This is a genomic window from Enterobacter cloacae complex sp. IR5450, assembly GCF_049238665.1.
In the GTDB taxonomy this organism is placed as follows: Bacteria; Pseudomonadota; Gammaproteobacteria; order Enterobacterales; family Enterobacteriaceae; genus Enterobacter; species Enterobacter hormaechei_C.
This window is the reverse complement of record NZ_JBMKIC010000001.1, coordinates 286,517-401,859: the sequence shown is the minus strand read 5'-3', so window position 1 is coordinate 401,859 and position 115,343 is coordinate 286,517. Positions and strand designations below refer to the sequence as shown.

Sequence of the window (115,343 nt, the reverse complement as noted above, 5' to 3'; positions counted from 1 at the left end):
GGCGTCCCACCCGCGCGCGCTGCGTATTCCGCGAACCGGACCTGAGCGCGTGCACTATCTGGTGGTGCGTTTTCTGACGTCAGCCTTTTCCATCAAGCTGGAGGATCTGGCCGATGAGTGGTTCGTCAGCCGGGCCACGTTGCAGAGCGACATGGTGGAAGTGCGCGAGTGGTTTCACCGTTACAACCTGACGCTGGAAACCCGCCCTCGCCACGGCATGAAGCTGTTTGGCAGCGAGATGGCGATCCGCGCCTGCCTGACCGACCTCCTGTGGGAGCTGGCGCAGCAGGACAGCCTGAACCCGCTGGTGACCGACGTGGCGCTGAACGCGGGCGTGGCGGAAAAGATGGTGCCGGTGCTGCACGATGCGCTGACGCGCCATCACATTCGCCTGACCGACGAAGGCGAGCTGTTCCTGCGCCTGTACTGCGCGGTGTCGGTGCGGCGCATCAGCGAAGGGTATCCGCTGCCGGAATTCCACGCGGAAGACGTGGAAGAGAACGTGCATGAGGCGGCGAAAGATATCGCGGTGGCTATCCAGGAGCTGGCGGGCAAAGCGCTGTCGCCGTCAGAAGAGAGCTGGCTGTGCGTGCACATTGCGGCGCGGCAGATCCAGGAGATCGCCCCGAGCGCCATTAATGCTGACGACGACGAAGCCCTGGTCAACTACATTCTGCGCTACATCAACACCCACTATAACTACAACCTGTTGAGCGACGAGCAACTGCATGCAGATCTGCTCACGCACATCAAAACCATGATTACCCGCGTGCGGTATCAAATCATGATCCCCAATCCGTTGCTGGATAACATCAAGCAGCACTACCCGATGGCGTGGGATATGACCCTCGCGGCGGTGTCTAGCTGGGGCAAATACACCCCGTATGTGATCAGCGAAAACGAAATTGGTTTTCTGGTGCTGCATATCGGCGTCGGGCTGGAGCGCCACTACAACATCGGCTATCAGCGCCAGCCGCGGGTGCTGCTGGTATGCGACGCAGGTAACGCGATGGTGCGCATGATCGAGGCGGTACTTCAGCGTAAATACCCGCAGATTGAGGTGACGCGCACGCTCACCCTTCGCGAGTACGAGCTTGCCGATGCCATTGGCGAAGACTTTGTGATCTCCACCGCCCGCGTGAGCGAAAAATCCAAACCGGTGGTGATGATCGCCCCGTTCCCGACCGATTATCAGTTAGAGCAGATCGGCAAGCTGGTGCTGGTGGACCGCACCCGGCCGTGGATGCTGGAAAAATACTTCGACGCGGCCCATTTCCGCATTATCGACAAGCCTGTCGACCAGCAAACGCTGTTCCGCGAGCTGTGTGAACAGCTTGAAGCAGAGGGCTTTGTCGGTGCGGAGTTTCTGGATTCGGTTATCGAGCGTGAAGCCATCGTCAGCACCATGCTCGGCGACGGCATTGCGCTGCCGCACTCCCTCGGCCTGCTGGCGCAAAAAACGGTGGTCTACACCGTGCTGGCGCCGCAGGGCATTCAGTGGGGAGATGAAACCGCCCATGTCATCTTCCTGCTCGCCATCAGCAAAAGCGAGTACGAAGAGGCAATGGCGATTTACGACATCTTTGTCACTTTCCTGCGTGAACGCGCGATGGCGCGCCTGTGCCAGTGCGAGAATTTTGCGGCGTTTAAGGCTGAGGCGATGGAGAGTTTGAGTCGGTTTTGACGTTCAGGCGGACAGAGGATATCCGCCTTCATTCAACGCAGATGATGCACAACCTGGTTGCTGCTGCCGCGCCAGATAAGCATAGGATCTTTTAGATCCTGCATGAACTTGCCGTCGACCAGGACGTTAATTAGATCCACCACTTCCATCTGCTGCGCATTCAGTTCATCCAGCTTATAGCCCGTCCAGACCCAGATGTCTTTTCCCGCGCACTCGTGGTGGATGCGTTTTACCAGCTTCAGGATCTCCGGCACGTTTTGCGGATGGAGCGGGTCGCCGCCGGAGAGCGAGATCCCCTGGCGTTTGATGCGCGTGTCGTTCAGGTCGTTGATGATGCGGTCTTCCATCTCAGCGGTAAACGGCATACCCGAGTTCAGGCGCCAGGTGCTTTTGTTGTAGCAGCCGGGGCACTCGTGAACGCAGCCTGATACAAACAGGGTACAGCGGGTGCCGGGGCCGTTGACGATGTCGACGGGGTAGTACTGGTGATAATTCATAGCGTTAACCTGATGCCCTCACCCCGGCCCTCTCCCACAGGGAGAGGGAGAAAACCGGTGGCCGGAATAACAATGTGCTCGATCGGTTCCCTCTCCCTTGAGGGAGAGGGGTAGGGTGAGGGGGACACCCTGCGCAGAACTTACCCGATCTGCCCATTCCCCAGATGTTTCACCCTGCGCTTCACCTCTTCCTGCTTACCGGCGTTAAACGGACGGGCATCCGGGCTGCCGAGGTAGCCGCACACGCGGCGGGTCACGGAGACGCGGGCTGCATCGTGGTTACCGCATTTCGGACAGGTGAAGCCTTTGCTGGTGCACTCGAACTCACCGGTAAAGCCGCACTCGTAGCACTCGTCAATTGGCGTGTTGGTTCCGTAGTACGGCACGTGCTGATAGCTGTAATCCCACACGTCTTCCAGCGCCTTCAGGTTGTGCTGAATGTTCGGGTACTCGCCATAGCAGATAAAACCGCCGTTCGCGATGGGCGGATAAGCCGCTTCGAAGTCGATCTTGTCGTACGGGTTCACCTTCTTCTCCACATCGAGGTGGAAGCTGTTGGTGTAGTAACCTTTGTCGGTCACGCCTTCCACGATGCCGAATTCGGCGGTGTCCAGACGGCAGAAGCGATCGCAGAGGTTTTCACTCGGCGTGCTGTACAGGCTGAAACCGTAACCAGTTTCCTCTTTCCACTGGTCTACCGCATCGCGCAGGCGCTGCACAATCGCGATACCCTTCTCACGCAGGGCGTCGTTGTCATAGATATGCTTGTCGCCAAACAGCGCGTTAATCGTTTCGTGAATGCCGATATAGCCAAGAGAGATCGACGCGCGACCGTTTTTGAAGATCTCCGACACATCATCGTCCGCTTTCAGGCGCACGCCGCAGGCCCCTTCCATATAGAGAATTGGCGCGACGCGGGCTTTCACCCCTTCAAGACGGGCGATGCGGGTCATCAGCGCCTTACGTGCCAGCTGTAAACGTTCATCCAGCAGCGTCCAGAAGGCCGCTTCATTCCCTTTGGCTTCCAGCGCGATGCGCGGCAGGTTCAGACTGATGACGCCCAGGTTGTTGCGCCCGTCGTGGATCTGCTCGCCGTTCTCATCTTCGTACACGCCGAGGAAGCTGCGGCAGCCCATTGGCGTTTTAAACGAACCCGTGACTTTTACCACCTGGTCGTAGTTGAGGATATCCGGGTACATACGCTTGCTCGCGCACTCCAGCGCCAGCTGTTTGATGTCGTAGTTCGGATCGCCAAACTTGTGGTTCAGGCCGTCGCGAATGGCGAACACCAGTTTCGGGAACACCGCCGTTTTACGGTTTTTACCGAGGCCGGAGATACGGTTGCGCAGAATAGACTGCTGGATCAGGCGTGATTCCCAGCTGGTGCCGAGGCCAAACCCGAAGGTCACAAACGGCGTCTGGCCGTTGGCAGTGTGCAGCGTGTTTACCTCATATTCCAGCGACTGGAAGGCGTCGTAGCACTCTTTCTCGGTGCGGGAACGGGCGTAACCGTCAGCATTCGGGATCTGCCACTCTTCCGCCGTTTTACGGTGTTTGTTGAAGCTCTCGGTCACGAACGGGGCCAGCACTTCATCAATGCGGTTAATAGTGGTGCCGCCATAGATGTGGCTCGCCACCTGGGCGATGATCTGCGCCGTGACCGCCGTCGCGGTGGAGATGGATTTCGGCGGCTCAATCTCGGCGTTACCCATTTTAAAACCGTGGGTCAGCATGCCTTTCAGGTCGATCAGCATGCAGTTAAACATCGGGAAGAACGGCGAGTAGTCGAGATCGTGATAGTGGATCTCACCGCGCTCGTGCGCCGAGACTACATCGCGCGGCAGCAGATGCTGACGGGCATAGTGCTTGGCGACGATACCGGCCAGCAGGTCGCGCTGGGTCGGGATCACTTTGCTGTCTTTATTGGCATTTTCATTGAGCAGCGACGAGTTGGTTTGCTCTACCAGGCCGCGGATCTCCTGGTTAAGGCGACCCCGTTTCTCACGCTGGACGTCACGGTCGTGACGATACTCAATGTAGGCGCGCGCCAGCTGCTTGTACGGACCAGACATCAGCTGGTTTTCAACCGCGGTCTGGATCTCGTTGATATCCACCTGGCTGCGTTCATGCATCTGGCTGCTAACGACTTCTGCGACGGTGGCGCAGTAATCTGCGTCATCGACTCCCGCTGCTTTAGCTGCACGCAGAATGGCTTCTTTGATGCGCTCTGATTTAAACGGCACTTTACAGCCATCACGTTTCATCACATGCGGTGTCATGATCACTCCATTTTAAAAACAGGTTATCCACAGAGGTGGAGAAGTATTCACCGGGCGTATTCCTCGCCGCGGCAAAGACTTCCCGCGTGCCCAGCCCGTGTTATCCACAATTCCGGCCAGCGTAAGCGCCGTCTTGTTGTTGGAATAGTAGACGATAAATACAAGATGTTGGGTCGGCGTGCATTTTAAGTGCTACATATAGTGATTTGCATCAAACATGTTTGCGATTTTTTTGATGCAGGACAAAGTAAAAAGACGAGAGTACAAACGGCGGGCGCTGGGGCAATTGTAAAGACGCGAAGGAAAAATCTGATTAATTATTCAACAAAAACAGCAAAGTAAGCCGGACACGGCATCGTGCCCGGCGGAGGAATTACTGCTTTAGCCACCACACGGCTTCAAACGGACGAAGCATTGAGGTGTGAGGGGCGGGGTAGTTGCTTATCACCACCTGCGACTCGCCGCTGAGAGCGTCCGCTTGCCATTCCTGAGGCAAATGGCTCAGGTTCGCCACCACCATCAGCGTTTGCCCCTGCCACTGGCGGCGATAGCACCACAGGGAAGGGTGGTCAGGCAGGAGATCCTCATAATCCCCCCACGTCAGTACCGGCAGGGTTTTGCGCAGGCGAATCAGCGACTGGTAGGTGTAGAACACCGAATCGGGGTCGTCCAGCGCCGCGCGGACATTCACGGTTTCGTAGTTGTCGCAAACGCCAATCCACGGCTCGGCCTCGGTAAAGCCCGCATTATGCGAGGCGTCCCACTGCATCGGCGTGCGGCCATTATCGCGTGACTTACTCGCCAGAATCGCCAGTAGTTCATCGGTATCGCGTCCGTTAGCCCGCTGTTCGGCGAACATGTTCAGACTTTCCACGTCGCGGTAGTCGGTGATACGGCTGAAATGCGGGTTGGTCATACCCAGCTCTTCACCCTGGTAGATATACGGCGTGCCCTGCATCCCGTGCAGCACCATACCGAGCATTTTCGCCGCCGCCACGCGGTGTTCCCCTTCGTCACCAAAGCGCGACACGATGCGCGGCTGGTCATGGTTACACCAGAACAGCGCGTTCCAGGCTTTGTTGTGCATCCCCTGCTGCCAGTGGCGGAAAAGGGTTTTCAGCGCCACGAAGTCCGGCTTTGCCTTCGTCCATTTTTCGCCGCCGGGGTAGTCCACCTTGAGGTGGTGGAAGTTAAAGGTCATCGACAGCTCGCGGCCATCAAGAGACGCGTACTGCTGGCAGTTCTCCAGCGAGGTGGAGGACATCTCGCCCACCGTCATCAGGTTACGCGGGGTAAAGACGTCCCGGCTCATCTCCTGAAGATATTCGTGGATGCGCGGCCCGTCAGTGTAGAAGCGGCGACCGTCGCCGAGGGTATCGTCCGGGAAATCCTGATCTTTTGAAATCAGGTTAATCACGTCCAGACGCAAGCCGTCCACGCCGCGATCGGCCCAGAACTCGCACACTTTTTTCAGCTCGGCGCGCACCGCCGGGTTTTCCCAGTTGAGATCCGCCTGCTCCGGTGCGAACAGGTGCAGATAATACTGCTCGCTTTCGGCGTGCCAGCGCCAGGCGTTGCCGCCAAATTTGGAGCGCCAGTTGTTGGGAAGCGTATCCGGCGTACCGTCGCGCCAGATATAGAACTGGCGGTACGGACTCGCTTTATCCAGCGACTCGCGGAACCAGGCGTGCTGCGTGGACGTGTGGTTAAAGACCATATCCAGCACGATGCGGATACCGTGTTCATGCGCCCGGGCAACCAGTTCGTCAAAGTCGTCCAGCGTGCCGTAGGTCGGGTCAATGGCAGTGTAGTTCGCCACGTCGTAACCGTTATCCACCTGCGGCGAGATATAAAACGGCGTCAGCCAGATAGCGTCAATGCCGAGGGTTTTCAGGTAGTCCAGGCGCTGCGTTACGCCGCGTAGATCGCCCGTGCCGCTGCCGGTGGTATCCTGGAAACTCTTTGGGTAAATCTGATAGATGACGCCGTTCTGCCACCAGTGAGGAAGGGTATTCATAGTGCGTTCCTGCAAATGCGAAGGGGCGCAACTGCGCCCCGAAAGAGAGAATTAAACAATCTGCAACGTGCCCTGACGGAACTTACGCTGATAAACCACGGTAGTCAGCGCCATTGGGATGATAATCGCCACCGCCACCGCCATCGCCAGCGCAAATACCTGCCAGAAAGCGGGCTGAATGGAGAGGATCCCCGGCAGGCCGCCGACGCCAATCCCGTTTGCCATCACGCCGTTCAGGCCGCACAGCAAGCCCGCCAGACCGGAGCCGATCATCGCGCAGAGCATCGGGAAGCGGTATTTCAGGTTGATACCGTACATCGCCGGTTCAGTGACGCCGAGGTAAGCGGAGATAGCAGCCGGAACGGAGATCTCACGCTCGTTGTGCTTACGGCTGACGATGATGATGCCGGTTACCGCCGAGGCCTGCGCAATGTTAGACAGGGCGATGATCGGCCAGACAGGCGTACCGCCGAGGCTCTGGATCATTTGCATATCGATCGCCAGCGTGGTCTGGTGCACGCCGGTGATCACCAGCGGAGCGTAGAGGAAGCCAAACAGCGCGGCACCGATTGGCGCGAAGCTGCCGGTCATCAGGTGACGGACCGCGAAGGCCACGCCGTCGCCAATCATGCGGCCAAACGGACCGATAAAGGCGTGCGCCAGGAACACCGCCAGGATCAGCGAGCAGACCGGGACCACCACCAGATACAGGTAATCCGGCACGATGCGCTTCAGGCGCGTCTCAATAAAGCCCAGCGCCAGACCCGCCAGCAATGCCGGGATCACCTGCGCCTGATAGCCCACTTTGGCGATGGTAAACAGGCCGAAGTTCCACACCTCTGGCGTTTGCTGACCAAGTAAGTAAGCGTTCATTAACTGCGGAGAGACCAGCGTCACGCCGAGCACGATACCGAGAATTGGCGTTCCGCCCATCTTGCGCACCGCGGACCAGCAGATTCCGACCGGCAGATAGAAGAAGATCGCTTCGCCAATCAGCCACAGGAAGTCATAGATACTTTGCAGCGCCGGGTACATCTGCGCCAGGGTTTTGCCGTCGCTCATTGGCACATCGCCGATGACGTTACGGAAGCCCAGAATTAAGCCCCCGCTGATCAGCGCTGGCAGCAGCGGAAAGAAGATCTCCGCAAAATGGGAAATCAGCTGCTCATGCCATTTCATATTCTGACGCGCGGCCTTCTTCGCCTGCTCTTTATCTGCGGAAGAGTGCCCGGTAGTCGCCAGCAGAGCCTGATAGTAATCGCCCACTTCGGTACCAATCACCACCTGGAACTGCCCGGCATTGGTGAAGCAGCCTTTAACCATGGAAAGCTCTTCAATGGCCTTCGGGTTGGCTTTGGCCGGATCGTTCAGCACGAAGCGCAGGCGGGTAATGCAATGGCTGACGGTGGCGATGTTGTCGCGTCCGCCGACCAGGACGATCAGCTGATCGATATCTGTTTGTTTGACTTTACTCATCATGAAACCTCATGACAGATGGTGATAGGGGTTATGACCTGTGCGCAAGCCTACTCCTTCAACGTGACGGCGAAAATGGGAACGTTCCCGAAATCGGGCGAAGATCACAATAATCCGCTGTGTGAGGGCACACTGGATTGCATTTCACTCGCAGTTTTTATGAATTTCTTCTCAAGAGTGTTTAAAAAATATCAGGTCAATATCTTAAAAATACAGGGAAGATCTTAAACATGATCTGGCCGGAACTTTACAGTCGGTTTCAGGCATAAGCTTGTCTTCATATACTGAAATAAACGTAGAGCAATAATGTACGGGAACAACGAGATCGTCAGTTATTTACAGGCCAATAAAATACTTGCGCTTAAACTCGACCATGCTGTTACTGCGGTCGGCCAGAACGTCAAAACACAGGTGAATATGATAGGGAAAGGCGCCACTCGGCTGTTGTATTACGCCTCATGTTTCACTGATGAATACAATGATGTTTGCCTGAGACAGAAGAGCGAAGACCTACGCTTCAGAGATGCCGTTTATAAATTAGTAAGCGGTGTGGATGTAGTCTATGAAATGCTTAGACTGTATTTTGAGGAAGTTTTCAAATACAAAAATCCTAAACAGTTAGAGTATATTAAACAGCGGCTAATGGCTGTAAATGTCCACATCGCTGCGGTTAGCCTTACCGGTGCCGGGTTTACATTAGCCGTTGCCGCCTGCGTTCGCCTTGGATTAAATATCAGCCTCGAATTAAGCGCCATTACCGGAAGATGGGCTTCCCGAGGTATTGCTTTTATTGGGCTGTATGGGGTAGTACAGCAAGCCGCCGATAGCGCGCATCGTCTGTACGTTGAATTTCCCGCCTGGTACTCGGCACTTTATGCTCAAGGGCTTGAAATGCTTTAATTTCTCATTGAGCCTGTGTTTCGCAGGACGGACGCGACACGTGCGCAATGGGCATCTGATGACGACATTGCGGATATCATCACCAGGTTGATCAGATAACAATGATGAATTACATCAAACGTTTTTTACGTTGGCAGGGGCGAATTATATTTTCGGTCTACGGCCCGGCCGCGTTAACAATCCTGTTTGCCCTGATACAGGCCCATTTCTTCCCCGGCAGTCCTGTCTGGCCAATTGGGCTTTTCTTCATTGTGGTCATGATTGTTTTTGGCTGCTATGTGAAATGGTAAAAGGCCAAACATTTCAATACAGATAACCACTAATAAGGTATTTCTATGTCTGCTCCCGCACATTTATGGCTTGAAGATGAGAATGGCTCGCCGATTGTCGGTTGTTGTGCAATGCCACTGCGTCTTGGATCTATTGAATTAAAATCCTTTTCCCATGGCGTAACTATTCCGGTTGACCCAAGCTGGGGAAAACTCACTGGTACACGCGTACATCGGCCTATAACAATAGTCAAAGAATTTGATCAGACAACGCCGCTTCTTTACCGGGCAGTTTGCGAAGGGCGAACCATGAAGAAGGCGACAATTAAAATGTACCGTATTCTTGAGTCTGGGATTGAGGCTGAGTATTTCAATATTATTCTGGAAAACGTCAAGTTCACAACGGTAGCGCCGTATCTCTCCCCCGGCAGTATGACCAGTACCCACCTGGAAACGCTGGAGCTGCGCTATGAGGCAATTACCTGGAAGTATACCGAAGGCAATATCCTGTACCGTGATTCATGGAACGATCGCTGTTGCGCATGAAAGCGAAAGGACTATGAGAGACGGGCAGGAATAACGATCTGACGCGGCTCAGCGCGCCCGTTGATCTGCTCTATCAGCTGCGCGGCAGCCTGCCGGCCAGATTCGGCGTAACCCGGATCAACGCTGATAATCTCCGGGTGTAAGAACTTCATCAGCGGCGTGCTTCCCACGCTCGCTAATTGCAGCTCCCCGATGCGCTGCTCCTGCAAATATTTGCTCGCACCCAATGCAAGGGTATCCGTGGCGCATACCAGGGCGGTGGTTTGTGGCGTCAGCACGCTGGCGACCTGTTCATATCCCTGTTTCATACCCAGACCGGGCAGCGCGGCCACGGCGGGGAGATTGTGTTTTTTACAAAACGCCAGGTACGCTTCATGGCGACGCTTGCCGGTGGTGATGTCGGCATGCGGCACGCCGAGATAGCTAATATGCCGATGGCCCTGTTCATACAGGCGCTGCATCAGGATCACGATCGCCCCTTCGTCATCGTAACAGACAGAGGCAAACCCGCTTGCGTCGCGCGCCAGCAGCACCAGTGACGGCTGCCAGGGTTTAAGCACGTCCTCTTTTAGGCCGGTAAATCCGAACAGCACCACCCCATCAATATTACGGCGCTGAAGCATACCGAGATGCTCCTCCACCATTTGCGCGGAGAACTTGCTCTCCATCATGATCGGATCGTAGCCCTGCTCGTAGAACGCGGGCAGCATCGTCTGTACGGCGAGGTTTTCGGAGAGGGAATCCAGACGCGAGACGATAATGGCGACCACTTTATCGCTCTGCCCGCGCATGGCGCGCGCGGAGCGGGAAGGGGAAAAACCGTGCTGATTCATCACCGCCTCGACGCGCTCGCGTGTGCGCTCGCTGACACCGCTTTCGTTGTTCAGCACGCGTGAGACAGTCGATTTCCCCACGCCGCTTAAACGCGCGATGTCTTTAATCGTAAGGCGGTTCTGCATGCTGTATTCCCTGTAACAACGATAAAATAATCAATTGAGCCTAATGCTATCCTGCGAATTCGCTATGGGCAAAGTCTGGTTTACGTTCGGTTTATTTGCAGGGCGTTATAATACCGCCCGATTAGTCACAAACGGTATGGATAAATCTCTATACTGCGCGCCGATACCCAACTTTTTACTTACCGGAGGCCACATGGATCCCGATCCCACACCTCTCCTGACCCGGAGAAAACCTTCTTACCGGTAAGCCAGCTTTTTGCTGTCTCACCGGCGTGAGGCAGCAACGTTCATACGTTCCTGCTTGATAAATTAAGTGCCTGACAGGTACGGCTTTGCCACGCCTGCGGGAAAGACTGCGTCCGCCTTTGCGGATGCGGGGGAATGACTATGTTGAAAAATATCACCCGGCAGCTGCAAGCGCTGCTGAGCCGTCACCTGCCACATCGCCTGATTGCGCGCGATCCGCTGCCAAATACCAACACCATGGCGGGAGCGGCGATTCCCGCCTCCCTGACCGAGCGCTGCCTGAACGTGGCGGCGATGGATGAAAACGAAGTCTGGCGCGCCTTTGGCGGCCACCCGGAAGGGCTGAACGCGCAAGAAGTGTCAAAAATCCGCGCGGAACATGGCGATAACCAGATCCCGGCGCAGAAACCCTCTCCCTGGTGGGTCCACCTGTGGCTCTGCTACCGCAATCCGTTCAACCTGCTGTTGACGGTGCTCGGGATTATCTCTTACGCCACTGAAGATCTGTTTGCCGCAGGCGTGATTGCCCTGATGGTGGGGATCTCCACGCTGCTGAACTTTATTCAGGAAGCGCGCTCCACCAAAGCGGCGGATGCGCTGAAAGCGATGGTCAGCAACACCGCCACCGTGTCGCGCGTGATTAACGACCTCGGCGAAAACGCCTGGATTGAGCTTCCCATTGACCAGCTGGTGCCGGGCGATCTGGTGAAGCTGGCTGCGGGGGACATGATCCCGGCGGATTTACGTATCATCCAGGCGCGGGATCTGTTCGTCGCGCAGGCGTCACTCACCGGTGAGTCCCTGCCCGTAGAGAAGGTAGCGCGGACCCGCGATCCGCAGCAGATGAACCCGCTGGAGTGCGACACCCTGTGCTTTATGGGCACCACGGTGGTTAGTGGCACCGCGCAGGCGATTGTCACCGCCACCGGCGGCAATACCTGGTTTGGACAGCTTGCCGGACGCGTCAGCGAGCAGGAGAGCGAGCCGAATGCGTTTCAGAAAGGCATTGGCCGCGTCAGCATGCTGCTGATCCGCTTTATGATGGTCATGACGCCAATTGTCCTGCTGATCAACGGCTACACCAAAGGCGACTGGTGGGAAGCGGCGCTGTTCGCGCTCTCCGTGGCCGTTGGCTTAACGCCGGAAATGCTGCCGATGATTGTCACCTCCACGCTGGCGCGCGGGGCGGTCAAACTCTCTAAACAAAAGGTGATTGTTAAACACCTCGACGCCATCCAGAACTTTGGCGCGATGGACATTCTTTGCACCGATAAAACCGGCACCCTGACCCAGGACAAAATCGTGCTGGAGAACCACACCGATATCGCCGGAAAGACCAGCGAACGGGTGCTGTACAGCGCGTGGCTGAACAGCCACTACCAGACCGGGCTGAAAAACCTGCTCGACGTGGCGGTGCTGGAAGGTGTGGATGAAGAGTCTGCCCGCATGCTCTCCGGGCGCTGGCAGAAGGTGGACGAAATTCCGTTCGACTTCGAGCGCCGCCGCATGTCGGTGGTGGTCAGCGAGCAGCCGGACGTGCATCAGCTGATCTGCAAAGGGGCATTGCAGGAGATCCTGAATGTTTCCACGCAGGTGCGCCATAACGGCGAGATCGTGCCGCTGGATGAGACCATGCTGCGCCGCATCAAACGCGTCACCGATAACCTGAACCGCCAGGGGCTGCGCGTGGTGGCGGTAGCCAGCAAGTTCCTGCCCGCGCGGGAAGGGGACTACCAGCGTATCGATGAATCTGATTTGATCCTCGAGGGTTACATCGCATTCCTCGATCCGCCGAAAGAGACCACCGCACCTGCGCTGAAAGCGCTGAAAGCGAGCGGTATCACCGTCAAAATTCTCACCGGCGACAGCGAGCTGGTGGCGGCCAAAGTGTGCCACGAAGTCGGCCTGGACGCGGGCGACGTCGTCGTGGGGAGCGACATTGAGCTCCTGTCTGACGATGAGCTGGCCGACCTTGCCCAACGCACCACGCTGTTTGCCCGCCTGACGCCGATGCATAAAGAACGCATCGTAACGCTGCTGCGTCGCGAAGGGCATGTAGTGGGCTTTATGGGCGACGGCATCAACGATGCGCCAGCCCTGCGTGCGGCGGATATCGGTATCTCCGTAGACGGCGCGGTGGATATTGCTCGCGAAGCGGCGGATATCATTCTGCTGGAAAAGAGCCTGATGGTGCTGGAGGAGGGCGTCATCGAAGGGCGTCGCACCTTCGCCAATATGCTCAAATACATCAAAATGACCGCCAGCTCGAACTTCGGCAACGTCTTCAGCGTGCTGGTGGCGAGCGCGTTTCTGCCGTTTCTGCCGATGCTGCCGCTGCATCTGCTGATCCAGAACCTGATGTACGATGTCTCTCAGGTCGCCATCCCGTTTGATAACGTCGACGACGAGCAGATCCAGAAGCCGCAGCGCTGGAACCCCGCCGATCTGGGGCGCTTTATGCTGTTCTTTGGGCCGATCAGCTCCATCTTCGACATTCTGACCTTCTGCCTGATGTGGTTTGTGTTCCACGCCAACACCCCGGAACACCAGACGCTGTTCCAGTCCGGCTGGTTCGTGGTGGGGCTGCTGTCCCAGACGCTGATTGTGCACATGATCCGCACCCGCCGCATTCCGTTTATCCAGAGCCGTGCCGCGTGGCCGCTGATTGTGATGACGGGCATTGTGATGGCGCTCGGGATCGCGCTGCCGTTCTCGCCGATGGCAAGCTACCTGCAACTCCAGGCGCTACCGCTGAGCTACTTCCCATGGCTGGTGGCGATCCTCGCGGGTTACATGGTGCTGACGCAGATGGTGAAGGGGTTCTATAGCCGTCGGTATGGGTGGCAGTAACGGCAAGCCCGGTGGCGCTGCGCTTACCGGGCCTACGATCCGAACGTAGGCCGGGTAAGGCGAAGCCGCCACCCGGCAGCTGGCTTTACTCCCAAATTCAACAACCTGTGATCTCCGTCGGCGCATTCGCTTGACGACAATTTGAGCGCATGTTAACAGAATGTTTTGCCTGTATTTGGCCCGTCAGATAAGGAACATTCATGTTACGGTACAGTCTCTTAACCGCCGGGCTCATGCTCGGCGCCTCCGCCTTTGCCGCACCGGCAGGCGACCTTCCCTTAATGCCCTGGCCTGCGAAGGTTGAACGCCCGACCACTCAGGGCGCGCTGGAGCTTAACAATCAACTCACCGTGAGCGTAAGTGGCGACGATCTGGGGGATGCGGTCAACCGCCTGCGCCAGCGCATCGCCCTTCAAACCGGCTGGACGCTACAGCCGCAGGCCGAAAAACCTGACAAGCCGACCATCCGCATCGCCATCGCCAAAAAGGTGAAGCCGCAGCCGCTGCCGGACAGCGATGAGAGCTATAAACTCACGGTGGACGCCAACGGCGTAAATATCTCCGCCAATACCCGCTTCGGCGCGCTGCGCGCCATGGAAACCTTGCTTCAGCTGATGCAGAACGGCGCCGAAAACACCTCGATCCCGTGGGTGACCATTGAAGATTCGCCGCGCTTCCCGTGGCGCGGGCTGCTGCTCGATTCGGCGCGCCACTTCCTCCCGATTCCGGATATTAAACGCCAGATCGACGGCATGGCCGCGGCGAAGCTCAACGTGCTGCACTGGCATTTGACCGACGATCAGGGCTGGCGCTTCAGCTCAAAGCGCTACCCTAAGCTGACCCAGCTTGCCAGCGACGGGCTGTTCTACACCCCTGAGCAGATGCGCGAGATTGTGCGTTACGCTGCCGAGCGCGGCATACGCGTGGTGCCGGAAATTGATATGCCGGGCCACGCCTCGGCGATTGCCGTCGCCTACCCGGAGCTGATGAGCGCGCCGGGGCCGTACGCCATGGAGCGCCACTGGGGCGTGCTGAAGCCAGTGCTGGATCCCACCAAAGAGGCAACTTATACCTTTGCCGACGCGATGGTCAGCGAACTGGCGGCGATCTTCCCGGATCCATATCTGCATATTGGCGGCGATGAGGTTGACGACAGCCAGTGGAAAGCGAACGCTGCGATCCAGAGATTCATGCGCGACAATAAACTGGCGGACAGCCACGCGTTGCAGGCGTATTTCAACCGCAAGCTGGAGACGATCCTTGAGAAGCACCACCGGCAGATGGTTGGCTGGGATGAGATCTACCATCCCGATCTGCCGAAAAGCATTCTGATCCAGTCCTGGCAGGGACAGGACGCGCTGGGGCAGGTGGCGCAGAACGGCTATAAGGGCATTCTCTCAACCGGTTTCTACCTCGATCAGCCGCAATCCACCGCCTACCACTACCGCAATGAAATTGTGCCGCAGGGGCTGAACGGCGTGGATGTGATAGCGGACACCGACAGCGTCCAGAGCTGGGCTTTCTCCATGCCGCGCCTGAAGGGCAAGCCGGTGGAAGGTAGCTTTACGCTGGTGAAAGGCGATGCTGGCTGGCGCGGATTTATTGATTTTGCCGGGAAATCGCGTCGGGCGGTGGATAACATTCAATGGCGGGACGACAATCAGGTAACGTTTACCGTTGATACCTGGATGGGTGAAACGCGTCCGGTCGTTTCTGTTGAGAACGATAAGCTCAGCGGCTATTTCCTGGTGGGTAACGCCCGCTACCCGATTAGCGGCACGCGTCTGGACGCGGTCCCAAAAGGCATACCGCCGGTGGTGCCGGACCCGGCGAACGAGGCCAATCTGCTCGGCGGTGAAGCCGCGCTGTGGGCGGAAAACGTGGTCGCGCCGGTGCTGGATATCCGTCTGTGGCCGCGCGCCTTTGCGGTGGCGGAGCGGCTATGGTCGGCGAAGGACGTCAACGACATCGACAACATGTATACCCGGCTCCAGGCGATGGACAGCTGGTCGACGGTGTCGGTTGGACTACAGCAGCATACCCAGCAGCAGGTGCAGTTCACGCGCCTCGCCAACAATGCGGATACCCTGCCGCTGCAAATTCTCGCCCAGGCGCTTGAACCGGCGCAGTATTACACCCGCCAGCATCTTAAGTTCCAGGCTGGAAACTATCATCAGTTTGAGCCGCTCAACCGGCTCGCTGATGCGCTAAACCCGGAAAGTGCGACCGGGCGTCAGATGAATAAATGGGCGGACCGTCTGGTGAGCGACGCGGAAGACACGGAAAGCGCCGACGCGCTGCGCCACGTCTTTAACCGCTGGCAGAACAACACCAGCGACGCGCTGGCGCTAAGCGAAAACAGCTATCAGTTGAAGGCCATTAAGCCGGTGATCCAGGAGGTGGATAAGCTGGCCGCGATTGGCCTGAGGCTGACGGATCTGGTGGCGCGCCAGGGCACGCTGGATGATAAAGAGATTGCGTCGATCCAGAGCGAACTGGATAACGCGGCGAAGGTTCAGGACGAGGTGGTGATTGCGGCGGTGTACCCGCTGGAAACGCTGCTGCGCGCGACGCGGAATCAGTAGTAAAGAACCCTCACCCCAGCCCTTTCCCAAAGGGAGAGGGTGTATAAATTCCCTCTCCCTTTGGGAGAGGGTTAGGGTGAGGGAATCAGATCACTCAGTCCTTCAACACCCATGCCTCTCTCCAGTGCGCGCCCACGCCTGGTTCAAACTGGTTTGCGGTTGGGCTGTACTGCACGCAGTAGCCGCTGAACGGGACAGGCCTGCATTCGTAGGTCTTACCGTCTTTCGGCTGTAGCACTACGGTGCCCGCTTTGTAGGACGCGACGTTATCCGGGAAGATAAAGTCATGCGGGCCGTTGCTGTCCGCCGCGTCGCTTTCCAGCATCAGATCCAGCACGTCCTGCGCGAACAGGGTGCCGTCTTTGTTGGTGGCGTAGTATTTCAGCATATGGTGACCCGCCGTGACGTCAGTCAGGGTCATGGTCACGTCCTGGCTGGCGTTATTCATCTCCTGCTTCAGATACCCCTTTTCCGCACCGCTGTGGTTCATCACGTGCGCTTCAACGTTCACGTCGCCTTTGGTGTTCACGTGGAAGGTGACGGACGCCTTGCCATTCTCGATTTTGCTGTAGTGCAGGTTAGATACCGCGATGGTTTCATTCACTTCCGCCTTCTGCTCTTCGTACGAAATCGCAACGGACTGGAGGGCGCTGCCGTCTTTGACGAAGACGCTGTTCGCGCCGTGAACCGGGCTAATTTCGCCCGCTTCATCCTTTACCCCGACACGCACATCGCTGTACGCGGCGTTGATCTTCTGCGCCAGATCGTAGGACCACTGGTTCGCATCCCCCTGGGCAACGGAGCCGATGGTCAGCTCGGTACGCAGGGCGGCAACTTCCCCGTTGGCGTCGAAGAAGCGTGCAATCACTTTATCGCCCGTGTTCAGGTTATTCCCGGCAATCTGTCCGCTCAGGGTTTTACTCCACTGGGATATCACCGCTGGGGTGTCGTCCGGCGTGACGTTGCCGCCGTTACCGAAATCAACGTCAATGGCCTGATAGAAACTGTTTGCGGTATCCGCAATTTCCCACACGCCATAAATAACCTGGTAGCCCGTACGTTCCGGGACATTACAGGTCATGGATTTTGTCATCGCCGGTGCCTGACCATTTCCGTTAATAGTACAGAACGGCGTTAATTCGAACTGGTCACGGGTCAGCGGTTTATTGGGGTCCCAGTTTTGTTTGGTAATGTAATAACGCCAGTTGGTGGTTTTATGCGGCGCGGTATGGTGCCAGACAAATTCATGCGGGCCTGCCGTCATGGGATTTTTGGTCCAGGCGTTCAGGCTCTGCTTATCAAGCTGGGAGTAGCTGGCAATACCGGCGCTGGCAAGCTGGCCGTCAGGCGGCATCGCACCCGTCGGGAAGCCGGAGGTCTTTTCTACGCTCTGCGGTTCATATTGTACAGAGCCACAGTCAATATTCTGGCCGAGCTTACACATATAAGCGCGGCTGGCAGGGGATTCTATATATCCGTGTGCAAGTGCGGAAGACGCAACCGTTAATGTGGTTACCGCCAGCGCAATTTTAGAGAGTTTCATTCATCATCCATTAATTAGAATAGAGCAAGGCAGCGTCAGTTTATTAATGGAGTGGCGGATGCGTCATTTCCCGGAGAGAGTAAAAATGGTCGAAATAAAAAAAGGCAGCCAGAGCTGCCTTCTCTTTCTTGAAATAAATTAGCGACGTACGGCAATCGCTTCAATTTCAATTTTCACGTCTTTTGGCAGACGCGCCACTTCCACACAGGAGCGCGCCGGGAAGGTGGCGTTGTGCTCGGTGAAGAACGCTTCGTAAGTGGCGTTAACGGTCGCAAAATCATTCAGATCTTTCACGAACACGGTGGTTTTGACGATATCGCCCACTTTCAGACCGGCAGATTCGACGATCGCCTGCACGTTTTCCAGCGACTGACGCGCCTGCGCCGCTACGTCGGCAGGTACTTCACCGGTTTTTGGGTTCACCGGGATCTGGCCAGAAGTGATGATCATGCTGCCCAGATCAACGCCCTGAACGTATGGGCCGATAGCCGCTGGTGCATTTTCCGTCGCGAGTACTTTGCTCATTTTTTCTCCAGAATTACAGCGTTAAGAATGTTCCCGGCCATTATAACAGCCGGGATTTCATTACCAACCTCAATTAGTTGGCCAGCACCACATAATGAGAAAACTCTTTTTCGCAGTATTTGCATTTGAGTGCGATGTCATTGGCGCGCTTTTTCACTGCAAAGCTGGAGGAAACCGGCTCAGCATGACTGATGCAGTTGCTGTTCGGGCAGACCAGCACGCTTTCGATGCGATCTGGCAGGCTTGGGCGGGATTTGCCCACCACGTCGTAATCGTCGATGCGGTTAACCGTGGCGTCCGGCGCGTACAGTGACAGCTGGTTAACCTGCTCGTCGGTCAGGAAAGTATTCTCGATCTTGATCAGGTCTTTACGGCCCATTTCACCCGACGGCAGGTTCAGGCCGATGGTGATGCGCTGGTCGGTTTCAGTCAGTTTGAACAGCGTCAGCAGCTTAAAGCCCACCTGCGCAGGGATGTGGTCAATCACGGTGCCACGCTTGATGGCTTCAACCTGGAGTTTGTTATCGTGTGTCATGGTCGTCTCCCCTTACAGAGCTAATTCGCGATTCAGAACCAGTGCCAGTAACGCCTGGCGGGCGAAGATGCCGTTTCCGGCCTGCTGGAAGTACCAGGCGTGCGGCGTTTTATCCACGTCTGTGGTGATCTCATCGATGCGCGGCAGCGGGTGCAGCACCTTCATGTTGTCGCGCGCGCCCTCGAGGTCGCTGGCGCGCAGCACGAACTGCGCCTTCACGTTGGCGTACTCGGATGGGTCAAGACGCTCTTTCTGCACGCGGGTCATGTAGAGAATATCCACGTTGCCCATCACCTCTTCGATGCTGGCGTGCAGGCTCCACGCGATGCCTTTTTCGTCCAGCATGTCGAGAATGTACTGCGGCATCGCCAGCGCGTCCGGGGCGATGAAGAAGAAGCGGTTGCCGTTAAATTTCGCCAGCGCCTGGGTCAGCGAGTGGACGGTGCGGCCATATTTCAGGTCGCCGACCATGGCGATGTTCAGGTTCTCAAGCGTGCCCTGCGTCTCCTGAATGGTGAACAGATCCAGCAGGGTCTGCGTCGGATGCTGGTTAGCGCCGTCACCGGCATTCAGTACCGGAATGTCGCCGGAAAATTCGGTCGCCAGACGCGCCGCGCCCTCCTGCGGGTGGCGCATCACAATCGCGTCAACGTAGGTGCTAATCACTGAAATGGTATCCGCCAGGGTCTCGCCTTTTTTGCCCAGCGACGTGTTGCTGCTGTCCGAGAAGCCCACCACGCTCGCGCCCAGGCGGTGCATGGAGGTTTCGAAGGAGAGACGCGTGCGGGTCGAGGCTTCGAAGAAGCAGCTCGCAATCACCTTGTGCTTCAGCAGCTCCGGTTGCGGATTGGCCTTCAGTTTTGCCGCGGTTTCCAGAACCAGTTCCAGCTCTTCGCGGCTGAGGTCGTTTATGGAAATGATGTGTTTTTGATAAAGCGGATTCATGTTTATCTCCTGACGCCGGGCAAAAAAAAGCCCCTCAAATGAGGGGCTCTGGGAATAGGTTTAGCAACGGGAAGAAAAACGGCAGGCCAGCGTCTGATTTCAGACGCGGTAAGACGTTATGTCGTACACGCTTGACCATGCTTCCTCCCGGCAAATTGTCGGGCATTATACGCAGCTCGCTTTTGGGATCAAGCGATTTAATGCACGCTTTACTCAATGCAAACGGTTCTTTGTGAATATTAATGCGTTCTGAGTAAATAATTAATTTGCTTATGCACCAGCGCGGTGCGCTTCACTACGCGGGGCGCGACCCAGACAATACTGCTTCCGGCCACCACGCCTAAAATTTCCGGTAACTGGTGATAATCCAGAATACGCGCCACCGCGCGGCCATATCCGGCGACGGTATGGATAAGGATAAATTCGCTGTTGTGCTCCACGCTCACCACCATTTCAGAGACGGTACGCGCCGCATCGGGGGCCGGGCGCAGCTGGGGATTCAGCGAATAAATCTTTAGTCCTTTGGCATTGCGAATTTTTATGACACCAAGCAACTTGAGCAGACGTGAAACGGTGGACTGGCTGATGGTCTCAAAACCCCGCTCCTGTAAGTCGCGGCGGATCTCTTCCTGGGAGAGATAGCTCTTTTCCGCGATCAGACGCTGGCAGACCGTTAGCTGTAGTTGCTCTTTGGGAGAGTACTCTTCGTAATCCATCATAGTTCCCATATCAGTTCCCGAAATAACCGGTGGCACCGCACCGATCCGTAGGCCGGATAAGCGCAGCGCCATCCGGCAAATCACAACAAAGCGCCCAGGCTTAACGCCACCATAATCACCACCGTTAAAATCCCCAGCAGCGGCGCGACCCATTTCAGATAACGCACGTAGGGCACGCGGGCGATAGCCAGCCCGCCCATCACGACGGCAGAGGTGGGAGTGATCAGGTTAACGATGCCGGACGCCGACTGGTAAGCCGTAACCACCAGGTCGCGGTTGACGTTAGCGAAATCGGCAAGGGGCGCCATGATCGGCATCGTCAGAACGGCCAGGCCGGACGAAGAAGGCACAAGAAACGACAGCACCACTTCCAGCCAGTACATCACGTTGATGAACGCCACCGTCGACAATCCGGTGACCATTCCCTCGGCGCTGTGCAAAATGGTGTGGGTAATCATGCCCTTATCCATGATCACTACGATACCGCGCGCGATGCCGATAATCAGCGCGACGCCCAGCAAATCTCGCGCGCCGTTGATAAAGGTTGAGGTCAGCTCCTCTTCGCTCATGCGGGCGATCAGCCCGACGATAATGGCGCTGGCGAGGAACACCGCCGAGATCTCCGCCATCCACCAGCCCAGCACCGCCACGCCGTAGATCATCACCGCAAAGGCGAGGGCGAAGATCACCAGGATGAGTTTGCGCACCGGGGTAAACTCCAGCGACTGCTCGCCCTTGTTGCCGAGGAAGTGGGCGCGGTTCTCTTCCTGCTTATCCGCCACGATCGACAGCGACGGATCCTTGCGCACCTTACGGGCGTAACGCATTACCCACGCCACGCAGATGATCCAGCCGATCACCAGCAGCGCGATGCGCAACATGATGCCGTTGGTGAAGGGGATCCCGGCGGCGTTGGCGGCGATCACCGTGGCGAACGGGTTGATGGTGGAGCCGAGGGTGCCGATCCCCGCGCCGAGCAGCACGGTAGAGGCCGCAACCACCGGATCGAACCGCGCCGCCAGCATCACCGGCACCAGTAAGGTATAGAAGGGCAGCGACTCTTCTGCCATGCCGTAAATCGTGCCGCCCGCGGCAAACAGCGCCATCAGGATCGGGATCATCCACTCTTCGCGGCCGCGCAGCCGGGTGGTGACGCGCTCGATCCCGGCGTCTATCGCCCCGGTTTTGGTAACGATCCCGAGGAATCCGCCGATGATCAGAATAAACAGCGCCACGTCGATGGCTCCGGCCTGGCCGGATTCCGGATCGTACAGCCCGGCAATCGGCGCCATCAGCACGGAGACCAGACCTTGCGGGTGCGCTGCCACGTGCGCGTAGGTGCCAGCAACCGGCACTTCTTTACCGAGCACCTCGTTCATTGCCATATGGTACTGCCCGGCCGGGACAATCCACGTCAGCACGGCAACCACGGCAATCAGAAAAAAGAGAATGGTGTAAGCGGAGGGAAACTTGAACTTGCCCATGATGTTCTCCTGAACCCGGCGCACCCCGCGGCGCGCCGGGCGGTGATTAGTCGCCGAGTGTCGCCACCATGACCGCTTTAATGGTGTGCATGCGGTTCTCTGCTTCGTCGAAGACGATGGAGTTCGGTGATTCGAAGACCTCTTCCGTCACCTCCAGCCCCTTCAGGCCGTACGCCATCTCGATTTCGCGGCCCACTTTGGTGTGCTCGTTGTGGAACGCCGGCAGGCAGTGCATGAATTTGACGTTCGGGTTGCCGGTGGCCTTCATCACCTGGGCGTTAATCTGATACGGCTTCATCAGGCTGACGCGCTCGGCCCAGGCTTCCTTCGGCTCGCCCATGGAGACCCACACGTCGGTGTAGAGGAAATCGGTCCCCTGCACGCCTTCTTCCACGTCGTCGGTGAGGGTGATGCGCGCGCCCGTCTCTTTCGCAATGGCGCGGCACTGCTCAACCAGCCCCGCTTCCGGCCAGAAGGATTTCGGCGCAACGAGGCGGATATCCATCCCCATCTTGGCCGCACCGACCATCAGCGAGTTGCCCATGTTGTTGCGCGCGTCGCCGAGATAGGCAAAGCTCAGCTCAGGCAGGGTTTTGCCTGGGGAGTGTTCCAGCATGGTCATCAGATCGGCGAGAATTTGCGTTGGGTGGAACTCGTCGGTCAGGCCGTTCCACACCGGCACCCCCGCGTACTCGCCCAGCTCTTCAACGATGGCCTGGCCGTAGCCGCGATATTCGATGCCGTCATACATGCGGCCCAGCACGCGGGCGGTGTCTTTCATCGACTCTTTATGGCCAATCTGCGAGCCGCTTGGGCCGAGATAGGTGACCTGCGCGCCCTGGTCGAACGCGCCCACTTCGAAGGCGCAGCGGGTGCGGGTGGAGGTTTTTTCAAAGATCAGGGCGATGTTTTTCCCGACCAGGGTTTGCTTCTCGCGCCCGGCTTTTTTGGCGGCCTTGAGCTCGATGGCGAGGTCAATCAGGTACTGGATCTCCGCCGGGGTGTAGTCCAGCAGTTTCAGGAAGTTGCGGTTTTTAAGGTTAATGGTCATGGGGAAATCCTTTTTAAAATTTGTGCTGTCTGATGCCCTCACCCCGGCCCTCTCCCTGTGGGAGAGGGTTAGGGTGAGGGGAAAACGACTCAGTTACGAATCAACGTGCCTTTCTCGCCCGCCAGGATCTCCGCGCCGTCATTCAGCGCGCCGATCCCGGCAATGCCGCCGCAGGCCTCAACAAACTCGCGGCAGGCGGCTACTTTCGGCCCCATCGATCCGGCGTCGAACTGCATGCCTCTGAGCAGCTCCGGCGTCACCTGCGCCAGCGGACGTTGGGTTGGCTTGCCCCAGTCGAGGTACACCGCGTCGGCATCGGTGAGGATCAGCAGGGCGTCGGCCTCGATCTGGCGCGCCAGCAGGGCGGCGGAGAGGTCTTTGTCGATCACCGCCTCAATGCCGCGATAGCCGTTGGCGTTTTCCACCACCGGCACGCCGCCGCCGCCGTTGCAGATCACCAGATGGTCGCGCTGGATCAGCGCCGTGATGGCGTCGCTCTCGACAATGCGCTTCGGCTGCGGAGAGGGCACCACGCGGCGGAAGTAGCTGCCGTCGGCCTTAAACACCCAGCCTTTCTCCGCGGCCAGCGTTTTTGCCTGGGCTTCGCTGTAGACCGGGCCGATGTACTTGGTCGGGTTACTGAAGGCCGGGTCGGCGGCGTCCACTTCCACCTGCGTGAGCAGGACGCTGACCTCGCGCTGGGGCAGATTGTTTTTCAGCGCCTGCTGGAGCATGTAGCCGATCATCCCCTGGCTTTCGGCGCCGAGAACGTCCAGCGGGTAGGGCGTGACTTTGTCGTAGGCGCTGTTTTGCAGCGCCAGCAGTCCGACCTGCGGGCCGTTGCCGTGCACCAGCACCACGCGCCACTGCTCCGTTAAGCCGGCGATGGTGCGGGCGGCCTGCTCGATGTTCTGGCGCTGGATGTCCGCTTCAAGCGGTTCGCCGCGCTTGAGCAGCGCGTTGCCGCCAAGGGCCACAACCAGAGTGGGTTTTCGTTCCATGATGGCTCCTTTAAATTCCGTCGCGTTCCAGTGGGCAGCTCATGCAGCGTGCGCCGCCGCGACCGCGTCCCAGCTCGTCGCCCGGGATCGGCAGCACGGTGATGCCCGCCTTGTCGTACTTCTCGTTGGTCCAGACGTTGCGCTCGTAGCCGATCACCACGCCCGGGCGGATGGTCAGGACGTTGTTAGCGTCGTTCCACTGCTCGCGTTCGGCTTCAAAGGCATCGCCGCCGGTGGTGATCAGACGTACCTGGTTAATGCCGAGCGCTTTCTCGATGGCGTGCAGCAGGTCGGTTTCCTGGGTGCGCAGCAGGCCGCCGCGGCCGTCCGGGGTGAGCGTCCAGCACTGGGCGTCTTTGCGCACCACTTCCGGGTAGACGGAGAAGGTATCCACGTCGATGTGGGTCATGACGGTGTCGAGGTGCATGCAGGAGCGGTGTTTTGGCAGCTCAACGGCAATCACGCGCTCGGCCTGGCGGTGTTTAAACAGGCTGTTAGCGAGGAACTCCACGCCCTGCGGGGTGGTGCGTTCGGACATGCCGATCAATACCGCCCCGCGACCAATGACTAATACGTCGCCGCCTTCTAAAGTGGCGTGGTCGTAATTAATATTCTCGTCGCCGAAATACTTAATAAACTCGCCGTCGGCAAATGCGGGATGCCAGCGATATATTGCCCGCAGGTTATTCGTTTCACGCTGGCGGGCGGGTTTCGCCATCGGATTAATGGAGACGCCGTTATATATCCAGCAGGAGGTATCGCGGGTAAATAAGTGGTTCGGCAGCGGCTTCATAATAAAATCATTCGCCGTGTGGGTATCGACCACCATATTTTTAATGGCCGCCGGAATTTCACCGTAGGTTAATCCGGCGCTTAATCTGCGCGCCAGTTCGCGGTGCGGCATATCCGCCAGCCAGCCGCGCACGTCGGCGGCGAAGGTTGGCCCCAGGCGATAGTCGGAGATTTGTGTTTCAAGAAGCCAGGCTTTTGCTTCCGCAATATCAAGCGTTTGCGTAAGAAGGTCGGTCAACAGGAGGACTTCCACACCCTGCTCGCGCAGCGTGTTTGCGAAGATGTCATGCTCTTCACCCGCCCGTTCAACCGAGAGCACGTCATCAAATAACAGCTCCTGACAGTTTGAGGGGGTTAACCGTTTCAGACTTAAATTAGGACGGTGCAGCATAACGCTACGCAATTGACCAATTTCAGAACCGACGTAATGCTTTTCCATAATTATTCCTTTAACTTTTTTCAGAATAAAAAGGGCATGCGCCATGTGAGGTGTTTAATTTCATGGCGGCTAAGCTCAATAGATTTCGTGAGTTATAGTAGGCGCTTAAATAATGGTTATTGTGACATTGCTCACGCGAAAACCGATATTGATGAGTTTGTTTTCAATTGCATGATTCGTATCAGATAATGATTAATTTCATATTATTACGGGATGAATAGCTAAGCAGGAACGGGTGGCAATATTTGAGTTTGTTATTATTTTGTAGAATTACACGTTTTGAAATATTTAGTTATATGGTTGATTTTAATAGATAAAATGTTGATTCAGGAATAGCTATGCAATAATGACAGTTAACTATTTTTCACTTAAGATAAATCAATAAATAATTATGGATTTTTAAAGGAAATAACCAAAGTGATAAAGTGTGATATGCCAACAGGTTTTGTGAGTTACGTTTTAAATTCAGTGAGTTAGACCCTATGTGCAAAGTGCATGAAATGAGGTTATGCATAACCACTGCATAAATGCCTGTGTGCAATTAACAGTGGATTAACACATTTCCCGATAAACATGCGCTGACGCAAATCTTGTCAAAAAAGGGCTGGTATGGAAGAAGCAATTCTCGTATAGAACATGAAAATGAAACAATGTTTTAATCTGAGGGTTGTATCATGATTATTGGCAATATTCATCATCTCCAGTCCTGGCTGCCAGAAGAGCTGCGTCAGGCCATTGAGCACGTTAAGGCCCACGTCACCGACGCGACGCCGACCGGCAAGCACGACATCAACGGCAACAGCCTGTTTTATCTGGTTTCGGAGGACATGACCCAGCCGTTCGCCGAGCGTCGTGCTGAATACCATGCACGCTATCTGGATATTCAGATTGTGCTGAAGGGGCAGGAAGGGATGACCTTCAGTACCCTGCCGCACGGTACGCCGGACACCGACTGGCTGGCGGACAAAGACATCGCGTTCCTGCCGGAAGGCGAGCAGGAGAAAACCGTGGTGCTGAGCGAAGGGGATTTTGTGGTGTTCTGGCCGGGCGAAGTGCATAAGCCGCTGTGCGCGGCGGGAGCGCCTGCTCAGGTCAGGAAAGTGGTTGTTAAAATGCTGGTGGAGTAATTTTCCCTCACCCTAACCCTCTCCCCGTGGGAGAGGGCCGGGGTGAGGGCACCAGACCGCACCCACGCATAATGTGATCCAGCTTAAACTTCCCGCACTCCCTCTCCATCTCTCATTTACCTGCGCTTTTCCTGCGTCATAGTATGATCGTTAATTTAACGAACGCTGTTCTATAATGTAGAACAAAATGATTCAGCAAGGAGATCTCATGCCGCAGTCCGCGTTGTTCACGGGAATCATTCCCCCTGTCTCCACCATTTTTACTGCCGATGGCCAGCTCGATAAGCAGGGCACCGCCGCGCTGATCGACGATCTGATCAAAGCAGGCGTCGACGGCCTGTTTTTCCTGGGCAGCGGCGGCGAGTTCTCCCAGCTCGGCGCCGAAGAGCGTAAAACCATTGCCCAATTTGCGATCGATCATGTCGATCGTCGCGTACCGGTCCTGATCGGCACCGGCGGCACCAACGCCCGGGAAACCATTGCGCTGAGCCAGCACGCGCAGCAGGCAGGGGCGGACGGCATCGTGGTGATCAACCCTTACTACTGGAAAGTGTCGGAAGCGAACCTGATCCGCTATTTCGAACAGGTGGCGGACAGCGTTACGCTGCCGGTAATGCTCTATAACTTCCCGGCGCTGACCGGGCAGGATCTGACCCCGGCGCTGGTGAAAACCCTGGCCGATTCGCGCAGCAACATCGTCGGCATCAAAGACACCATCGACTCCGTTGCCCACCTGCGCAGCATGATCCACACCGTCAAAGGCGCCCATCCGCACTTCACCGTGCTGTGCGGCTACGACGATCATCTGTTTAATACCCTGCTGCTCGGCGGCGACGGGGCGATTTCGGCCAGCGGCAACTTTGCCCCGCAGGTGTCGGTGAATCTTCTGAAAGCCTGGCGGGATAAAGACGTGGCGAAAGCGGCTGAGTATCATCAGACCCTGCTGCAAATCCCGCAGATGTATCAGCTGGATACGCCGTTTGTGAACGTCATTAAAGAGGCGATCGTGCTCTGCGGTCGTCCGATTTCTACGCACGTCCTGCCGCCAGCCTCGCCGCTGGACGAGCCGCGCAAGGCGCAGCTGAAAACCCTGTTACAACAGCTCAAGCTCTGCTGAGCCGGACGATAACCATGACCATCGAGAAGATTTTCACCCCGCAGGACGATGCGTTTTATGCGGTGATCACCCACGCGGCGGGGCCGCAGGGCGCGCTGCCGCTGACCCCGCAGATGCTGATGGAATCCCCCAGCGGCAACCTGTTCGGTATGACGCAGAACGCCGGGATGGGCTGGGATGCCAACAAGCTCACCGGCAAAGAGGTGCTGATTATCGGCACCCAGGGCGGGATCCGCGCCGGGGACGGACGCCCGGTCGCGCTGGGCTACCACACCGGGCACTGGGAGATCGGCATGCAGATGCAGGCGGCGGCGAAGGAGATCACCCGCAACGGCGGGATCCCGTTCGCCGCCTTCGTCAGCGATCCGTGCGACGGGCGCTCTCAGGGCACGCACGGCATGTTCGACTCCCTGCCGTACCGCAACGACGCGGCGATCGTGTTTCGCCGCCTGATCCGCTCCCTGCCGACACGCCGGGCGGTGATCGGCGTGGCAACCTGCGATAAAGGGCTGCCCGCCACCATGATCGCGCTGGCCTCCATGCACGACCTGCCGACCATTCTGGTGCCGGGCGGGGCGACGCTGCCGCCGACCGTGGGGGAAGACGCGGGCAAAGTGCAGACCATCGGCGCGCGCTTCGCCAACCATGAACTCTCCTTGCAGGAGGCCGCCGAGCTCGGCTGTCGCGCCTGCGCGTCGCCGGGCGGCGGCTGCCAGTTCCTCGGCACGGCGGGCACCTCGCAGGTGGTGGCCGAAGCGCTGGGGCTGGCGCTGCCGCACTCCGCGCTGGCGCCGTCCGGGCAGGCGGTGTGGCTGGAGATCGCCCGCCAGTCGGCGCGGGCAGTGAGCGAGCTGGATAACCGTGGCATCACTACGCGCGATATCCTCACCGATAAAGCCATCGAAAACGCCATGGTGATCCACGCGGCGTTCGGCGGCTCGACGAATTTACTGCTGCACATCCCGGCCATCGCACACGCGGCGGGCTGCACGATCCCGGATGTAGAGCACTGGACGCGCGTCAACCGCAGGGTGCCGCGCCTGGTCAGCGTGCTGCCCAACGGCCCGGACTATCACCCGACCGTGCGCGCCTTCCTCGCGGGCGGCGTGCCGGAGGTGATGCTCCACCTGCGCGATCTCGGTCTGCTGCACCTGGACGCCATGACCGTCACCGGCCAGACGGTGGGCGAGAACCTCGACTGGTGGCAGACGTCCGAACGCCGGGCGCGCTTCCGCCAGTGCCTGCGCGAGCAGGACGGCGTGGATCCGGATGACGTGATCCTGCCGCCTGAGAAGGCAAAAGCGAAAGGGCTGACCTCAACGGTTTGCTTCCCGACGGGCAACATCGCGCCGGAAGGCTCGGTGATCAAGGCCACGGTGATCGACCCGTCGGTCGTCGGTGAAGATGGCGTTTACCGCCACATCGGCCGGGCGCGGGTGTTTGTCTCGGAAGCGCAGGCAATCAAGGCCATCAAGCGGGAAGAGATCAAGCAGGGCGATATCATGGTGGTGATCGGCGGCGGGCCGTCCGGCACCGGCATGGAAGAGACCTACCAGCTTACCTCCGCGCTGAAGCATATCTCGTGGGGCAAGACGGTATCGCTCATCACCGATGCGCGCTTCTCGGGCGTGTCGACGGGGGCCTGCTTCGGCCACGTATCGCCGGAGGCGCTGGCGGGCGGGCCGATTGGCAAGCTGCGTGATAACGACATCATCGAGATTGCCGTCGACCGGCTGACCCTCACGGGCAGCGTGAACTTCATCGGCACCGCGGACAATCCGCTGACGCCGGAGGAGGGCGCGCGCGAGCTGGCAATGCGGCAGACGCACCCGGACCTGCACGCCCACGACTTTTTGCCGGACGACACCCGGCTGTGGGCGGCATTGCAGTCCGTGAGCGGCGGCACCTGGAAAGGCTGTATTTATGACACCGATAAAATTATCGAGGTAATTAACGCCGGTAAAAAAGCGCTCGGCATTTAATTATTTCATTAGATAAAACCGTCTGCGGGAAATATTCCGCGGGCGGCTTTTTATATCTGTAATTTATTAATTTAAACAATAAGTTGCGATATATCGGTGGCGTCACAAAAGCAAAATAACGTAATTCAGAAATAAGATATGACCATTGCTGGTTAATTGAACAGCTCATTACACTCCATTAACACGATGTTGTAATTCAGCACACTACATAAGGGTGTAATTCTGATGACGCAATTAACCATGAAAGACAAAATTGGCTACGGGCTGGGTGACACCGCCTGCGGCTTCGTCTGGCAGGCTACCATGTTCCTGCTGGCCTACTTCTATACCGACGTCTTCGGCCTGTCGGCGGGCATTATGGGGACGCTGTTTTTAATCTCCCGCGTGCTCGATGCCGTGACCGACCCGCTGATGGGGCTGCTGGTGGACCGCACCCGCACGCGTCACGGCCAGTTCCGCCCGTTCCTGCTGTGGGGCGCCATCCCGTTTGGCATCGTCTGCGTGCTGACCTTCTACACGCCGGACTTCTCCGCGCAGGGCAAAATCATCTACGCCTGCGTGACCTACATTCTCCTGACCCTGGTCTACACCTTCGTTAACGTGCCGTACTGCGCCATGCCGGGCGTCATTACCGCCGACCCGAAAGAGCGTCACGCCCTGCAGTCGTGGCGTTTCTTCCTGGCGGCGGCGGGATCGCTCGCCATCAGCGGCATCGCGCTGCCGCTGGTGAGCATCATCGGCAAGGGGAACGAGCAGGTGGGCTATTTCGGTGCCATGTGCGTGCTGGGCCTGACCGGCGTGGTGCTGCTCTACGTCTGCTTCTTTACCACCAAAGAGCGTTACACCTTTGAGGTTCAGCCGGGCTCGTCAGTGGCGAAAGACCTTAAGCTGCTGCTTGGCAACGGCCAGTGGCGCATCATGTGCGCGTTCAAGATGATGGCGACCTGCTCCAACGTGGTGCGCGGCGGGGCGACGCTCTACTTCGTGAAATACGTGATGGATCACCCGGAGATGGCGACCCAGTTTTTACTCTACGGCAGCCTCGCCACCATGTTCGGCTCGCTCTGCTCGTCTCGTCTGCTGGGCCGCTTCGATCGCGTCACCGCCTTCAAGTGGATCATCGTCGCCTACTCGCTCATCAGCCTGCTGATTTTCGTCACCCCGGCCGAGCACATCGCGCTGATCTTCGCCCTCAACATCCTGTTCCTGTTCGTCTTTAACACCACCACGCCGCTGCAGTGGCTGATGGCCTCTGACGTGGTGGACTACGAGGAGAGCCGCAGCGGGCGCCGCCTCGACGGGCTGGTGTTCTCCACCTACCTGTTCAGCCTGAAGATTGGCCTGGCGATTGGCGGGGCGGTGGTGGGCTGGATCCTCGCGTATGTGAACTACTCCGCCAGCAGCAGCGTGCAGCCGGTAGAGGTGCTGACCACCATCAAAATTCTGTTCTGCGTGGTGCCGGTGGTGCTCTACGCGGGCATGTTCATCATGCTGTCGTTCTACAAGCTCACCGACGCCCGCGTGGAGGCCATCAGCCAGCAGCTGATCAAGCACCGCGCGGCGCAGGGCGAGGCCGTTCCCGACGCCGCGACAGCCGCATCCCATTAACCGGAGGCAATATGGAAATCACTAACCCTATTCTGACCGGCTTCAACCCGGACCCGTCCCTGTGCCGTCAGGGCGAGGACTACTACATCGCCACCTCGACCTTCGAGTGGTTCCCGGGCGTGCGCATCTACCACTCCCGCGACCTGAAAAACTGGTCGCTGGTCAGCACCCCGCTGGACCGCGTTTCGATGCTGGACATGAAGGGCAACCCGGACTCCGGCGGCATCTGGGCGCCGTGCCTGAGCTACGCCGACGGCAAATTCTGGCTGCTCTACACCGACGTGAAGATTGTCGACTCGCCGTGGAAAAACGGCCGCAACTTCCTCGTCACCGCGCCGTCCATCGAGGGACCGTGGAGCGAGCCGATCCCGATGGGCAACGGCGGGTTTGACCCGTCCCTGTTCCACGACGACGATGGCCGCAAATACTATATTTACCGCCCGTGGGGGCCGCGCCACCACAGCAACCCGCACAACACCATCGTGTTGCAGGCGTTTGACCCGCAGACCGGCACCCTCTCGCCCGAGCGCAAAACCCTGTTTACCGGCACGCCGCTCTGCTACACCGAGGGCGCGCACCTGTATCGCCACGCGGGATGGTACTACCTGATGGTGGCCGAAGGTGGCACCAGCTACGAGCACGCCGTCGTGGTGCTGCGTTCCAAAAACATCGACGGGCCGTACGAGCTGCACCCGGACGTGACGATGATGACCAGCTGGCACCTGCCGGAGAATCCGCTGCAGAAGAGCGGCCACGGCTCGCTGCTGCAGACCCACACGGGGGAGTGGTACATGGCCTACCTCACCAGCCGCCCGCTGCGTCTGCCCGGCGTGCCGCTGCTGGCCTCCGGCGGGCGCGGCTACTGCCCGCTGGGACGCGAGACCGGCATCGCCCGCATTGAATGGCGCGACGGCTGGCCGTACGTGGAAGGCGGCAAGCACGCGCAGCTGACCGTGAAAGGCCCGCAGGTGGCCGAGCAGCCCGCAGCCGCTCAGGGTAACTTGCGGGAGGACTTTGACGGCAGCACGCTTGACCCGGAGCTACAGACCCTGCGCATTCCGTTCGACGACACCCTCGGCTCGCTCACCGCCCGCCCGGGCTACTTACGGTTGTACGGCAACGACTCGCTCAATTCGACCTTTACACAGTCGACCGTGGCGCGCCGCTGGCAGCACTTCGCCTTCCGGGCGGAGACGCGGATGCAGTTCTCGCCGGTCCACTTCCAGCAGAGCGCGGGGCTGACCTGCTACTACAACAGCAAAAACTGGAGCTACTGCTTTGTGGACTACGAGGAGGGGCAGGGGAGAACCATCAAGGTGATCCAGCTCGACCACAACGTGCCGTCGTGGCCGCTGCACGAGCAGCCGATTCCGGTGCCGGAGAGTGCGGAGAGCATCTGGCTGCGGGTGGACGTGGATACGCTGGTCTACCGCTACAGCTACTCGTTCGACGGCGAGACGTGGCACACCGTGCCGGTTACATATGAGGCGTGGAAGCTGTCGGACGACTACATTGGCGGGCGCGGCTTCTTTACCGGCGCGTTTGTGGGGCTGCACTGCGAGGACATCAGCGGCGACGGCTGCCACGCGGACTTCGACTACTTCACCTACGAGCCGGTTTAACGGCTCAGGCCGGGTAGCCCAGCGCGCGTGAGAGCTGGAGCCCGGCCTGCTGAAGCTGCTCGCGGAAATCAGCCAGCTCTGCGTCGTCCACGCGGGAGGTCAGCGTCGACAGGCTCAGGGCGGCAATCACGCGGGATTCGTGGTTCCACACCGGCACCGCCACGCAGCGCACGCCCTGCTCGTTCTCTTCGCTATCCAGGGCATAGCCCTGCTCGCGGGTCTGCGCCAGGGCGTTCATTAAGGCTTCGCGAGAGGCGAGGGTGGAAGGGGTGTAGGTGGTGTAGTGATAGCCCTCCAGCAGGGCGTTCAGCTCGGCCTCGCCCAGCCAGGCAATCAACACCTTGCCGATGGCGGTGGCGTGAACCGGCAGGCGGCGGCCGATGCGCGAATAGGCGATGGCGGCCAGCTTGCCTTCAATCTTCTCGATATAGACCCCTTCACTCCCGTCCAGGATCCCCAGATGGGTGGTCTGCCCGGTCCGCCGGGACAGCTCCGTCAGCCAGCCTTTCGCCTTCTGTCGAATATCGATGGAGCCCACGACAAAATGGCCGCGCTCGACCAGCTTCATGCCGAGGCGATATTTGCCGTTCTCCGGGTTCTGATCGATATAGCCGTGAAGCTGGAGTGTTTTCAGCAGCGAGTGGAGGGTACTCTTGCTCAGCCCCATCAGTTTGCTGATGTCAGTGATCTTAAGCTCGGTGGCCTGCTCGTTGAACAGGTCGAGGATCTGCAACGCACGTTCAACAGACTGAATAATCGGCATAATGCTGGCATGTCCACGCTGGAATGAAGGCGAAAACGTACCTTTTTCGGGGTGAAAAATCAATGAAATGGAGCCGGTGTTCTCCCTCTCCCCGTGGGAGAGGGCCGGGGTGAGGGCATCAGGCCGCAGCGCCATCCGGCAACAAAGGCGGCTACATTATTGTTAGCGGGGGACATCAATTATTATCCCGAGCGGCGACAGACTGGATTTTCCAGACCCCATCTTCTTTAACCATGCAATCAATGACTGTGTGCTGGGTCTTTTTGCCAAACGTGATATTCACGTTTACACAGACCGGGTCTGAATCATACGAATCAATAGCCACATTCTCAGCCCAGTCCTCGCCGATATATTGCGATTTCATAAAAAAATCAGCCTCGTAAAATTCAGCGTCGGCATAACGGGGATCGTCTGCATGACGTAATTTTTTCATGGTACTGGCCGTAACGAACTTATCGATTTCATTTCCCTCCTGGATAGGATAATGTTCGTTGTTAACCTGTTTGACGTACCAGCGATTGAATTCAAGAGCGCGCTGCATCGGTATCTGAAAATCTTCGGCCCCCAATGCGGCTGTGCTGAATAACACAATTAAGATGAGCTTATTCATATTAATAATGCCTGTATAAGGTGACGGCTGGCTGGAGTTGGCGATAGGTTGGCCCCGGGTACATTGTTCTCTGTTTAAAATCTGAATACCAGGTTCCAGCACCATCGTAAATGCAGACATGCCCGTACTGATTCGGGCCGGGCAAGGCATCAATCACCGCGATATCCCCCTCTATGGGGGTGCCATAGACTTTTGAGAACCCTGCTTTTTCAAGAGAACGCCAGAAATCCTTAGCGTTTGCCCCTTCGATTTTAAGCCCTCCGGCTCGAATGGCGGCGGCGATTGCGCGAGCGCAATAATGTCCAGTATGGGTTAGTGCGTGGCTACGGGCGTATGACACAGCTTCATGCTTATTCCATGACATAAATAATCCTTATTAACGAAATGCAGCAATAAGGAAATATTACGCCGATAATATACGGTGTTTTGTAACTGATAATGATCTGATATTAACCATTATCTACTCAGTAAATAATGGTTAATAAAAATATAAATATCTATTATGGTTAATGCGTATCTGAGAAAGCGTCAGTAAAATGAATTTGTCTGCCCGACGATAACGCTGTTGTCGTTTTTAGTGTTTTCTCCCTCTCCCCGTGGGAGAGGGCCGGGGTGAGGGCACCAGACCGCAGAGGAGTCAATCACTCCCCAAGCGTCGCCACCATCACCGCCTTAATCGTATGCATCCGGTTTTCCGCCTGGTCGAACACGATGCTCGCCGCCGACTCAAACACCTCGTCCGTCACCTCCATCCCGCCGTGCAGGTCGAACTCTTTCGCCATCTGCTTGCCGAGCGTGGTCTGGTCGTCATGGAACGCCGGCAGACAGTGCAGGAACTTCACGTCCGGGTTGCCGGTGAGCGCCATCATCTGCGCGTTCACCTGATACCCGCGCAGCAGCGCAATCCGCTCCGCCCACTTCTCTTTGGCTTCGCCCATCGACACCCACACATCGGTATAGATAAAGTCCGCGCCCTTCACGCCCGCCGCCACGTCTTCCGTCAGCGTGATTTTCCCACCGTGCTTTTCCGCCAGCGCGCTGCACTCCGCCACCAGGCTCTCTTCCGGCCAGCAGGCTTTCGGGGCCACCAGGCGCAGATCCAGCCCGGTCAGCGCCGCCGCTTCCAGCATCGAGTTGCCCATGTTGTTGCGCGCATCGCCCGCGTAGACCAGCGTCATCTCGTTAAACGCCTTGCCCGGCAGGTGCTCCTGCATGGTCAGCAGGTCCGCCAGCAGCTGGGTCGGGTGGAACTCGTTGGTCAGCCCGTTCCACACCGGCACGCCCGCATACTGCGCCAGCGTTTCGACGACTTCCTGGCCGTGCCCGCGATACTGAATGCCGTCGTACATCCGCCCGAGCACGCGCGCGGTGTCCTTAATTGACTCTTTATGCCCAATCTGGCTGCCGCTCGGCCCTAAATACGTAACGCGCGCGCCCTGGTCAAATGCGGCAACTTCGAAAGAGCAACGGGTACGGGTCGAGTCTTTTTCGAAGATGAGCGCGATGTTTTTACCGGTAAGCTTTTGTACTTCCTTGCCCTTTTTCTTATCGGCTTTGAGCTGTGCGGCAAGGGTCAGCAGAGAAGTGAACTGTGCAGGGGTAAAGTCGAGCAATTTCAGAAAGTGTTTCTTGTACAGATCAGACATTTTATCCTCACATGGCGAATGCCACTTATTGAATTAAAATTCACTTTATATGTGTAATTATTCATTTGCAACCCCGTTTCACAAATCTTTCCAACAAAGGTGGAGGCAAACCCGTCCGTGTGTGAAAATAGAAGTATCTGCCGCACTTTAAAGAGGATTGAGCCATGGCAAACCCGGAATTACTGGAAGAGCAACGCGAAGAGACGCGTCTGATTATTGAAGAGCTGCTGGAAGACGGTAGCGATCCGGACGCGCTGTACACCATCGAGCACCATTTCTCTGCGGATGATTTCGACGCGCTGGAAAAAATGGCCGTGGAAGCCTTCAAGCTGGGTTACGAAGTGACCGAGCCGGAAGAGCTGGAAGTGGAAGAGGGCGACACCGTCATCTGCTGCGACATCCTGAGCGAAGGCGCGCTGAAGGCGGAGCTGATCGACGCGCAGGTCGAACAGCTGATGAACCTGGCCGAGAAGTTTGACGTGGAATACGACGGCTGGGGAACCTACTTCGAAGATCCGAACGGTGAAGACGGCGAAGAAGGCGACGACGAAGATTACATCGACGAAGACGACGACGGTGTGCGTCACTAAGTGATTCAGGCGGTGGCCCGCGCCACCGCTTTTTCAAGGCAGAACCATGGATTACCCGCAGATACTCGCCCCCGTCCTCAACTTCCTCCAGTGCCCGACCCCGCAAGCATGGATTGATAAAGCCCGCGACCCGGCGAACCTGCCGCTGCTGCTCACCGACCACATGGTGTGCGAGCTCAAGGCCGCCCAGACCGCGCTGCTGCTGGTGCGTAAATACGTCGCCGACGAAAGCGGTGCCGACGCGCTGCTCGAGTGGCTCAAGCCCTACGAACAGTTCACCTTCCGCGACGGCCCGGAGCCGGACTTCATCGCCCTGCACAGGCAGATTGGCAAAAGCGTGATGCCCAAAACCGATGACCCGTGGGGCCAGGCGCTTATCGACAGCATGGTGCTGCTGATTAAAGAGGAGCTGCACCACTTCTGGCAGGTGCGCGAGGCGATGCTGGCCCGCGACATTCCGTACGTCAAAATCACCGCCAGCCGCTACGCCAGAGGGATGCTGAAGGACGTGCGCACCCACGAACCGCTGACGCTGATCGACAAGCTCATCTGCGGCGCCTACATCGAAGCCCGCTCCTGCGAACGCTTCGCCGCGCTGGCTCCGTTCCTCGACGACGACCTGCAGAAGTTCTATCTCTCGCTGCTGCGCTCGGAAGCGCGCCACTATCAGGACTACCTGACGCTGGCCCAGCAGGTGAGCGACGACGATATCTCACCGCGCATAAAGCTTTTTGGCGAAATTGAAGCCACACTTATCTCGACACCGGACAACGAGTTTCGCTTCCACAGCGGCGTGCCGGTGTAAACCGGCATAACTCAAGGATAAGGATGCGAGATGAATAAAACGTGGACCCGTATTGTGATTGTCATCATTGCGGCTGCCGCCGTGGCGTTCTGGGTGTTTTTCGACAGACAGCGCGCCCCGGAACGGCAGATGGATAACGCCCTCAACGCGATGCCCGCCTGGCAGGTGATTAAGGAGCAGGAGCCCGCGCTGCATCAGCGCATCCTCGACCAGATGGCCGCTCTGCAAAAAGCGGGCGAGCCGGAGCAGCAGATTATCGACACCATCCAGCCGCAGATCCTGCATCTGCAGATGACGCGCCTGCAGAACGCCCCGGACGCCAACGTGGTGAACTACATGACCATCAACATGGAGCAGACCGCCGCCATCCAGAAGGTGAGCGACGACGCCTGCTTCCGCTTCCTCTACCCGATGGTGAAGGGCGGCATCAACCCGATGCGCATGCTGGATAAAGACCTGATGGCCCGGCGCATGCAGGCCGATGCCGACATGATGCGCGCGGCCTACGGCAAAAACCGCCACACCGTGACCCCTGCCGAACGCGAGGCGGCCGTCGAGGATGTGCGACCGATTATGAAGGAACTTGCCGATAAGTACGGCGAGGACATCCAGCTGCTGCAGATGCCGGAGAAGGCGGCGGGCAAAGAGAAGCTCTCCTGCGATATGGTGCAGGAGATGTGGGCCAAGGTGCTGGCGCTGCCGGAGCAGAAGGCGGCGAGGGTGATTCGGCTGGCGGTGTCTGAGCTGGAGTGACAAAGGGCGCTGGTTTTTTGGGCACTTAGCGCGGGTTTAGCGCGTCGTCGCTTGCATGGCGGCGCGCGACAGGTATAATCCACAACGTTTCCGCATCCCCTTCAGTGCCGAAGTGGCGAAATCGGTAGACGCAGTTGATTCAAAATCAACCGTAGAAATACGTGCCGGTTCGAGTCCGGCCTTCGGCACCATTAGTACTTCCAAGACCATCCGAGAAAGTCCAATTATCCCTTAAAAATCAATGCTTGCAGCGATTTTTACGTCCTGAGTTGTCCGAGGTTGTCCGTTGAAATCCGGATGTCATTGGGGGCATAATTGGGGGCATCTTAACTTCGATTAGAAATGTGCCCCCAAATGAAGCTCAACGCCAGACAGGTCGAGACCGCAAAGCCAAAAGACAAAACCTATAAAATGGCCGATGGTGGCGGTTTGTATCTCGAGGTTTCGGCCAAGGGTTCTAAATACTGGCGCATGAAATACAGACGGCCCAATGACAAAAAAGAGGATCGCCTCGCTTTTGGTGTTTGGCCTACGGTGACGCTTGCTCAGGCAAGAGCAAAACGCGATGAAGCTAAAAAGCTCTTAGTGCAGGGTATAGACCCCAAAGCCGAACAGAAAGAAGCTCAGGCCGAGAATTCGGGGGCATATACTTTCGAAACTATCGCTCGTGAATGGCATGCCAGTAATAAGCGCTGGAGCGAAGACCATCGATCGCGCGTTCTTCGCTATCTTGAGCTTTATATTTTCCCTTATATCGGTTCGTCCGACATTCGCCAACTCAAAACCAGTCACCTGTTAGCCCCGATTAAAAAAGTTGATGCCAGTGGTAAACATGATGTCGCTCAGCGCCTACAACAGCGCGTCACGGCCATTATGCGTTATGCCGTACAGAACGATTACATCGACTCAAATCCAGCAAGTGATATGGCCGGTGCGCTATCGACAACCAAAGCGCGACATTACCCCGCTTTACCTTCAAGCCGGTTCCCTGAGTTTCTTGCTCGTCTTGCTGCATATCGCGGTCGGGTAATGACGCGGATCGCGGTCGAGCTTTCCTTACTAACTTTTGTGCGTTCCAGTGAGTTACGTTTTGCGCGTTGGGATGAGTTCGACTTCGATAAATCTCTCTGGCGAGTACCTGCAAAACGAGAGGAAATTAAGGGTGTGCGTTACTCGTACCGTGGCATGAAGATGAAAGAGGAGCATATCGTTCCGCTTAGTCGACAGGCGATGATTTTGTTAGACCAGTTAAAGCAGATTAGTGGTGATAAAGAGCTGCTTTTTCCCGGTGATCATGACGCAACTAAGGTTATGAGTGAAAACACGGTAAACAGCGCTTTACGTGCAATGGGTTATGACACGAAAACTGAAGTCTGCGGGCATGGTTTTAGGACGATGGCTCGTGGTGCATTGGGTGAGTCAGGGTTATGGAGTGACGATGCCATTGAACGACAGCTAAGCCATACAGAACGTAATAATGTGCGTGCTGCATACATTCACACATCTGAGCATTTGGATGAACGTCGATTGATGGTTCAGTGGTGGGCTGATTATTTGGAAGCAAATAATACACATGTTATTACTCCATATGATTTCGCAAAAAATAATTATTAGTTGGCTCTTATGAGAGCCAACTATAATGTAATTGTTGGGATTCTAGCGTAAGTTTCTTTGAATAGAACGTTTGAGATTATTCATCCATCGGTCATTGGGCCGATTTTTTAATTCAGATTCTAACCATTTCATGCTTAGCTCTAAATACCCTCTTTTTCTAGATATGTCAGGATATTTTGACTTGAATTTGATGGACTGCTCAGCAAAAATCCTAGCGTGATAAATTTTTCTGTAATCATCATTATAACAACGTTGTAATATTTCCATGCTTTCTTCCAATGTTGATAACACCTCGGGAGAATTAGGTTTATCATAGTTTGCATTGAACAGTATTACAGCATAAGTATTTCTGATTGTTGGATTGTTGTTGCCAGTGATTGATTTGGCTTCATCAATCCATATGAACGCTAACTCATATTTTTTTTTGTGAGCTAAATATAATGCTCCTTGTTGTTTTAATGAGTGTGTTCTGTCACGAGTGAAAGCTTCCTCATAGAAAGATAATCCTCTCTCCCAATCAGGAAATGCACGCCCCATTAATTTTGCATCATAAGCGTATCGTTTAAAAATATCATATCTACTTATTCTGGCTGGAGAGACTTCTTGATGGAAAGTCTCTAACATTTTGGCCATATCTTTATGGTAGGTTTTCTTCATTACTATTTCTGACACTGTTCTTGAGCGCGGAACAAAATACGCTTGGTTATCCTCGCTTAACTGCCCTTCGTATGGATATAAAAATGTATCCATATTAGATAACATGTTAAATGCCTTTAAGGCGTCGTAATTATAATCTCTCAGATATGCAGCGGCGATATCAACCGAGATAGGAATTCGGCAACTGTATAAATAACATGCTAATAATAACAAGTCGTGCTCTGGTGCGGCGGTTTTTTTAAATGCTTTGAGTGCTTCTACAAATCTATCTGCTAATGCGTTGTCTTTAATGATGTGTGTCATAACCTCAAGAAAGCTTGGTTCAATATCCATATCTCCTTCACTATGAGAAAATGAATCATTTTGCTTGTTAATACCTTGAGGAATGCTATCTATAATCGATTGTATATCGAAATCATTTAAGCCAGAGACATCTAGAATATTAAATTGTTGAGAGGTAAATCGATATGAAACAGTGTCATAAATGAAATCCCTTTCAGCAGCTATTATTTTAATATTAGGGAGTTTCACTAGAGTTTGTATTGCTTCAGAAGAATCTACAGCATTATCAATAAATACATAAACCTTCTCATTTAAACTTTTAATCTCTCTAGAAAGTAATTGTGCTTTTTCTGGTGTAATCTCATTAATATATAAAACTGAGCCAAGTTCTTTTGCTTCAACAGATAATTGTTTCAGTAATGTTGACTTGCCAGTTAAAGGTGCTCCAATAATTAATACGTGCTTGGGTTTAAATGATTCGTTTTTTGTTCTTTGCAAATGGGTTGTTTTATGGATTTTATTTGTAAAAATATCATACCATATTGGCTCTGCACCTAAGAAGAACTCTGAGAGAGAACGTACAGGTACTGAGGACAGTGTTGGTATTTTGTATTCTTCAAACTTACTTTCAATTGTGTTATTCTGAGGGCTTGATTTATTATCGATTTTAATTTTTGAAATATACTTAAGTAGTTCCTTTGTTTCTCCAATTATTATTTGAAAACCTAACGAGGAATAGTACTCTCTAGCTTCTTCATCATCTTCTCTTAATACGATCCAGGCATCAGCTCTTTGCCTGCCTTTATTAGACGTGTTTGATAAAGCTTGTAATACTCCTGCATCTTGGACTCTATAACCCCAATATAGAGTTGGTGAGGTTTGAATTTTACCTACGTAGGTGAACCACCTATCTTTATCTCGTTCAAAACTAGAAGAGATTTCTAATGGTGAAAAAGCAAACTCTGAACCAGGGTATGCCACGCAGCCATGAAGCCCTATATAATCAATAGCTTCACCGTTGCTTATCGCTGGGCCCCTCAATTGGATGTCGTTTATATAATATTTACTACTGTCCTTGAAAATTTTGAAAATTAAGTCATCGATGTTGGTTGTAAAAATGGATTTTATTTTAATACTTTCAAGGGATTTGTAAAGCTCATCAAATTCTGTGACTGTAAAACGATTTATGAAAAAGTCTTTAAGTTCTTTTTTAGAGGAGCTGCTTAATATTTGACAAAGCTGAGGGAGATCTAGAGATGATGGTTTTTTTCGTTTGAAATGATCAAGTAATTCATCTTTTAAATTATCTCCAACTGGAAGCTTTCCACTTTTTGAGCTTGCTTCTACTGAAAACCCAGCACCAAGGAATAAATTAATACCACTTTTCAAGTGGTGTTCAAACAAAGGTTGGTTGTCAATTTTCATAGTTTTCCCATCTATGCATGTTTATGTTGATCTATCTGAATTATGCTTATAAACGGACTTGATGCAATATCAATTCTTGCGTTCAGCCCTAATACTTTGATGAGTGTATCAAATCATAACATCATGGTTAGTTACCTTCATTTAAGTGCCGTACTTGCTGCAAATTTTATGAAGTCAACACGTTTTTATTATGAGAACGAATTTAACAATGCTGGCGCGCAATGCTCTCCCCGCCACGCCTGCCCGCTTAAGGGGCCGCTTTCAATGCAGGTGCAAGAGCAGCCTCAGACCGCACCAGAGCTGACGCTGGCGGGGGAGGCCGGGACGTGAAAACGCATGCAAAACCATGCACCTTACGCATGCATGGCTTAATTCGGGAAAAATGGCGGGATTTACGGGGATATTTTGACGGGCTACTGCGCGGTCAGTTCTGCGCGTTTATTCACGTAATTCTGGTTTTGTGCAGGTGTGAATTTCTCACGATTATCATCCCGCGAAGCCGCGTCAGGCCTGAATCCGATGGCCGTTAAAATGTCGTTATCCTGTGCGGAATAATTAATTTTTTCACCGGCTGCCAGCCACACCGACAGCGCTTCACGCAGGTAATCGACGGAGTGCTGCATCGCGCAGCGTGTGACGGCGGGATTCTGACTGTTATAGCCCATTAATTCAGGTGCAAGCGCGGCGGCCAGCTCTGCGCCGTGCGCCTGCATAAAATCATTCAGGCGGTTACGGATGCTGATGCGCTGCACGTTCTCATGTGCGCGAATATAGCGACCGGCAGCCTGATTAATTTCCCATTTTTTCACGTCGATAATATCGCGCAGGGTTTGCAGGCTCCGGTTGCGGCTGTCATCACCGGTCGCGATGAGTTCCCGGTATTCCTGTTCGGTGTCAGCCAGCTCCTGTTTGCGGGTCAGCCAGGCGGTTTTCGTGTTCTGACAGACTTCAAAGGCCTGCTCCAGCGTTAAGGGTGTCATCAGGTGTCTCCGTATGGGTTACAGGCGTTGTTTTCGGGTTTTACCGGCCTGAGTGCAGATTAAATGGTCATCTGTTTCTGTCGTGGCCGAGGGCGGCTGAATCACTTTGTCGACTGACTCCACCGTTCTAAACGTGGCGGAGCACAGGACGTTGGTGCACTGGTAATAAATCTGCTTGATCGTCCCGGACAGATAGCGGCTGGTACGGGTGTGCGCCGGGTACTGACAGAACGGGCAATGCATCACTCCAGCAGTCCCCGCGCTTTCAGGTCAGCTTCACGCTCACGCAGTTTGTTAAAGTAGGCCTGACGCTGGCCGTTGGTCACTGCCACACCGTAATTCATGTGCGCCAGCGTCTCAGCCGACAGCCCGGCTTTAAACAGCACCGGCTCATCCGCCAGACGGATATGACAGTCCTTCACTGCACGCTCAAGCCACGTTTTCACCTCCTGCATGACCGCTTTATCAGGTTCGACATATCCCTGAATCCCGACGGTATTTGCGAGCGGGTTCCCCAGCGTCAGCATTTTCAGTTTCATCGCCCGGACAAGGGCCCCGCACGTCTCACGCAGCGCGTTATCCAGCTCTTTTCCGGCGTACTCGCTCAGCACAGTGTGATGCGCCTGACGGTACTTTCTGGCCGTGATGTCACAGGAGGCTTTCAGGCGGTCGCTGTCATAGGCCAGCACCTCAGCCAGCCTGTCGCATTCCTGCACCAGCTCGCGGGAGGCCACGCGTGCTAGATGCTGTTGTTTCAGCTCATCCGTCAGCACGGCCCCACCGGCACGGAATGCCCTGCGCCATACGCTGGCATCGCTGCCGTTTTCCTTTTCAATCTCAGCTTTCTGTTCGGCGGTTCGGGCAATGGCCGTGGTGGTGTCATCCATCTGACGGGCGCTTTCAAGGTGTGCTGCTCTGGCCGCGTCCAGTTGTCGGAATGCGGGTGTCAGGTATTCAGGGATAGCGGTGGTGGTCATGGTGTGTCTCCTCAGTCATGTCAAGTTGAGGAGATTCTGCCGTGCATCACACAACAACTCGACTCATTGCCGTTGTGGCAGGAATGGCACAGACGGGACTTTCAAAAAGAAGGCTGGCCAGAGAAAGGTCGCAGGAAAATCCCTCTCTCTGTTTGTTTTTTTACTATTAACTATTCACCACTGTTCACCTTTAATAAAAATATAAGTAATACAGTATGTTAAAGGGTGAACAGTTGAGAGTCTGACTGTTCACCGTCTGTTCACCACTGTTCACCCACCTGTTTTTCTTCGGCCTTTCCGCTTAGACTTTTTTACGATTAATAACTCAATATGTATAAATAATAGTAATCATAAATTTGCCTCTGGATTATCAAGAATTGCCAACGATTGTCATTGATTGCCACTGTTTGCCATTCCCTTGTTAACAGTTTGTTGTGTAGTGAGTCGGTGCAAAATGACTTGTTGCCCTAAGAGAAAATATTCACAAAATAGAGAGCTACCCGAGGCCGGACGGACACGACCGGCACTGTATGGACTTTATGAGGTAGCCCAATGCACACCGCTTTTTCTTCCCCGTCTTCTGCGCCTGTCGCCCCACCAGTGCCGTTTTCTGACGCCGTTCAGGAGCGCTTTATCCGCCTGCCCGAAGTGATGCACCTGTGCGGCCTGTCCCGTTCGACAATTTATGACCTCATCAGCCGGGAGGCTTTCCCGAAACAGATCTCACTTGGCGGTAAAAACGTGGCGTGGGCGCAGTCAGAAATTACCGCATGGATGGCCGAGCGGATCGCCGACCGTAACCAGAGCTGCGACGCATGATGATGGCCGTTCTTCTGAAAGCCCCTTTTTCTGGCTTGCTTCTGTTCGCCGTTTCCAGGTATAGTTTTCTCGCTGTCGCAAAATCGGCAGCCGGGCGTGAGAACCCGAGTTACTTCAAGGCGACACCGGACGCGCCATGCGTCTTTTTTTGTGTCTATGCCTATGTGCACCCGTTATTTACACACCGGTTCTTTAGCCGTTGCTGTATCCGCGTAATGGTGGCTCAGGCGGGGCAGCCCTCGGGCTGGCCGGTTCCCTTGAAGGCCGGTTTCTCACCCCCGTCTGGGCTACCACCAGAGTGTGAGAACTCCGGTGGTAGCGATAACCGCTACTTCAAGGAGGTTGCCCTTATGGCTACGATCCTCACCCTGTCTCACCCGCAATTTGTCTTCGTGTTTGCCGCCGTTCGTCGCGCAGACCGTAAACCCCGTATCTGTATGCTCCGCACCGTTGCCGGTGACGAGCACGCCGCACGTCTTTCCCTCGTTCGTGATTACATCCTCTCGTTTGCCGGCCGTCTGCCGGTTGCGGAGGGACGCGCATGAAACACACTACCCTCAGCATCAAAGAACTCGAATGCCTTGAGCACCTGCGTAACGTCGGCCACTTTGTCAGCGCCATGATGCAGGAGCAGGACTGCACCACCCTCCGCCGCGACCCTGCGCAGCAGTCGCAGCTCACCTCCGTAATTTATCTGATGACCGCCCAGCTCGACGGCGTGGTCGAGCGCTGCAATCAGCGCTGGCTGACCGGGGAGGGTAACGTATGAAAAAGCCGTTACCGTCGGTATTACGCGCCGCCCTGTATCGTCGTGCCGTGGCCTGTGCCTGGCTGACCCTGTGCGAACGTCAGCACCGCTACCCTCAGCTCACCCTCGATGCGCTGGAAAGTGCTATTGCCTCCGAGCTGGAAGGTTTCTATTTGCGCCAGCACGGCGAGGAAAAAGGCCGTCAGATTGCCTGTGCGCTGCTCGAAGATTTAATGGAAGCCGGTCCACTGAAAGCTGCGCCGTCGCTGTCCTTTCTGGGGATGGTCGTCATGGATGAACTCTGCGCCCGTCATATCGCCGCGCCGGTTGTGCACTGAGGGAGAAAATAACGATGAAAATGAACGTAACCGAAACTGTAAAACAGGCATGCGGCCACTGGCCGCGCATTCTCCCGGCGCTGGGTGTGAAGGTGATTAAAAACCGGCATCAGGCCTGCCCGGTATGTGGCGGCTCTGACCGCTTTCGTTTTGACGACAAAGAGGGGCGCGGGACGTGGTTCTGCAACCAGTGCGGCGCGGGTGACGGCCTTAAGCTGGTCGAAAAGGTGTTCGGCATGTCGGCCTCCGAGGCCGCCGGGAAGGTGAACGCCCTGACCGGCAGCCTGCCGCCAGTTGCTGAGGATATTATTGCCGCCGCTGATGCTGAAACTGACGCCAGCCGTAAAGCCGCTGCCACGCTTGCCGCTTCACTGATGGAGAACACCCGCCCAGCCACCGGCAACGCCTACCTGACGCGCAAGGGCTTTCCTGCGCTCGAATGCCTGACGCTTTCCACCACGCACAAAACCGGCGGCGTGACGTACCGCGCCGGTGATGCGGTCGTGCCGCTGCAGGACGAGACCGGCGCACTGGTTAACGTTCAGCTCATTAACGCTGAGGGCCTGAAACGCACCCTGAAAGGCGGTCAGGTAAAAGGGGCATGGCACCTTATCGACGGGAAAAAAGAGGCGGGAAAACGCCTGTGGATAGCGGAGGGCTATGCGACTGCGCTCACCGTGCATCACCTGACCGGTGAAACGGTTATGGTGGCGCTCTCGTCCGTGAACCTCCTTTCTCTGGCGAGCCTTGCCCGAAGTCAGCACCCGGCCTGTCAGATTGTTCTCGCTGCTGACCGTGACCTCAGCGGGAACGGCCAGACCAAGGCCGCAGCGGCCGCACAGGCCTGTGAGGGCACTGTTGCCCTCCCGCCGGTGTTCGGTGACTGGAATGATGCCTTTATGCAGCAGGGTGAGGACGCCACGCGCAAAGCGATTTACGATGCCATCCGGCCACCGGCACAAAGCCCGTTCGACACCATTAGCGAGGCGGAATTTACCGCCATGAGCACCAGTGAAAAGGCGATGCGGGTGCATGAGCATTACGGCGAAGCGCTGGCAGTGGATGCGAACGGCCAGCTCCTGTCCCGGTATGAGGCCGGGACATGGAAAATCATCCCGCCGTCAGACTTTGCCCGCGACGTGGCCGGGCTGTTCCAGCGCCTGCGCGCCCCGTTCTCGTCGGGGAGAATTGCCTCCGTGGTCGATACCCTGAAACTCATTATTCCCCAGCAGGCCGCCCCCGCGCGTCGTCTGATTGGTTTTCGCAACGGTGTGCTCGATACCCTCACCGGCGTGTTCAGCCCACACAGCAAATCCCACTGGCTGCGCACCCTGTGCGACGTGGACTTTACCCCGCCGGTGGAGGGTGAAACGCTGGAAACCCACGCGCCGAATTTCTGGCGTTGGCTCGACCGTGCGGCGAGCGGCAATGCAGCAAAGCGCGACGTTATTCTGGCTGCGCTGTTTATGGTGCTGGCGAACCGCTACGACTGGCAGCTCTTTCTCGAAGTGACCGGCCCCGGCGGGAGCGGAAAAAGTATTCTGGCCGAAATTGCGACCCTGCTCGCCGGGGAGGACAACGCCACGTCAGCGACCATCGAGACGCTGGAATCACCACGTGAGCGCGCGGCGCTGATTGGCTTCTCGCTGATACGCCTGCCAGACCAGGAGAAATGGAGCGGGGACGGCGCAGGACTTAAGGCTATCACCGGCGGCGATGCCGTGTCGGTCGATCCGAAATACCGCGACGCCTATTCGGCCTATATCCCGGCGGTGATTCTGGCCGTGAACAATAACCCGATGCGCTTCACCGACCGCAGCGGCGGCGTGTCCCGTCGCCGGGTAATCATCCACTTCCCGGAGCAAATCGCCCCGGAGGAGCGCGACCCGCAGCTTAAAGACAAAATCGCACACGAGCTGGCCGTCATCGTGCGCCAGCTTATGCAGCAATTCAGCGACCCGATGACGGCACGTACACTGCTCCAGTCGCAGCAGAACTCTGACGAGGCACTGAGTATCAAGCGCGATGCCGACCCGACGTTTGATTTTTGCGGCTATCTGGAGGCGCTGCCGCAGACAAACGGGATGTTTATGGGGAACGCCAACATTATCCCGCGACAGCCCCGTAACTATCTCTATCACGCCTATCTGGTCTATATGGAGGCGAACGGGTACAAGCATGTGCTGAGCCTGAAAATGTTTGGGCTGGGGCTGCCGATGATGCTGAAAGAGTACGGGATGAACTACGAGAAGCGGCACACCAAACAGGGGACGCAAACCAACCTGACGCTCAGGGAAGACAGCAACGGCGACTGGCTGCCGAAGTGCGACGAAACCGCAGCGACATAAACTACTCAGACCGGCAATCGCCGGTCTTTTTATACCTGATTATCATGCCGGGTGAACAATCGACTGTTCACCCTTCACCATCTGTTCACCTATTAACTCTATGAAATTACTGTATAAAAATGAAAGGTGAACAGAGTGAACAGTAAAACCTAAAAAAACTTTTTATCCCCCCCTCGTCACCTGACACGCTGCATCCTTAGCGCGAAAAAATTATAAAGGTGAAGAGTCGACTGTTCACTCTTCACCAACTCATCACCACTTAACGTCATGATTTTAAATGGGAAATAATCGAGGTGAACAGTGTGAACAGTTAAATGCAAAAAAAGATTTTTATGGTACTTTTCCCCGGTTAGGTTCCGAGTGACGGATCCTAACCGAAAGAAGCTTTCAAATTTATTTAGTGAGTCATATCAGATAGCTAAGGTGAAGAGAGGGCAAAAAATGGTTGGGGGCACAAATGGGGGCATATATCATGGGGTATATTTATTATTTATTACTTTTCATTGTGTTACGTGATGATTTGAGTCCGGCCTTCGCACCATCGGAACATCAATAGACGTCAACGGACGTCTTTTTTTGTGCCTAAAATCCAGTATTTATCTACCATTCCCGCTATATTAACTCTCTCAAGGTCAACCGACATCAACGTACATCTACCAACAGATGTTGGTACAGATGATGGTATTTCCGGTTCGATAATGCTTGTACCAACAGGGAGGGGATAAAGCATGGCTCTAACAGATATCAAAGTCAGAACAGCCAAGCCAACGGATAAGCAATACAAGCTGACTGATGGCAGTGGTATGCATCTTCTCGTCCACCCTAATGGTTCTAAGTACTGGCGTTTGCAGTACCGTTTTGACGGCAAGCAAAAGATGCTGGCACTTGGGGTTTACCCTGAAATCACACTGGCGGATGCCAGAGCACGTCGTGACGAAGCGCGTAAGCTGCTAGCGAATGGCGTCGATCCGGGAGACAAAAAGAAAAATGATAAGGTTGAGCAGAGTAAAGCTCGAACCTTCAAAGAGGTAGCGATCGAGTGGCATGGCACCAATAAAAAGTGGTCTGAAGATCATGCCCATCGTGTGCTAAAAAGTCTGGAAGATAATCTCTTCGCAGCGCTTGGTGAGCGTAACATCGCTGAGTTAAAAACTCGCGATTTATTAGCACCCATTAAAGCCGTAGAGATGTCTGGACGTCTTGAGGTTGCTGCCCGTCTTCAACAGCGCACTACGGCCATCATGCGTTATGCAGTGCAAAGTGGGTTAATTGATTATAACCCGGCACAAGAGATGGCTGGGGCGGTTGCTTCCGGTAATCGACAACATCGTCCGGCGCTGGAATTAAAGCGCATTCCTGAGTTACTACAGAAAATAGACAGCTACACCGGCAGGCCGCTAACCCGCTGGGCAACAGAACTCACCCTGCTTATCTTTATTCGATCCAGTGAGCTGCGTTTTGCTCGCTGGTCAGAAATCGATTTTGAAACGTCAACGTGGACCATCCCGCCTGAGCGAGAGCCTATTCCTGATGTAAAACATTCTCAGCGAGGCTCAAAGATGCGTACACCGCATCTGGTGCCGCTTTCAAAGCAGGCGCTGGCGATCCTAAAGCAGATAAAACAGTTCTGTGGCGAACATGAGCTGATTTTTATTGGCGATCATGATCCGCGTAAGCCAATGAGTGAAAATACCGTAAACAGTGCCCTACGCGTGATGGGTTATGACACTAAAGTTGAGGTTTGCGGGCACGGCTTCCGCACAATGGCCTGTAGTTCGTTAATTGAGTCAGGGCTATGGTCGAAGGATGCGGTGGAAAGGCAGATGAGCCATATGGAACGCAATTCGGTGAGGGCGGCGTATATCCATAAAGCGGAACATCTGGATGAGCGCAAGCTGATGTTGCAGTGGTGGGCGGATTTCCTGGATGCGAACCGGGAGAAGGGAATAACGCCGTTTGACTATGCGAAGATCAATCGAGGCAATGTTGAGTGAGGGGCTTGTCATCTCTGTTTAATTAAAGAAAATCGACCAGACTTGCTAAGGAAGCTGGTTGTTGATCTTTAATGAAAATACTGCTTTGAGACACGAACAATGATTGGCCTTCATCAGTAAGAACTTGCCGCGTGAACCACGGACGTGAACTGACAATGACTGCAGTGAACATTCCGTGTTGCTCGATATGGGACTAAGATACTGGCGTTGTATAGATGACATGTCTTTTGATTTTCCAGGACGAATACCGAATCAGGTTGAGTGCTTGGCAATATGTCGGGTATTCATTTTCGCCTCAGATAATGAATTGAAGTGTTATATCATCGCTGGCTAAACGGAGACCCCCACCGACTCAGTGTGGGGAGTTGACCCATCTCACTTTTTAATAATTTTTGTTTGGAAATCATGCGTAATTTATGCGTATTACCTTCCATTTTGTCACTTTTCTGAGGGCCTTCATGATATCTTTAAGGCCCTCTTTTTTATCGCAGTGTGCAGCGACATATCGCTCGGGATAGTGTTATCACCACTGCCTCATACAGACAGAAAAACCGATGAATAAGCAAAATTATGCACCTGGAATGCGGGTGGTTATTCGTGATGCAGAGTGGCGCATTCGCCGGGCGGATGACAGTGGAGATGGTGGCAATCTGCTGACCTGTGATGGCATTTCGGAGCTGGTACGCGGTAAAGAAGGGCTGTTTCTGACAAAGCTGGAGCAAAAAGTCGAGATTCTCGATCCAGCAAAAACAAATCTGGTGGAAGATGAGTCAGCCAATTACCAGGCGGCTCAGTTGTACATAGAGAGCCAGCTACGCCAACGCGTACCGACTGACAGCAAAGTCCATTTTGGACATCAGGCTGCAATGGACTCTATGCCCTTTCAGCTCGATCCCACTCGCATGGCGCTGGCGCAGCCGCGACAGCGGATATTAATTGCTGATGCGGTAGGGCTGGGTAAAACGCTGGAAGCCGGTATCCTGGTTTCAGAGCTGATTCGCCGTGGACGTGGCAAACGCATTTTGGTGCTGGCGGTTAAATCCATGCTTACGCAATTCCAGAAAGAATTCTGGAGCCGTTTTGCTATTCCGTTGACGCGGCTTGACTCCGCTGGTCTACAAAAGGTGCGTAACCGCATCCCAACCAACCACAATCCGTTCCATTATTTCGATAAGACCATTATCTCCATCGATACCCTGAAACAGGACATCGAGTATCGCCATCACCTGGAAAACGCCTGGTGGGATATTATTGTTATCGATGAAGCGCATAATGTCGCTGAACGTGGGACCAGCTCTTTGCGCAGCAAACTGGCAAAATTGCTCGCCGGGCGCAGCGATACGTTGATTATGCTTTCAGCTACGCCGCATGACGGTAAGGCTGAAAGTTTTGCCAGCCTGATGAATATGCTCGACCCGACGGCCATTGCCAATCCGAAAGAGTATGAATACGCCGATTTTGCCGATAAAAATCTGGTTGTGCGTCGCTTCAAAAAAGACGTAAAAGATCAGATGGCTGGTGAGTTTCCGGAACGTAATATCGTCAAATTGATGCGCCCGGCAACCGGAGCTGAAGAGGAAGCCTACCGCCGATTGGTTGAGAGTCAGTTCCGTGACGATGATGATGAAAACTCGCGGTCAAATAAAGGCCGCCTGTTCAAAATTACGCTCGAAAAAGCGTTGTTCTCCAGTCCAATGGCATGTGCCAGCGTGGTGGCTAACCGCCTGAAGCGGCTTGAGAACCGCAAAGAAATAAACAGTCAGAGCCAGATTAACGAATTAGAGTCACTGCTGCTGGCGCTCAATAATATTGATGCCAGCCAGTTCAGCAAGTATCAGTTGTTGCTGGAGACCATCCGTAACGATCTCCGCTGGAAAGCGAATAACACGGAAGATCGTCTGGTGATCTTTACCGAGAGTATCAAAACGCTCGAGTTCCTTGAGCAGCAACTGCGCTCCGATCTCAAGCTGAAAGACGATCAAATTGCCACGTTGCGAGGCGATCAGGGCGATACAGTTCTGATGGAAACCGTCGAAGCGTTTGGCAAAACCCAGTCTCCGCTACGCCTGCTCATCTGCTCGGATGTCGCGTCTGAAGGTATCAACCTGCACCACCTCAGCCATAAAATGATTCACTTCGATATTCCGTGGTCGCTGATGGTATTCCAGCAGCGTAACGGACGTATTGACCGCTACGGGCAAAAACACCAGCCACAGATCCGTTACTTGCTGACTGAAGCCAGTGAACCGCAGATCAACGGTGATATGCGTGTGCTGGAAGTGCTGATCAATAAAGACGAACAGGCGCAGAAGAATATCGGCGACAGTTCCGAATTTACCGGCAAATTTACCCAGGAAGAGGAAGAAGAGCAGGTTGCTGAATTCATGATGCAGGACGATGGCGCCAGCCTGTTCAATGATCTATTGAATAGCAATGTCACTGAAAATTCTGAACACGACCTGTTTGGCGAAATCTGCAGCGCAGTGTCCAGCGATGCTTCGATCGTGACCGAAAGTGACATTAGTCTGTTTGATAATGAGCAGGCATACTGCGAAAAAGCGCTAGGCTATCTGAAGACCTGCGGCCAGACCGTGCAATACGATACCTTGCCTGATAACACCTTATCGCTGGTCGCACCGGAGGAGTTACGCCGTCGCTTTAACCAGTTACCGCCGGAAATTGCGCCGGAAAACTGGCAGCTTTATCTAAGCCAGGACAAAACTGTTATTACGGAAGCCATTTCGCGGGCGCGCGGTGAGCAACATGCCTGGCCCGATGTGCAGTATCTCTGGCAAATTAACCCGGTCGTGCAGTGGTTAGACGACAAAATTCAGTCTGCCTTTGGTCGCCACCAGGCTCCGGTGATGCGCCTGCCGCACCTGTTTGAACCTGATGAGGATCATTTCATCCTTTCCGGGTTGTTCCCGAACCGTAAGTCGCACCCGATGGTGAACCCGTGGCTGGTGGTGAGCTTTAACCGCGAAACGTTAAGCGGTAGCCTGCCTTTTGCTGAGTTCCTGAAACGACATCCGCAACTGAGTAGCAAGCTGACTAACAGTGGCGGCAAAGATCGTAACCATCAACGCCAGCAGGAGCTGCTGGAAGCGGCAATCGCCCATGCGCGGGATGTGTTTGTTCACGATCGAAATGCTTTTGAAGAGCGTATCAATCAGCAGCTCAATGAGCATCTACAGAAGCTAGACGTTCTGCGTGGGCGTCAGCTGAATCAACTGGAGCTGGATTTTGCCGATAATAAACAGCAGCTTTCAGTGAAACAGAGCCGCAAAGAACAACGTCAGCGCGAAATCGAACACAATTTTGACAGCTACATCCAATGGATTGAGGACACCATGACCACCGAAAAAGAGCCCTACATCCAGGTTATTGCTGTAATCACCGGAGCGGAGGGCTAATCATGGCGCTGGTCGGTATTAATAACGAAAACGAGTTTTACTCTAACCACTATCTGGGCGAAGTCTTTACCAGTGACATTCGCGATGTACTGGAACCCTGGATTAACCAGGAAAATGCCGCTCGCGAAGCTGAACGTGCTGCCCGTGAAAAGGGCAAAGAGGTTGAGGCGGGCTACCGCGCACCGTGGAACCAGCTTTACAGCCTGGCGACAGAGTTTTTCCGCAAACTTACTGAACATGAGAAACAGCGCCAGATCCCACAGCGTCTTGCCGATCAGCGCAGTCGCTGGCAGCCGCTGTTAAAGGCATTGGGTTATGAACTCAATCCGCATATTCAGATGCTGGATGACGATACGCCTTTGCCGGTACTGGCTCGTTACAACAGCACCGACGGCAGTCCGTGGCTGTGGATTGTTGAAGCGCATGATCAGGATGAAGGAACGCTGGATCCACTGGCGCTGTCGCTGCTGACCGCGCAGTTCCCGGCAGATACCGATAAACATAAGCGCGACAGTCTGCGTAAAAAAGCGAACGGCGAATACCGTAGCTGGCAGGATCTGCTCTCCACGGTGGTCTTCACGCAAAATGAACCGCCGCGTTTTGTACTGCTGCTTGGCAATCGCCAGCTGTTATTGCTGGATCGTACTAAGTGGGCGCAAAACCGTCTGCTGCGTTTTGATTTTGAAGAAATTTTAAGCCGTCGTGAAACGGATACGTTGAAAGCGACGTCGGTGTTGTTACACAAAGACTCGCTGTTACCCGGCAGCGGTGCGCCATACCTCGATTCGCTGGATGACAATTCGCACAAACATGCGTTTGGCGTGTCGGAAGATCTGAAATATGCCCTGCGTGAGAGCATTGAGCTGTTGGGTAATGAAGCGATGCGTTATCTCATCGACAACGAGCTGGCTTATTATACCGGGAAACGTGCTATTAACCCGGATGAGTTGAGCCGCGAATGCCTGCGGTATATGTATCGTCTGTTGTTCCTGTTCTATATCGAAGCGCGCCCGGAACTGGGCTATGCGCCGATGACCGCCAAAACCTATCTGCAGGGATACAGTCTGGAAACGCTGCGCGATCTGGAGATGATCCCGCTGACCAGCGAAGAAGATCGCAACGGGCGCTACTTTCACGATAGCCTGAATATGCTGTTCAAACTGGTGCGTGACGGCTACAGCGGCGGCGTGAAAATGCAGGGCGACCTGGAGAGCGGCGACCGGATCACTATTCACAGCCATCAGTTCAGCGTGCCGCGTCTGGAAAGCCATCTTTTTGAAGCGAATAACACCCGTATTCTTAACCGTGTGGTGTTCCGCAACGAAACCCTGCAACAAATTATTCAGGCGATGTCGTTAAGCCGCCCGGGTAAAGGACGTTTTAATCGCCGGGGGCGTATCTCCTATCGCCAATTGGGTATCAACCAGTTGGGTGCAGTGTATGAAGCGCTGCTCTCCTACCGCGGATTCTTCGCCAGCGACGATCTCTACGAGGTGAAAAAAGGCGGAGAAGAGTTTAACGAGCTGGAGACGGGCTATTTCGTCAGCAAAGACGAGATCGGCAAATACAATGAAGACGAGAAGGTTTACGAAAAAGACGGCAGCCTGCGTATTCACCGTAAAGGCAGTTTTATCTATCGCATGGCCGGGCGCGACCGCGAAAAATCCGCTTCTTACTACACTCCAGAAGTGCTGACCCGCTCGTTAGTCAAGTATGCACTGAAAGAGCTGTTTAAAGAGCAGATTGATCCGATTACCGATCCGCATGCCAAAGCTGATGCCATCTTAAACCTCACCGTATGCGAACCGGCGATGGGCAGCGCAGCGTTCCTTAACGAAGCCATCAACCAGCTGGCGGAAGCGTATCTGTTCCACAAACAGCAGGCGGAAGGTCGCCGCATTCCTCAGGATCGCTACACCCAGGAGCTGCAACGGGTGAAAATGTACATTGCCGACAACAACGTATTCGGCGTGGACTTAAACCCGGTGGCGGTGGAGCTGGCGGAAGTGTCGCTGTGGCTGAATGCCATCAGCGGCGATGCATTTGTACCGTGGTTTGGCTACCAGCTGCACTGTGGCAACTCGTTGGTGGGCGCACGCCGTCAGATGTTCAACAAGAGCGAGCTGACCTACAAAAAAGCGAAAGATCCGAGCTGGCTTAACAGTGAACCGGCCGAGCTGGCGATGAATATTCCACGCGAGGAGAAGCAGATTTTCCACTTCCTGCTGCCGGATAGCGGTATGGCCAACTACAGCGACAAAACCGTCAAACAGCGCTATCCGGATGATTTCAAAGCGCTGGATAGCTGGCGCAAAGAGTTTACCAAAAGCTTTGCACCGCATGAGATTGCCGATGTGCAGCGCATCAGCGGCAAAGTGGAAGCGCTCTGGAACACGTTCCGTCAGCAGCTGAAAGCTGAGCGCCAGAAAACCGCCGACAATTATCCGGTTTGGCCTGCGGAAAATACGAACCAAGCTCGCTCTTCTTTAAGCAGCAAAGATGAAACCTTCAGCGGTCGCCTCGAAGATAACAGTACCTATCTGAAACTGCGCTGGGTGATGGACTACTGGTGTGCGCTGTGGTTCTGGCCGATCGACAAAGCGGATGAACTGCCCGATCGCGGTATGTGGCTGATGGAGATGGAGACTCTGCTCGATGGTATTGTCGTCACGGAAAGAGTCACTGAAGCCGCAGAACAGGCCACCGGCGATCTGTTTGCCGACGAGGGTATGGTGCGTGAAGAGTCTTCGCTGTTTTCCGGTGCTGGTCGCCTGAAAACCGATGTGCTGTTCCGCCATTTGCCGCGTCTGGCGATTGTTGATGCGCTGAAGAAACAGCACCGTTTCTTCCATTGGGATCTGGAATTCTGCGATTTGTTTGCCGAACGCGGCGGCTTTGACCTGATGCTCGGAAATCCCCCGTGGCTGAAGGTCGAATGGCAGGAAGCGGGCGTGCTGGGCGATTACGAGCCGGAGTTTGTGCTGCGTAAGCTGAGCGCCTCGAAGCTGGCAACGTTGCGAATTGGTACTTTTAACGCCATTCCGGCGCTGGAAGATGCATGGCGCAGCGAGTATGAAGGCTGCGAAGGGATGCAAAACTTCCTTAATGCGCAGCAGAACTACCCGGTGCTGCGTGGCGTGCAGACCAATCTGTATAAATGCTTCCTGCCGCAGGCATGGCGTTTAGGATCGCAGAAAGGCGTGGCAGGTTTCCTGCACCCGGAAGGGATTTATGACGACCCGAAAGGCGGTCAGTTGCGTGCGTCGGTGTATCCGAGGTTGAGAGCACATTTTCAGTTTCAGAACCAGCATATGCTTTTCCCTATCGCTCACAGGGCAAAATACAGTATTAATATCTATACAGCTTTACCAAGTCTTCCTGTCAGCTTTATCAGTATTGCTAACCTTTTCTCAGCCAAAACGATCGAGCTTTGCTTTGCTCATGATGGTTCCGGTGAAGTTGGCGGCATTAAAGATGATGAAACAGGTTCATGGAATGAAGCGGGGCATCAAAGCCGTATTTTAACTGTCGGGATGGAACGGCTCGCTCTATTTGTCAGTCTTTATGATGAAGAGGGTACGCCGGCTCTTGAGGCTCGACTTCCTGCGCTTCATGCTGAACCGCTTGTTTCTGTACTTGAAAAATTTGCAAAGCAGCCCAAACGGTTGGGGGGCTTGCAGGGGCAATTTTTCTCTACGGTCATGTTTGATGAAACATATGCCCAAGATGAAGGATCAATTAAGCGTGATACTCAGTTTCCGGAAAAACCATCACAATGGATTCTGTCTGGTCCGCATTTCTATGTCGGAACGCCGCTTTATAAAACACCTCGAGAGATTTGCACCGAGAAAGGACATTATGACTGCCTCGATCTGCTAACTCTGCCTGATGACTATCTGCCGCGCACTAACTATATTCCGGCATGTGATGTGCAGGAATATGCTAAACGTACACCACGCGTTACGTGGACTGAACCGGGTGAAGATGAACCGAGAAAGGTGACGGAACATTATCGTATTATTGCTAGCCGAGCCCTAAGTCAGGCCGGAGAGCGAACACTACAAAGCTGTATTGTCCCACCTTTAGTCGCTCATATTGATGGTATATATAGTACAGTTCTAAAAGCAGATGATAGTTTGATCAGTTTTGCTGCTTCTTGGGCATCTGTACCTATGGATTTCTTTGTGAAATCGACAGGGAAGAGTGATTTCAGGGGAGATTTGGCAAAGAGGATGCCATTACCTCAGTGGGGTGAAAAAATCAATTTAGTCCACTCTCGCGCTTTGCTCTTAAATTGTGTTTTGCAAAATTACAGCGAGCTATGGGGCAAATGTTACAACTCAGAATTTAACACCCAGCGTTGGAGCCGTAACCTCCTGCAGCTACCACAAGATATCTTCGCCAACCTGACTCCAGAATGGCAGCGTAACTGCGCTTTACGCTCCGACTACAGCCGCCGTCAGGCGTTGGTAGAAATCGACGTGCTGGTGGCGCAGGCTCTGGGATTAACCCTTGAAGAACTGCTAACCATCTATCGCGTTCAGTTCCCGGTGATGCGCCAGTACGAAGCCGATACCTGGTATGATCAAAACGGCCGCATTATCTTTACCCCAAGCAAAGGGCTGGTGGGCGTTGGCCTGCCGCGTACCGCGCGTAAAGCGGACCTGAAAAACGGTTTTGTCTTTAACGTCGACAGCCCGGACTGGTCCGGTGGCGACTGTACTGATCAAGCTATTGGCTGGGATGATGTCAAGCATCTGCAAACTGGTACCGTCAGCGTCACTTTTGATGACTATACTCGCAGCGACGAAGGTGAGCGCCGAACCGTCACCTGGCAGGCTCCGTTTATCAAGCCGGATCGCGAAGACGACTACAAAGTGGCCTGGGCATTCTTTGCACAAGATAAGGAGAGCGCCTGATGCTGCCTTCTGTTGTTAGTCGGCAGGTTGCCGACAGCGTTGCCTCCTTTTTACGGGCAGCCTTCCCGCTTAACAGCCCGCTGTTTAATGGTAAAGAAAGCAATAACGTCTCAATGCTGGAGCAATTTCTGTCCCAGCCGGAAACGCTGCTGAAAGGGCCGTATCTTTCCGCTCAGCTGCCGTTTCGTAAAAGTGATTTACCGCTGAACTTCTTTCCTAACCTGACGCTGCCGTTCCCGCCGCATGCACATCAGGCGCAGGCGTTCCAGCGCCTGGGTATCGAGATGCCTCAGCCGACGCTGGTGGCGACCGGGACGGGTTCTGGTAAAACGGAATGTTTTATGTTCCCGCTGCTTAACCATTGTGCTGGGGCATCAGAGGCCGGTGTTAAAGCGATCATCATTTACCCGATGAACGCCCTGGCAACCGATCAGGCCAGCCGTTTCGCTAAAACCATCGCCAGCGATCCGCAGCTGCATGGCAAAGTGACTGTCGGCCTGTTTGTCGGCGACAGTGAAATTGAGCCCAGCAAAAAGATGTCTGCGGATAAGGTCATCACCTGCAAACATACTCTGCGTGAGAACCCGCCGGATATCCTGCTGACCAACTATAAGATGCTGGATTACTTGCTGATGCGCCCCGGCGATCAGAAACTCTGGCGCTATAACCAGCCTGGGTCACTGCGTTATCTGGTGGTGGATGAACTGCATACGTTTGATGGTGCGCAGGGGTCGGATCTGGCCTGTCTGGTGCGCCGTCTGAAGTATCACATCGGTGTCGATGACAAGCGTTTTGCCTGCGTGGGGACGTCGGCTACCGTAGGTGATGAACTGGGACAACTACTCGATTACGCGAAAACGATCTTTGATCAGCCATTTGGTGATGATGCGGTTATTCGAGAAGATCGCTACACGGCGGCAGAGTATCTGCAAGGTTATACCATCGAGTACAGTCAGTATCCGGGACAGGATGTCAGCGTAGCGCTGGATCCGCAAACGTACGCCAGCCCGGTAGATTATCTGAACGGACAAATTCCGCTGTGGTTCCCGGATAGTTCACTGCAATTACCTGCCGATCTGGACAGCGATCGCGGACGTGAAAAGCGTATTGAGTTGGGCTCATTGTTACGTCGCCACAGCATCCTGCACGTACTCCTTGAGGATTTGCAGGGGGGAATTTTGTCGGAACAGCAGTGCCTGGAAAATCTCCAGGTGATGCTGGCGGAAAGCGCCGGGCACGCGACCCGCGTGCTGCAAAGCATTCTGGCACTGATTGCCCAGGCGCGCCTGGAGGTTCCAGAAAAACAGGACGATCGGGAAAAGCGCCTGCAGGTGAACAAAGCGCGGCCCATTCTGCCCTTTGTGCAACTTCGTTCTCAGCTGTGGTTGCGCGAGATGCGCCGCCTGGTTGCTAGCGTGTCAAAAACACCTGAGCTTGTTTTTGCTGATGATGTCGCGGTGGAAGATCGCGAACATTACCTTCCCGTTATTCACTGTCGTGACTGCCATGCTACCGGTTGGGCGAGCCTGCGCCATGGTCAGAGTGTTCAACTCGAAACCGACCTGGACGGTATTTATCGTCAGTTCTTCGAAAAAGGCCGTTCGATTGTATTAGCCTTCCCGGACAACAACGATAAACCGGTCAGCGGTGTTCACGAGAAACTGTGCCCTTCCTGTTTAAAGCTCAATAAGCAAACTAACGTGCAGTGTGGGCATTGTGGCCATACTGATCTGCTACAAGTACTCATCCCGGATATGCTCAAAGAGCGTAAGGATGAGCTGGAATTTGCTAACGAATGTCCGTACTGCAACAGCAAACAGGGTATTTCGATTCTTGGGTCACAGGCAGCCAGCCTGTCAGCGGTGATGATCCACCAGCTTTATGGCAGCCAGTTCAACGAACATAAAAAGCTGATTACGTTTTCTGACTCGGTACAGGATGCCGCACACCGCGCCAGTTTCTTTACCGCCCGAACTTGGCCGTTGATGGTACGCGGACAAATCGCCAGCGTGTTGGGTGAAAAAGAAACGTTACCGTTGGATGCCTTTGCGGCACGCGTCTGCCAGCAGGCGCGTGAACGTTCACCGGATGATGCTCATTTTGCCGCGAGCTTCATCGCGCCCAACATGCAGTGGATAAACGATTACCAGACGCTGAAGAACGAAGGCCAGCTGGCAGAGAGTTCCGATTTACCGGAGCTGGTTTCTCTTCGTCTCGACTGGGAGGTATACAGCGAATTTACCCTACGCGCACGAATTGGACGTACGCTGGAGGCCACTGGTTACGCAGCTGCAGGAATTGATATTGCACGTTTCAATTCAGCGATAACGGCGCTTCACCAACAGCTTGTCGAGGAGCTGGGTGATGAAATGGTTGGAGTCAGCGTTGAGCAGGTGGCACACCTGGTGATTGGCGTTCTTTGGCATCAGCGGCAGGCGGGAGCTGTTCTGCATCCGGCGTTCGAAAGTTATCGGCGCGAGGGTAAGACCTTTATGATGACGCAGAAGGAGCGAACTTCGCGCTATATGCCGTCTATTGGTCCGAAAACGCGTAAACCGGCCTATGCCTCGTTTGAAAAAATAAATGGCTTCCATCGACTGATTGGTGCGAAATCCAACCCCAGCTGGTATCAGCATTGGATCAACCGCACGCTCAGCAACGGCAATAATCTGTTTATCAGCAGCCTGGCCGAGACGGTTTTACGACGTCTGTTTGCGACACTGAAAATGACCGGGTTGGTAAAAGACTTTGACACAAAAGGCAAAGAAGCTTGGGGGCTAGTACCTTCGGCGCTGGTTGTGAGTCGTGATGTTGTTCAGCTAAACTGCACTTGCTGTCGTGAGGTTGTTCGGGCTCCGGCCGATCAGGGCTGGCACTGGCGAAACGCGCCATGCCTTTCTCTGCGCTGTGAGGGGCACTATCAGGAAGCTGAAAATACAGTGACCTGGCACTGGGATAATATGGACATCGCTCGTGTTCAGGGGGCAGAGCATACCGGATTACTAAGCCGTGAAGATCGTGAGGCTACGGAAAAATCGTTCTACCGCGGTAATCAGCCATGGAATATCAACCTGCTCTCGGCAACACCGACGCTGGAGATGGGTATCGATGTGGGTGACCTTTCTACGGTATTACTCTGTTCTGTTCCACCCACGCAGGCTAATTACTTACAGCGTATTGGTCGTGCCGGGCGTAAAGACGGCAATGCGCTTAACATTACGGTGGCTGAGGGGAACCCGCACGATCAGTTCTTCTTTGAAGAACCTCTGGAAATGATGCAAGGGCAGGTACAGGCTCCAGGTGTGTTCCTGAACGCAACGGCTATTTTGGAGCGTCAGTTGGCCGCATTCTGCATGGACAACTGGGTGAAAACAGGTGTTCCGGCATCTGCTATCAGCAAAAACGTGAAACAGATGCTGGACGGGCTGGAGTTTGGAAACAAATCTGAGTTCCCTTATAACTTCCTGAGCTACGTCGAACAGCATCATGTGGATATTGCTCAGCAGTTCTCGTCCATCTTCCCTGACCTTATGGAAGACACACGTCTACAGCTCCTGTCATATTTGCAAGGGGCACCAGGGCAGCGTTCTCTGGTTCAACGTATCGAACAAGCATTAAAACTACTGTTGGAGGATCGCAAATCGTTGCGTTCCCGGATTGATAAGCTCAAGCGTAGTATCGATAAGCTGGAGAGCGATCCGCACGATCAAAACTTTGACAGCGATATGCGCGAGTTGACTTCGGAACGTCAGGCGCTGATGACGCTGGTGAACCAGATCAATAACAAGCAGACGCTTAATTTCCTCACCGATGAAGGATTACTTCCCAACTATGCCTTCCCGGAGGCCGGTATTACGCTGCGTTCTGTGCTGTGGCGGCGCAAGGACGGTGGGGAAACGCGTGAGTATCAGAACACGACCTACGAATACGAACGTCCGGCTTCAACGGCGCTGGCTGAGCTTGCCCCGTTGAATAACTTCTATGCGGGCGGGCATAAAGTTGAAATCGAACAGATTGATCTTAAAGTGTCTGAACCTGAAAACTGGCGTATTTGCAGCCACTGTAACTACAGCGAGAATATCGATCAATCCGGCGATCAGCATAAATACTGTCCAAAATGCGGCACACCAGGTTGGGCTGATGCCGGGCAAAAAACGACGTTACTGAAGCTTCGCCAGGTTTATGCCCGCTCAAGCGCCCGCGACAGCCAGATCAGTGATGAGAGCGATAGCCGAGAACCGGCTTTCTTCCAGCGACAGCTGCTAGTCAGCTTCGAAAAAGAGGATGTATCGGCCGCTTATGCCATTGATGAAGGAGAAATCCCGTTTGGCTTTGAGTTTTTGAGCAAAGTGATTCTGCGAGATATCAACTTTGGCAAAATGGCGGATGATGCCAATGAGCTGATGATCGCAGGAGAGGCAAAGAAACGCACCGGGTTTAAAGTTTGCCTCGGCTGCGGCATGGTGCAGCGCCCTCGCGATCATGAACCACGCCATGACCTGAGCTGTAAATATCGCGTTGAACCCGAAAAAGCGAAGTTTGAAGATTATCTCTACCTTTATCGCCAACTGGAATCTGAGGCATTGCGTATCCTGCTGCCGGTAACCAGCTACAGTAACGATCGCGTGGTAGAAGCCTCCCTGGGGGCAGCCATTCAGCTTGGGCTCAAACATTACTTCAAAGGTAACGTGGATCACCTGAAAGGCGTGGTGTATCGCGAGCCGGAAAATGAGGGCGAATCCTGGCGTCAGTATCTGGTGATTTACGACACTGTACCAGGAGGGACCGGCTCACTCAAAGAATTGATGCGTACACCTGACAACCTGCTGAAATTACTTGAGCTGGCCTACAAGGCGTTAGTGGAATGCAGCTGCAACCATGATACGCATAAAGACGGCTGCTATCGCTGTGTTTACGCTTACCGTGACCGCGGGCGTATGAAGTATGTATCAAGAGATCAGGCGCGTCTCTTACTGGCGAAAATCCTGAAGGCCAGTGCTTCTATACGCGTTATTGATTCCATCAAAAACATTTCGCTTGATGCCATGATGGGGAGTGAACTGGAAAAATGGTTCATTCACTGCCTGCAGGATAACAAAAATCTTCTCGTGAGCCGGAGTTATGCCCATCAGAACGCAGGCTGGATTATTAATACCCGTACAGAACCGGCGATGAGCTGGCATCTCAAAGCACAGGTTGATTTAGGGGTTAAAGAAGGGGTTGGCATCCTTAGTCGACCAGATTATGTGCTCTACCCTCTGATGCAGTCAGAAAAGATAAAACCGGTAGCAATTTTCCTGGATGGTTTTGCTTTTCATAAAGATAGCGTGTCGGATGATGTCCAAAAACGGCAGGCGATTAAAGACAGCGGTAATTTTTGGGTATGGACAGTGACCTGGGCAGACCTTCAAGAACAAGGTATTAAACATGTACAGAATGCCATGGGGCTTGGTCATAACCCGGATATGAAACAGCCTAAGTTTTATAACCTGTTCCATGATACAAACTTTGCGGCCCTTGAAGGTTCATTCAGGGAGAGAAACAGTTTCGCACTGTTACTCGATTATCTCACTGATCCCGTTAATAAAACTCTGCTATGGCAGAAAATGGCTGCAGCTTATGCCTGGGTGTGGCTGGATCCTAAAAAGTCTCAGGATACCGGAGCCAAACAAAAGTACGCCTATGAAATGCAGGAGAATGCTCCTGCTTATCGGTTGAATGCGCTTTTGCCTGATGAACCGTTTGTATTCGGTGGTTTACTGGATAGCTGTAGTTCATCACAACAGTTCATTGAGCTGGCATCCGTTGTTCCTCAACAAGCCATTAAATCAACGACAAGCATTGAACAAATGCGAAATTGGTTGAGGTTGCATATTTGCTTTGACGATCGTCATTCGCAGGATGATGGCTATGAAGCTGGATTTAACGGTTTCTGGTGGATGGTGAATTTACTGCAGTTCCTGCCAGATATGACATTCACCAGCCGTAAAGCGGTTCATTTACCGCAGGAGCCTGAAGCGGTAAAAATGCAGACTTCGGTGGTAGTGGATATTCAGACTAACGAGAGCTGGGCGGAGATCCTTGAGTTTGGTTTATTGAGCGCAGAAGAAATCGCTTTGCTTCAGTCGTTATCGCTACCGGCACCGACAGTCGGATATGAATTGCAGGATGACGATGGCGAAATTATTGCGGAAGCCGATCTCGCCTGGCCATTACAAAAGCAAGCCTTGATTATTGATAATCAGGACTTTACTGCTTTATTCGAAAGTAAGGGTTGGCACGTGGCATTCGGGCCAATTGATGAAAATACATTGCAGCATCTGTTCGGAGGTGACAAATGACGGTTCAAGCGCCAATGGTGGCACTTTCTGATGGTTTTCTCGGGGCTTTTGCGCGGATTCCTAAAGCACAGCAAAAAAAGGTCCAGGAATTCATCTCCAGGTTCCGCCAGGATCCGACGAGTAATGGAATTAATTACGAAAAAATCCACGATGCGCGCAGCAATAATGTGCATTCCGTACGTATTGATCAGACTTATCGGGGAATAGTCCTGAAACCCGAGCAAGGGGATTTGTATATGCTGATGTGGGTGGATAAGCACGATGAAGCTTATGAATGGGCGCGGCGACATGATTGTGCAATTCACCCGGTTACTGGTGCGATTCAGGTAATTGATATCAGCTATATTAAACCTACCTCCGAACCTGCTGTTGCTGATAAACCCAAACTCTTTGCTGCTTATACTGCGGAGCAGATCCTCGCGCTCGGTGTTCCTCCTGTGTTTATTGAGCAGGTAATGGCTCTTGTAGATTCAGCAGAGCTGAATCATATAGAAAGCGTGACGCCAGCGGAAGCTTGGGAACCTTTACACTGGCTGGCAGAAGGGCTGGATTACCAGGAAGTGCTGGAGGAGTTTAACGATCACCGTGATGAGCCTGTTGATACCAACGACTTTATTGAGGCAATTGAGAGAAGTAAACGTCGTTTCCATGTCGTTGAAAATGAACAGGAGCTACTGCAAATGCTCAATGCGCCACTGGAAAAATGGCGTGTATTCCTGCACCCGAGCCAGCGAAAACTGGTGGAGTCTCCGGCAAATGGTCCGGTGCGAGTATTAGGTGGTGCAGGTACGGGTAAAACAGTTGTTGCGATGCATCGTGCACGTTGGTTATCCCAACGCCTGGCCGATAAACCCGGTCAAAAAGTTCTGTTCACAACCTTCACCCGTAACCTGGCGGCGGATATTCGCGCCAACCTCCAGCGTTTGTGTAGCCGTGAGGAGATGGCGCGTATTGAAGTTGTTAACATAGATGCCTGGATGAGCGAGCAGCTTAAACGCCATGGATATGATTTCCGCGTGGTCTATGACAGCGATGAAGGGCGACGTAAATGCTGGAACTATGCCTTGCAGCAAGTCCCTGCTGAATTGGGATTACCGGATAACTTTTATTCAGAAGAGTGGCAACGTATTGTTCAGCCGAATGCTGTTTACAGTCGTGAAGAATATCTGAAGGTGAGCCGTATTGGTCGTGGCACGGCGTTATCACGTATTCAGCGTGCGAAAATCTGGCCTGTGTTCGAAGAGTTCCGGGCACAAATGGCGCGAGCCAAACTGCGAGAGATGGGTGATGCCATGCATGAGGCTATCATCCTGTTTAAAGAAAAACAGGTGCAATTGCCTTATAGCAGTATCGTAGTCGATGAAGCTCAGGATATAGGCGCACCGGCCTTTACCCTTATTCGTAGACTGGTTCCAGAGTCTCCGAACGATCTCTTTATCGTGGGTGATGGACATCAGCGTATTTACCGCAATAAAGTCGTTCTAGGTCAGTGTGGGATTAACGTTCGTGGGCGCCGTAGTAAAAAACTGAAAATTAACTACCGGACTACAGAAGAGACGCGACAGTTTGCTGTCGGGTTGTTAACCGGCGTTAAGGTTGACAACCTGGATGGTGAAACTGATTCCTGCAACGATTATTTATCATTGCTTCATGGTGAAAAACCCATGATTACTCATGCTTCAGATTTTAAGGAAGAGGCTGAGACGATTATCAAGCAAATTCAGGCGTTGTTAGCCAATGATGTCCGTTCCCAGGATATCTGCATTACTTCCCGCACGCGGCATACGAATGAGCGCTATGTGTCAGCTCTGAATGAAGCGGGAATTGAAACTTTTAATTTAGGGAACGATAGTGGCGACAGTGATCAACGGGCCGGTGTTCGCATTGCAACAATGCACCGCATTAAAGGGCTAGAGTTCCAGTATGTGTTCCTTGCCGGTATCAACGATGGCGTTGTACCGGAAGTAAAAGCCATAGCATCTGACGATCCTGTTGAACAACGTGATGCACTATTTAATGAACGTGCGCTGCTCCATGTTGCAGCAACTCGTGCGGTAAAAGGATTGTTTGTTTCTTCATTCGGTGTACCAAGTACATTATTAACTGTTAAGTAATATTTTTCTGTATGGGCCTGGAGGGCGAATTTTTCTGGCTCTTAGTACGATATTGAAGCTAGAAATATGGATCTTAGGGTTTATGTATTTTCTGTCCGTTCAGTGGGCGAATCACATCGCTGGCGCCAACTCTGACCCAGCGTTGCGGTCATCGCCCACATACGTTCATATCGCGGTCTTAAAACTTCTGAGATTCATACGGCGCTCAGGCAAGAATCATCCCTGTGTGGGTAGGCTGTCGATGCGCAGAAGCTGTCATATGCTTCAATAGTAAGCTTACTGTGCCTGACAGGTTAACTTCCATGGTATAAGCAATTCGAATAAGGTAAGGGATAACTTTCTCACACTAAGGTGCATCACACTTTGGTGGCTCAAGAGAGATAAGCCACTGTGCCATATCCGTTAAAGACTCATCGCCACTGTGTTTCAGGCCGAACAGCAAATCTTCCTGGCGCGGCTGACCGAAGACTATACGGTAGAGTGCAAGTTCTCGTTTGAGCCGCTTAAACTTAATGCTCTCTTTGCTGTATGGCAGTATGGGAACCCGGCGTTCGACGCGAGAGGTTCCTTCCTCAAAAATCCAGTAGGGAATCAGATCTGACTGTCCAGCTTTGCGTTGACTTGCCGCAAGTGCGAAGAGCTGTGCCCAGGGATCTGCACTTTCTGCCAGTGAATGAAGTGCACTCAAACCATAATACTCGGCAATATTCTTCCTTACCGCATGGCCCTTATAACGGTGTACTCGTCCTTCACGCTGTTCTAGATCGACCGGGTTTGACGGTAGATTCCAGTGCATCACCGCATGACACCAGGTGTGAAAATCGAGCCCCTCTTGCCCGATTGAGGTGGAAGCCAATACAAAGGGGTGGAAGGGGGAGTTAAACGCATCTTTTACCGATTCAGCATGTGCGACGGCTTGATCCGTGTCGTCTCTCAACTGACCGTAGCGTAAAGCAAAGCGACAACGTGTATATAAATCGCTCCAGGTATAATTGCCCCCGTTCGTTTTGAACTCATCAATGTTCAATTGTGTGGTACGCAGTGAAACCACAGCCTGAATACGGGACGCAATAGCCGCCAGCTGCGCCCCGGCTGGCTCATGCTGTAATCCCATCGACTCCAGCAGCGTATGGACATACTCATCCAGTATGGCCTGAATGTTGCCATCAATGCCATAACGCAGTGTCAGCCGCCAGTAAGTATCGTCCCCGGTGCCGCGCAGAAGCGAAATGCTCTCTGCCAGGTTGTAGAGCGAACGAAATCCAGAGGCTATCTTCGCTGCGGCTGACAACATCTCTGCCGAATCGATTCTCAGTCCTGTGTCTATACGGCTGAGCGCCCGGAGGGCACATGTACCGGGGCTGGCAAGCGCGAAGTCACAGAGGACCTCAGCCAAATCATCTGGGCGTGGGCCGAGGGTGATGCTACCATTTGCCACCCCGGCAAACTGGTCGATATGTTCCTGGAAGTTTTCCGCGGGCTCATTTTGGGATGGCCCGGTGTACCAGTAATGTTCGCCCTGCCACCAGGCTGGCGTTTCAGTTTGTGCATCCAGTAACGCCAGGGCTGCCCAGTACCAACGTTCGTCCGCACGAGTCCCCGGGCCGCCATTGCCCAGTGTCTCAATAAGTGTTTCACATTTCGCCGTTGCAATCGCTCTTACGGCCTTCACGCTCAGCGGCTCGCCGGTGTTTTGGCGGGCAATTTCAAGCGGATCGATATGCCGGGCGAGCGTTGGTGACGGTAACATCCAGGCGATAACAGGCATTCCGCTGAGGCGGCCATCTTTTGATGATTTCGCAAAGTTGAGCAGCGGTTTTACTTTTTTCTTGAACTGGCTGTGCAGAATTTTGGGAGCGGTGCCAATCATGCGTCGTTCGGCTTCATAAGAGCAGACAGTGGCAATCGCATTGGGCACTGCACTCCAGGCGGAAAATACCAGCGTTTTGGTAAAGTTGCCTTTGTTGGCATATACCCCGTCAGGTGTCATATAAGGCAGCGAAGGAGGCATCCATAAAAGCTGCCACATGCCTTTATCCAGCGTGTCTTCAAACAGCATCCGCATACGTGGGTTGGCGGCATCCAGCGGCTGGTAGCGCTCCAGTTTTGCCTTTGTCAGCAACTGCGGTTTTGCTGATTTGACGAGTTTACGCAATGCATCTGAAGGTGATTCCAGTGCCTTATCCATACGGGTACGTAATTCGTAATTTTTCAGGAAATTGAAAAGATAAGGCATCGATTTCCAGTATTCGAGGACATCGCGGGCTTGTACTTCCATGGCGACGCCATCAACCGCCGCTGCGTGATAAAGATCGGCGGGCGTAATCATAGCTGGTTGTGAGACCTCCTTCGTCATCGCATCCAGTTTTTGAGTCATCGTTACCCGTTCGGTACGGCACATTACCTGTAATAAAGCGTGTTCCAGTGCTTTTTTTGTCTCCGCTGCGTTTTCTGAGGCGTGCAATGCGGTACGGTGATCGAGCAAGTACTGCTGAATATCTTTGATTTGACTGTCATCGTTATACAAAAACTGCAATGTGCGGATAAAGTCGGCGTAGTGGTTATCTTCTTCGCTTTCCTGATCGAGGGTGAACATTTTATACGGGGTCGCTGAGAGCAAGAGCACGCGCACGTCGGGCTGCTCAAAGAGCGCTTTGGCCAGCAGTGCGGCTTCATCGTCACCGTCGAGTAAGGCTTTAAACCGCTGAAATTCATCAAGGATAACCAGATCGGGTTCCAGCGCAGATAAGCACACGGAAGCCAGTTTGCTTCTGAGTTTGCCGATCAGGGCGTAACGCAGTTCAGAATCGTGCGTTTCGCCGTCCTCGTCATTATCGGCAAAACATTCACAACCTTCTTTGAGTTGAGCGTACAGTTCGGTATCGTCCAGAACCTGGCGGCGAAAATCTTTTGCCAGTTCCCTGTCAATGTCGTCGACAGAAAGCTGGTCAACCGCGGAACACCAGCCTGGCCGGTTTGCTGTTGCCTGAAGCAGGTTAAGCATACCCATGCGTAAACGTTCACGACGCTCGCCTTTAGCCAGCGGTAAATCGTACAAAATGCGATACAGGATCGCGCGCTCTTCTTTATGGCCGCCACGACTGCGGGTATGATCGAGGGCGGTATTCGGCGTTAGACTGATAAAATTGATTCTGTTTTTGCGCAGAGACCGTACCTGTTTTGGCAGGAGTGTCAGGCGGGTTGAATGCGAAAATTGCGTCTCATTGCTGACATTCAGGCGCTTGATATTCTGCGCAGCGATAGCCGCATTTGAACAGATATAAATGATGTCGATACGGTCAACTTTATCCTGTAAATGTTCGATGGCTTTGGCGATGATGCCGCGGGCAACCATCGTTTTACCCAGACCAACTTCATCGGCGACCAGAAAGCGATTTTGCTGTTTATCACCGTAAAATTGCTGAAAAACATAATTTACGGTGCGTTGCTGAAAATCTTTCAATCCCGTGAGCGGGGCAATAATACTGGGGTGCTTATCGGCCATTTCGTCCTCCCATGGCTGATTCAAATACGGCCCACAAAGCAAGAAAATCTTGCGGAATCATGTCGCTTTGTCCTTTGCGCATATTGCCAATCAGCGCGGCGATATCTTTTAAGCGTTCAGGCTCACGGCTATAGATACGCGTCAGCTCTTCCAGCACGGCAAATTCTTCGCCACTGGCAAGCCTTGTAAAGAAATGGCCATCGCCAAAGGCGTTTTCGGCAAAGAAGGATTGCTGTCCCGCCTCGCCTATCAACATCAACAGATAACGCAGAAAATCCTGTTTCTGCATGCTGCTTTGTAAAATCATTGCATGGCGATCGGGGGGTAAGGTATCAATCGGCAGATTGAGGACAAATCTGACCGATACATCCGGGTGCGATGTTTTAAGGGAAAACGCTGTCAGCCCGGTAATGGCTGGGACTGAAAACTCACCGAGTGCTCTTTTATTCCCATCGGCCGGGTCCAGCAGGCTACAGCCAAGTCCGTCTGATACCGTCACGGGCCACGCAGTTGCCTGCACGATACCCGGTAGCTCAGGAATTTCACCGACAAGCCACAATGCCCAGCTTTGGTCGTTTCCACCGGGGTGACAGTGAAGAGTCAATTCGGCGTCGGCGAGCAACTCACGTGCCTGTTCAACGTGGGACTCGGCTTCTACACGCAGGACATCGGGTTCAAACGGCTGGGCAGGGTCGAAATCTTGCAGATAGCTTTGCATTCCATCGCTGCTCAGAAGGTCATCAATGGTGCCTGTGTGCTTTTTCTTACCCTTGAGCGAAACTAAAATTTCGCAGTTCGTTTTCCCCAGTAGTGCTGCGTTGGTGGCATTTGCTGAACCCAGAACCAGCTCGCTGTCCCGGCCATTTTCAAACAGATACGCTTTGGCATGCAGGCCGGAAGCGATGATGTCGTCAGGGGTATTCTCGTCGGATGCTTGCTCTTCTGCGGCATCGTCAAGGTGAAGCTGACGTGTGAAAAGGCCGCGCGTCTCTTCACTCAAGGCAAGCAGAGTGTCCGGGCGTGAAATCAGCGCATCGGCTTGCTGGCAATGCTTCACGATGTGTTGCAGTGCCTCGTCGGTGCAAAATGGTGAGATAACCACCGCGCGATCCGCTTCGGGTGGCTGCCAGTCGTATCCTTCGCCAGGCAGAAAAAACGCGATCTCATCAAAGCCTGCTGGACATTCCCATTTCACATACAACAGTTCATCTGCAAAGCGCTGCGCCTGCGCTCGGCGATGTTTCGCCATTTTTCCCGTCGCCCGTTTGGGCAGTGCGGAGAATAAATGCACTAGCGCTTTATTGGCACTTTGCTTACGTTTTACGGGGTAGCCGTCCAGTTGCAAAGAGAGGTCCCAGGATGAATCGGTAGTTAAATTTCGACTCAGTACGACCAGCCGGTACATCACTTCGTCTGTTTCAGGATTGATAAAACGGATCGCCCAGGTTTTGGGGTGAAAGACTCCGCGGCCTTTGGCTTTTGATTCAGCAATCATCTCCTCAAGCAGGCCGAATAAGGGGTTGGGCTTGAGCTTTGCGGGGACTTGAATACGCCCTTTTTGGACGTACACCGTGATCCGTTCGGAATAACGACGAATGGATTCAAAAATGGACAGCGGATCATGAGCACGATTGCTGTCAGTCGCTGTGAACGCCAAATAGACCGGCGCCTGCAGTAAAAATGCCGGGTCGAGTGAAAAGCTGGTAGCGATGGCTTCATCAAACACCATGCCGGGTGGAGAGGTCAGTGCCGAAGTATATAAGCTGCGATTGTTGGGGTTTAACATTCTTCTCTCCTGAGACCCTGCGCCAGATCGTTAAGCACTATCTGGACGTTATTCCAGCGATAGACTAGCCGCAGGGTTCCGGCATATCCACTCCATTGCTCCAGTGCGCGTCTGTTTTTAAAGCGTGAACGAGGGCCTTTGAGGGCTATTTCGCGGGCTCGGATGAGTGCACAGGCTTCTTTACTGGTGAGTAATGTCCCGGAGGATTGTCGAATAAGGGCAATCCACTGTTCTACAAAGCGGCGGGTCTTCAGACTAATGCTATAGGCCGGCCTGGCGGTAAGTTCCCACATGCGCTCGAGCGACCAGGTCGAGATGTCCTTGCGGGGGAGTGAGGTAAACCAAGCGACGAAGCTGTCATGGTGTTGAGACAGAAGTTCGTTATCTGCTCGTTCTTTGGCAAGTAAATAGTTATAAAGCAGGGCTGCGCCGTGCATCGCATAAGAAAAAAGCCGCGCGTGAGTCAACAGTTCCTTGAGATCGTCCGGGAATTTCGCGTAATCCGGATGTTCCCATGGTGTACTGACGTTTGCCGGTTCGCTATGCAGGGTCAGCCAGGCCAGCAGGCTGCCTTTGCATGAACATTGAATACGGTCACGTAGAAAACTGGCTTCCTGGCGCGTCAGGGCAAATGTTGCCTCATCAGGAAAGTTGGGCGGTGGCTCAGGCAGACTGGAGTGCCAGCTCGGGGCTGGTTTATTTGCGCTTGTGTCGCCCATATCGCCCTGATTTTTTTCCTGGTATTCGCGCTCGCTAATTTCCGCGCGTGCGCGATACAGTTCATCCACACGCTGATGATATTCTTCCTGCGACCACGACGTCTTGTGAATCTTCCAGTGTCGCAGCCCGGACCAGTAAACGGAACTGGGCAGACGTTTTAGCTTTTCACGTGAGTTTTTACCAAATGTACCGGCCGAATCTTCTTCGAGCCGGGAGAGGGGGATAATTAAGGCGCGTTCGTCCCGGTCGGCCTGGGAACCAAAGTTTGCAGCGGATATGCGCTTATTTTCGAGGCGTTGATAGATCCATGGAACAAAAAGCATATAGCGTAAACGGGTCTGAATGGTGCTGGTGCCTGGAAATAGCTGTTCAGCAAAACTGTCTCTGATAGCGCCGATACCCAACTCATCTCGGCTCTCTTTTTGTTGAAAGAGCGCAAGAATATTTAACGTTTTGGCCTGTGCGTTTGCATCGTGGTCAAGCCAACCTAAAGTGGATGCCATACCTATTTCCTTGGTTAAATGTATTATCTGCTGCTTGTTTTTGCATACATTTCCAACAGCACATTAATGTCCTATCTTCGCCGGTTCGCTCAGACACATAGTCTTCCCGGTAGGCTTGTGCAGCATTACTTATATTGAAGACAATCTTAACGTTGAAGAAAAGGTAAAACCATTTCGATAGCAGGCAAATGCGCGAGTATCCCAATCCATGATTACCGCACTGTCGTCTCCGTCATCAGAACCGAAGAAGGTGTCGTTGCAGCACTCCAGCGCAAATACCCGGAGCACGTTTCATCGCGCTTAAACTGAGTATCTAGTCCGGTTTGAGCGCGCCGTTCAGATAAATGACGAAAAGGATTTAGAAATGTAGCAGCTTAATATTGCCAGGATATTGCTACTTCATGGGCTCATTCGAATGTTAAAATCTTGGTTGTTAATATGGCAGGCCATGTGATTTTGCAGTTTGGTATCTTCCCAACAAACAGGACAACTCAGGTGTAATTTATCTGCCAGTTGGCCTTATCAATACTGTAAATACCGGTCCCGCAGGCAGTGCAGAACTTTTCCCCGTTGTAATGCTCACCGCACCAGACGCAGTACCAGGCCAGCGACATTACCGGGGAGTCCGGTTTGTTGAAAAGACTGCGTAATATTTTGCTGCGTTCCTCCGCCTTCACTGCCGGATCAATATGCGCGCATCTCATCAGCGTGCTGGCAGCTACGGTCGTCTGGTCATGTTCGAACCAGGGTGAGTCAGTGTATGTGCCGGTATGGAAGATGAGTCGGCAGCCACAGGATACGCAGCCCCATACCTGTCCTGGCATGTTATCCGCTTCACTGGTTGTCACAAAATGTCCACGCTGGTCACTGGCGAGGTAGCACTTCAGCATACGAATTTCGGCGTGCTGATTCTCACTGGTGATGGTCTTAAAATTCATCGGACTGACTCCTTATCACCATATGACATGCAGGCAGGTACCGTCCCGGAACGAGATGGCTGTCTGTGTGGAGGATGGTGGGTTACAAGTTGCTTATGGATGACTGGAACTGATGGTTCAGGGCTTTCGGCTGCAAATGGGGCAGGGTTTCACGCCGCAATAGCGCCGTTCGCAACGTTCGCACTGCCAGCGGAGTGTTATGCAGTTAGCTACTTTATCCGAAGCGTGAGCAGATAAACCAGTACAAGGAAAGTGACCTCGCTTTCATAGAGCGTCTGCTGGCCGAAGTGGGGATTTTCTACTTCTTTACCCTGCAGCCGGACACGCAAACCGAAGTGGTACACTTCGCTGATAAACAGAGTGCATGGACCTTCGGTAAAACGCTGCCTCTGAACAGCCCGTCTGGGATGAATGACAATAAAGCCGATTCTGTATGGAGCGTAAACGTCCGGCAAAACGTGGTTGAGCGCTCTGTTACCGCCAGTGATTACAATCACCGTGAAGCCCAGAATGTCCTGACCTCTGCACCGGCGGACATGACCCGTGGTGACGGTGAGGGTGTGACCTACGGCGAGGTTTATCATTATCTTCCGCGTCATCTTGAACGTGGCGACAAAATCACACCATCAGCGGAAACCGGCAACTTCTGGGCCCGTCTTGAGCACGAGCGTTTTCTGTCCGGGCAGACGACTGTTAGCGGTTGCAGTAATGATGCCCAGCTTTCTCCGGCTCAGGTGTTGACCATCAGTGAATGTGCGGTGCCGCCAACGCTACCCTCAGAAACGGACAACGGCGTAATCATTACCCGCACGGGCTATATCGCCAGCCGTAAGAATGCCCTGCTCGTGATGTGGGAAGGGATGCCATATTACGAGAACCGTTGCTGGCGCCCTGCAGCTAAAAAGCGCCCGGTAATCAGCGGTACCCTGATGGCCCGCATCACCAGTGCCAGAGACAACGATATTTACGCCTGGCAGGATGCGTCTGGCCTGTACCGGGTGAAGTTTGATGCCGACCGCGACGACAAGTGCCAGGGCATGGAAAGTATGCCGGTGCGCTTCGCCAAACCCTACGGCGGCGATAAATACGGTTTCCACTTCCCGCTGATACAGGGCACTGAAGTCGCCATTGCGTTCCATGAGGGCGATCCGGATCGTCCGTATATTGCCCATGCTCTTCACGACTCCCGTCACGTTGACCACGTTACGGAGGCCAACAGCACGCGCAACGTCATTCGAACAGCTGGCCTGAACAAACTGCGGATGGAAGATAAGCGGGGTGAGGAGCACGTTAAGCTCAGTACGGAATATGGAGGCAAAACGCAGCTTAATCTGGGACATAATGTCAATGCAGATAGAGTGCTGCGCGGTGAAGGTGCAGAACTGCGAACTAATGACTGGGTCAGCGTTCGTGGGGGCAAGGGAATATTACTTACCGCAGACGTACAGCCTGACGTCGGCACTAAAATGCTTGAAATGGACAGGGCCGTAGAACAACTGGAACAGGCACTCACGCTGGCAAGAAGCCTTCAGGCTGCGGTGAAAGGAGCGAATGCAACGGTATCCGATATCGACAGCCAGAAAACACTTAACAGTTCACTTAGATATCTCAAAAAACCAGGATTGCTGGCCAGTGCTCCCGCTGGAATAGGCATTCTCAGTCCTGAGGCTGTCCGGCTTGCTTCAGGCGGGGCAAGTATTGGCCTCATGTCAGGTAAAAACACGGATATCAGCACCGGGCAATCGTTCACTGTAGCGGCAAGCGAGGCTGTAAGTTTGTTTGCACAGGCTGCAGGAATGAAGATGTATGCTGGGGCATCAGTTTTTGCAGAAGGAAGCTGAATATGGACAGCAACAGTGGGAGGCCTGGGCTGGACGCTATCTGGCCGTACTTGGAAGTAGCATACTACTACCTTCCGGAGTGACCTCTGACGCCATTGCTAAATCAGATGCTGCAGGTGCACCGCAATTTCTTTCACTGACCAGCCATTTTGATGCGCAATCGGTGAATTCCACCTCCTTGCTTGAACTGGGTCTGGCCGGTGTACAAAACGCGATCGCGATGTTGCCTGCGGCAGTGCCGTTCAACGTCACCATTGTGAGCGACATGATTTCGTCAGACTTCGAGACCCGGTTTCGCAAATCATGGGAAAAAATTTATCCTGGACGTGAGCTAACAGGTTTAGTTTCATGTTGTGAAGCCCTTTCTTTTACTTGGCTCGAAGAGCGCCTTAAAAATCCCGTTTTCGATATTGATTTGATCCTGATATTGCAGAACCAGGGTGCTGAACAGTATTCCGATGCACTCGCAGCGATAGTACTTACCAGCGATGATGTTGCTGAAAAATATCAGCTTTCACACTCCGCCCGCATATTGCGACCGATGCCGCTGGACATGACAAATTTCAGGGCTGATATGGGTTTGTTCCTCGAAACACAAACCATCGCATGTCAGACGTCAAACGTGTTCTGTGATTACGGGCACTGGAATGACGGGTTTGCTGATCTAATGGCTGCGTCTCAATCACATCTGACACCGTGGGTGCCCCAGGAAATTGATGTACTGGAAAAATATAACGGTATTCCAGGGGCAGGGAGTGCGTGGCTTCTAGCCACATTACTGGCCGACATCGTGTCCGTCAGCAACAAACCTGTTTTAGGGTTGTTTACCTCAGGTGCTGATCGTTTTGTCAGTACTGTTACCGGGGTTTGATATTGAGGTGGTGCTGAATCAGCAGTGGCCATCTGACCTGCCGGTGACGGATGATGCCTTGCGCCTGCATTGTGTGCCGGTGATTAACCTTTTCACGCTTGAGGCCGATCCGCTGACCATCAGCGGTCTGGAGAGTGAATACCTGCTGCGTCCGAAACGCGTGCAGGACGGACATACGGAGATATATTCCGTGGATTCGGTGACCGGCTCCGGGCGTTCCGGAAGCGCGGAATACGTCCCCTTTACCAGTTTCCGCCACCGGGGCGGCATGCTGCGTCAGGAGGCGCCAGAGCGTTATTACCACACCCGCGTGAAGCGGGGCGTCACCGGCATGCACGATACCTGGCTGATTCTCGGGGGACAGCAACAGGAGGCTGTCAGTATGGCAGAGCGGGAGACGTTATCACTGCGCATCACTGGCACCAACGGCCAACTGCCCAGAAGAGCGCTTCAGAGCACACTGCTTGACCGCTGCGAGCAGACGTTACAGACCCGGGTGAGCGTTCGCAACCTCTGCAAGCCCACCCTGCCAGTGTATCCGCCTGCGGAGGACCGCTTTCACTGGCGGGTGATGAGCCACCTGGGGACCGGATTTCTCAATATGATGAGCAGCGCAGAAGTGCTGCGCGGCACGCTTGCCCTCTACAACTGGCAGGAGGATGAGCTGAACAACCGTCGTCTTGATGCCATTCTTGCGGTGGTGCACCATCGTATCCAGCGCTTTGAGGAAGGGTATCTGCTCAGGGGACTGGATGTGGAGGTGACGGTCGACGGTAACGGTTTTACAGGAGAGGGCGATGTCCACCTTTTCGGTGAGATGCTCAACCGCTTCCTGGCGCTCTATGCCGACATGAACCAGTTTAACCAGCTTACCCTGATTGTTCAGCCAGAAGGAAAATGCATCCGGTGGAAAGAGAACCACAGTCCGCGTCTGCCCGGCTGATTGCGCAGTACAGGGAGTTGCTCCCGTATACCAGTTTTTACCGTTTCGGCCAGTTACTTGAACAGAGCCTGCCGGATGCGCCCGTTACCGGCAGCAGTTGGCAGGTCCGCCAGGAGCCGGTGCGCTTCCGTCCTCATCCGGGGATGGGCTTCCCTGCTGGTGAAATCAGAGGGGCGGAAGAGCCTGCGCATCCGCATCTGCCGCCCTCCGTGCGTATCAACTTTATGGGGCTCTACGGCGTCGAATCGCCGCTACCGTCTCACTATATTGATGATATTGCGCAGCAGCGGGAGGGGTATGAAGCGACGGCGGATTTTCTCGATATCTTCAACCATCGCCTTATCGCCCAGTATTACCGTATCTGGCGTAAATATTCGTACCCGGCCACTTTTGAGGCTGGCGGGCAGGACAGAACGTCACAGTATCTGCTTGGGCTTGCCGGGCTCGGCATTTCGGGATGTGCGCAGAACATAGCCACACCGGTTTCACGCTTCCTGGCGTTATTGCCGGTGATGCTGCTGCCAGGACGCACGGCGGAAGGATTGGTATCGCTGGTCAGCCTGCTGGCACCCGGAACACAGGGGCGTGTCTGGCATCATGACCGGCGTCGCATCGCGCTGAACGCCCCGGTGACCATGAGCGTGCGTCAGCCGGTCAGCCTGAAAGGACGTCCGGTGATGGGAGAACATGCCACGGATGTGAACGGCCAGGTGCTGTTGCAGCTCACAACCGGAGATGCCCGTGAAGCGCAAGGCTGGTTACGCCATTGATGCCGAATTGAAGGGCCTCGGGCTGGTGCGTTATGGCACCGAGTTCATGCCGGAGGGAAGGGTGCTGTTACGGCACCTTAAACAACAACAGTACCTGGACAGCAGGGCCAGGATCTGAGTTGCAGGGAAGAGCAGTTAATCCATGTCAGCAAAAATGCAGTTTCTCACAAAGCTACAGGCCCGGAAGGAGCCCCTACGCGGCAGTAAAAACAGGAACCAGGCGGACATTGCGGAGTTTCGTCTCCGAATGGAGCAACTTCAGGAACAGTTCTCCGGCTGGCTAACGGGTACCGGCGTCGCACCTGAATTATCCGACGTATTGCTATCCGACCTGTTGGTGGAAGGCCGGGTTTTTAAGGTGCCGGGTATTTCGCTGTGTTATGAAGACAGGATGATCAAATTTACTCCGCTGTTTTTGTACGCCCAGGGCGTGACAGGCGGTGTGGAAGTCTCTCTTCATGCAGAAAGTACCGTCACCGCGCTGGGGCGTTTATTTATGCGCGCAGGTCACGTTAAACACTGGACCTTTACTCAGCAAAATGGGCCTGTCTGCACATTTGATGAAGAGGTTTTTTTCGACGTCATTGCGGGGCTTTTGCCATAGCGAGGCAGATTGCAGCGCAACTGCATAAATATTCCCCTCCGTTCTGTACACACATTAAATGGACAACTGGTCATGAATGGCATCCCTTCCCGTCAGATTAAAACCGGCAGTGATCCGCGCACGCTACCGGATTATGCTGCCCTGCGCGATGAGCTGAGTAAGCTGACTCATCCGGCGCGTCCGGATATGAACTGGCATTATGTGGAAAAACTCTGTCTCTCCCTTTTTGAGCAAAATGGTGTCGAGCTTCAGACTGCTGCCTGGTATACGCTTGCCCGTACACAGCTGGCCGGTTTACCCGGCCTGAATGAAGGGCTGGCAATACTGGAGGCTCTCATAAGCCATCAGTGGGGAACGTGCTGGCCGCAGCCTGTGCACGCCCGTATGGAAATCCTTAGCGGACTCAGCCAGCGTTTGCAGCAACTGATGCGAACCCTTTCCCTTAACGACAGTGACCTCAGCCAGCTTTATCAAGCTGAGCAACAGCTTACGGCTCTCGGGGAGGTATTGCAGAGCCTTGAGCTTAAACACCTTAGCCAGCTCGATACCCTGCGAACCCTGATGCATAACAGTGCCGTAAGGCTGGAAAACAACCATGATGCATCTGAACCAGGCGTTGTCATTCAGCATCCTGCGGCGGCCGGAGAATTTAATCATGCTGCGCCGGAGAACCCGCTGACGACGAAAATTGACCCGGTGAAGTGGGTATATGTGGCGCAGCCGGAGCCTCAGCCGAATATCGACGTTGTGGAGACGATACCGGACCCGGTAAAACCCTGGCGTTTTTTTGCGGCGGGAATGTGCACCATGCTGGTGGCTGGCGCGGCCGCGGTATGGGGCTGGCAACATTTCAACCGGCCAGATCCGCAGGAGCAGCAACTTCTGGCAACCCTTGCGCCATTGCCTGCAATGCTCACGCCTGCACAGCGGGATGCGGCGCGACAGCGCCTGACGTCACCAGAGTCCTTTATTGAAGCAACACAGCAGCAGCTAACCCGGCTTGATGCGCTTCCCCCGGACTGGAATATTGCTTACAGCAGGCAGCTTGTGGAGCAGGCGCAGGTTTTGTGGCCGGAGCCGGCTGAGTCCATGGCGTTACAGTGGCAGCAACAGCTTAACGCCAGCGCTCTGCCGACAGAAAACCTGGAGGGCTGGCATCAGGGGATGACAAAGCTGAAGCAACTGAGTGACCGTCTCAACCAGATGGATGAACAGAAAGGCAAATACATGACCGTCAGCGAGCTGAAATCCGTGGTGTTTTCCGCGATGCAATCCTTTAACCAGGCGATACCGGCAGAGGAGCAGTTGAGAGTTCTGGCCAAATCGCCCGCAGGCCAGCCGCTACCTGTTGCTGCAAGCGCTCAGACAGAAATGCACCTGAAACAATTGACCGCTCGTTATTCAGAGATTAAGCAGAAAGCATCGAGTAAATGAATGGCACGCTTTTAAGCGGACAATCATTTTTAAAAGGGGCCAATATCCCGGCATGGTGAAAGTGATTCAGCATTCATTTCCACCCTGCATCACTTTAGCGCGTCACGATCAGATTCACATCGTAACCGCCCGTGTTATTGGCATATTCCGATGCCTTATTGGTATCGTTAAAAATAAAGGCGATTTCACCCTCTACCGGGGCTTTCCACGGCTTGCCGCCGGAACCGACTGAATGGATGTGCTCGCCTGTTTTAATCAACAGCGCACCAGCAATGGCACCCGGCAGAACAAACGACGGGTCTGGTGCCTTAGCGGAAGGGTGCTGGCTGTCGCCATCCGGTCCGAAGGTGCGCCCGCGGCTGTCATACTGGGCCTGACCCGCGGCAACCAGCAGAATGCTGTCGCCCTGGCGGACGGTGATCCCGGTCTTCACCCATTCACTGCTGGTTGCAGGAATGTGGCCTTTCCACTGAACGGGGTCTTGCGTCGTGTGTTCCTCATCACTCCCCAGATAGACATCCGCCTGGAATGAACCCGTATTATCACTGTGGGACGAGTCGCTAATGAATAATCTCAGCTCCCCGCTTTCCGGTGCAGCCAGTTGATATACGCCGGTACCGATATCATAGCTTTTGCCAGATTCGCTAAAACGTGCCTTGAGGATGGCAATATCCTTTTTTTGTCCGCCTTTACCGATATTGCCGCCCGGGTAAGCCCATGCGTGATCTTCCTTGCCATATTTTATCAGACCTGTAGCGATAATGGTGATCTTATCGCCTTTGTTGACCTTCAGACCGGTATTTATACCCTGTTCTTTTGTTGAATCAATGGCGCCAGACCATGCGCTTTTTGTAGACATGTTCTATCTCCCTTCGGATGTCAGGTTATGTATTTCAGCAGGGCTTAATTATTCCCGGCGTGATAATAGTTATCTGATATCAACGGTACGAGACCGTGTGACGTAGACAGCGTAGAATTGGTTATCGGTGACGGCAAATATAAAAATCACGAATTGATGGGCGTTATTTTGTTAAAAACAGGTCATGCCTGGGTTTGAGTATTTGCCTTTTATGATAAATCTGAGTTAATTCGCTTTGGTAAAAAACGGTTCTGAATGAAAAGGGAGTGATATATAAAGCAATTTAATTCCCCTGAGAAAATACAGGTGTTTTCTCAGGGGGCGGGATTATTATGCAGGCGCGCTACTGAATATTGACAGCTTTGCCGTCCACCCAGACGCGGCTGATATTATTGCGTCTGGCGTTATAGATAATTTTCTGCAGCCGGTCTTCCGGTGCGTCCTCAGCCGTATCGATATAAATGTCGCTCCCGGCGGCCCGGGTATCGATCACAATGGCATCGAACTGGTAGCCGACCGCCAGCTTGCCCACACGCAGATCAAGCACCTCTCCCGCGCCGACAGTCGCCAGCCAGAACGCTTCCCGGAAGCTGATTGCCGAGTCAGGTCTGCCGCGTTGTTCCGCGGCGATACGGGCATCGACGCCATCATTCAGGGCTTTACTGGCGGTCATGGCGTGGCGGCAGGCATCAAATACCGAAGGGCTATGGCCGCCCGCAATATCGGTGCCTAAGCCGACGTGAAGCCCGCGGTCCAGCATGGCGCGCAGGGGGAAGACCGCATTGGCAAAGTAGAAGTTGGACAGAGGGCAGTGTGCGACGCCAGCCTGAGTTTGCTTGATCAGGTCGGCATCGTCATCTTCGATGTGGTTTGAATGCGCGAGTACGGTCTTTCTGGTCAGCAGGCCAAAATCCCGCAGCGCCGTGGTATCCGTTTTACCCAAACGCTGCTTAACGTAAGCATGTTCCCAGTCGCTTTCCGAGCAGTGGGTCTGCACGTGGCAGCCTGTTTCAGTGGCCAGCTTGCCCAGACCTTCCAGCAGCGCATCCGTACAGGACGGAATAAACCGTGGGGTGATGACCGGCAGCACGCGTTTTGCCGTATTGCCGGGAAGCTGTGCAACCGCGTGAATAAATGCCCGGGTTTCGGTGAGGGCCGTCTCCGCGCTTTCATCCCGGTAGTAGTCAGGACACTGGGAGGCATCATCCATCGCCACCCGGCCAACCAGCGCCCGCTGACCCTGCGCCAGACAGATACGGGCCAGTTCCACGCTGCTTTCCGTGTGCAGGGTGGCGAAGTAGACGGCGGTGGTGGTTCCATTCGCCAGCAGTGCATTGACCAGTTCCGTGTAGTGGCGGCGGGCAAACGCAATGTCGGCGTATTTTGCCTCCAGCGGGAACGTATAGTCATTCAGCCACTCTGCCAGCGGCTTATCCAGAGCCTTGCCCATCTGCGGCCACTGAGGGGCATGAACATGAAGATCAATCAGGCCCGGAAGCAGGTACTGGTCTGAAGAGAGTTCGGTCAGCTTGCCTGCCATGCGGGCAGCGTCCCGCACGGGGCTGAACGCGCCATCGTCACCTCGTATAATATCGACAATGGTGCCGCTGCCATCGATACAGAACAGCGTGTCGCTAAAGTGGGTCACACGGTCTTTCGATTCCGCCGTGTAGCCCTGAGCGCTGACAACCTGCTGCCAGGGAAATGCGTGTAGGGTGTTCATATCATCGTCCTTTTTCATCATCACGCTGAAGGGGGAATTGCCCCAGAGTCAGGCATTATTATTCGCTCAAAAAGCCTGGCATAAAACCAAAATACATCAACTTATTGATGGGTTAATAAGGTGGCGCTTGTTGTGGTGTTTGCGGGGATAATAAAGGTAGGCTGTAATGATAAACGGGAGCTGCCTGGAGTTTATTTGGCAAAATAGTTAAATAGCCGACGTGTTATCCACTCTTTGAACCTCTTTTTTATCGCGTGCTTTTTCTTATACTTTTTGTTGTGGTGAATCCCCCTGTGCGGTGGGGCATAATTTATGGGTTAACGTCATTATGCGGGCTTTGCTCACCGGGAGGCACCCGGCACCACGCCAACTTAAAAAGGCCAGCAGGACAGTACATGCGAATATATCAGATTACCTGTCGGCTAACCTGAATGCTTCCGCCATGTGCTCCTGCTCGCGAAATGGCAAGGCAAGACGCTGTGCAATTGTTCGCCATTGACTGATAACTTCACGGAAGTCGGCAATAATTTCATCCGCTTGCTTTAGATTAAGCCGGAAATAGTCAGATACTTCCCGTGCTAATTCCAGATCGAGGGCATTGTCCGACTCAGTAATATTTAATTTCAGCCCATCTGCTCTGGAGACAGGATTCATATCGTAGGCTTCGGAGAGACGCCAGCCTTTACCGGGGACCAGAATAAATCCATGGTTACGCAGGTGATCGTCAGTGTTCGATACCAGAATATTAAAAACGATACGCGACCAGAGTTCGCGCAGGTCAGCCTGGGTTTGTGCGCCGTGCCTTATAAGAACTTCAGCAAGTTCCAGATAGCTGACGCCTGTTGAGGCATCCTCACCATCCTGATGTCTGGTTAATGTCATGGCGGAAGCAAAATGAAGACGCAGGCCAGCGTCGGTCCGGTCGAAACGGCGCACCATGAAACAGTGATGATCGCTGGCAAATTTACGCGCTTCGGCGGCAGCTACGTTGAGCCCGCAACCGACGGCAAGCGCATTAACGACCATCTCCCAGCCGCCAACATCATACTCATCTCTGGTGCTGGGGAATTTAGCGATATAAAGATGCCCATTGTCATCCGCAACGCTGGCCTTTGGGCGGGCACCACCCAGGGAACCGCCTGGCGCAATCAGCATCCTTAGCCATTCCTGGCCCATGTGTGCGCGGTTATCAGGATCGTCTTCCAGTGCCCGACTTGCTCTTTCTAATGCAGCGATTTCAGTGAAAGGCGGTGCTGCTATGTCGATTCGGTTATCGAGAAATTCTCCTTCGTCTTCCAGTCGATAACGCAAAGCGCCAACCCGATAAAGATCGTGTACGTCCAGCAAATAATCGGATTCATACAGCTGCGTTCCTTCAGCCCTGATCCCTTCACGGATATCCCGTTCCAGACGTCGTTTCATTAACATCCGTCCCCAGCGGTCCGGGCTGGAGTCACCGAACATACCGAATTTATCGCGCGGAGGCGTTGGGTACTGAGCACCCGCAAACAATCCTATTTCGGGATCAAGCGGCAGGAAATTCAACTGGGGATCGGCAAGGGCTTGTACATCGTACTCAAATTCAAATAATTCGCGTGCACGGGTTCGGCGGCTGTGCAGGAATCCGATCCGTTTGGGGCCATTCAAACCTTCCCAGTCTGCATACACGCCGATCATTGTCATTGTTCGTTACCCGTTATGTTTTTTTCTGGTTGTTAGAAGTGCCGCGAGAGACGCTGATGTCGTACCCGACGTTTTGGTCTGCGCTTTTTTTTGCGGGGTAGAGAGTGTTGCCGGTGTTTCAACCTGCTTATCCCACATGTCGGGCTTAACAGCGGTTCCGGTCTGCGCGTCTCGCCGGGAAGCTTTGCTCGGGCTTTGTGATAATCGCTCGCTATACGATTTCCTTATCAACCGGGAGTCCTGAAGCTGGCGTCCCAGGTCATCCTCAGCCGCAAGCTTGTTCAAATCGCTCTCAAGTCCCAAAACCTGCATAACGGACAGGTATGCGCCTATGGTGACTCCCGCTCCGCCCGCTTCAAGAGAACGCAACGTCATTGGCGACATGCCTGCCCGCTCTGCGACCTGTTTAGCGGTGAGTTTACGGCGCAGGCGCGCCAGCTTGAGCCGCTCACCAAAATCGATCAGCAACTGGTTCGTATCAGGAAGTAGTGGTGCGGTTTTTTTAGCCATAGTGCTAATATTTTATCTCTTTACGCTCAATGTTGCCATAATTCTATTCTTCCTTTTCCTTACGATACTGAACGTTCTTCAGGCGCTTGAATGAGACAAAGTAATGCTAATATTACTGCTTTTATGGTAATAAAAAGCCATAATATTTACACTTTTCACCTGAGGAACGAGTATGAGATGGTGTAGGTAAATCGTCCAGTGTCACTCACTCCTCACCCTTAAAACACCGGCACCCCCAGCCCTGCCTTCACCTCCCTCAACGTCGCCTGGGTCACCCCCTGCGCCCGTTCGGTCCCGCGCTTCAGCATCGCCATCAACTCTCCCTTGTCCCGCATATACATCGCCCTCCGCTCCCGCATCGGCGCAATCAGCTCCTGCAGGCACGCCTCCAGCTCGTTCTTACAAACCCGATCCCCCAGCCCGCCCGCCTGATAGTGAGCCTTCATCGCCGCCACTTTCTCCTTGTCCGGATGAAACGCGTCGAGGTAGGTAAACACCACGTTCCCCTCAATCTGCCCCGGGTCGCTCACCTTCAGGTGGTTCGGGTCGGTGTACATGGCGCTTACCGCGCGATGAATGGTCTCTTCGCTGGCCGAAAGGTGCAGCGTGTTGCCCAGCGATTTCGACATCTTGGCGCTGCCGTCGATGCCGGGCAGGCGGCTGGTGTCGCTCAGCATCGCCTTGCAGTGGCGCAGTACCGGGGCGGGCAGCAGGTTGTTCATCTTGTGCACAATCTCGTTGGTCTGCTCAATCATCGGCAGCTGGTCGTCGCCGACGGGCACGCACTCGGCCTTGAACGCGGTGATGTCCGCCGCCTGGCTGATGGGGTAGGCCATAAACCCGACCGGCAGCGAGCGGGCAAAGCCCTTCTGCGCAATCTCGTTTTTCACCGTCGGGTTACGCTCCACGCGGGCGACGGTGACGATGTTCATGTACAGCATCGTCAGCTCGGCGAGGGCGGGCAGGGCGGACTGCAGGCAGATGGTAGTCAGGTTCGGGTCGATGCCGGCGGCGAGGTAGTCGGCCAGCACTTCGGGGATGTTGTCGCGAATTTTTTGCGGGTTGCTGCCGTTGTCGGTCAGGCCCTGCAGGTCGGCAATCAGCACAAACTGGTTGTGCGTGTGCTGGAGCGCCACGCGCTGGCGCAGCGATCCGACGAAATGGCCAAGGTGCAGCGGGCCGGTTGGACGATCGCCGGTGAGGATGGTGGGTGCGTTCATAAAGACTCCTTAATGTGCAATTGCCGAAAGGGGTCTTAGATGTGTGAAAGCCGCCTTTCGGCGGCTATCTGAAAATGGGGAAAACTACTCCGTGCCGCCTTTAAGAAGGCAGCCACCAGCGGTTTACGGTGAGCACGGCGTGGTTTATGTTCATCTCTTTACCGTATCACGTCCGGCGCGAAAAACAAAAGGGCACGTCATGCTGCAATCACTCAACCATCTGACCCTCGCGGTCAGCGACCTGCAAAAAAGCGTCACCTTCTGGCACGAACTGCTGGGGCTAGAGCTGCACGCCCGCTGGAATACCGGGGCCTATCTCACCTACGGCGATCTGTGGGTCTGCCTGTCGTACGACGAGGCGCGCCGGTACGTGCCGCCGCAGGAGAGCGACTACACCCACTACGCGTTTACCGTCACGGAAGAGGATTTTGAACCGTTCTCGCACAGGCTTGAGCAGGCGGGCGTCACCGTCTGGAAGCAGAACAAAAGCGAAGGGGCGTCGTTCTATTTTCTCGACCCGGACGGGCACAAGCTGGAGCTGCACGTGGGCAGCCTCGCCGCGCGTCTGGCGGCGTGTCGCGAGAAGCCCTACGCGGGCATGGTGTTTACCTCAGACGGGGCTTGAGGCGCGCACCTTCAGCCTGCCCGCCAGCGTCACGTGCGTGGCGGCATCTTCCTGATTGCACAGGTACTCCACCGCCAGCCGTCCCAGCTCGCTGTAGGGCAGCTGGATACTGGTCAGCGGCGGGGTGAGCTGCTCGGAAATCTTCTGGTCGTCGTAGCCCGCCAGCAGCATGTCCTGCGGGATGCGCACGCCGTTCATCGCCAGCGCCTGATAGCAGCCAATCGCCAGCCAGTCGCTGGCGCAGAAGATGGCGTCCGGGCGCTCGGCCAGTTCAAGCAGCGAAGCTGTCGCGGTAAAGGACTCGCTGAACTGCCAGTTGGTCTGGCGCACCAGACTGTCATCGCACGCGAGTTCGGCCTGCTGCAGCGCCGCCTGGTAGCCTGCCAGACGCTGGCGGGAGGCTTCCATCCAGCTCTCGCCGGTGATGTGGGCGATGCGCGTGGCCCCGCAGGCGATGAGGTGTTTCGTCACCTGGAAGGCGTTGGCGTAGTCGTCCGGGATAAACGACGGCAGCAGCGGCGAGCCGGGGTCGCGCTGGTTGAGCAGCACCAGCGGGATGCGGGTGCAGTCCTGGAAGGCCGTCATGTCCACCAGCGTGGTGACCGGAGAGGCGAGAATAATCCCGATGCAGTTGCGCTTCTCCAGCTGGCGAATGATGTTCAGCGCCAGCTCGATATCGTCGCCGTAGTCGTAGACGGTGAGCAGGGTCTCGTTGCGCCACGCGGCTTCCCGCGCCTGGCTGATGGCGTCGATAAACGGGTCGAAGCTCTGCATGGAGCTCACCAGCAGGGCGATCTCTTCCTGGTTGCGCGGGGCGTGAACGGCGGGGAGGCGGTCGTAGCCGAGCTCGGTAGCGACGTTGATCACCCGCTGGCGGGTGTCGTCGCTGAGCTTGATGTTGCGGGACTGGTTAAGCACCAGCGATACCGTCGCCTGCGACACCCCTGCCGCTCGCGCAATATCGTTCATCGTCACTTTCGTTTTTCGCTTCATCCGTCCTCTCCCTTTCGCGAATTCGCATCATACCCTAACCGCACGCTTTAGCGCCGTCGATCACGTTTCTCATTCATCGAAGCGCGAACTTTGTGAGGGGCATCGCTTTTCTAAACGCCGTGATTTGCGCATTTATCCTGCAGCTAATATTTATTAGCTAAACATTATCAGTGAGAGGACGCGTAATGAAAGAGCAGTGGAGCAGGGAGCAGGCACAGGCGTGGTATCAGCAAAAAGGCTGGCTGTGCGGGTTTAACTACCTGCCGTCGACGGCGGTGAACTGGACCGATATCTGGCAGGCAGAGACCTTTGATGCCGCTACCATCGAGCGCGAGCTGGGCTGGGCGGCGGAAGCGGGCTACAACACCCTGCGCATCAACCTGCCGTTTATCGTCTGGGAGCACGACCGCGACGGGCTGATGGCGCGCATCGACCGCTTTTTGACGATTGCCGACGGCCACGGCTTCAGCATCATGCTGACCCTGATGGACGACTGCGGCTTCTCCGGCGACGAGCCGTACCTCGGCCCGCAAAAGCCCCCGCTGCCGGGCAAGCACAACAGCCAGGCGGCGGCGAGCCCGGGGCGCGATAAGGTGTGCGATCCGGACTGCTGGCCTCAGATTGAGCGTTATATCCGCGACGTTGTCCGCCAGTTCCGCGACGATAAGCGCGTGCTGCTGTGGGATCTGTATAACGAGCCGGGCAACCGCGGCATTTTCGCGACGGGCACGCAGGAGGTGCAGTACGACGCGAAGCTGGAGACCTGCGCGCACGAGTTGATGAAGCTCGCATTCCAGTGGGTGCGCGAAGAAGACCCAACCCAGCCGCTCACCGTCTGCGCGTGGCGCCTGCCGCCGGAAGAGGAGGGCGAGACGTTCTTCCAGCATCCGCTGGACCAGACCGCGCTGGCGCTCTCGGACGTGGTGAGCTATCACGCCTACACCAATACCGGGCGCATGACGGCGATTATCCAGCAACTTCAGGCGCTGGGCCGCCCAATCTTATGCACCGAATGGCTGGCGCGGCACGTGGGCAGCACCATCGAAGAGCAGCTTCCGCTGATGTACGCGGCGAAGGTCGCGCCGTACCAGTGGGGGCTGGTGCGCGGCAAAACCCAGACGTGGCTGCCGTGGCCGGTGGTGATGAAGGAGTCCACGGACTACTGCCGCCTCTGGTTCCACGACGTGTTCGAGGAGAACGGTATCCCGTTTTCACGCGCTGAAATCGCGCTGATGAAGAAGCTGCGCAAAATCGCCCCGGATCCGCAGGGCTAATAATAACGACCCGGCGCGCTGTCGCCGGGCAACCAGGTACGCACTATGGCAACGACAATGAAAATACCCTCTCGCGAGCTGTGGTCTTATTTTGGCTATGGTTTAGGTCAGTGTTTTAGCTTTGGTTTAGTGGGTTCGTTTATTAACTATTTTTACACCGACGTGCTGGGGATCTCGGCGCTGGCGGCCAGTACCATCTTCCTGATTGCCCGCGCGTGGGACGCGGTTCACGATCCGCTGTTTGCCAGCATTATGGACACCATTAACAGCCGGTTCGGCAAGTTTCGCCACTTTTTGCTGATCGCGCCGCTGCTGATCACCGGCGTCACGCTGCTGTCGTTCTATAAAATCGAAGCGGACATGACCACCAAAATCCTCTACGCCGGGGTGACGTATATCCTGTGGGGGACGCTGTACGCCATCTCCGATATCCCGTTCTGGTCGATGTCGTCGGTGATGACCAACGACTCCGGCCAGCGCACCCGCGCGGTGACGGCGGCGATGCTCGGGGTGAACGCCGGGATTGCCTGCGCCAACATCTTCTTCCCGAAGCTGGCGGCGTTCTTCGCCCAGTACAGCAACGATAAAGGCTACTTTATGGCGGCGCTGGTGATGATGCTGGTGGGCCTGCCGCTGATGCTCAACGGCTTTATGCAGATCAAAGAGCGCGTGCCGCCGAGCCTGGAAAAGGTGACCATCCGCGACACCTTCCACAACCTGCGCCAGAACAAACCGTTGTTTATCGTCCTGCTGTCGTTCTTTTTCTGTGTGTTCCATAACGTGGCGGGCGGTCTTTATATCTACTTCTTTATCAATAATATGGGCGACGGCAGCCTGCAAATGGCGATTGGCGTGATGGGCATTGTGGCGGCGGTGCTGTGCCTGGTCGCCCCGATGCTGACGCGCCGGATGCAGAAGCGGAAGCTGTTTATGATCCTCTGCGGGCTGGACGTGGCGGTGCGCGTGGTGATGTGGTTCACGGGCTATCAGCACACGGCGCTGCTGTTTATCCTGCTCGGCCTGAGCACGCTGTTCGTGATGATGACCAACATCCTCACCTCGTCGATGATTGCCGACACCATCGAGTACGCGGAGTACCACACTAACAAGCGCTGCGCGGCGATCACTTTCTCTGGGCAGACCTTTACCGGCAAGATGTCGGTGGCGGTGGGCGGCGGGTTAATCGGCGTGTTTCTGACGATGATTGGCTACGTGCCGCAGGCGCAGGCCCAGAGCGATAGCGTGCTGGCGGGGCTGTTCTTCGGCATTTGTTTGTTACCGGCGATAGGCTCGCTGATTCGAATGGGCTTTATGTCGCGCTTTACCTTTACCGAGGAGAAGCATGCGGAGGTTTGTCGGCTGCTGGCGGAGCGGAATGCGTCTGCGAAAGCGCCGGGTGGCGGCTGCGCCTTACCCGGCCTACAGGACCAGCCCTTGTAGGCCTGATAAGCGAAGCGCCATCAGGCTTCGCGTAATGACTTACAGCGACTTCACAAACGCCAGCAGATCTTCGTTGAGCTGATCCTGGTGGGTCAGCGCGAAGCCGTGCGGCGCGTTGTCGTACACCTTCAGCGTGGCGTTTTTGATCATCTCTGCCGCCAGCTTGCCGGTCGTTTCAAACGGCACGATCTGGTCGTTGCTGCCGTGGATCACCAGCGTCGGCACGTCGATTTTCGCCATATCCGGACGGAAGTCGGTTTCGGCGAAGGCGGTCACGCAATCGATGGTGCCCTTCAGGGACGCCAACAGGGCGATGTTCAGCGTCTGGGTCAGCGCGCCGGCAGAGACGGTCTGCCCGGCATTGATACCGTAGAACGGGGTGGCGAAGTCGCTGATGAACTGGGCGCGATCTTTACGCAGCCCGTCGCGAATGCCGTCGAACACGCTCTGATCCACACCCTGCGGGAAGGTATCCGATTTGCCGAAGATCGGCGTCACCGCGCCCAGCAGCGCAAGACCGGCCACGCGCGCGCTGCCGTAGTTGTTGATGTAGCGCGTCACGTCGCCGCCGCCCATGGAGAAGCCCACCAGCGTCACCTCATGAAGGTCCAGGGTGGTAATCAGGTCGTTGATGTCGGACGCAAAGGTGTCGTAGTCGTAGCCGTTCCACGGCTGATCCGAGCGGCCAAAGCCGCGACGGTCAAAGGCGATGGCGCGAAAGCCGCGCTCGGCCAGGTAGTTCAGCTGGCTGTCCCACATGTCGCCGTCCAGCGGCCAGCCGTGGCTGAAGAGAACCGGTTTGCCCGCGCCGCCGTCCTTGTAGTAAATCTGCGTGCCGTCTTTTGCCTTAAACGTTGCCATAGTGTGTTCCTGTACAGGTGATGGTTAGGGTTATACCGGCGCGACCAGATAACGAATTGCCGGTGATGTTGTGCCCTGATGAAAAGCCAGAACGCGGCTCTGCAGCAGGAGGTCATTCATGGTGTGGCGCTCCTGCTGGCGCAGATGCTCAATCCAGGAGCCCATCAGGAAGGTCTCGATAAACAGGCCGGGGCGCTCAATATCTTCGTATACCGCCCAGCTCATCGCCCCGGCGCGGCGGCGCACCCGGCGCAGCTCGTGTACCGCCTCCAGGAAGGCTTTTGCGTTGTGCGGGTCGATGATGTACTCGTGCGAGACCAGCACCGGGCCGCGCTCGTTCGGCAGGTCGATCTCCACGCCGTCCAGCGGCTGGCCGCTCAGGTCGAGGTTTAAATCAGGATCTTTCTCCAGCTTCCAGCGGAACACGGTGGCGCTTGCCAGCACCATCCCCAGCGTGGCGACCACCAGCGAGGTCGGGGTGCCGAACTGAGAGGCAATCTGCCCCCAGATGGCGCTGCCTGCGGTCATCGAGCCGAAGAACACCGTCAGGTACACCGCCAGTGCGCGGGCCTTAACCCAGCGGGCGGCGCTGCGCTGCGCGCCGAGGTTCAGCGTCGAGAGCACCGCAATCCACGCGAAGCCGGTGAAGAACTCAAACAGGTTGAGCAGCCAGACGTGGCGCACGAACGCCAGCGCCAGCATGGTGAGGGCAAAGGTCAGGCTCGCGGCCACCATCAGGCGGTCGGCGTTCAGCCGCTGGCGCAGGCGCGGCAGCAGGATGGCCCCGGCAATGGCGCCAAGGCCGATACACGCCAGCATCACGCCGTAGCCCGCCGGGCCCAGGCCCAGCTCGCGGCGCGCCACCAGCGGCAGCAGTGCCCAGCCCGCGCTGCCGAAAACGAAGAACGCCACGGTGCGCACCAGCACGTTGCGCAGCACCGGGGCGGCGTGCACGTAGCGAATGCCGGAGCGCACCGCGGAGAAGAAGTGCTCTGGTGGCAAACGCTGCACGGACGGCGCCGGACGCCAGCGCCACAGCACCCACGCCACGCCGACCACGGAGAGCGCGTTCAGGGCAAACACCATCCACGGTCCGGCAAGCGACAGCAGAAAACCGCCCAGCGCGGGGCCAATCGCCCGGCTGATATTGACCCCGAGCGAGTTAAGCGCCACGGCGGCACCCAGTTCCGGCTTGCTCACCAGATCGGGCACCACGGCCTGGAACGGCGGCGAGCTCATCGCCGCGCCCACGCTCAGCAGAAACGTCGCCACCAGCAGAACGGTAGGGGTGACGTGTCCGGTGAAGGAGAGCAGCGTCAGCCCGGCGGCGGCGATGAACACCCACAGCTGGGAGAAGAGCAGGTATTTACGTCGGTCAACGATGTCCGCCATCACCCCGGACGGCAGGGCGAAGAGGAACATCGGCAGGCTGCTCGCCGCCTGCACCAGCGCGATATCCAGCGGATCGGCGCTGAGCGTCAGCATGCTCCAGTTGATACCGACGTCGCTCATCCATGAGCCGACGTTAGAGACCACCGTGGCGATCCACAGCATGCGGAACACCGGCTGGCTCAGCGGCTGCCAGGGTGAAACCGCCGGGGCGGGCGTCGTCTCGACGTGTGCGTCGCGAACGTCGTTTACCTGGGTCATGCGAACCTCTCCGTTGTTTTACGCTGCACTCGCCACTGGCCCGGCCCGGTGAGGGCAAGGGTGGTGAAGATAATCAGCAGCAGCCAGCCAAACTGCCCTTCGGCAATCGACCAGTTCGGATGAACCGCCAGCATCGCCACCAGCAGCACGGCGATAATCGGCAGGCACGCCAGGCGGGTGTAAACCCCCGCAATGATAAACAGCGGGCAGATCACCTCGGCGACGATCGCCGGGATCAGACTGGCATACGGCCCGAAACCAAACGGATCTTCGATGCGCGTCAGCTCTTCGCTGAAGTGCAGCACCTTCGGCAGGCCGTGCACGTAAAGCAGCAGCAGGCTGCCGGTCAGGCGCAGAAAGAACAGCCCCGGATCGATCCGGGACGAAGCGTCATTTTGTTTCATCAGAATGCAAAGCAGCTGCAACCCAGCGCCCCCCAGAAAGCGTTATCGTCGGATACCGGCATCGCTGACGTGCGGGCAAAGTCATGCTGGTGGCTGTGAACCCCGCACGGGCCGCTACAGTGGTGAACCACACTCATACCCACGCGTGCGGCCTGCGGCGGCGCGCTGCGGTAGTGGCCCGGCACCTTCACCACCGGGGACCACTCGGGCAGAACCGGGATGGCCGGCGGCGCGAGCGGGCCAAAGCTGCCAGCGGCGTAGACGATATCGCCGTTCACCACGGTGAGGACGGACTCGATGCCCTTGATCTCCTCCTCCGGCACGCGGAAGTAATCTTTGCTGAGCACCGCCAGGTCGGCGAGCTGGCCGACCTTGATCTGCCCCTTCTGATTCTGCTCGCTGGAGAACCACGCGCTGCCCTGGGTCCAGAGCATCAGGGCGGTATCGCGATCCAGGCGGGCGCTGTGATCGTACATCTGCATCCCGCCGACGGTGCGGCCGGAGACCAGCCAGTAGAGCGCGGTCCACGGATTGTAACTCGCCACGCGGGTGGCATCGGTGCCTAATCCCACCGGCACGCCGGTCTCGAGCATTTTTGCCACCGGCGGCGTGTGGCGGGTGGCTTCGATGCCGTAGCGCTCGGCAAAATACTCGCCCTGGAAGGCCATGCGGTGCTGGACGGCAATGCCGCCGCCCAGTTCTTTGATGCGGTCGATGTTGGCCTGGGTAACGGTTTCCGCATGGTCGAAGAACCAGTGCAGGCCGTTGAACGGAATGTCGCGGTTCACCTTCTCGAACACGTCCAGCATGCGGCTGATGGATTCGTTATAGGTGGCGTGCAGGCGGAACGGCCAGCGGTGCTCCACCAGATGGCGTACCACGCGCTCCAGCTCGTCCTCCATGCCCGGCGCGAGGTCCGGGCGCGGCTCGAGGAAGTCTTCAAAATCGGCGGCGGAGAAGACCAGCATCTCGCCCGCGCCGTTGTGGCGGAAGAAATCGCTGCCCTGGCCCGGCGTGAGCATGTCGGTCCATTTTTCAAAGTCTTCCAGCTCGTGGCCCGGACGCTGGGTAAAGAGGTTGTAGGCGATGCGGATGGTCATCTGCTTTTTCTCGTGCAGCTCGGCGATCACCTCGTAATCTTCCGGGTAGTTCTGGAAGCCGCCGCCCGCGTCGATGGCGCTGGTCAGCCCCAGACGGTTCAGCTCACGCATGAACTGGCGGGTGGAGTTCACCTGCTGCTCCAGCGGCAGCTTCGGCCCTTTGGCCAGCGTGGCGTAGAGGATCATGGCGTTCGGACGGGCAATCAGCATCCCGGTCGGGTTGCCGTTGGCGTCGCGCTGGATCTCGCCGCCCGGCGGGTTGGGCGTGTCTTTGGTGTAGCCGACTACCTTCAGCGCGGCGCGGTTGAGCAGAGCGCGGTCGTACAGGTGCAGAATGAAGACCGGGGTGTCCGGCGCGGCGTCGTTAATCTCATCCAGCGTCGGCATGCGGCGCTCGGCAAACTGGAACTCGCTCCAGCCGCCCACCACGCGCACCCACTGGGGCGACGGCGTGCGCAGGGCCTGCTCTTTCAGCATCCGCAGGGCGTCGGCGAGCGACGGCACGCCTTCCCAGCGCAGCTCAAGGTTGTAGTTCAGCCCGCCGCGGATCAGGTGCAGGTGCGAGTCGTTCAGGCCGGGGATGGCGGTATGGCCTTTCAGATCGACCACTTTGGTGCCGTCGCCGTGGTGCTGCATCACCTCGGCGACGGTACCCACTTCCAGAAATTTTCCGTCGCGCACGGCAACGGCTTCTGCGAGAGGATTCTCGCGATCGACGGTGTGAAACTGGCCGTTAACCAGAATGAGATCGGCTTTACCGAGGGTAACCATAAGAGCTCCAGACTAAGAGGGGAATGGTCAGGATTATGGGAACCGGTTTCGGCAAAGATCCAGTTATACAATAGGATAGGTATACCAAAGTATAACTATACCTAAGGTTAACTATACGAAGAGATAATTACACCACAGCGCTGTGGGTCATAGGATGAACGCGATTTTATCGGCGTGCTGTTCGCGGCGATTTTAACCTTTAACCTCACTGGATAATCTTATGACCACTTCTAAGCTCGAAGTCTTAACCCCTGCCAACTGTCAGATCATTTTCATCGACCACCAGCCGCAGATGGCGTTCGGCGTGCAGTCTATTGACCGCCAGGTGCTGAAAAACAACACCGTGGCGCTGGCGAAAGCGGCTAAGGTGTTCAACATCCCGACCATCATCACCACCGTTGAGACCGAAAGCTTCTCCGGCAACACCTATCCGGAGCTGCTGGACGTGTTCCCGGGCCAGGACATTCTGGAGCGTACCTCCATGAACTCCTGGGACGACCAGAAAGTGCGTGACGCGCTGAAGGCCAACGGCAAGAAGAAAGTGGTTGTCGCCGGTCTGTGGACCGAAGTGTGCAACAACAGCTTTGCCCTGTGCGCGATGCTGGAAGGCGACTACGAAATTTATATGGTGGCAGACGCCTCCGGCGGCACCTCCAAAGAAGCCCACGACTTCGCGATGCAGCGCATGATCCAGGCGGGCGTGATCCCGGTGACCTGGCAGCAGGTGATGCTGGAGTGGCAGCGTGACTGGGCGCGCAAAGAGACCTACACCGCGGTGATGGATATCGTGCGCGAGCACTCCGGCGCCTACGGCATGGGCGTGGATTACGCCTACACCATGGTGCACAAAGCGCCGTCTCGCCAGAAGAGCGAGCACCGCACCTTAGCGCCGGTTCCGGCTCGCTAAGTCCCGTCGGCGGGCTGGTCCCTCATCCGGCTCGCCGCTGCCTCTTTCTCTGGAGTTCACAATGAGTACTGGGCTGATATCCCTTGCGGCAGGCGTATTGATTGGCCTGATGTATGCCGTGCTGAAGGTGCGCTCCCCCGCGCCGCCCGCGCTGGCGCTGATTGGCCTGCTGGGGATGCTGGCGGGTGAACAGGCGATGCGCCATCTTTTACCCCGCGATAATCCCGCGGGCGTGCAGGTGACGGTTCCCCACGTTCAGCACCTGACCGGAGCGTCCTCATGAAGGCCTGGATTATTTCGCTGGTGTGCGGGGTCGCGGCTGGGGTACTTTACGCCCTGCTCGACGTGCATTCCCCGGCGCCGCCGGTCGTCGCGCTGCTAGGCCTGTTCGGCATGCTGGTGGGTGAACAGCTGATCCCCATCGGACGGCGTCTGGTGAGCCGCGAACCGCTGACCCTGGCCTGGTTTCGTCATGAATGCGTACCGAAAATCAGCGGTACTGCGCCCCCCGCGCCCGCGAAGGAAAGCCGCGACGCGTAACGATTTGTTTGAGGAAAGACAGCATGACGCTGCCGTGGCGCATTGCCATCATCGATGACGAACGCTCTGTTCGCAGCGGGCTCAGTAATCTGCTGCAATCGGAAGGGTATGCTACCGATACCTTCGATTCGGCAGAGGTGTTCTTGAGCCACCCTCTCGCCCTGTCAGGCGCGTCGCTGGTGATCGCCGACATCAAGCTACGCGGCATGAACGGCATCGAGCTGTTTGAGAAGCTGCGGTTGCTGGCCGCGCCGCCGCCGCCAATACTGTTTATCTCCGGCCATGCTGATGAAAATATGCAGCGGTATGCACTCAGTCTGGGCGCCGCTGCATTTTTGCGTAAGCCGATTAACATCGATATTCTGCTGGATCATATTCAGCGGGAGCTGACCCGCCGACAATAAGGATCGCGGATGAACGAACATACGTCGCCTGCATTTTGGCCCGCCCGGGGAAGTCTCCATGAAGGGCGGGCTTTTGTTCTGAAAGAGGATGTCATTTTTACCGTGCTGGCGCAGGAGGGCGGCATCTCCTGGATGAACGGGCGGCATCCCCAGTCCGGCGGTTCGTTTATTATTGCCACCGCGGTCAGCGATGAAGAAGAGGAGCGGGCAACGCGGCTGCTGAAAAACGAGTTTGCCCTGCGCGATCGCCTTCATGACGGCTGGGCTATCCGGCCCGTCGCTTCAACCCAGTACCGCGGACGTTTTGCGCTGGTCTACGCGCCGTTCTGCTTTGAACTGCTGGCGTGCCGGGCAGGTAAGGCGATTTCCGGGATCGCCCGCTTTATCGAGATGGCGATCCGCATCTGCGGTCCCCTGCGCCAGATGCAATAGCACAACCTGATCCACGGCGATATCAAACCCGGGTCGATCTTCGTTCATCACGATGCCACCTGCCGTCTGTGCAGCTTCGGTCTTTCCTGCGGCACCTCCGACGCCTTCTCCCAGTCCCGGCTTGCCGCGTCTGGCGGCACGCCCGCCTACATGTCACCGGAACACACCACGCGTACCCGGCGCGCCGTTGACAGCCGGAGCGATCTCTACAGTCTGGGGATCGTGCTTTATGAACTTCTGACCGGGCGATTGCCGTTTGAACTGAGCGCTGATGACCAGACCAACTGGGCGCATTATCACATTGCCTCTGAACCGCTTGCGCCGGGTCGGGTGCGCCCGGACGTACCCGGCATGTTGTCGACCATTATCCTTAAGCTGCTGGAGAAGAATCCGGAGAATCGCTATCAGACCGTCGACGGGCTGATTGCCGACCTCAGGCGCTGCCAGGCGACGCTGACCGTTGAAGGCGAAATTGTCGACTTTATTCCCGGCCAGCAGGATCGCTCTCCGGCGATCCATCTGGCCGATTCGCTTTTCTCTGCGCATCCGCAGGCCAGCGACGTCATCGCCGCGTTTGAGCGGGTCAGCCAGAGCGGTGCGCCGGAACTGGTGACGATTGGGGGGCCTTCGGGGATCGGCAAATCTTCCGTGATCGCCACCACGCTGAAATCGCTGCAACAGCGCAAGGTGCTGCTGGCGGTGGGCAAGGTCGATCAATATTCTCCCACGCTGCCCTACGGCGTGCTGAGTTCGGCGTTTCGGACGCTCACGCTGCACCTGCTCGGGCTGCCAGCCGGGGAGGTGGCGACGTGGAAAATCCGTCTGTCGCGCGCGCTGGAAGGCTTCGAGGAGCTGGCCGTCAGCCTGGTGCCGGAGCTGAATTTACTCCTTGAGAACAAACCGCGTTTCTCCGCGGATACCTTTTCCATCGACGCGCGGGCGCGCTTCAGCCATATGGTGCTGGCGCTGGTGAAAACCTTCGCCACCCAGGGCGCGCCGCTGGTGCTGCTGCTGGATGATGTGCAGTGGATCGACGCCGCCAGCCTGCAAACGCTCGATCACCTGCTGCGCGCCTGCGGCGCCATCCCGCTGCTGGTGGTGGTGGCGCACCGCGATCTCAGTTCGCTTTCTGATCCCACCTTGCAGACCGCGCTGGCGAGCCTGCCGGAGGCGGCGCAATACGCCACGACGATTGTGCCGCAGCCGCTGTCGGTGAAGGCCGTGGCGCGCTGGCTCGGGGGGATTTTTCATGCCCGCAGTACGGGCACCGCCGATCTTGCCACGCTGATCCATGAAAAAACCGGCGGCAACCCGCTGTTCGTGCAGGAGTTTTTCCGTCGCATCGTCGATGACGGACTGGTGGTGCACAACAAATATCAGGGGAAATGGCATTACGATCTCCAGGCCATCCGCGCCCGGCACTACACCGAAAACGTGGTGACGCTGGTACTTGAACAGCTCAAGGAGATGCCCGTCGAGACGCGCCGCCTGCTGGGCTGCATCGCCTGCCTCGGCTGCACGGGCGAGCTGGAGATGCTGTGCCGCGTGGTGGGGCGGTCGGCGGCGGAAATCCGCTACGCGCTTCACCCGGCGGTTACTGCTCAGCTGATTGTGCTGACGGAGAAAGAGTACGCTTTTACTCACGATCGGGTGCAGGAAGCCGCCTTTGCCCTGCTGGATGAGGGCGAGAAAAGCCATCTGCACCTGACCACCGCCAGCCTGCTGGCGGATGCCGCACGGCAGACGGCGGGCAACGAACTGCTGTTCCGCGCGGTTCACCACGTCAGCGCCGTGCTGGACTGCATCCAGCCTGCACCCCAGCGGCAGCGATTCCGGGAGCTGAGCCTTCAGGCCGCGCGGCGTGCGAAGCGTACCGGCGATTACCTTTCCGCCTTAAGCTATATCCAGACCGCCAGAGCGCTGGGGAATGCGGGCCCGGTCTCGGACTTTATGCTGGATATCGAAGAGGCGGGCTGTGAGTTTGCGCTCGGGCACCTGGAGCGTACGCGTGCGCTGTGCGATGCGATCCTCGGTTCACCGGGCGGGCTGACGGAGAAAGCGCTGGCCGCCAACCTGCTGGCGGAAGTGTATATGCGCCAGTCGGAGATCCGACTGGCGCTGGAGGCGTCGTTATGCTGGCTGGGCGTGTTCGGGATCCAGATCAGCCGCTACCCGGAAAATGCCGAATGTGACGAGGCCTGGCAGCAGTTCTGTCAACGCACCGCCGACGCGCCGCTGAACCCGTTTTCTCAGCTTAAGCTGATGGAGAACGCAGAGACCGAAGCGGTGATGAACCTGCTTTACAGCGCCAGTATTTTCGCCAGCTTTACCTGCCCGCGCCTGCACTTTTTACTCCTGTGCCGGATGATGCACCTCACGCTCGATCACGGCATCACCGGCGCCTCCACCACGGCGATGGCCTGGTTTGGCGTGCTGATTGGTCACCGCTACGCCGAATACCGTCTCGGATTTGAGTACGGCACGCTGGCTCGTGAGCTGGTGAACCGCCACGGCTATGATGCCTATGAAGCCAAAACTCTGTTGCCGCTCGACCAGCTCAGCGTCTGGACCCAGCCGCTGTCGTACACTATCGAGTGCGCAAAGGCCTGCTTTACCTCGGCGGTGACCCACGGCGACATGACGATGGCCTGTTTCGCGGCCTGTCATCAGATCATTAACTTCCTCTCCCGGGGCGATCATCTGGATGGCGTGCTGACCAGCATCGATCGCGGTCTGGCCTTTGTACGCAAAACGGATTATCAGGACATTGAAACCGTTCTGCACATTCAGCGCCGCTACGTGGAGTTTTTACGCACGCCGGTGACGGGCCCATGGAGCGCCGCCCAGGCGCTGCCTGACGATCTGCTGCCCGCGCCGCCGGAGCAGGCGCCCGAGCAGACCTCGACTATGCTGTTCTGGTACTGGCTCTATCGCGGGATGGCGCACTTTTCCTGCGGCGAATACGCCGACGCACAGGCGGATTTAGAGAGGGCGGGCTGGTATGCGTGGTCCGCGCCGGGTCATATTCATCTGCTGGATTACCATTTTTACAGCGCGCTGGCGCTCTCCCGCCAGCTCACGCCGGAGACCTTCTCGGCGGATTATCGCCGCAGTATTCATCACCATTACGACAAAATTGCCCTCTGGGCGCGGATCAATTCGGGCACGTTTGCCGATAAAGAAGCGCTGATTTACGCCGAAATCGTCCGTCTGGACGGTATGAACAGCATCGCGCTGGAGCAGTATGAAAAAGCGGTGCGGCTCTCGCGGGAGGGCGGCTTTAACCCGATCAATGCCCTGGCGCACGAGCTGGCAGGGCGTTTCTCGCTGGCCTGCGGCTACCCGACCGCCTCCGACGCCCATTTCCGCGGCGCGATTGCTGCCTGGGGGCGCGCCGGGGCGCAGGCCAAGGTGCGCCAGCTGGAGCAGGATTTCCCGCATCTGCTGGCCTCCGGGCAGAGCCGCGCGTATGACACGGCGGCCTTCGCCCAGAACGAGGTGATCCGCGATTTACAGAGCGTCATCAAAGCCTCACGCGCCTTGTCCGAAGAAATTAACCTCGAGCGTTTAATTGAAAACCTGATGACGCTGCTGCTTGAACGGGCCGGGGCGCAGCGTGGCCTGCTGCTGCGCGTTAGCGATAATCACATCCCGGAGATCGAGGCCAGTGCCTGGACCAGTACCGACGGGGTGCGGGTGCGCATCCTGAAGGCGTCACCGATGGCGACGGACATGCCGCTGTCGGTGCTGGCCGCAGTGATCCGCACCGGGCAGGAGATCCGCACCGGCAAACCGGAGGAGTTCCACCCGTTCAGCCAGGATCCGTATCTGGTGACGTCCGGCGCCGCCGTGATGTGTGTCCCGATGTTCAAACAGGCGCGGCTGGTGGGGGTGCTGTATCTGGAAAACCGCCTGATGCCGGAAGTGTTTACCGCCGAACATTCGCGCGTGGTCAGCCTGCTGGGCGCGCAGGCGGCGGTTTCGCTGGAGACTGCGCGGCTTTACGCCGAGCTACTGGCGGAAAACATCCAGCGCCGACGGGTGGAGAAAGAGCTGCGCGCCAGCCAGACCTCACTGATGCTGGGCGAGCAGATCAGCCATACCGGCAGCTGGCGCTGGGAGCTGGTGCAGGATCTGATGTTTATGTCTGAAGAGTACGCCCGTATCCTTGGCCTGCCGGAGCAGCAAAAGATGATCTCAATGGCGGAGTTTTTAACCTTCGTGCATGAGGACGATTATGGCCGGATCAGCACCCTCGTTAACCAGAGCGTGCGCGACGGGCTGTCGATGCGCGCGGAGTTTCGCATTATCCGCACCGACGGCTCCGTTCGCTACATCCTCGGGATTGGCGATCCGGTCGGCGTCGGCTGCGAAGTGAATGAGTATTACGGCATCATTACCGACATCACCAGCCAGCGGGCGGCGGAAGATGCGATGCGGGTGGCGCAGGCGGATCTGGCGCGAGTCTCACGGGCCACCACCGTCGGGCAACTGACCTCCTCGATCGCGCACGAGATCAACCAGCCGCTGATGTCGATTGTCTCGAACGCCGGCGCGAGCCTGCGCTGGCTCAACCGCAATCCGGCGCGGCTGGACAAAGTGCGCGAGGGGCTGGAGGAGATCGCCGCCGAGGGCGAGCGGGCAGGGGAGATCATTCGCAGCATTCAGTCTCTGACGCGCAAGCAGGACCCCACGTTTACGCGTATTGATCTGCACTTCCTGATCCACCACATCATTATGCTTTCACGCAGCGAACTTGAGCTGCGACACATAAGCGTTGATTATCTTCTGAACGCTGACGACAGCTTTATCATCGGCGACAGCGTGCAGATCCAGCAGGTGCTGCTTAACCTGGTGATGAATGCGATGGAAGCGATGGCGGAAGTGACGGATCGCCCGTGCAGCATCACGATCTCCACCGCGAACTGCGGCGAGGGGAAGGTGATCTTTGAGATCGCCGATACCGGCAGCGGCATTGAGCCGGAGCTCACCGAGCGGATCTTTGACTCGTTCTATTCGACCAAAGCGCAGGGAATGGGGATGGGGCTGACCATCAGCGCCAGCATCATTGAACGGCACCGGGGGAAACTGAGCGCGCGCCGCAGAGAGCCGTACGGCACGGTATTTACCTTCGCGTTGCCGCTTGCCGGACAGGAGGAGTAACGGTTATTCCACTGGTTGATGTTTGGTCAGGCGCTCGACGGCCCTGACCAGTTCGGCCACGGAGCGGACCTGCATTTTCTCCATTACCCGGCGGCGGTGCACTTTCACCGTGATCTCACTGACGCCCAGCTCGGCGGCGATCTGCTTGTTGAGCTTGCCGCTGATGGCCAGCTCAAGCACCTCATGCTCGCGCGGCGTGAGGGACATGTGGCGCTGCTTCAGGGCGTAGTGCTCTTTGACGCGGGCGGCGTTGTGCTGTGCCAGTCTGAGCGCGGATTCGATGGAGCCGATGAGCGCGCTGGATTCAACGGGCTTAGTGAGAAATTCGTAGGCTCCGCCTTTGATCGCCCGGACGGACATAGGGATGGTGCCGTGACCGGTGAGAAAGATGATCGGTATTTCCCGCCCGCTGGCTTTCAGCGCATCTGCGACATCAAATCCGGTTATCGTGGGCATCTGCATATCGAGGATCACGCAGGAGGGCAGATCCTCAAAGGGATGGCTGAGAAAGGCTTCTGCTGAGGAAAAGCCAAGGGCGTGCATATCCGCGGATTCCAGCAGCCTGACAACGGACTGTCTGACTGTGTCATCGTCATCAACCACATAAACAATGTGTTCCATTCACCGCCCCGGTGTGTGATCAGTAAATCATCGACAATAAAATAGCGCCTTTTTGAACGTAAGCGACTGTTTGCTATCCTCATTCATACTAACACATTAATTATTATTATCATTTACCAATATGAAGATGATATGAAATTGTAATAAAAATGTGGCGAATTAGTTAGGAGTGGAGCGCTGTTTTTAGAGACCTTTCCGGGGGCGGAGCCAGCGCACGACATGCGATGTTTTGTGTGAGGACGCCGACGGGTAAAACAGGCTACACTCTGATTTTGAGCGCGACAAGCTGAGGACATAACGATGCACTACACACTGAAAAGCAGTGACGATAAAGAAAAAGCGGAAGGAACAAACGGCGCGGGCGCTCTACAGCAAAAACTGCTGGAATCCCGTTCGATTGTCATCTCCGGTGAAATCAACCAGGAGCTGGCCCAGAAAGTCATCACTCAGATGATCCTGCTGCAAAGCGTCAGTAACGATCCGATCAAGCTGTACATCAACAGCCAGGGCGGCCATGTAGAAGCGGGCGATACCATCCACGACTTCATTAAGTTTATCCGTCCGGAAGTACACGTTATTGGCACCGGCTGGGTGGCAAGCGCCGGGATCACCATCTTCCTGGCGGCGAAAAAAGAGCACCGCTACTCGCTGCCAAATACCCGCTTTATGATCCACCAGCCGCTGGGCGGCGTGCGCGGTCAGGCAACGGATATTGAGATCGAAGCGCGGGAGATCATCCGCATGCTGGAACGCGTGAACAAGCTGATTGCCGACGCCACCGGCCAGCCCCTGGAGAAAGTGAAGAAAGACACCGACCGTAACTTCTGGATGTCACCGGCGGAAGCGCTGGACTACGGCATCGTGGGCAAACTGATCACCCATTATGACGAGCTGAACCTGGATTAAGTTTTAGCCCGCGTGTGCGTCGGGTGACGGCTTCGCCTTACCCGACCTACACGCGCTCGATTGACCCATGACAAGTTCCCCCTCTGCTTTCTTACCTATAATCGCGCCTGTTTACCCTCTCACTGGTGCTAACCATGGCGTATCAACTGAACCTGAACTGGCCGGAATTTCTTGAAAAATACTGGCAAAAACAACCCGTTGTACTGAAAAATGCCTTCCCGAATTTTGTCGACCCCATTACCCCTGATGAGCTGGCGGGTCTGGCGATGGAGCCGGAAGTCGATAGCCGCCTGGTAAGCCACGCTAACGGCAAGTGGCAGGCGAGCAATGGCCCGTTTGAGCATTTCGATAACCTCGGTGAAACCGGCTGGTCCCTGCTGGCGCAGGCGGTGAACCACTGGCATATGCCCGCCGCAGAGCTGGTGCGTCCGTTCCGCGTCCTGCCGGACTGGCGTCTCGATGACCTGATGATCTCCTTTTCTGTCCCGGGCGGCGGCGTTGGGCCGCATATCGATCAGTACGATGTGTTTATCATCCAGGGGATGGGCAGCCGCCGCTGGCGCGTGGGTGACAAGCTGCCGATGCGTCAGTTCTGCCCGCATCCGGCTCTGCTACATGTCGATCCGTTTGAGCCGATCATCGACGAAGATCTGGCGCCGGGCGATATCCTCTACATTCCGCCTGGATTCCCGCATGACGGCTTCACCCATGAAACCGCGCTCAACTACTCTGTCGGTTTTCGCGGGCCGAACGGTCGCGATCTGATCAGCAGCTTTGCCGACTATGCGCTGGAGAACGATCTGGGCGGCGAACACTACAGCGATCCGGATCTGACCTGCCGCGAACACCCGGGCCGCGTGGAGCAGTACGAGCTTGATCGCATTCGCGAGATGATGATCGACATGATTAGCAAGCCGGATGATTTCACGAAATGGTTTGGCAGCTTCGTTTCCACGCCACGTCACGAGCTGGATATTGCCGCCGCCGAGCCGCCGTATTCCGCAGAAGAGGTGCTGGACGCGCTTCAGGGCGGCGAAACGCTGTCGCGCCTGAGCGGCCTGCGCGTGCTGAACGTTAACGGCAGCTTCTTTATCAACAGTGAACAGCTGGAAACGGCGGATGTGAACGGGGCAGACGCGCTGTGCCGCCACACCGAGCTCGGCCAGGCCGAGCTGGGTGACGCACTGAATAATCCGGCGTTTGTGGACGAACTCACCGGGCTGATTAACCAGGGGTACTGGTACTTCGACGAGTAACATGAGGCGGCGTTTAGTCAGCCTAAACGCCGCTACGTTCAAACCAGCATATTACACGCCTTCCAGTAGTTAAGAAGCCGCTCATCGTCGCGCTCTTTCTCCGCTTTGATTTTCATCGCCTGGGCGAGATTTTCTCGCGATACTTCATGGCCTTTTTGCACGATGTCTAAAACCGCTTCACCAAGAGCCAGCGAAATTTCTGTCCGATTGTTGCGAATCGTCATAAATACCTCCTCGTTGGTTGCGATAAGTTAATTATGAACGGGAAATAATCAGCCGGTAATAATTCATCTCATTCTTATTTTTTCATTTCGGCGTCAAGTAGAATGAATATTCGGTTCTGTCAATGATGTTTCAAAATGCTAATAGGGCGTTTAAGCCTTAATTTATGCGCTACAGTTAATTTCGTGCAACAGGCAAATAACCGAAACAGGAGAATAATTATGGTAGATAAAAGCGCAATTAAGGATCACACTCAGGTTGTCGCCAGCTGCGGAACGCACGTCGGGGTTGTGGACCATCTTGATGGTGAGCGTATCAAGCTTGCGAAGAGCGATCCGGAATCGGGCGGCAAGCACCATTTTATTCCTCTCGGCTGGGTTGATAAAGTCGAAGATAATAAAGTTGTCCTGACCAAAAACCATAAAGAGGTTTTTGCTGAGTGGCAGGAAGCATAAATATATCTCTCGCAAGGAAATATATGCCTTCGCTCCGGCTTCGTCCGGAGCGTAATAGTGTCTGCGCCCGGTGATTGCTGCCATTGCAAATAGATGGTACTGTTTTGCCTGTCCTTTCCCGATGCAGGCCCCGAATGATGCTCCAGAGTGAAAATAAATCAGCGAAACGCATATTTTTTGTTGAAGATTTTCAGGTATTCGGCGAGCGCTATGGCATCGACTACCGTTTCCCCCAGTTAAAAGAGGCTCAGGTCAGCGGTAGCCCCGTGTTGCAGGGGAATGTTGAAGAGATGATGCTCTCGTCCGGCATTTCGCTGACCCATTCCGACGTACGTGTATTACAGCCCTATGAAACCACCTCTCGCCACAGCAGCCCGCTCTATATGCTGGTGGTGCTGGAAGGGTGCGTGACGCTCACGCTCAATGGTATCAATTATCCCGTCCGCCCGGGCATGGCGTTCAGCTCACGTCTGAGTGAAGATCAGGTAATGAGCGCGCGTCACGATGCCGACAGCACGCTGAAAACGCTCTCGTTTGGCGTGTACCCGCACGATGCCGGACGTGAAGCCTTGCTTGAGTCATTGCTTCTGGAATGGCAAAGCCTGAATGCACCCGCATTGTCTGGCAGGTTCCCGAGTTTGTGATGTCAGGTATTCTGCATGCGCAGCGGCAGGGGGTAAGCGTGCTTTCACGCAAGCTGTTGCTTGAGGGGCTGATGTATCAGCTGCTCGGCCATGGCCTCAACCAGCGCCAGCAGCCTTGCCCAAGCCGCCCTGAGCATGCGCGTCTTGAACGCGTGCGGAGCCTGCTGGAACAGTCTCCTGAACGGGATCATACTCTCGCGCAGCTGGCAGCCCTGGCTGCAATGAGCCCAAGCAGCCTGCGCAGCAAGTTCCGTCAGCGCTACGGCTGCACCCTCTTCGATTATCTTCGCGACTGTCGCCTTGCGCTGGCGCGCCGCTATCTGCTGGAAGGCCACAGCGTGCAGCAGGCGGCCTGGATGTGCGGGTATCAGCATGCCACCAACTTCGCCACCGCGTTTCGTCGTCATTACGGGATTTCTCCGGGCGACGTGCGCAAACTCCGCTAACGTAATTTCGCCCATCGCGCGAATGCATCCCGTGCGGTTTAGCATCGCGCATACGTAACCTGGCGGCGCGCATAGCCGTTTGCACTCTCAAAAAGGTAATAATTCTTATTAACAATAAGAAATATCTCTGGAGAGGGTTATGTTTGCTAAATCGCGTCTGGCACTGCTGGTGGGATGGGTTACCGGTAGCGTCGCTTTTCCTTTACTGGCGCAGGATGCCCAAAAAACTGACACCGTGGTGGTGACCTCGCAGATGCAGTCTGCGGCCACCAAGCTTGAAACACCGGATATTGAAACCCCGCAGTCGGTCTCTATCGTCACGCGCGAGCAGTTCGAAGAGCAGGGCGCAACCAGCGTGCGTCAGGCCGTGAGCTACACGCCGGGGGTCTACAGCAACCAGATCGGGGCGTCAAACCGCTTTGACTACATGGTGCTGCGCGGCTTCTCGGACGGCAGTCTGGACAACGTCTACCTCGACGGCCTGAAGATGATGGGCGACACCAATTCCCACAGCTCGCTGGTGGTTGACCCGTGGTTCCTGGACAGTATCGAAGTCGTGCGCGGTCCGGCCTCCGTGCTCTATGGCCGCTCATCGCCGGGCGGGATTGTGGCGCTCACCTCCCGTAAGCCATCGTTCGATCCTGGCGGGGAGATTAAGCTCTTCGCCGGTAACAATAACCAGCGTGGGGCGATGTTCGACGTGACCGGCCCGGTTGATGATAACGACCGCGTGGCGGTGCGCCTCAGCGGGATGACCCGCTATGCTGATTCCCAGTTCGATCCGCTCAAAGAAGAGCGTTACGCCCTGATGCCGAGCCTGACCTGGCGTATCACCGACAGCACCCGTCTGGATCTGATGGCCTACCTGCACCGCGATCCGGAAGGCGGCAGCCACTCCGGCCTGCCATATGAGGGCACCGTTGTACCGCACAGCGGTAAGAAAATCTCCAACACCTTCTTCGAGGGCGAGGACGATTACGACAAGTACGATCGTCGGGAAAAAATGGTCGGCTATAACATCGAGCACCTGTTTGACAGCGGCTGGTCTGTGCGCCAGAAGCTGCGCTACCTGCACACCAAAGTCGAGCTGAACCAGGTGTATGCCGCAGGCTGGCTGAATGACACCGAGCTGAATCGCGGCTATTCCGGCTCTGACGAGAAGATGAACGCCATCACCCTGGATAACCAGGTCGACGGCAGCTTCGACACCGGGGCGGTGAACCACCGCGTGCTGATCGGCATGGACTACCAGGACCGCACCAACAACGTCACCGGCTACTACGGCGGCTTCCCGCCGATTGACGCTTTCCATCCTGTTTACGGCGCGAAGCCGGACTACATCACCCAGTACAGCAGGGAAAAACACAAGCTGCGCCAGACCGGCTACTACCTACAGGATCAGATGTCCGTTGACCGCTGGCGCCTGACGCTCGGCGGGCGTTACGACCAGGTGAGCGTGTCGAACGTCGACAACTTTAACCACACCCGCAGCGATCTGGATAAAAACAACTTCAGCAGCCGCGCGGCGCTGCTGTATCTGTTTGATAACGGCGTTGCGCCGTACGTCAGCTACTCCACCGCCTTTACGCCGACCAGCTTTGCCGACGAGCAGGGCAATATCCTGGATCCGATGAAGGGCAAGCAGTGGGAAGCGGGCGTGAAGTATGAGCCAGAGGGGATGAACAGCCAGTTCAGCGCCTCGGTGTTCCGCATTAACCAGAAGAACATTGCCACTAAAGAGGAGCCGACCGATCCGTACCGTTCCATTGGTGAAATCGAATCTGAAGGCGTTGAGCTGGAGGCGATTGGTCAGCTGACCGACAGCCTGCGTATGCAGGCGGCGTACACCTACACGGATATTCGCTACAAGAAGAGCAGCCCGGAAGAGGAGGGCAAGCGCGCCGTTTATGCCCCGCGTAACATGGCCAGCGCCTGGCTGAGCTACGACGTCAAAACCGGCCCGCTGGACGGCCTGACCGTCGGCTCCGGCGTGCGCTATGTCAACGGGATCGCCAGCGATCGCCAGAATACCCATACGCTTCCGTCGTACACGCTGGTGGATATGACCGTGGGGTATGACCTGTCGAAAGTGGGGCTCACGGGTGTGAGCGCGCAGTTGAACGTCAATAACCTGACGGACAGAAGCTACGTCGCGGCCTGTAACTCTCTCTCTTACTGCTACTTCGGTGCAGAACGCAGCATTGTGGGCAGCGTTTCGTGGAAGTTCTGAGTTGTTGATTTTGCCGGGGGGCGGGAGCGGTTTTCTCCCTCTCCCTGTGGGAGAGGGGCGGGGTGAGGGCAAAATGCCGCACTACTCCTCCATCGCAATCACAATCGCTTCACCCATCTTTTTCAATGCCTCGCGATTTTTGTCTGTCGGCGGCAGCGCTACGTTGATCCGCAGGCAGTTGCGGTACTTCCCGGAGGCGGAAAACAGCGACCCGGCCGCGGCCTGGATCTTCAGCCGGCACAGCTGCTTGCTGACGCACACCATATCGACCGTCTCCGGCAGCTCAACCCACAGCAGGAAGCTGCCCTGCGGGCGGGTGACGCATATCTCTGCCGGAAAATACTGCCGCACCCAGCAGGTGTAGGTCTCCATATTCTGCTGATAAATCTGGCGCATACGCCGCACGTGGCGATGGTAATGGCCGTCGCGGATAAACGCCGCCACCGCCATCTGCGTGCCCGGCACGTTAAACCCGCCCGCGGCGTACTTCATGTGCATCACCCGATCGTAATAGCGCCCCGGCACAATCCAGCCGACGCGCAGGCCCGGCGCCACGGTCTTGGTAAACGAACTGCATAACAGCACGCGACCATCAATATCCATAGAATGAATGGTGCGCGGACGCGGATACTCCGCCGCCAGCTCGCCGTAGATATCATCCTCAACAATCACGATATCGTGCCGCTGTGCCAGGGCTAAGACCTGCTTCTTCCGCGCCTCCGGCATGATAAACCCGAGCGGGTTATTGCAGTTTGGCACCAGGATCACCGCCTTGATCGGCCACTGCTCCAGCGCCAGCTCCAACGCTTCGATGCTGATCCCGGTTTCAGGATCGGTGGGAATTTCAATGGCCTTGATGTCAAAGCCGCGCAGCATCTGCATGGTGCCGTGAAACGACGGCGATTCCACCGCCACGATATCCCCCGGTTTGCACACCGAGAGCAGGGCGATCGACAGCGCGCCGTGGCAGCCGTTGGTAATGACAATTTCGTTTGCCGCGACGGTGGAGCCGCCGTCCAGCATCAGGCGGGCGATTTGCTCGCGCAGCTCCAGGCGCCCGTCGAGCACGTCATAGCTCAGCATCTCGCCGGGGTTATGCTGCGCGATGCGGCTCATCTCGCGCCACAGGGGCTTCAGGCTCGGCTGGTTAATGTCCGGCGAGCCGCCGCCAAAGGAGATCATCTCTTTGTCGGCGCGGGCGTCCAGCAGCATCATCACCTCATCCCACTGGGTAACGTCCACCGGGCGCTGTACCGGACGGGTCATCGCCGGGACGGGCGGCTGGGCTTTGCGTTTCGAGACGAAATAGCCGGAGCGCGGCTGAGGCGTGATCAGCTGGAGGTTTTCGAGGATCTGGTAGGCCTGCTGTATGGTGCTGATGCTCACGCCGTGCTCCTGGCTCAGCGTGCGTACCGACGGCAGACGTTCGCCGCTGCGATACAGCCCTTGTTCAATGCGTTCCGCCAGGAGGTTGGCCAGATGTTGATAGCGCGTCATGCTGTATCCTTTGTTTTCACCATACAGAGCATTAAACCAGTACAGATGGATGAATAAACCACCATGCAGATACCGTTTTAGCGGATCTGTATGGTAAACAAAAGCAGTTTTTGAATCTGTATTGTACTGGCCGTTTTCCATGATGATAACCCCACTGGCATAGCGAGGAGAGCATCATGGAATTCTACGAGAATCGTTCAAAACGTCCGTTTATCGCGTTTGTCTGGGTAGCGAAAACGCTGCGTAACTGGTATCGCATCAACCGTACCCGCCGTATTCTGAGCCAGATGAACGACGAGCAGCTCAAGGACGTCGGGTTATCGCGATATGATGTGTGAGCATAGGGTTGCCTGGTGGCGCTACGCTTACCGGGCCTACAGGAGACCGTAGGCCGGGGAAGGCGCAGCCGCCACCCGGTGGTTTTCAGCTCAACAGTTCTAGCGTCTGCCGTTTCGGCCTTTCCAGCAAATCCAGCGCCTCCTGATACGACCACACGTTGTTATAGCCCATCACCAGCCCGTAGCGTTTTCCTGATCCGTGATACCACGCCGAAAGCGCATTGACCTGCAATTGCTGTTCCTGCCAGCAGCGGGCGATCTCCCGGTCAGCGCTTCCCTTTGCGAGGAACGCGACAATATGCATCCCGCCGTCGTTTTGCTCGGTGAAAAACAGATCGCCATAGACCTCACACAGGGCGGCAATCATCCAGTCGCGGCGGGTCTGATAGAGCGCGCGCATCTTTTTCAGATGACGGAAAAAATGCCCTTCGTTGAGAAACGCGGTGAGGATCTTTTGCGTCAGCACCGGCTGGCCGCTGGTGAGGATGTCCGCGCTGTCGGTAAACGCGCCGACGGTGCTGGCGGGCATCACCACGTACCCCATGCGCAGCGATGGCATGATGGTTTTGCTGAAGGTGCCCATAAAGATCACCCTGTCATGCTGGTCGAGGCTTTTCAGCGACGGCAGCACTTTGCGGGTGTAGTGAAATTCGCCGTCATAATCATCTTCGATAATCCACGCCTCGTTTTGTGACGCCCAGTCGAGCAACTGCTGCTTGCGCGGCAGGGAGAGCGTCACCGCCAGCGGGCTCTGGTGCGACGGAGTAACGATGGCGAAGCGGGCATCGTGGTGATTACGCAGCAGGTAGTCCGTATCCATCCCTGCGCGATCGACCGGCACGGTGTGCAGGCGGGGCACAATGCGCTTGAGCAACTGCTGGCCCATAAAGTAGCCTGGATCCTCAAATACCACCTTATCGCTGCGGCTGGCGAGCGTGTCGAGGATCAGGCGCAGGCTGCCGCTGTAGCCGCTGGTGATCATTACCTGTTCCGCAGTGCAGGATAACCCGCGCGAGATATTGAGATAGCGGGCTATCGCCTCGCGCAGCGGATACCAGCCCAGAACGGGCGGGTTGAGCATTTCATCCTGACGCATGGCGCGCGTCGCCTGGCCCGCCAGCAGCAGCCATTTTTTATAGGGGAAGCTGTCGAGCGCGGGAATGCCGGGGCGCAGAAAACCGGCTCGTTCGCGTTGGCTAATCAACGACGCCGGCAGCGTGCCGGTCGCTTGTTCTGTGGGGGCGTTTTGCGCGGGCAGCAGAAGATCCGGATTCACCCGCGTCCCGCGCGCGCCCTGGCTCACCAGATACCCTTCGCCCGTCAGAATGGCATACGCCGTCTCGACGGTTTTGCGCGCCACCTTCAGCTCTTCCGCCAGCAGGCGGATGGCAGGTACCCTGTCGCCCGGCTTCAGCACGCCGCGCATGATGTTGTCGCGATAGCGGGAATAAATCTCGTGATAGCCTGGCTTCATGTCCTACCTCATTTCACGCTTTTTGTATCTTTTTACTATGTCATGAACGGCGTAGATTTGCTTCATCGCATGACACATGCCGCACAAAAAAGAGGAAAGACAATGAGCACTCGCGTAAACCACCACAAAGCCACCCCTGCACTCACCAACGCGCTTTCCGCCCTGAGCATGGAAGTGGCGAAAACCTCTATTGATCCGGCGCTGAAGCACCTGATCGACATTCGCGTGTCGCAGCTGAACGGCTGTACGTTCTGTCTCGATATGCACTCAAAAGAGGCGAAAATTGCCGGCGAGCGCGAGCTGCGCCTGTACCATCTGGCGGCCTGGCGCGAGTCCCCGCTGTTCAGCGCCCGTGAAAAAGCGGCGCTGGCCTTCACCGAAGCGCTGACCCAAATCGGCGTTCACGGCGTGAGCGATGCGCTGTACCGCAGCGTGGCGGAGCACTTCTCGGACGTGGAGATTTCAGAGCTGAACTTCGCCATCGTGGCGATCAACGCCTGGAACCGCCTGGGCATTACCTCCCGCATGGAGCCGGGCTCGCTGGATGCGGCGTACGGGCTGAACAAGGCTAACCTGGAATAATCCCGCGCTCGCGGATCATCGCCACCAGCGCCCGCAACCCCGGCGGGACGTGGCGATGGCCGGGGTAGTACAGGCGCAGCCCGGCAAACGGCTGCGCCCAGTCGTTTAAGACGCTCACCAGCTCCCCGCTTTTCAGTTCGTCCTGAATATAGATTTCCGGTAAAAATCCCACCCCTAACCCCGCTTTTACGGCGCGGATCGAGGCAAAAAGATCGGACGTCGCAAAGCGCGGCGGCACGGCAAGGGCGTACGTTTCCCCCCGACGGGCCAGCTCCCAGCGGTAGATCCCGCCGTGGGCCATACGCATGCCGATCCCCTGATGCGAAAGCAGATCGTCCGGCGTCTCGGGTATGCCGTGACGGGCGAAATAGTCCGGCGTGGCGGTGACGAGCTGGCGGATCTCACCGGTCAGCGGCACGGCGATCATGTCCTGCGGAACGGACTCTTCGAGGCGGATCCCCGCGTCATAGCCTTCCGCTACGATGTCGATCATCCTCGCTTCGCTCACCGTTTCCACGCGCATTTTCGGGTAGCGGATCATGAAATCGATCAGCAGCTGGTCCAGAAACAGGGTGCCGATATGGTTCGGCACGTTGAGGCGCAGCGTTCCGGCGGGTTCCCCGGTGTCGCTGTGGATCTCCTCCCCGGCGAGGCGGATCTCCTGTAGCGCCGGGCCGATACGCGCCACGTAGCGCTGTCCGGCGTCGGTGAGCGCCACGCTGCGGGTGGTGCGGTTGAAAAGCCGCGTCTCAAGGCGGCTCTCCAGCCCGGCGATGGCGTTGCTGACCGCCGTGGCGGACATCCCCAGTTCCTGCGCCGCGCCGCGAAAGCTGCCGCGCCGCACCACCGCCATCACCACTTCCAGCTCTGTCAGACCTGAACGATGCATAGATTATCCTGAAAATCGAAACAACCCTTGCAGCATAGCGTGGATTATCGCAACGGAGAAGCCGTGACAGACTGGGCTCACACAGCCTGAGGAGGTTTATATGCACACCATCGAACAGATCTTTATTAACGGCGAGTTTGTTACCCCGCACGGTACCGAACGGTTTGATTTGTACAATCCGGCGACGGCGCAGGTCATCGGCCAGGTTCGCCTGGCGGATGAGGTTGACGCTGAACGCGCTATCGCGGCGGCGAAAGCGGCGTTTCCGGCGTGGTCGCAGACCACAAAGCAGGAACGCATCGCCGCGCTGAAGCGCATGCACGCCGCCGTGGCCGCTCGTCACGACGCTCTGCTGGAAGCGGTCATTGAAGAGTA

84 protein-coding genes, 1 tRNA gene and 8 pseudogenes (2 of these 93 running past the window's edge) are annotated in these 115,343 nt (G+C 55.7%); 50 read left to right on the top strand and 43 right to left on the bottom strand.

What is annotated here, in order from left to right:
- Positions 1–1,684 carry the 3' portion of a BglG family transcription antiterminator gene (locus ACOTYB_RS01790; RefSeq protein WP_220153528.1) on the top strand. The gene continues 227 nt to the left of window position 1, outside the view, so only the last 1,684 of its 1,911 coding nucleotides appear in the window; its start codon lies beyond the left edge, outside the window; the stop codon is at positions 1,682–1,684.
- A 32-nt stretch (positions 1,685–1,716) separates the two neighbouring features.
- Here the strand turns inward: ACOTYB_RS01790 and nrdG are convergent, their stop codons facing one another.
- The 4 genes from nrdG to treB form a co-directional block, all read right to left on the bottom strand.
- The gene (gene nrdG / locus ACOTYB_RS01785) at positions 1,717–2,181 is read right to left on the bottom strand and encodes an anaerobic ribonucleoside-triphosphate reductase-activating protein (protein ID WP_003856093.1); all 465 of its coding nucleotides are present in this window, start codon (positions 2,179–2,181) and stop codon (positions 1,717–1,719) included.
- Positions 2,182–2,321: 140 nt separating this feature from the next.
- Positions 2,322–4,460 carry an anaerobic ribonucleoside-triphosphate reductase gene (gene nrdD, locus ACOTYB_RS01780; RefSeq protein ID WP_003863406.1) on the bottom strand — a complete coding sequence of 713 codons (2,139 nt, stop codon included), beginning with the start codon at positions 4,458–4,460 and terminating at the stop codon, positions 2,322–2,324.
- A gap of 373 nt (positions 4,461–4,833) precedes the next feature.
- Positions 4,834–6,477 (bottom strand): alpha,alpha-phosphotrehalase, encoded by a 1,644-nt coding sequence (gene treC / locus ACOTYB_RS01775; protein WP_048241489.1) that lies wholly within the window; start codon positions 6,475–6,477, stop codon positions 4,834–4,836.
- A 51-nt stretch (positions 6,478–6,528) separates the two neighbouring features.
- A complete protein-coding gene (gene treB, locus ACOTYB_RS01770; protein ID WP_409248728.1) occupies positions 6,529–7,953 on the bottom strand; it encodes a PTS trehalose transporter subunit IIBC in 1,425 nt (474 codons plus the stop codon).
- Between the two features lie 306 nt (positions 7,954–8,259).
- On the opposite strand from treB, the pseudogene ACOTYB_RS01765 reads away from it, so the two are divergent.
- Positions 8,260–8,952 (top strand): annotated as a pseudogene (locus ACOTYB_RS01765) (hypothetical protein).
- Positions 8,953–9,188: 236 nt separating this feature from the next.
- Complete coding sequence (locus ACOTYB_RS01760; RefSeq protein ID WP_003863398.1) at positions 9,189–9,668, top strand: Hcp family type VI secretion system effector; 480 nt, start codon at positions 9,189–9,191, stop codon at positions 9,666–9,668.
- 11 nt (positions 9,669–9,679) lie between these two features.
- Here ACOTYB_RS01760 and treR read toward each other — a convergent pair whose 3' ends face one another.
- Entirely contained in the window at positions 9,680–10,627 is a 948-nt protein-coding gene (gene treR, locus ACOTYB_RS01755; protein WP_032608379.1) for a trehalose operon repressor TreR, read from the bottom strand.
- 387 nt (positions 10,628–11,014) lie between these two features.
- On the opposite strand from treR, the gene mgtA reads away from it, so the two are divergent.
- Together mgtA and ACOTYB_RS01745 are read left to right on the top strand one after the other, a co-directional pair.
- Entirely contained in the window at positions 11,015–13,723 is a 2,709-nt protein-coding gene (mgtA, locus tag ACOTYB_RS01750; protein WP_220153529.1) for a magnesium-translocating P-type ATPase, read from the top strand.
- A gap of 200 nt (positions 13,724–13,923) precedes the next feature.
- Complete coding sequence (locus ACOTYB_RS01745) at positions 13,924–16,308, top strand: beta-N-acetylhexosaminidase (RefSeq protein ID WP_045350670.1); 2,385 nt, start codon at positions 13,924–13,926, stop codon at positions 16,306–16,308.
- A 94-nt stretch (positions 16,309–16,402) separates the two neighbouring features.
- Here ACOTYB_RS01745 and gbpA read toward each other — a convergent pair whose 3' ends face one another.
- The 5 genes from gbpA to ACOTYB_RS01720 all read right to left on the bottom strand — a co-directional run bounded on the left by gbpA (position 16,403) and on the right by ACOTYB_RS01720 (position 19,995).
- The gene (gbpA, locus tag ACOTYB_RS01740; protein WP_023315294.1) at positions 16,403–17,851 is read right to left on the bottom strand and encodes an N-acetylglucosamine-binding protein GbpA; all 1,449 of its coding nucleotides are present in this window, start codon (positions 17,849–17,851) and stop codon (positions 16,403–16,405) included.
- Positions 17,852–17,989: 138 nt separating this feature from the next.
- Complete coding sequence (gene ridA / locus ACOTYB_RS01735; RefSeq protein ID WP_003863373.1) at positions 17,990–18,376, bottom strand: 2-iminobutanoate/2-iminopropanoate deaminase; 387 nt, start codon at positions 18,374–18,376, stop codon at positions 17,990–17,992.
- A 73-nt stretch (positions 18,377–18,449) separates the two neighbouring features.
- Positions 18,450–18,911 carry an aspartate carbamoyltransferase regulatory subunit gene (gene pyrI, locus ACOTYB_RS01730; RefSeq protein WP_003863370.1) on the bottom strand — a complete coding sequence of 154 codons (462 nt, stop codon included), beginning with the start codon at positions 18,909–18,911 and terminating at the stop codon, positions 18,450–18,452.
- A gap of 12 nt (positions 18,912–18,923) precedes the next feature.
- The gene (gene pyrB, locus ACOTYB_RS01725; protein ID WP_032661336.1) at positions 18,924–19,856 is read right to left on the bottom strand and encodes an aspartate carbamoyltransferase; all 933 of its coding nucleotides are present in this window, start codon (positions 19,854–19,856) and stop codon (positions 18,924–18,926) included.
- A 34-nt stretch (positions 19,857–19,890) separates the two neighbouring features.
- The gene (locus ACOTYB_RS01720) at positions 19,891–19,995 is read right to left on the bottom strand and encodes a pyrBI operon leader peptide (protein WP_022646880.1); all 105 of its coding nucleotides are present in this window, start codon (positions 19,993–19,995) and stop codon (positions 19,891–19,893) included.
- On the opposite strand from ACOTYB_RS01720, the pseudogene ACOTYB_RS01715 reads away from it, so the two are divergent.
- A pseudogene (locus tag ACOTYB_RS01715) lies at positions 19,975–20,092 on the top strand (hypothetical protein). The gene ACOTYB_RS01720 and the pseudogene ACOTYB_RS01715 overlap by 21 nt on opposite strands.
- A 3-nt stretch (positions 20,093–20,095) precedes the next feature.
- Here ACOTYB_RS01715 and ACOTYB_RS01710 read toward each other — a convergent pair.
- The 5 genes from ACOTYB_RS01710 to arcA form a co-directional block, all read right to left on the bottom strand.
- Positions 20,096–20,575: an arginine repressor gene (locus ACOTYB_RS01710; RefSeq protein ID WP_003863366.1), complete on the bottom strand. Its 480-nt coding sequence runs from the start codon at positions 20,573–20,575 to the stop codon at positions 20,096–20,098.
- A gap of 80 nt (positions 20,576–20,655) precedes the next feature.
- Positions 20,656–22,059 (bottom strand): YfcC family protein, encoded by a 1,404-nt coding sequence (locus ACOTYB_RS01705; protein WP_045342507.1) that lies wholly within the window; start codon positions 22,057–22,059, stop codon positions 20,656–20,658.
- Positions 22,060–22,105: 46 nt separating this feature from the next.
- On the bottom strand, positions 22,106–23,110 hold the full coding sequence (argF, locus tag ACOTYB_RS01700; protein WP_008501386.1) for an ornithine carbamoyltransferase: 1,005 nt from the start codon (positions 23,108–23,110) through the stop codon (positions 22,106–22,108).
- Between the two features lie 89 nt (positions 23,111–23,199).
- A complete protein-coding gene (locus tag ACOTYB_RS01695) occupies positions 23,200–24,111 on the bottom strand; it encodes a carbamate kinase (RefSeq protein WP_003862918.1) in 912 nt (303 codons plus the stop codon).
- Positions 24,112–24,121: 10 nt separating this feature from the next.
- Positions 24,122–25,342, bottom strand: a complete 1,221-nt coding sequence (gene arcA, locus ACOTYB_RS01690) for an arginine deiminase (protein WP_220153530.1) — start codon at positions 25,340–25,342, stop codon at positions 24,122–24,124.
- A gap of 674 nt (positions 25,343–26,016) precedes the next feature.
- On the opposite strand from arcA, the gene ACOTYB_RS01685 reads away from it, so the two are divergent.
- From ACOTYB_RS01685 to ACOTYB_RS01665, 5 genes are all read left to right on the top strand, one after another.
- The gene (locus tag ACOTYB_RS01685) at positions 26,017–26,469 is read left to right on the top strand and encodes a YhcH/YjgK/YiaL family protein (protein WP_015572526.1); all 453 of its coding nucleotides are present in this window, start codon (positions 26,017–26,019) and stop codon (positions 26,467–26,469) included.
- A gap of 208 nt (positions 26,470–26,677) precedes the next feature.
- A complete protein-coding gene (yagE, locus tag ACOTYB_RS01680; RefSeq protein ID WP_047054598.1) occupies positions 26,678–27,586 on the top strand; it encodes a 2-keto-3-deoxygluconate aldolase in 909 nt (302 codons plus the stop codon).
- 14 nt (positions 27,587–27,600) lie between these two features.
- The gene (gene yagF, locus ACOTYB_RS01675; protein WP_220153531.1) at positions 27,601–29,568 is read left to right on the top strand and encodes a YjhG/YagF family D-xylonate dehydratase; all 1,968 of its coding nucleotides are present in this window, start codon (positions 27,601–27,603) and stop codon (positions 29,566–29,568) included.
- Positions 29,569–29,793: 225 nt separating this feature from the next.
- The gene (locus ACOTYB_RS01670; RefSeq protein ID WP_047054596.1) at positions 29,794–31,176 is read left to right on the top strand and encodes an MFS transporter; all 1,383 of its coding nucleotides are present in this window, start codon (positions 29,794–29,796) and stop codon (positions 31,174–31,176) included.
- An 11-nt stretch (positions 31,177–31,187) separates the two neighbouring features.
- Complete coding sequence (locus tag ACOTYB_RS01665) at positions 31,188–32,798, top strand: glycoside hydrolase family 43 protein (protein WP_220153532.1); 1,611 nt, start codon at positions 31,188–31,190, stop codon at positions 32,796–32,798.
- 4 nt (positions 32,799–32,802) lie between these two features.
- On the opposite strand, the gene xynR is transcribed toward ACOTYB_RS01665, so the two are convergent.
- From xynR to argL, 5 genes are all read right to left on the bottom strand, one after another.
- Entirely contained in the window at positions 32,803–33,561 is a 759-nt protein-coding gene (gene xynR, locus ACOTYB_RS01660; RefSeq protein ID WP_045342516.1) for a DNA-binding transcriptional repressor XynR, read from the bottom strand.
- A gap of 175 nt (positions 33,562–33,736) precedes the next feature.
- Positions 33,737–34,171 (bottom strand): DUF3828 domain-containing protein, encoded by a 435-nt coding sequence (locus ACOTYB_RS01655; protein ID WP_045342519.1) that lies wholly within the window; start codon positions 34,169–34,171, stop codon positions 33,737–33,739.
- A 1-nt stretch (position 34,172) separates the two neighbouring features.
- Entirely contained in the window at positions 34,173–34,535 is a 363-nt protein-coding gene (locus tag ACOTYB_RS01650; RefSeq protein ID WP_045342520.1) for a hypothetical protein, read from the bottom strand.
- 277 nt (positions 34,536–34,812) lie between these two features.
- Complete coding sequence (argF, locus tag ACOTYB_RS01645; protein ID WP_032675854.1) at positions 34,813–35,817, bottom strand: ornithine carbamoyltransferase; 1,005 nt, start codon at positions 35,815–35,817, stop codon at positions 34,813–34,815.
- Positions 35,787–35,882, bottom strand: coding sequence for a putative translational regulatory protein ArgL (gene argL / locus ACOTYB_RS01640; protein WP_214516355.1), 96 nt, complete (start codon positions 35,880–35,882; stop codon positions 35,787–35,789). The genes argF (ACOTYB_RS01645) and argL overlap by 31 nt, the downstream gene beginning before the upstream one ends.
- 99 nt (positions 35,883–35,981) lie before the next feature.
- On the opposite strand from argL, the gene rraB reads away from it, so the two are divergent.
- From rraB to ACOTYB_RS01615, 5 genes are all read left to right on the top strand, one after another.
- Positions 35,982–36,407, top strand: coding sequence for a ribonuclease E inhibitor RraB (gene rraB / locus ACOTYB_RS01635; RefSeq protein ID WP_023324077.1), 426 nt, complete (start codon positions 35,982–35,984; stop codon positions 36,405–36,407).
- A 46-nt stretch (positions 36,408–36,453) separates the two neighbouring features.
- Complete coding sequence (miaE, locus tag ACOTYB_RS01630) at positions 36,454–37,212, top strand: tRNA isopentenyl-2-thiomethyl-A-37 hydroxylase MiaE (protein WP_045342523.1); 759 nt, start codon at positions 36,454–36,456, stop codon at positions 37,210–37,212.
- Positions 37,213–37,242: 30 nt separating this feature from the next.
- Entirely contained in the window at positions 37,243–37,965 is a 723-nt protein-coding gene (locus ACOTYB_RS01625; RefSeq protein ID WP_045342524.1) for a hypothetical protein, read from the top strand.
- 106 nt (positions 37,966–38,071) lie between these two features.
- Positions 38,072–38,156, top strand: a tRNA-Leu gene (locus ACOTYB_RS01620).
- Between the two features lie 163 nt (positions 38,157–38,319).
- Entirely contained in the window at positions 38,320–39,579 is a 1,260-nt protein-coding gene (locus tag ACOTYB_RS01615) for a tyrosine-type recombinase/integrase (RefSeq protein WP_072778466.1), read from the top strand.
- A gap of 42 nt (positions 39,580–39,621) precedes the next feature.
- On the opposite strand, the gene ACOTYB_RS01610 is transcribed toward ACOTYB_RS01615, so the two are convergent.
- Positions 39,622–41,943 carry an SIR2 family protein gene (locus tag ACOTYB_RS01610; protein WP_421765734.1) on the bottom strand — a complete coding sequence of 774 codons (2,322 nt, stop codon included), beginning with the start codon at positions 41,941–41,943 and terminating at the stop codon, positions 39,622–39,624.
- Between the two features lie 168 nt (positions 41,944–42,111).
- Here ACOTYB_RS01610 and ACOTYB_RS01605 point away from each other — a divergent pair, with 168 nt between their 5' ends.
- On the top strand, positions 42,112–42,273 hold the full coding sequence (locus ACOTYB_RS01605) for a hypothetical protein (RefSeq protein ID WP_333014939.1): 162 nt from the start codon (positions 42,112–42,114) through the stop codon (positions 42,271–42,273).
- An 83-nt stretch (positions 42,274–42,356) separates the two neighbouring features.
- Here the strand turns inward: ACOTYB_RS01605 and ACOTYB_RS01600 are convergent, their stop codons facing one another.
- The 3 genes from ACOTYB_RS01600 to ACOTYB_RS01590 are packed head-to-tail and all read right to left on the bottom strand — an operon-like array spanning position 42,357 to position 43,900.
- Positions 42,357–42,923, bottom strand: a complete 567-nt coding sequence (locus tag ACOTYB_RS01600) for a phage polarity suppression protein (RefSeq protein WP_409248704.1) — start codon at positions 42,921–42,923, stop codon at positions 42,357–42,359.
- Between the two features lie 18 nt (positions 42,924–42,941).
- Positions 42,942–43,169 carry an ogr/Delta-like zinc finger family protein gene (locus ACOTYB_RS01595; protein WP_333014941.1) on the bottom strand — a complete coding sequence of 76 codons (228 nt, stop codon included), beginning with the start codon at positions 43,167–43,169 and terminating at the stop codon, positions 42,942–42,944.
- Positions 43,166–43,900 (bottom strand): glycoprotein 3, encoded by a 735-nt coding sequence (locus ACOTYB_RS01590; protein WP_333014942.1) that lies wholly within the window; start codon positions 43,898–43,900, stop codon positions 43,166–43,168. Before ACOTYB_RS01590 ends, ACOTYB_RS01595 begins: the two co-directional genes overlap by 4 nt.
- 552 nt (positions 43,901–44,452) lie before the next feature.
- Between ACOTYB_RS01590 and ACOTYB_RS01585 the strand changes: the two genes are divergently transcribed.
- The 10 genes from ACOTYB_RS01585 to ACOTYB_RS01540 all read left to right on the top strand — a co-directional run bounded on the left by ACOTYB_RS01585 (position 44,453) and on the right by ACOTYB_RS01540 (position 66,934).
- Entirely contained in the window at positions 44,453–44,719 is a 267-nt protein-coding gene (locus ACOTYB_RS01585) for a helix-turn-helix transcriptional regulator (RefSeq protein ID WP_333014943.1), read from the top strand.
- Positions 44,716–45,264, top strand: coding sequence for a host cell division inhibitor Icd-like protein (locus ACOTYB_RS01580; protein ID WP_333014944.1), 549 nt, complete (start codon positions 44,716–44,718; stop codon positions 45,262–45,264). The genes ACOTYB_RS01585 and ACOTYB_RS01580 overlap by 4 nt, the downstream gene beginning before the upstream one ends.
- Positions 45,261–45,488 carry a hypothetical protein gene (locus ACOTYB_RS01575; RefSeq protein ID WP_164539761.1) on the top strand — a complete coding sequence of 76 codons (228 nt, stop codon included), beginning with the start codon at positions 45,261–45,263 and terminating at the stop codon, positions 45,486–45,488. The genes ACOTYB_RS01580 and ACOTYB_RS01575 overlap by 4 nt, the downstream gene beginning before the upstream one ends.
- Positions 45,485–45,805, top strand: coding sequence for a DUF5375 domain-containing protein (locus ACOTYB_RS01570; protein ID WP_409248705.1), 321 nt, complete (start codon positions 45,485–45,487; stop codon positions 45,803–45,805). The genes ACOTYB_RS01575 and ACOTYB_RS01570 overlap by 4 nt, the downstream gene beginning before the upstream one ends.
- A 14-nt stretch (positions 45,806–45,819) precedes the next feature.
- Entirely contained in the window at positions 45,820–48,153 is a 2,334-nt protein-coding gene (locus ACOTYB_RS01565) for a primase-helicase zinc-binding domain-containing protein (RefSeq protein ID WP_333014946.1), read from the top strand.
- A 728-nt stretch (positions 48,154–48,881) separates the two neighbouring features.
- On the top strand, positions 48,882–50,147 hold the full coding sequence (locus tag ACOTYB_RS01560) for a tyrosine-type recombinase/integrase (RefSeq protein WP_220153533.1): 1,266 nt from the start codon (positions 48,882–48,884) through the stop codon (positions 50,145–50,147).
- A 554-nt stretch (positions 50,148–50,701) separates the two neighbouring features.
- The gene (locus ACOTYB_RS01555) at positions 50,702–53,560 is read left to right on the top strand and encodes a DEAD/DEAH box helicase (protein WP_409248706.1); all 2,859 of its coding nucleotides are present in this window, start codon (positions 50,702–50,704) and stop codon (positions 53,558–53,560) included.
- A 2-nt stretch (positions 53,561–53,562) separates the two neighbouring features.
- The gene (locus ACOTYB_RS01550; protein WP_409248707.1) at positions 53,563–58,479 is read left to right on the top strand and encodes a hypothetical protein; all 4,917 of its coding nucleotides are present in this window, start codon (positions 53,563–53,565) and stop codon (positions 58,477–58,479) included.
- Positions 58,479–64,820, top strand: a complete 6,342-nt coding sequence (locus tag ACOTYB_RS01545) for a DEAD/DEAH box helicase (protein WP_409248708.1) — start codon at positions 58,479–58,481, stop codon at positions 64,818–64,820. The genes ACOTYB_RS01550 and ACOTYB_RS01545 overlap by 1 nt, the downstream gene beginning before the upstream one ends.
- Positions 64,817–66,934, top strand: coding sequence for a UvrD-helicase domain-containing protein (locus tag ACOTYB_RS01540; RefSeq protein ID WP_409248709.1), 2,118 nt, complete (start codon positions 64,817–64,819; stop codon positions 66,932–66,934). The genes ACOTYB_RS01545 and ACOTYB_RS01540 overlap by 4 nt, the downstream gene beginning before the upstream one ends.
- A 346-nt stretch (positions 66,935–67,280) precedes the next feature.
- Here ACOTYB_RS01540 and ACOTYB_RS01535 read toward each other — a convergent pair whose 3' ends face one another.
- From ACOTYB_RS01535 to ACOTYB_RS01520, 4 genes are all read right to left on the bottom strand, one after another.
- Positions 67,281–70,439, bottom strand: a complete 3,159-nt coding sequence (locus ACOTYB_RS01535; RefSeq protein ID WP_220153861.1) for a DEAD/DEAH box helicase — start codon at positions 70,437–70,439, stop codon at positions 67,281–67,283.
- Positions 70,429–72,225: a phospholipase D family protein gene (locus tag ACOTYB_RS01530; RefSeq protein ID WP_220153534.1), complete on the bottom strand. Its 1,797-nt coding sequence runs from the start codon at positions 72,223–72,225 to the stop codon at positions 70,429–70,431. Before ACOTYB_RS01530 ends, ACOTYB_RS01535 begins: the two co-directional genes overlap by 11 nt.
- Entirely contained in the window at positions 72,219–73,448 is a 1,230-nt protein-coding gene (locus ACOTYB_RS01525) for a DUF6361 family protein (RefSeq protein WP_220153535.1), read from the bottom strand. Before ACOTYB_RS01525 ends, ACOTYB_RS01530 begins: the two co-directional genes overlap by 7 nt.
- 491 nt (positions 73,449–73,939) lie before the next feature.
- Positions 73,940–74,386, bottom strand: coding sequence for a zinc-ribbon domain-containing protein (locus ACOTYB_RS01520; protein ID WP_227630322.1), 447 nt, complete (start codon positions 74,384–74,386; stop codon positions 73,940–73,942).
- A 215-nt stretch (positions 74,387–74,601) separates the two neighbouring features.
- Between ACOTYB_RS01520 and ACOTYB_RS01515 the strand changes: the two are divergent.
- From ACOTYB_RS01515 to ACOTYB_RS01485, 7 genes and pseudogenes are all read left to right on the top strand, one after another.
- Positions 74,602–76,197, top strand: a pseudogene (locus tag ACOTYB_RS01515) (type VI secretion system Vgr family protein); the annotation flags it as partial.
- Positions 76,193–77,098, top strand: a complete 906-nt coding sequence (locus ACOTYB_RS01510) for a hypothetical protein (RefSeq protein WP_250018360.1) — start codon at positions 76,193–76,195, stop codon at positions 77,096–77,098. The pseudogene ACOTYB_RS01515 and the gene ACOTYB_RS01510, both read left to right, overlap by 5 nt.
- Positions 77,094–78,041 (top strand): annotated as a pseudogene (locus tag ACOTYB_RS01505) (type VI secretion system baseplate subunit TssF); the annotation flags it as partial. The gene ACOTYB_RS01510 and the pseudogene ACOTYB_RS01505, both read left to right, overlap by 5 nt.
- Positions 77,996–78,802 (top strand): annotated as a pseudogene (tssG, locus tag ACOTYB_RS01500) (type VI secretion system baseplate subunit TssG); the annotation flags it as partial. The pseudogenes ACOTYB_RS01505 and tssG, both read left to right, overlap by 46 nt.
- Positions 78,798–78,929: pseudogene (locus tag ACOTYB_RS01495) on the top strand (type VI secretion system baseplate subunit TssE); the annotation flags it as partial. The pseudogenes tssG and ACOTYB_RS01495, both read left to right, overlap by 5 nt.
- A gap of 129 nt (positions 78,930–79,058) precedes the next feature.
- Positions 79,059–79,415: a hypothetical protein gene (locus tag ACOTYB_RS01490; protein ID WP_306484740.1), complete on the top strand. Its 357-nt coding sequence runs from the start codon at positions 79,059–79,061 to the stop codon at positions 79,413–79,415.
- A 72-nt stretch (positions 79,416–79,487) separates the two neighbouring features.
- A complete protein-coding gene (locus ACOTYB_RS01485) occupies positions 79,488–80,849 on the top strand; it encodes a VasL domain-containing protein (RefSeq protein ID WP_112018274.1) in 1,362 nt (453 codons plus the stop codon).
- 94 nt (positions 80,850–80,943) lie between these two features.
- Here the strand turns inward: ACOTYB_RS01485 and ACOTYB_RS01480 are convergent, their stop codons facing one another.
- The 5 genes from ACOTYB_RS01480 to trpS all read right to left on the bottom strand — a co-directional run bounded on the left by ACOTYB_RS01480 (position 80,944) and on the right by trpS (position 86,844).
- Positions 80,944–81,708 carry a LecA/PA-IL family lectin gene (locus tag ACOTYB_RS01480; protein WP_045342537.1) on the bottom strand — a complete coding sequence of 255 codons (765 nt, stop codon included), beginning with the start codon at positions 81,706–81,708 and terminating at the stop codon, positions 80,944–80,946.
- A gap of 343 nt (positions 81,709–82,051) precedes the next feature.
- Positions 82,052–83,431, bottom strand: a complete 1,380-nt coding sequence (guaD, locus tag ACOTYB_RS01475) for a guanine deaminase (protein ID WP_250018362.1) — start codon at positions 83,429–83,431, stop codon at positions 82,052–82,054.
- A 411-nt stretch (positions 83,432–83,842) separates the two neighbouring features.
- A complete protein-coding gene (locus tag ACOTYB_RS01470) occupies positions 83,843–85,114 on the bottom strand; it encodes a type II toxin-antitoxin system HipA family toxin (RefSeq protein WP_045342538.1) in 1,272 nt (423 codons plus the stop codon).
- 6 nt (positions 85,115–85,120) lie between these two features.
- Positions 85,121–85,624, bottom strand: a complete 504-nt coding sequence (locus ACOTYB_RS01465; RefSeq protein WP_045342540.1) for a helix-turn-helix domain-containing protein — start codon at positions 85,622–85,624, stop codon at positions 85,121–85,123.
- 218 nt (positions 85,625–85,842) lie between these two features.
- Positions 85,843–86,844: a tryptophan--tRNA ligase gene (trpS, locus tag ACOTYB_RS01460; protein ID WP_220153538.1), complete on the bottom strand. Its 1,002-nt coding sequence runs from the start codon at positions 86,842–86,844 to the stop codon at positions 85,843–85,845.
- 199 nt (positions 86,845–87,043) lie between these two features.
- Here trpS and fosA point away from each other — a divergent pair, with 199 nt between their 5' ends.
- Complete coding sequence (fosA, locus tag ACOTYB_RS01455; protein WP_063978758.1) at positions 87,044–87,469, top strand: FosA/FosA2 family fosfomycin resistance glutathione transferase; 426 nt, start codon at positions 87,044–87,046, stop codon at positions 87,467–87,469.
- Here fosA and ACOTYB_RS01450 read toward each other — a convergent pair.
- Entirely contained in the window at positions 87,455–88,462 is a 1,008-nt protein-coding gene (locus tag ACOTYB_RS01450) for a LacI family DNA-binding transcriptional regulator (protein ID WP_032661397.1), read from the bottom strand. The genes fosA and ACOTYB_RS01450 overlap by 15 nt on opposite strands.
- A gap of 185 nt (positions 88,463–88,647) precedes the next feature.
- On the opposite strand from ACOTYB_RS01450, the gene ACOTYB_RS01445 reads away from it, so the two are divergent.
- The gene (locus tag ACOTYB_RS01445; protein ID WP_045342546.1) at positions 88,648–89,736 is read left to right on the top strand and encodes a cellulase family glycosylhydrolase; all 1,089 of its coding nucleotides are present in this window, start codon (positions 88,648–88,650) and stop codon (positions 89,734–89,736) included.
- A gap of 45 nt (positions 89,737–89,781) precedes the next feature.
- A complete protein-coding gene (locus ACOTYB_RS01440; RefSeq protein ID WP_045342547.1) occupies positions 89,782–91,176 on the top strand; it encodes an MFS transporter in 1,395 nt (464 codons plus the stop codon).
- A gap of 39 nt (positions 91,177–91,215) precedes the next feature.
- Here the strand turns inward: ACOTYB_RS01440 and ACOTYB_RS01435 are convergent, their stop codons facing one another.
- From ACOTYB_RS01435 to ACOTYB_RS01420, 4 genes are read right to left on the bottom strand one after another with little or no spacing between them, the layout of a single operon-like run.
- Entirely contained in the window at positions 91,216–92,037 is an 822-nt protein-coding gene (locus tag ACOTYB_RS01435; protein ID WP_045342548.1) for an alpha/beta fold hydrolase, read from the bottom strand.
- 30 nt (positions 92,038–92,067) lie between these two features.
- The gene (locus tag ACOTYB_RS01430) at positions 92,068–93,687 is read right to left on the bottom strand and encodes an MFS transporter (protein ID WP_045342549.1); all 1,620 of its coding nucleotides are present in this window, start codon (positions 93,685–93,687) and stop codon (positions 92,068–92,070) included.
- Positions 93,684–94,091 (bottom strand): DoxX family protein, encoded by a 408-nt coding sequence (locus tag ACOTYB_RS01425; RefSeq protein WP_023324096.1) that lies wholly within the window; start codon positions 94,089–94,091, stop codon positions 93,684–93,686. Before ACOTYB_RS01425 ends, ACOTYB_RS01430 begins: the two co-directional genes overlap by 4 nt.
- Entirely contained in the window at positions 94,091–95,962 is a 1,872-nt protein-coding gene (locus tag ACOTYB_RS01420) for an amidohydrolase (protein WP_045342551.1), read from the bottom strand. Before ACOTYB_RS01420 ends, ACOTYB_RS01425 begins: the two co-directional genes overlap by 1 nt.
- A 220-nt stretch (positions 95,963–96,182) precedes the next feature.
- On the opposite strand from ACOTYB_RS01420, the gene ACOTYB_RS01415 reads away from it, so the two are divergent.
- The 5 genes and pseudogenes from ACOTYB_RS01415 to ACOTYB_RS01395 all read left to right on the top strand — a co-directional run bounded on the left by ACOTYB_RS01415 (position 96,183) and on the right by ACOTYB_RS01395 (position 103,408).
- Positions 96,183–96,869, top strand: coding sequence for a hydrolase (locus tag ACOTYB_RS01415; RefSeq protein WP_003863053.1), 687 nt, complete (start codon positions 96,183–96,185; stop codon positions 96,867–96,869).
- A 61-nt stretch (positions 96,870–96,930) separates the two neighbouring features.
- Complete coding sequence (locus tag ACOTYB_RS01410; RefSeq protein WP_045894245.1) at positions 96,931–97,152, top strand: DUF1427 family protein; 222 nt, start codon at positions 96,931–96,933, stop codon at positions 97,150–97,152.
- Positions 97,149–97,409: a XapX domain-containing protein gene (locus ACOTYB_RS01405; protein ID WP_003863056.1), complete on the top strand. Its 261-nt coding sequence runs from the start codon at positions 97,149–97,151 to the stop codon at positions 97,407–97,409. Before ACOTYB_RS01410 ends, ACOTYB_RS01405 begins: the two co-directional genes overlap by 4 nt.
- A gap of 23 nt (positions 97,410–97,432) precedes the next feature.
- Positions 97,433–97,813: a response regulator transcription factor gene (locus ACOTYB_RS01400; RefSeq protein ID WP_045894247.1), complete on the top strand. Its 381-nt coding sequence runs from the start codon at positions 97,433–97,435 to the stop codon at positions 97,811–97,813.
- Between the two features lie 9 nt (positions 97,814–97,822).
- Positions 97,823–103,408 (top strand): annotated as a pseudogene (locus tag ACOTYB_RS01395) (trifunctional serine/threonine-protein kinase/ATP-binding protein/sensor histidine kinase).
- Between the two features lie 3 nt (positions 103,409–103,411).
- Here ACOTYB_RS01395 and ACOTYB_RS01390 read toward each other — a convergent pair.
- Positions 103,412–104,029: a response regulator transcription factor gene (locus ACOTYB_RS01390; protein ID WP_003863061.1), complete on the bottom strand. Its 618-nt coding sequence runs from the start codon at positions 104,027–104,029 to the stop codon at positions 103,412–103,414.
- 300 nt (positions 104,030–104,329) lie between these two features.
- Here ACOTYB_RS01390 and ACOTYB_RS01385 point away from each other — a divergent pair, with 300 nt between their 5' ends.
- Both ACOTYB_RS01385 and ACOTYB_RS01380 read left to right on the top strand, forming a co-directional pair.
- Positions 104,330–104,935, top strand: a complete 606-nt coding sequence (locus ACOTYB_RS01385) for an ATP-dependent Clp protease proteolytic subunit (protein ID WP_003863062.1) — start codon at positions 104,330–104,332, stop codon at positions 104,933–104,935.
- Positions 104,936–105,069: 134 nt separating this feature from the next.
- Positions 105,070–106,191 carry a JmjC domain-containing protein gene (locus ACOTYB_RS01380; RefSeq protein WP_409248711.1) on the top strand — a complete coding sequence of 374 codons (1,122 nt, stop codon included), beginning with the start codon at positions 105,070–105,072 and terminating at the stop codon, positions 106,189–106,191.
- Positions 106,192–106,229: 38 nt separating this feature from the next.
- Here ACOTYB_RS01380 and ACOTYB_RS01375 read toward each other — a convergent pair whose 3' ends face one another.
- Complete coding sequence (locus ACOTYB_RS01375) at positions 106,230–106,415, bottom strand: hypothetical protein (RefSeq protein WP_010427252.1); 186 nt, start codon at positions 106,413–106,415, stop codon at positions 106,230–106,232.
- 219 nt (positions 106,416–106,634) lie between these two features.
- Between ACOTYB_RS01375 and ACOTYB_RS01370 the strand changes: the two genes are divergently transcribed.
- The 3 genes and pseudogenes from ACOTYB_RS01370 to foxA all read left to right on the top strand — a co-directional run bounded on the left by ACOTYB_RS01370 (position 106,635) and on the right by foxA (position 110,188).
- A complete protein-coding gene (locus ACOTYB_RS01370; RefSeq protein WP_003863067.1) occupies positions 106,635–106,868 on the top strand; it encodes a DUF2171 domain-containing protein in 234 nt (77 codons plus the stop codon).
- Positions 106,869–107,002: 134 nt separating this feature from the next.
- Positions 107,003–107,958 (top strand): annotated as a pseudogene (locus tag ACOTYB_RS01365) (helix-turn-helix domain-containing protein).
- 121 nt (positions 107,959–108,079) lie between these two features.
- Positions 108,080–110,188, top strand: coding sequence for a ferrioxamine B receptor FoxA (foxA, locus tag ACOTYB_RS01360; protein WP_220153863.1), 2,109 nt, complete (start codon positions 108,080–108,082; stop codon positions 110,186–110,188).
- Positions 110,189–110,269: 81 nt separating this feature from the next.
- Here the strand turns inward: foxA and ACOTYB_RS01355 are convergent, their stop codons facing one another.
- A complete protein-coding gene (locus tag ACOTYB_RS01355; protein ID WP_003863072.1) occupies positions 110,270–111,685 on the bottom strand; it encodes a PLP-dependent aminotransferase family protein in 1,416 nt (471 codons plus the stop codon).
- Positions 111,686–111,861: 176 nt separating this feature from the next.
- Between ACOTYB_RS01355 and ACOTYB_RS01350 the strand changes: the two genes are divergently transcribed.
- On the top strand, positions 111,862–112,023 hold the full coding sequence (locus ACOTYB_RS01350; protein WP_126524616.1) for a DUF1127 domain-containing protein: 162 nt from the start codon (positions 111,862–111,864) through the stop codon (positions 112,021–112,023).
- An 85-nt stretch (positions 112,024–112,108) separates the two neighbouring features.
- On the opposite strand, the gene ACOTYB_RS01345 is transcribed toward ACOTYB_RS01350, so the two are convergent.
- Positions 112,109–113,497, bottom strand: coding sequence for a PLP-dependent aminotransferase family protein (locus ACOTYB_RS01345; protein ID WP_220153540.1), 1,389 nt, complete (start codon positions 113,495–113,497; stop codon positions 112,109–112,111).
- 102 nt (positions 113,498–113,599) lie between these two features.
- Between ACOTYB_RS01345 and ACOTYB_RS01340 the strand changes: the two genes are divergently transcribed.
- On the top strand, positions 113,600–114,079 hold the full coding sequence (locus ACOTYB_RS01340; RefSeq protein WP_003863077.1) for a carboxymuconolactone decarboxylase family protein: 480 nt from the start codon (positions 113,600–113,602) through the stop codon (positions 114,077–114,079).
- Here the strand turns inward: ACOTYB_RS01340 and ACOTYB_RS01335 are convergent.
- Complete coding sequence (locus ACOTYB_RS01335; RefSeq protein ID WP_003863079.1) at positions 114,066–114,968, bottom strand: LysR family transcriptional regulator; 903 nt, start codon at positions 114,966–114,968, stop codon at positions 114,066–114,068. The genes ACOTYB_RS01340 and ACOTYB_RS01335 overlap by 14 nt on opposite strands.
- Before the next feature lie 100 nt (positions 114,969–115,068).
- Here ACOTYB_RS01335 and ACOTYB_RS01330 point away from each other — a divergent pair, with 100 nt between their 5' ends.
- On the top strand, positions 115,069–115,343 hold the start of the coding sequence (locus ACOTYB_RS01330) for an aldehyde dehydrogenase family protein (RefSeq protein ID WP_022650339.1). The gene runs 1,141 nt beyond the window's last position; 275 of the gene's 1,416 nt are visible here — the first part of the coding sequence; it begins with the start codon at positions 115,069–115,071; its stop codon lies off the right edge, out of view.

Coding starts and splice junctions, on each gene's coding strand:
- nrdG (WP_003856093.1), bottom strand. CDS start 2,181: ATGAATTATCACCAGTACTACCCCGTCGACATCGTCAACGGCCCCGGC.
- nrdD (WP_003863406.1), bottom strand. CDS start 4,460: ATGACACCGCATGTGATGAAACGTGATGGCTGTAAAGTGCCGTTTAAA.
- treC (WP_048241489.1), bottom strand. CDS start 6,477: ATGAATACCCTTCCTCACTGGTGGCAGAACGGCGTCATCTATCAGATT.
- treB (WP_409248728.1), bottom strand. CDS start 7,953: ATGAGTAAAGTCAAACAAACAGATATCGATCAGCTGATCGTCCTGGTC.
- ACOTYB_RS01760 (WP_003863398.1), top strand. CDS start 9,189: ATGTCTGCTCCCGCACATTTATGGCTTGAAGATGAGAATGGCTCGCCG.
- treR (WP_032608379.1), bottom strand. CDS start 10,627: ATGCAGAACCGCCTTACGATTAAAGACATCGCGCGTTTAAGCGGCGTG.
- mgtA (WP_220153529.1), top strand. CDS start 11,015: ATGTTGAAAAATATCACCCGGCAGCTGCAAGCGCTGCTGAGCCGTCAC.
- ACOTYB_RS01745 (WP_045350670.1), top strand. CDS start 13,924: ATGTTACGGTACAGTCTCTTAACCGCCGGGCTCATGCTCGGCGCCTCC.
- gbpA (WP_023315294.1), bottom strand. CDS start 17,851: ATGAAACTCTCTAAAATTGCGCTGGCGGTAACCACATTAACGGTTGCG.
- ridA (WP_003863373.1), bottom strand. CDS start 18,376: ATGAGCAAAGTACTCGCGACGGAAAATGCACCAGCGGCTATCGGCCCA.
- pyrI (WP_003863370.1), bottom strand. CDS start 18,911: ATGACACACGATAACAAACTCCAGGTTGAAGCCATCAAGCGTGGCACC.
- pyrB (WP_032661336.1), bottom strand. CDS start 19,856: ATGAATCCGCTTTATCAAAAACACATCATTTCCATAAACGACCTCAGC.
- ACOTYB_RS01720 (WP_022646880.1), bottom strand. CDS start 19,995: ATGGTCAAGCGTGTACGACATAACGTCTTACCGCGTCTGAAATCAGAC.
- ACOTYB_RS01710 (WP_003863366.1), bottom strand. CDS start 20,575: ATGATGGATTACGAAGAGTACTCTCCCAAAGAGCAACTACAGCTAACG.
- ACOTYB_RS01705 (WP_045342507.1), bottom strand. CDS start 22,059: ATGGGCAAGTTCAAGTTTCCCTCCGCTTACACCATTCTCTTTTTTCTG.
- argF (WP_008501386.1), bottom strand. CDS start 23,110: ATGACCATTAACCTTAAAAACCGCAACTTCCTGAAACTGCTGGACTAC.
- ACOTYB_RS01695 (WP_003862918.1), bottom strand. CDS start 24,111: ATGGAACGAAAACCCACTCTGGTTGTGGCCCTTGGCGGCAACGCGCTG.
- arcA (WP_220153530.1), bottom strand. CDS start 25,342: ATGGAAAAGCATTACGTCGGTTCTGAAATTGGTCAATTGCGTAGCGTT.
- ACOTYB_RS01685 (WP_015572526.1), top strand. CDS start 26,017: ATGATTATTGGCAATATTCATCATCTCCAGTCCTGGCTGCCAGAAGAG.
- yagE (WP_047054598.1), top strand. CDS start 26,678: ATGCCGCAGTCCGCGTTGTTCACGGGAATCATTCCCCCTGTCTCCACC.
- yagF (WP_220153531.1), top strand. CDS start 27,601: ATGACCATCGAGAAGATTTTCACCCCGCAGGACGATGCGTTTTATGCG.
- ACOTYB_RS01670 (WP_047054596.1), top strand. CDS start 29,794: ATGACGCAATTAACCATGAAAGACAAAATTGGCTACGGGCTGGGTGAC.
- ACOTYB_RS01665 (WP_220153532.1), top strand. CDS start 31,188: ATGGAAATCACTAACCCTATTCTGACCGGCTTCAACCCGGACCCGTCC.
- xynR (WP_045342516.1), bottom strand. CDS start 33,561: ATGCCGATTATTCAGTCTGTTGAACGTGCGTTGCAGATCCTCGACCTG.
- ACOTYB_RS01655 (WP_045342519.1), bottom strand. CDS start 34,171: ATGAATAAGCTCATCTTAATTGTGTTATTCAGCACAGCCGCATTGGGG.
- ACOTYB_RS01650 (WP_045342520.1), bottom strand. CDS start 34,535: ATGTCATGGAATAAGCATGAAGCTGTGTCATACGCCCGTAGCCACGCA.
- argF (WP_032675854.1), bottom strand. CDS start 35,817: ATGTCTGATCTGTACAAGAAACACTTTCTGAAATTGCTCGACTTTACC.
- argL (WP_214516355.1), bottom strand. CDS start 35,882: ATGAATAATTACACATATAAAGTGAATTTTAATTCAATAAGTGGCATT.
- rraB (WP_023324077.1), top strand. CDS start 35,982: ATGGCAAACCCGGAATTACTGGAAGAGCAACGCGAAGAGACGCGTCTG.
- miaE (WP_045342523.1), top strand. CDS start 36,454: ATGGATTACCCGCAGATACTCGCCCCCGTCCTCAACTTCCTCCAGTGC.
- ACOTYB_RS01625 (WP_045342524.1), top strand. CDS start 37,243: ATGAATAAAACGTGGACCCGTATTGTGATTGTCATCATTGCGGCTGCC.
- ACOTYB_RS01615 (WP_072778466.1), top strand. CDS start 38,320: ATGAAGCTCAACGCCAGACAGGTCGAGACCGCAAAGCCAAAAGACAAA.
- ACOTYB_RS01610 (WP_421765734.1), bottom strand. CDS start 41,943: ATGAAAATTGACAACCAACCTTTGTTTGAACACCACTTGAAAAGTGGT.
- ACOTYB_RS01605 (WP_333014939.1), top strand. CDS start 42,112: ATGAAGTCAACACGTTTTTATTATGAGAACGAATTTAACAATGCTGGC.
- ACOTYB_RS01600 (WP_409248704.1), bottom strand. CDS start 42,923: ATGACACCCTTAACGCTGGAGCAGGCCTTTGAAGTCTGTCAGAACACG.
- ACOTYB_RS01590 (WP_333014942.1), bottom strand. CDS start 43,900: ATGACCACCACCGCTATCCCTGAATACCTGACACCCGCATTCCGACAA.
- ACOTYB_RS01585 (WP_333014943.1), top strand. CDS start 44,453: ATGCACACCGCTTTTTCTTCCCCGTCTTCTGCGCCTGTCGCCCCACCA.
- ACOTYB_RS01580 (WP_333014944.1), top strand. CDS start 44,716: ATGATGATGGCCGTTCTTCTGAAAGCCCCTTTTTCTGGCTTGCTTCTG.
- ACOTYB_RS01575 (WP_164539761.1), top strand. CDS start 45,261: ATGAAACACACTACCCTCAGCATCAAAGAACTCGAATGCCTTGAGCAC.
- ACOTYB_RS01570 (WP_409248705.1), top strand. CDS start 45,485: ATGAAAAAGCCGTTACCGTCGGTATTACGCGCCGCCCTGTATCGTCGT.
- ACOTYB_RS01565 (WP_333014946.1), top strand. CDS start 45,820: ATGAAAATGAACGTAACCGAAACTGTAAAACAGGCATGCGGCCACTGG.
- ACOTYB_RS01560 (WP_220153533.1), top strand. CDS start 48,882: ATGGCTCTAACAGATATCAAAGTCAGAACAGCCAAGCCAACGGATAAG.
- ACOTYB_RS01555 (WP_409248706.1), top strand. CDS start 50,702: ATGAATAAGCAAAATTATGCACCTGGAATGCGGGTGGTTATTCGTGAT.
- ACOTYB_RS01550 (WP_409248707.1), top strand. CDS start 53,563: ATGGCGCTGGTCGGTATTAATAACGAAAACGAGTTTTACTCTAACCAC.
- ACOTYB_RS01545 (WP_409248708.1), top strand. CDS start 58,479: ATGCTGCCTTCTGTTGTTAGTCGGCAGGTTGCCGACAGCGTTGCCTCC.
- ACOTYB_RS01540 (WP_409248709.1), top strand. CDS start 64,817: ATGACGGTTCAAGCGCCAATGGTGGCACTTTCTGATGGTTTTCTCGGG.
- ACOTYB_RS01535 (WP_220153861.1), bottom strand. CDS start 70,439: ATGGCCGATAAGCACCCCAGTATTATTGCCCCGCTCACGGGATTGAAA.
- ACOTYB_RS01530 (WP_220153534.1), bottom strand. CDS start 72,225: ATGTTAAACCCCAACAATCGCAGCTTATATACTTCGGCACTGACCTCT.
- ACOTYB_RS01525 (WP_220153535.1), bottom strand. CDS start 73,448: ATGGCATCCACTTTAGGTTGGCTTGACCACGATGCAAACGCACAGGCC.
- ACOTYB_RS01520 (WP_227630322.1), bottom strand. CDS start 74,386: ATGAATTTTAAGACCATCACCAGTGAGAATCAGCACGCCGAAATTCGT.
- ACOTYB_RS01510 (WP_250018360.1), top strand. CDS start 76,193: ATGCTGGGGCATCAGTTTTTGCAGAAGGAAGCTGAATATGGACAGCAA.
- ACOTYB_RS01490 (WP_306484740.1), top strand. CDS start 79,059: ATGGAGCAACTTCAGGAACAGTTCTCCGGCTGGCTAACGGGTACCGGC.
- ACOTYB_RS01485 (WP_112018274.1), top strand. CDS start 79,488: ATGAATGGCATCCCTTCCCGTCAGATTAAAACCGGCAGTGATCCGCGC.
- ACOTYB_RS01480 (WP_045342537.1), bottom strand. CDS start 81,708: ATGTCTACAAAAAGCGCATGGTCTGGCGCCATTGATTCAACAAAAGAA.
- guaD (WP_250018362.1), bottom strand. CDS start 83,431: ATGAACACCCTACACGCATTTCCCTGGCAGCAGGTTGTCAGCGCTCAG.
- ACOTYB_RS01470 (WP_045342538.1), bottom strand. CDS start 85,114: ATGACAATGATCGGCGTGTATGCAGACTGGGAAGGTTTGAATGGCCCC.
- ACOTYB_RS01465 (WP_045342540.1), bottom strand. CDS start 85,624: ATGGCTAAAAAAACCGCACCACTACTTCCTGATACGAACCAGTTGCTG.
- trpS (WP_220153538.1), bottom strand. CDS start 86,844: ATGAACGCACCCACCATCCTCACCGGCGATCGTCCAACCGGCCCGCTG.
- fosA (WP_063978758.1), top strand. CDS start 87,044: ATGCTGCAATCACTCAACCATCTGACCCTCGCGGTCAGCGACCTGCAA.
- ACOTYB_RS01450 (WP_032661397.1), bottom strand. CDS start 88,462: ATGAAGCGAAAAACGAAAGTGACGATGAACGATATTGCGCGAGCGGCA.
- ACOTYB_RS01445 (WP_045342546.1), top strand. CDS start 88,648: ATGAAAGAGCAGTGGAGCAGGGAGCAGGCACAGGCGTGGTATCAGCAA.
- ACOTYB_RS01440 (WP_045342547.1), top strand. CDS start 89,782: ATGGCAACGACAATGAAAATACCCTCTCGCGAGCTGTGGTCTTATTTT.
- ACOTYB_RS01435 (WP_045342548.1), bottom strand. CDS start 92,037: ATGGCAACGTTTAAGGCAAAAGACGGCACGCAGATTTACTACAAGGAC.
- ACOTYB_RS01430 (WP_045342549.1), bottom strand. CDS start 93,687: ATGACCCAGGTAAACGACGTTCGCGACGCACACGTCGAGACGACGCCC.
- ACOTYB_RS01425 (WP_023324096.1), bottom strand. CDS start 94,091: ATGAAACAAAATGACGCTTCGTCCCGGATCGATCCGGGGCTGTTCTTT.
- ACOTYB_RS01420 (WP_045342551.1), bottom strand. CDS start 95,962: ATGGTTACCCTCGGTAAAGCCGATCTCATTCTGGTTAACGGCCAGTTT.
- ACOTYB_RS01415 (WP_003863053.1), top strand. CDS start 96,183: ATGACCACTTCTAAGCTCGAAGTCTTAACCCCTGCCAACTGTCAGATC.
- ACOTYB_RS01410 (WP_045894245.1), top strand. CDS start 96,931: ATGAGTACTGGGCTGATATCCCTTGCGGCAGGCGTATTGATTGGCCTG.
- ACOTYB_RS01405 (WP_003863056.1), top strand. CDS start 97,149: ATGAAGGCCTGGATTATTTCGCTGGTGTGCGGGGTCGCGGCTGGGGTA.
- ACOTYB_RS01400 (WP_045894247.1), top strand. CDS start 97,433: ATGACGCTGCCGTGGCGCATTGCCATCATCGATGACGAACGCTCTGTT.
- ACOTYB_RS01390 (WP_003863061.1), bottom strand. CDS start 104,029: ATGGAACACATTGTTTATGTGGTTGATGACGATGACACAGTCAGACAG.
- ACOTYB_RS01385 (WP_003863062.1), top strand. CDS start 104,330: ATGCACTACACACTGAAAAGCAGTGACGATAAAGAAAAAGCGGAAGGA.
- ACOTYB_RS01380 (WP_409248711.1), top strand. CDS start 105,070: ATGGCGTATCAACTGAACCTGAACTGGCCGGAATTTCTTGAAAAATAC.
- ACOTYB_RS01375 (WP_010427252.1), bottom strand. CDS start 106,415: ATGACGATTCGCAACAATCGGACAGAAATTTCGCTGGCTCTTGGTGAA.
- ACOTYB_RS01370 (WP_003863067.1), top strand. CDS start 106,635: ATGGTAGATAAAAGCGCAATTAAGGATCACACTCAGGTTGTCGCCAGC.
- ACOTYB_RS01355 (WP_003863072.1), bottom strand. CDS start 111,685: ATGACGCGCTATCAACATCTGGCCAACCTCCTGGCGGAACGCATTGAA.
- ACOTYB_RS01350 (WP_126524616.1), top strand. CDS start 111,862: ATGGAATTCTACGAGAATCGTTCAAAACGTCCGTTTATCGCGTTTGTC.
- ACOTYB_RS01345 (WP_220153540.1), bottom strand. CDS start 113,497: ATGAAGCCAGGCTATCACGAGATTTATTCCCGCTATCGCGACAACATC.
- ACOTYB_RS01340 (WP_003863077.1), top strand. CDS start 113,600: ATGAGCACTCGCGTAAACCACCACAAAGCCACCCCTGCACTCACCAAC.
- ACOTYB_RS01335 (WP_003863079.1), bottom strand. CDS start 114,968: ATGCATCGTTCAGGTCTGACAGAGCTGGAAGTGGTGATGGCGGTGGTG.